This is a genomic window from Pseudomonas sp. IT-P171, assembly GCF_949767765.1.
GTDB lineage: Bacteria > Pseudomonadota > Gammaproteobacteria > Pseudomonadales > Pseudomonadaceae > Aquipseudomonas > Aquipseudomonas fluorescens_B.
This window is the reverse complement of sequence record NZ_CATKQN010000057.1, coordinates 57,672-171,010: the sequence shown is the minus strand read 5'-3', so window position 1 is coordinate 171,010 and position 113,339 is coordinate 57,672. Positions and strand designations below refer to the sequence as shown.

Below are 113,339 nucleotides of genomic sequence, written 5' to 3'. Positions count from 1 at the left end.
TGGGCTGAAAGAGGCCTTGTGGCGAGGGAGATTGCGCCCGCTGGAACGCAAAGCGGTCCCGGTTTACAGAGATTTACGACGGCTGCGCAGTCGAGCGGGAGTAAGCTCCCTCGCCACAGGATTGCGTCCGACCGACCTGATTTGGTGCAACCTGTTTGCGACGCCCGTTTTCGTGCACAAATCCCGCCTTGCCATTTCTCGTATCACCTTTTAAAACGCTTGTTCGGCACTCTGGTTCGGAAATTGCTACTTTCAATGGGTCTTACGCTTTCCAGTAACAATAATTCTGCGCCACAAGCGCTCATATTGGTTCTTAGGGATTGAATAATGAAAAAAGCATTGCTGACCCTTTCTGCACTGGCGTTGTGCATGGCTGCCGGCTCCGCGCTGGCCAAGGAATACAAAGAACTGCGTTTCGGCGTTGACCCTTCCTATGCACCGTTCGAGTCGAAAGCGGCCGACGGTAGCCTGGTGGGCTTCGACATCGATTTGGGGAACGCGATCTGCGCCGAGCTGAAGGTCAAGTGCAAATGGGTCGAAAGCGATTTCGACGGTATGATTCCGGGCCTGAAGGCCAATAAATTCGACGGTGTGATCTCTTCGATGACCGTCACCCCGGCCCGCGAAAAAGTCATCGACTTCTCCAGCGAGCTGTTCTCCGGCCCAACCGCTTACGTGTTCAAGAAAGGTTCCGGCCTGAGCGAAGACGTCGCGTCCCTGAAGGGCAAGACCGTAGGCTACGAGCAAGGCACCATCCAGGAAGCCTACGCCAAGGCCGTGCTGGACAAGGCTGGCGTGAAAACCCAGGCTTACCAGAACCAGGACCAGGTGTATTCGGACTTGATGTCCGGTCGCCTCGATGCGGCAATCCAGGACATGCTGCAAGCCGAACTGGGCTTCTTGAAGTCGCCTAAAGGCGAAGGCTACGAAGTCAGCAAGCCGGTCGACAGCGAATTGCTGCCAGCCAAAACAGCTATCGGTATCTCTAAAGGTAACAAAGACCTCAAGGCACTTTTGGATAAAGGTATCAAAGCGTTACACGACGATGGCACCTACGCCACCATTCAGAAGAAACACTTTGGCGATCTGAATCTGTACAGCGGCAAATAATGCCCGGCGCCCATCTCGCGATGGGCGCTTTTTTCATCCGATCAGGTTGCTGATTTATGTTCGAAAACCTCCTACAAAATCTGGGGCTCTCTGCCTTCAGCCTCAAGGGCTTCGGCCCGTTGCTGATGGAAGGCACCTGGATGACCATCAAATTATCGGCGTTGTCGCTGCTGGTGGCCGTGTTGCTCGGCCTGCTCGGCGCCAGTGCCAAACTGTCAAAAGTCAAACTGGTGCGCGTTCCGGCACAGATCTACACCACGCTGATTCGCGGCGTGCCAGACCTGGTGCTGATGCTGCTGATCTTTTACAGCCTGCAAACCTGGTTGACGTCGCTCACCGACTTCATGGAATGGGAATACATCGAGATCAACCCGTTCAGCGCCGGGGTCATCACCCTGGGCTTCATTTATGGCGCGTACTTCACCGAAACCTTTCGTGGCGCGATTCTCGCGGTGCCACGGGGCCAGGTCGAAGCGGCGACCGCCTATGGCCTCAAGCGTGGCCAGCGGTTCTGGATCGTGGTGTTTCCACAGATGATGCGCTTTGCCCTGCCGGGCATCGGTAACAACTGGATGGTGATGCTCAAGGCCACCGCGCTGGTATCGATCATCGGCCTCGCCGACCTGGTCAAGGCCGCGCAGGACGCCGGCAAAAGCAGTTATCAGCTGTTTTACTTCCTGGTGCTGGCCGCGTTGATCTACCTGCTGATCACCAGCGCCTCCAACTTCATCCTGCGCTGGCTTGAACGCCGCTACTCCGCCGGCTCCCGGGAGGCCGTACGATGATCGAACTCCTGCAGGAATACTGGAAACCTTTCCTCTATACCGATGGCTACAACATCACTGGCCTGGCCATGACCCTGTGGCTGCTCAGCGCGTCGATCTTCATCGGGTTCCTGGTGTCGATCCCGTTGTCCATCGCCCGGGTGTCACCGCATTTCTACATTCGCTGGCCGGTGCAGTTCTACACTTACCTGTTCCGCGGGACGCCGCTGTATATCCAACTGCTGATTTGCTACACCGGCATTTACAGCCTGGCCGCCGTGCGCGAGCAGCCGATACTCGATGCGTTCTTTCGCGACGCGATGAACTGCACCATCCTGGCGTTCGCCCTGAACACCTGCGCCTACACCACGGAGATTTTCGCCGGGGCGATCCGCAGCATGGCCCATGGTGAAGTCGAAGCGGCCAAGGCCTACGGTCTGACCGGCTGGAAGCTGTATGCCTACGTGATCATGCCGTCGGCGCTGCGTCGCTCGTTGCCGTATTACAGCAACGAAGTGATCCTGATGCTGCACTCGACCACGGTGGCGTTCACCGCGACCGTCCCGGACATCCTGAAAGTCGCGCGGGACGCCAACTCGGCGACCTTCCTGACCTTCCAGTCGTTCGGCATCGCCGCGCTGATCTACCTGACCGTTACCTTTGCGCTGGTCGGACTGTTCCGCCTCGCCGAACGCCGATGGCTGGCGTTCCTCGGGCCGACCCACTAGGACTTCTTGCAAATGCGCCACCAGATACATGACCTGCTGGCCCCGCTGCCGGGGACCGCACGACAGATTCACAGTTTCCACTTCGGCCCGACGACGGCCCAGGGCAAGATCTATATCCAGGCGTCCCTGCACGCCGATGAAATGCCCGGCATGCTGGTCGCCTGGCACCTCAAGCAGCGCCTGGCGGAACTCGAAGCCTCCGGTCGCCTGCGCAGCGAAATCGTGCTGGTGCCGGTGGCCAACCCGGTCGGCCTCGAACAAGTGCTGATGGATGTGCCGCTGGGGCGCTACGAGCTCGAAAGCGGCCAGAACTTCAACCGCTGGTTCGTCGATCTGAGCGAAGAAGTCGGCAACGAAATCGAAGGCCAACTGGGCGACGATCCGCAGCGCAACCTCGAACTGATCCGCAGCAGCCTGCGTCAGGCGCTGGCGCGACAGACCGCCAGCACTCAACTGCAATCCCAGCGCCTGATCCTGCAACGACTGGCCTGTGATGCGGACGTGGTCTTGGACCTGCATTGCGATTTCGAAGCGGTCGCGCACCTCTACACCACGCCAGAGGCCTGGCCGCAGGTCGAGCCGCTGGCCCGTTACATCGGTGCCGAAGCGAGTCTGCTGGCCACCGATTCCGGCGGCCAGTCGTTCGACGAGTGCTTCACCCTGCTCTGGTGGCAGTTGAAGGAGCGCTTCGGCGAGCATTTCGATATTCCGCTGGGGAGTTTTTCGGTGACCGTCGAATTGCGCGGCCAGGGTGACGTCAATCATCCATTGGCCAGCCTCGACTGCCAGGCGTTGCTTGATTACCTGATTCACCACGGCGCCATTGCCGGCGAACCGGCGCCCCTGCCGGAGCTGCCGTATCCCGCCACGCCGCTGGCCGCCGTCGAACCGGTGGCTACGCCCGTGGGCGGCTTGCTGGTGTTCACAGCGCTGCCGGGGGAATACCTCGAAGCCGGGCAACGGGTCGCCGAAATCATCGACCCGGTCAATGACCGCGTCACCCCCGTTCACTGCACCGTCGCCGGGCTGATGTACGCCCGCTCGCTGCGGCGCATGGCCACTGCCGGCATGGTGATCGCCCACGTCGCGGGCACCGAAGCCTATCGCAGCGGTTACCTACTTTCGCCTTGAGGATGCATGCCCCATGTACAAACTGACCATCGAAGGCCTGCATAAAAGCTATGGCGATCATCATGTGCTCAAAGGCGTTTCACTCAAGGCCAACACCGGCGACGTCATCAGCCTGATCGGCGCCAGCGGCTCGGGTAAAAGTACCTTTCTGCGCTGCATCAACTTTCTTGAACAACCCAACGACGGCACCATGACCCTGGACGGTCAGAACATCCGCATGATCAAGGACCGCCACGGCATGCACGTGGCCGACGCCGATGAACTGCAAAAAATCCGCACGCGCCTGGCCATGGTGTTCCAGCACTTCAACCTGTGGAGCCACATGACGGTGCTGGAAAACATCACCATGGCCCCGCGCCGGGTGCTGGGCTGCAGCAAGCAGGAAGCCGAAGACCGCGCCCGTCGTTATCTCGACAAGGTTGGCCTGGCTGCACGCGTGGCCGACCAGTACCCAGCGTTTCTTTCCGGGGGTCAGCAACAACGTGTGGCCATTGCGCGAGCGTTGGCCATGGAACCGGAAGTCATGCTGTTCGACGAACCGACCTCGGCGCTCGACCCCGAGCTGGTGGGTGAAGTGCTCAGGGTGATCCAGGGTCTGGCCGAAGAAGGGCGGACCATGATCATGGTCACCCACGAAATGAGCTTCGCCCGCAAGGTGTCGAGCCAGGTGCTTTTTCTGCATCAGGGACTGGTCGAGGAAGAAGGCGCGCCGGAAGACGTGCTGGGCAACCCGAAAAGCGAGCGGTTGAAGCAATTCCTCAGCGGTAATCTCAAGTAAACGTCGCCGATAAACCTGTGGGAGCCAGCTTGCTTGCGTGAGGCCATGTCATCCGCCACATAAGGTGACTGACACACCGCGATCGCGAGCAAGCTCGCTACCACGGGGTAACGTGTCAATCGCTGACACGACAGCAAAGCAATTAAACTTGTCGCATCCCCCCGCGGTCACTGAAAGAACACGTTCAGAGCGCACACCGCCGGCATGGGAACCTCCTCCGACTTCGCAAAGCACTGGTTCACCGCTCGCGGCTGGAAACCGTTCGCCTTTCAGAAACAGGTGTGGGCCGCGGTCAAACAAGGGCAATCCGGGTTGCTGCACGCCAGCACGGGTGCCGGCAAAACCTACGCCGTCTGGTTTGCCGCCCTCAACCGCTTCGCCTCTGCCGCCCCTGTTGAAAAATCCCGCAAACGAAAACCGCTTGCCGAACCACTGACGGTTCTGTGGATAACGCCCATGCGCGCCTTGGCCGCGGACACCGCCCGCGCACTGGAAGCGCCGTTGCGCGACTTGCAGCTCCCGTGGAGTGTTGGCCTGCGCACCGGCGACACCAGCAGCAGCGAACGCGCGCGGCAGACCCGGCGGCTGCCCTCCGCGCTGATCACCACGCCGGAAAGCCTCACCCTGATGCTCGCCCGTGCCGACGCGCAAACCGCGCTGTCGACCTTGCGTATGGTGGTGGTGGACGAATGGCACGAATTGCTCGGCAACAAACGCGGCATACAACTGCAACTCGCCCTCGCTCGCCTGCGTCGGTGGAATCCCGAACTGATCGTGTGGGGTGTTTCCGCAACGCTGGGTAATCAGGCCCACGCCGAACAGGTCCTAATCCCACAAGGCGGTGGCATTAGCGTTCAGGGCGAGACCCGCAAGGCGCTGCTCGTCGACACGCTGTTGCCGCCAGCCATCGAGCGTTTTCCATGGGCCGGGCATATCGGGTTGAAGATGTTGCCGCAGGTGGTCGCGGAACTGGATGCGAGCCCCGCAAGCCTGGTCTTCACCAACACCCGTGCCCAGTCCGAAATCTGGTATCAGGCGCTGCTGGAAGCACGCCCCGACTGGGCCGGCTTGATTGCCTTGCATCACAGCTCACTGTCACGCGACACCCGCGACTGGGTCGAACGCGCACTCAAGGACGGTCAGCTCAAAGCGGTGGTCTGCACTTCCAGCCTGGACCTCGGCGTAGACTTCCTGCCGGTGGAGCGGGTGCTACAGATCGGCTCGGCCAAAGGAGTGGCACGACTGATGCAGCGTGCCGGGCGGTCCGGCCATGCACCGGGACGCGTGTCGCGGGTGACGCTCGTGCCAACGCACAGCCTGGAGTTGATCGAAGCCGCCGCCGCTCAGGACGCCGTGGCGCAGCGCCGGATCGAACCCCGAGAATCGCCGCATAAACCGCTGGATGTGCTGGTTCAGCATCTGGTCAGCATGGCCTTGGGCGGTGGTTTTTTGCCCGATGAGTTGTATGAAGAAGTCCGCGGGGCCTGGGCTTATCGTGATCTCACGCTGGAAGACTGGACCTGGGCGCTGGCTTTCGTACGCCACGGAGGGCTTTCCCTGACGGCGTATCCGGATTATCGCCGCGTTGAACCGGATCAACAGGGTGTCTGGCGCGTGCCGGATGCGCGCTTGGCCCGGCGCCATCGCATGAGCATCGGCACGATTGTCAGCGACGCAAGCATCCAGCTGAAGTTCTGGAGCAAGGGCGGCGGGGGCAAGCAACTGGGCAGCGTCGAGGAAGGATTTATCGCACGTCTCAAACCGGGCGATGGCTTTCTGTTTGCCGGCCGACTGCTCGAATTGGTGCGCGTGGAAAACATGACCGCTTACGTCAAACGCAGCACGGTAAAAAAAGCCGCGGTGCCACGATGGAACGGTGGGCGCATGCCGCTTTCCAGCGAGTTGGCCCGGGCGGTAGTCGAGCGTTTCGGTGCAGCGGCGCTGGGCGAGTTCATCGGTCCTGAAATGCAGGCCTTGCGTCCGTTACTGGAGGTGCAACAGCGCTGGTCGGGATTGCCAACCGAGAACAGTCTGCTGGCTGAAACGCTGAAATCCCGCGAGGGTTGGCACCTTTTCCTCTACCCCTTCGCCGGGCGCCAGGTGCATTTGGGGCTGGCGAGTCTGCTGGCATGGCGTGTCAGTCAGCAACAGGCGGTGACGTTTTCCATTGCGGTCAACGATTACGGGCTGGAATTGCTCAGCGCCACCTGTGTGGAGTGGTCCAGTGTCCTGAACCCCGGACTGCTGAGTCCCGAGCAGTTATTGAACGATGTGCTCGCCAGCCTGAACGCTGGCGAACTGGCGCTGCGGCGCTTTCGGGAAATCGCACGGATTGCCGGGCTCGTGTTCGCCGGGTATCCCGGCGCCCCGAAAAGTACGCGCCAGGTTCAGGCCTCCAGTGGTTTGTTTTACGAAGTGTTCAAGCAATACGACGCCGGGAACCTGCTCCTGGCCCAGGCCGGGGAAGAAGTCCTGCGCAACGAGCTGGATATTCATCGTCTGGAAAAGACGCTGGAGCACATCAGTCGACTCAGGCTCGACGTGCATCCGGTCAAACGTCCCACGCCCCTCGGGTTTCCACTGCTGGTAGAACGCATGCGCGAAAGCATGAGTTCGGAAAAACTCGCCGATCGCATCAGGCGCATGGTCAGCGACCTTGAGAACACTGCCGAAACCGGAAAAGTCTGATGAGTACGCCCTATCCCGTAAGCCTGGCTGGTGAAGAACTATGGTTGTTGCCGGAAAAGGCCCTCTACTGGCCTGCGCAACAAGCCCTGCTGATTGCCGACGTGCATTTCGGCAAGGCCGCCGCCTACCGAACGCTCGGCCAGCCGGTGCCCCGGGGCACCACCTCCAGCAATATCGCCGTGCTCGACGGATTGCTGGCGGCCCTGCCCTGCCGCCAGCTGATTTTCCTCGGTGATTTTCTTCACGGACCCGGCTCCCATGCCACCGAGACGCTGAAGGCCTTGGCCGACTGGAGAGCGCGACACTGCCAGTTGCCCATGACACTGATTCGGGGAAATCACGACAAGCGTGCCGGGGATCCACCGGCGTCGCTGAACATTCGCGTGGTGCCTGAGCCTTTGCTACTGGGGCCGTTTGCGTTGCAGCACGAACCTCAACCGCATCCGCAGCGGCACGTGCTCGCTGGCCATGTGCATCCGGTCTATCGGTTGAACGGTCGAGGTCGGCAAAGCCTGCGGCTGGCGTGCTTCAGATTTGCCGGGGAAATCAGCCTGCTTCCGGCCTTCGGTGCGTTCACCGGTGGGTATCAGGTCGAAAGGGACGACAGCTGTAGGATTTTCGTCATCGGTGATAACGAAATATGGCCAGTCAGCTGAAGTCTTCAAGGACATCAGCTGACTGGCCATTCGTCTACAACCTGTCAATCAGGCAACCGGCGCGGGAGGCGGCTCATCCGGCAGGGTCGGCTCGCCGGGTTCGGTGGGTTGTTCGTTAGGGGTATCGGGATCAGGCTGGCCGGGGATGCCCCCCGCCATGCTGATTGGCGGATGTGCCAACAAGGACCAGGCCAAGACGCCAACCTGATTGGGCTCAAGCCTTGCCAGTTCGGCACTTATTCGCGGATCGATCTTCATAAAGCACTCCTGAGCAAAGGCCTGGTCCGCTGTGCGCGAACCGGGCAGTACACCCAGTAGAGTGTCTACCCGCTCAAGAATTCCCGCTAGCTGCCAGATGAATCGATCAGGTACGTGGCAGGGTCACGCCGCGTTGGCCCTGATACTTGCCGCCACGGTCTTTGTAGGAAACTTCGCACTCTTCGTCTGATTCAAGGAACAGCATCTGTGCCACGCCCTCGTTGGCGTAGATTTTCGCCGGCAGGTTGGTGGTGTTGGAGAATTCCAGGGTCACGTGCCCCTCCCACTCAGGCTCGAGCGGGGTCACGTTGACGATGATGCCGCAGCGGGCGTAGGTGCTTTTGCCCAGGCAGATGGTCAATACGTTGCGCGGAATACGGAAGTACTCGACGGTGCTCGCCAGGGCGAAAGAGTTCGGCGGGATGATGCAGACATCGCTGTGGATGTCGACGAAACTGCCAGCATCGAAATTTTTCGGGTCGACGATAGCCGAGTTAATGTTGGTGAACACCTTGAAATGATTAGTGCAACGAACGTCGTAGCCGTAACTCGACACGCCGTAGGAGATCACACGGCTATCGTCGCTGCCGCGCACCTGGCGCTCGACGAACGGTTCGATCATGCCGTGCTCTTGCGCCATGCGGCGAATCCACTTGTCCGATTTGATGCTCATGGCGGGTGTCCTGAATAGCGAGGTGGAAAAAATCTGTCCGGCATCTTACCGGGCGCGCGCTTCGGGTTCAAAGACCGTGGCGCAATTCTCGCCGATCCCCCGTAAATTCCGGCGCTTCGCCGCAATACGATGCACCGTCAGTCACGAAAACAGAGAAACCTTCGCAGGAAGCATTGGCACGTCCCGGAAAAAGGGTTAAGGTGGCGCCACTGTGCTGCTTGTGTCACTGAGAATCTCTACACGATATGTTGAATTTCGATCCAACCATCTACAAGAATTTTTCCTGCTCTTTGCACTCAGTCTCGGCCAGGGTTCTTCCTGTGTCGCAGTTATCTTTGTTCAAGGAGTTACACCATGTCTAATCGCCAAACTGGTACCGTTAAGTGGTTCAACGATGAAAAAGGCTTCGGCTTCATCACTCCACAATCCGGTGACGACCTGTTCGTTCACTTCAAAGCTATCCAATCCGACGGCTTCAAAAGCCTGAAAGAAGGCCAACAGGTTTCTTTCATCGCTACCCGCGGTCAGAAAGGCATGCAAGCTGAAGAAGTTCAAGTTATCTAACTTGTACTTGCTTTAGTAAAAAGCCCCGCCCTTAAAAGCGGGGCTTTTTTGTGCCTGTGTGTTTTGCAGGCAAAAAAAATCGCAGCCCGTGGGCTGCGATTTTTTGTGGCTTACCAGGCCACACCGAATCCTGCGGTGTAGCGGGTCTTGTCCAGATCGGCATCGTCATCGGTACCGCTGATGATGTCTCGTTCGGCCTTCAGGTTAAGTGACGCCCACTCGGTCACTTTGTAGCGCAGGCCCACTTCCGCATCGAGCGCATAATCTGCCACGCCCGACAACGGCTTGCCCACTTCGCCATTGGTGAAGAACTCCACCTTCTTGCCGATCAGGTAGCGGTTGTAATCCCACTTCATCGCCAGGGAATAGAAGTTTTCTTTCCTGCCGTCGTCGAACTGGTAGTCCGTGCGGTTGACCAGCGAGCCCAGCGAGAATGCGCCCAGCTCGTCATCCCAGAACTGGTAACCCGGCCCGGTACCGACGGTGCGCTGACGGGAGAGCTCTTCAACCTTGTCGCGCTTATAGACCGCGCGGCCCTGCCAGAACCATTTCTCGGTCAGGAAGCGGTCGAGGGAGTACTCGCCCCGCCAGTTGTCGGTGGTAACCACGTCATCCTGGAATTCACGGTTGTACTCGCCTTCCGCGATATGCCGCCATCTGCCATGACGCGCAGTGGTCTTGAAGTCGATGTCGTAATCGTCTGTGTCTTTTTCCGCCCGCTGGTAATCCAGCGCCGCATCGATATTGCCTTTCCAGACCAGATCTTCGACGACCGGCTTGGGTTTGAGAATCTGCTGGATACTCGCCAGCTCGACCGTCTTCGGTGCCTCGCCGTTTTCCAGCGTCACCTTGCCGTCGTCTGCCGCGTGCAGCGACTTGGCCTTCTCGCCTTTGTAGGTTTCCTGCTTGACCAGCAACTCCTGATCGCTTTCCAGGGTTTTGACCTGCTTCCAGTCGATAGGCACCGAGCCGGCGTACTCGGTCTGAATCAACAGTTTGCCGCCGTCAAACAGCGTGATCTTGCCGCTCAGTTTGTCACCGTTCTTCAACCAGACGGTATCGGCGAGCACGGACGAGGAAGCACTCAAGACAGCGAGGCACAGCAGGGTTCTGGACACCATAAGCAAATACAGGCTCAAGTTTGCGAAAAAAGTCGGCATTATCCCAAGGAACAAGGCCCTAGCTTGGACTGACACGACTATTCCCACCGAGTTCATTTCTCAGTAAGCGATCAAGGATTTACTCTACAGACGGTAATGCGAACCTCTTCAGGAAGCCCGAACGTGACTGACCCCACCCTCGAAACAGAAAGTGCCGCGCAAATCCGACGCACGGCGCTCTATCTGACCCTGGCGCAGGTGCCCGAGGGCAAAGTCGTGAGTTATGGTCAGCTGGCCGAACTGGCAGGACTCGGCCGCGCGGCGCGCTGGGTCGGTCGTACCCTGAGCCAGTTGCCCGGCGACACCAAACTGCCCTGGCACCGCGTACTCGGCGCCGGCGGTCGAATCAGCCTGCCGGTGGGCAGTCCCTCAGGGGATGAACAGCGCGCGCGATTACGCTCCGAAGGGATCAGTGTCCTGAACAATCGTGTTGATATTCAGCGCCATGGCTGGCGCCCGGTAGAGCACAGCGGTTAGAGTGCGCGCTTTGTTTCCGTAATCTTGAGGCAGACTTCAGCCCATGCCCCGTAAAACCTGGCGCGCCGCGCTCGCCGCCTATGCCAGCCCTTCAACACTTGTGCTGTTGTTGCTTGGTTTCGCCGCCGGCCTGCCCTACATGCTGGTGTTTTCGACACTGTCGGTCTGGTTGCGTGAAGCCGGTGTGGCTCGCGAAACCATCGGCTATGCAAGCCTGATCGGCCTGGCCTACGCCTTTAAATGGGTCTGGTCGCCGCTGCTCGACCAATGGCGCCTGCCCTTGCTTGGCAAGCTCGGTCGCCGTCGCTCATGGTTGGTGCTGTCCCAGGCACTGGTAATCCTCGGCCTGATCGGGATGGGTTTCTGCGACCCGCAAAAACATCTGTCCTGGCTGATCGCAATCGCCGTGGTCGTAGCCTTCGCTTCGGCGACGCAGGACATCGCGGTCGACGCCTATCGCCTGGAAATCGCCGACGACACCCGTCAGGCCGCCCTCGCCGCCAGCTACATGTCCGGCTACCGGATCGCGGCGCTGCTGGCCACTGCCGGCGCCCTGTTCTTCGCCGAAGGCTTCGGCTCCACCGGTTTCAACTATAAGCATTCGGCATGGGCCGGCACTTACCTGCTGTTCGGCGCCCTGATGGTTCCGGCGTTGCTCACCTCGTTTTTCATGCGTGAACCGCCAGTGCCGTTACGCACGCAACTCCAGGCCGGGCGCTACAGCTTTGCGCATCAACTGGCCTCGGTGTTCGTGCTGATCGTGCTGCTGGTGTCCGTGCCGGCCATGTTTACCCAGCTCTACAACACCGACTTCGCCAGCGTGCTGTTCCAAGGCACGAGCCTGCTCGACCTGCTGCTGGAAGATCGCGCGTTCCTGCGGGCGATTCTCTACACCACGCTCACCGCGCTGTGCCTTTCGGCCATAGGCCGCCGAGGCCTCGCGCCCGTACTCACCCCGATCAACGACTTCATTCTGCGTTACCGCTGGCAGGCACTGCTGCTACTCGGACTGATCGCCACGTATCGGATGTCGGATACGGTAATGGGCGTGATGGCCAACGTGTTCTATATCGACCAAGGCTTCACCAAGGATCAGATTGCCAGCGTCAGCAAAATCTTCGGCCTGATCATGACCCTGGTCGGCGCCGGCATGGGCGGACTGCTGATCGTGCGTTTCGGCATCCTGCCGATCCTGTTCATCGGCGGCGTGGCGTCAGCGGGCACCAACATCCTGTTCCTGATGCTCGCCGACATGGGCGCCAACCTGAACATGCTGATCCTGACCATTTCCCTCGACAACTTCAGCTCGGGCCTGGCGACCTCGGCGTTCGTCGCCTATCTGTCGAGCCTGACCAACCTCAAGTTCTCGGCCACCCAATACGCCCTGCTCAGCTCGATCATGCTCCTGCTGCCACGCCTGATCGGCGGCTATTCCGGGGTCATGGTGGAAAAGTTCGGCTATCACAATTTCTTCCTGATCACCGCGTTGCTGGGTGTTCCGACACTGCTGTTGATCGCCCTGCACTGGTTCCAGGAGAACCGCCGCGAAGGCCCGACACCGACGCCAGAACCGGTGCCGACCCAGGTCGCGGAAGAATCGTAGGACGCTTCGCCGAGGGCGTGGAGAATCCTGCCCTCGAGCCACACCACCGACCGCACGCCTGTACGCCAGCAGATCTCGCCCGTACAATGCTCCGTCATTTCTCGTCATCAGCAACCGACAACGGCCAACCATGCGCACCAGTCAATTTTTGCTCGCCACACAGAAAGAAACGCCTTCCGATGCGGTCGTGATCAGCCATCAGCTGATGCTGCGCGCCGGCATGATCCGCAAACTCGCCTCGGGCCTGTACACCTGGCTGCCGATGGGCTTGCGAGTGATGCGCAAGGTCGAAGCCATCGTTCGTGAAGAAATGAACGCCGCGGGCTCTCTCGAAGTGTTGATGCCGAGTACTCAACCGGCTGAGTTGTGGCAGGAATCCGGTCGCTGGGAAGAATACGGCCCTGAGTTGCTGCGCTTCAAGGATCGCCACGGTCGCGACTTCTGCGCCGGCCCGACCCACGAAGAGGTCATCACCGACCTGATGCGCAACGAGCTGAGCAGCTACAAACAGCTGCCGATCAACCTGTATCAGATCCAGACCAAATTCCGTGACGAAATCCGCCCACGCTTCGGTTTGATGCGCGGCCGCGAATTCATCATGAAGGACGCCTACTCGTTCCACGCTGACCAGCCTTCGCTGCAGGTCACGTACGACCGCATGCACCAGGCGTACTGCAACGTGTTCACCCGTCTGGGCCTGAAATTCCGCCCTGTTGAAGCCGACAACGGCTCCATCGGCGGCGCCGGCTCCCACGAGTTCCACGTACTGGCCGAATCCGGCGAAGACGACATCGTCTTCAGCAACGGTTCCGACTACGCCGCGAACATCGAGAAGGCCGAAGCCGTGCCACGGGAAACCTCCCGTCCGGCGCCGGCTGAAGAGCTGCGCCTGGTCGACACGCCAGAGACCAAAACCATCGCCGCGCTGGTGGAAAAATTCAATCTGCCGATCGAAAAGACCATCAAGACCCTGGTGGTGCACGCCGAAGAGAAAGGCAAGCTGATTGCCTTGATCATCCGTGGCGACCACGAGCTGAACGAAATCAAGGCAGCCAACCAGCCAGGCGTTGCCAGCCCGCTGGTCATGGCGTCGGAAAGCGAATTGCGTGACGCGATTGGCGCCGGTGCCGGCTCGCTCGGCCCGTTGAACCTGCCGCTGCCAATCATCATCGACCGTTCCGTCGAGCTGATGAGCGACTTCGGTATCGGTGCGAACATCGATGACAAGCACTACTTCGGCGTGAACTGGGTGCGTGACCTGCCGGTTCCGACCGTTGCCGACCTGCGCAACGTCGTGGCGGGCGACCCTAGCCCTGACGGCAAAGGCACCCTGGAAATCAAGCGCGGCATCGAAGTCGGGCACATCTTCCAGCTGGGCAACAAGTACAGCAAGGCGATGAAGTGCGAAGTGCTGGGCGAGAACGGCAAGCCGGTCACCCTGGAAATGGGTTGCTACGGCATCGGCGTTTCCCGCGTGGTGGCCGCCGCCATCGAGCAGAACAACGACGAGAACGGGATCATCTGGAGCGACACACTGGCGCCATTCCAGGTTGCCCTGGTGCCGCTGCGCTACGAAACCGAGCAGGTTCGCGAAGCCACCGACAAGCTGTATGCAGAACTGACTGCGGCCGGCTTCGAAGTGCTGCTGGACGATCGCGACAAGAAAACCAGCCCGGGCATCAAGTTCGCGGACATGGAGCTGATCGGCATTCCTCACCGGATCGTGGTCAGTGACCGCGGCCTCGCCGAAGGCAATCTGGAATACAAGAGCCGCACCGAGCCCGAGGCGCAAGCGCTGCCGGTCGCTGACGTGCTGTCCTTCCTCCAGGCCCGTATCCGCCGCTGACACCAGATAGAGAAGTCATGTTCAAGCGAAACACCTTAGGCCTCGGTGGTGCCGCCCTGTGCGGCACCCTGCTGGTCAGCGGCTGTGCCAATCACATGTCGCAACGCAGCGAGCACGAGGAACGTGTCGAGCGCAAATTGCTCGACCACAGCCTGCAGATCGATGTCGGTGAGCCCAAGGTGCTTGAGCTGCCGCAACGCCGGGTGAAAATCCACGAGCAGAAGACCTTCGAAGTCACCGAGTTCGAAGTCACGCGGCATTACGACCGCTACACGCCTTACCAACCCTGGCGGGAGATCTATGAGATCCCGCTGGGCGCGGTGGCCGTGGTGGCGGGTGTCGGCGCGAACGTGGTCAACGTGTTCACCCTCGGCAATTTGCCGGATAGCGTGACCAAGGACTGGTTCAGTTACGGTTTTGCCGGGCTAAATCCGTTCATGAACGCGCCGTCGCACGGTCGTGCGCAGCAGAACCTGGCGGGTATCGATGAGGTCCAGCTCGACAAGCGCACGGAATACTCGAGCCTGCCGTGGAGTGAGCGCCCGGTGGAGGTCAAGGCCGGCAAGGAAACGTTCGAGCTGAGCACTGACAAAAATGGCGTGTTGCGCCTGAACCTGCTGGACAGCCCGTTCGCCGAACATGACATCAACCATCTGAGCCGGCTGCTGATCAAGGTCGAAGATGGTCAGGACGATGTGCATACCGACTCAACCCTGGCGGTCAGCAGCTCGTTGCGCGGCAAACTGCTTGAAGCCCATGGGCTGATTTACGACGATCTTGAAGATGACGAAGTGAGCCAGTGGGTCCACCGAGTCAAACGTCTGTCGGAGCTGGGCCTGGAAGAAGAAGCCAGCGAGCTGGAACAGAGCCTGATCGAGCTGACTCGCAACGATCCGGAGTTGCAGACTGAATTCCTCAAGTCATTGACCAAGGATGCCGGGCGATTGGTGGCGGATCCGGGACCGAATTAAGTCTCCTAAAAGATCGCAGCCTTCGGCAGCTCCTACGCGGTATTTTTCCTCCGCAGGAGCTGCCGAAGGCTGCGATCTTTTGTTTTTAGAGGTTATCGCTCAAACAACTCCATCTGCTCAAACCCGCCGCGCAAATCCTCCAGCCTGACCCCAATCCCCAACAACCGCACCGGCTTTCCGCCGCGATTGAACGCCTGGGTCAGCAACAACTGATAACTCCCCAGGTCCCGCCCTGCCCCGGCCTGCTCAAGGGTGGTCTGGGTAAAGTCATGAAACTTCACTTTGACGAACGGCTTGCCCGGTCGATAACTGTCGTCAATCCGAGCCATGCGGCCCGCCAGGGTTTCCAGCAACTCCGGTAATTTATCCAGGCAGCTCACCAGATCCGGCAGATCCACGTCATACGTGTTTTCGACACTGATCGATTGCCGCCGACTGTCGTTGTGCACCAGCCGCTCATCGATCCCACGGGCCAGACTCCAAAGTCGTTCGCCAAAGCTGCCGAATTCACGCACCAGCGCCAACTTGTCCCATTCGCGCAAATGCGAGCAATCGACAATGCCGAGCCTGCCCAGTTTGTCGGCCGTCACTTTGCCCACGCCGTGCAACTTGCTCACGGGCAAGCCACTGACAAAGTCCTCGACCTGATCCGGCGTAATGACGAACAAACCATTGGGTTTCTTCCAGTCGCTGGCAATCTTGGCCAGGAATTTGTTCGGCGCCACGCCGGCCGAAACCGTGATGTGCAACTGATTGGACACCCGCCGGCGGATGTCCTGGGCAATTCGTGTGGCGCTGCCGCCGAAGTGCGCGCTGTCCGACACATCGAGGTAGGCCTCATCGAGGGAAAGCGGCTCGATCAGGTCGGTGTAATCGCGAAAGATCGTGTGAATTTCCTTCGAGGCTTCTCGATAGGCGTCCATGCGCGGCTTGACGATGGTCAGGTCCGGGCACAACTTCAAGGCGTGCCCGGAAGACATCGCCGAACGCACGCCATACGCTCGCGCTTCATAGTTGCAGGTGGCAATCACTCCGCGCCGATCCGCCGACCCGCCCACCGCCAGCGGTTTTCCGGCCAGGCGCGGGTCGTCACGCATCTCGATGGCAGCGTAGAAGCAGTCACAATCGACGTGGATGATTTTTCGCTGGGTCATATGAAAGCGGTGTTCATGGCGTAGAAAAGGAGACATGGCAGGCCGGATTGGCAGTATCTCACTGACACCTGTATATAGCACCAGTAGTCTGAATGTTCTTTCCTGCCAGTAGGAAAAGTCGCAGATGAATTTATTTTCTCAATCGAAAGACCGCCTGCGATAGAGCTGGAAGCCTTGCCACGCCTGACTCGCAGCCGATTACACTGGCGTTCTTTCAAGCTAACCGATTGAACCAGAACAGGTTTTATCCAGATTGAAGGTTGACAGCCCGGCGATCCTCTGTAGAATGCCGACACACAGACGCGGGATGGAGCAGTCTGGTAGCTCGTCGGGCTCATAACCCGAAGGTCGTCGGTTCAAATCCGGCTCCCGCAACCAAACATCAAAAAAGGCTACTCGAAAGAGTGGCCTTTTTTGTGCGCGCCTGTTTTTGCCCCCTCTTTTCACCGGAACCGAGAAATCGTTCTGCTTCCGAAACTTAGCGCTCCCCTGCGACCGTTCGCCGCTTATTCACGCTTATTTGACCCGGTTCCGGATTAACGGTTGACACACGGGCGTATCTCTATAGAATGCCGCCACACAGACGCGGGATGGAGCAGTCTGGTAGCTCGTCGGGCTCATAACCCGAAGGTCGTCGGTTCAAATCCGGCTCCCGCAACCAAACATCAAAAAAGGCTACTCGAAAGAGTGGCCTTTTTTGTATCTGTTGAAAAAGTCCTTTCGCAACAATGACCTGTCACTCTGTGGGGAAGTGTTCGGGATCACTGAAGCGCTGAGATCAGACTATGCTGGATCGCAGACGGAATCCTCCACGACGGATGACCTGCCATCGCCGACACCCGGCGAGAGGCGTTAATATTTGTGATTATTTTTTTCTACAGGGATTGGTAACTTGGCTGGATACCCCCATCCTGTCGCGCACAATCCAAGAGGTGATTGATGCGCGCCAACTCGTCTGATCCACAAGACACTGTCACAGCGACACAACCCATCAAGCCCGAGCGTTTGCGCTTGCTTGATCAGGTCAGCAAGTATCGCCAGCCCATCGGCCTGGCGGTCACCCTGCTGTTGTTCGCGATCGCGCTGATTGCCTGTCGCCATCTGCTGAGCGAACTCGATCTGTACGCTCTGCACGACTCGATTCTTGAAGTACCGAAACCTGCACTGTTGGGCGCACTGGCAGCGACGGTCGTGGGCTTCATCATATTGCTCGGCTATGAATGGTCGGCCAGCCGCTATGCCGGCGTAACGCTGGCGCCGCGAATTCTTGCCCTCGGCGGATTCACGGCATTCGCCATCGGCAATGCCATCGGTCTGTCGATGCTCTCGGGGGGCTCGGTTCGCTATCGTTTATATGCACGTCATGGCCTGGGGGCTTCCGAAGTCGCGCACATGACGCTGTTCGCCAGTCTCTCGCTTGGCTGCGCCCTGCCCCCGCTGGCCGCCCTCGCGACACTGAGCAACCTGCCAGCCGCGTCCGCCGCCCTCGGTCTCTCCGAGATATTGCTGGGTGTGATCGCTGCCGCCGTGCTGCTGCTGTTTATCGTGCTGGCGGTCGGGATCTACCGTCGTCGCCTGCCGGAGCAGCCTTATGCGGACAACCTGCTGGTCAAGGTCGGTCGTCGCACCTTGCGCCTTCCGGGCCGCCGCCTGACGTTCCTGCAACTGATCATTACCGCCCTTGACGTGGCCGCCGCCGCAACGGTGCTGTATCTGTTGTTGCCGGAAGCGCCGCCCTTCGGTGCGTTCTTGCTGGTGTACCTGCTGGCGTTGGCCGCAGGCGTGCTCAGTCATGTGCCCGGCGGTGTCGGGGTATTCGAAGCGATTCTGCTGGCCGCCTTCGCCGACAAACTCGGCGCTGCACCACTGGCCGCCGCACTGCTGCTCTATCGCCTGATCTACGTGGTGCTGCCGCTGCTGGTGGCTTGTCTGCTGCTGCTGATCAACGAAGGCCAGCGCCTGTTTCAGACGCGTCAGTCTTTGCGCGCCGCGTCCGGCCTGGCCGCGCCGATTCTGGCGGTGCTGGTGTTCCTGTCTGGCGTGGTGCTGCTGTTCTCCGGCGTAACTCCGGAAATCGACACGCGCCTGGAACACATCGGTTTTCTGATTCCCCATCGACTGGTCGACGCCTCGCACTTCGGCGCCAGCCTCGTCGGCGTGCTCTGCCTGCTATTGGCTCAGGGCCTGCGCCGCAGACTGTCGGCCGCCTGGATGCTCACCACCATTCTGTTGCTGGTCGGTGCCGTGCTCTCGCTGCTCAAAGGTTTCGACTGGGAAGAAGCCTGCCTGATGACCCTGACCGCGAGCCTGCTGGGGGTTTTCCGCCGCTCGTTCTATCGCCCGAGCCGATTGACTGAGTTGCCGTTTTCGCCGCTGTATCTGGTGTCGAGCCTGTGCGTGCTCGGTGCGTCGATCTGGTTGCTGCTGTTCGCCTATCAGGACGTTCCGTACAGCCATCAACTCTGGTGGCAGTTCACCCTCGACGCCGACGCCCCGCGTGGCTTGCGCTCGTTGCTGGGCGCCGCCGTGCTGCTGGTGGTGGTGTCCCTGACCTGGCTGCTGCGCACTGCGCGCCCGGTGATTCACCTGCCGACGCCGGATGAGCTGGACCGCGCGGTAAAAATCCTGATGGCTTCCGCACAACCGGATGGTGGCCTCGCCCTGACCGGTGACAAGGCGCTACTGTTCCACCCCAACGACGAGGCGTTCCTGATGTACGCCCGCCGTGGGCGTAGCCTCGTGGCCTTGTACGACCCGATCGGCCCGACCCAGCAACGGGCCGAGATGATCTGGCAGTTCCGCGACCTCTGCGACATCCACCACGCCCGGCCGGTGTTCTATCAGGTCCGCGCGGAAAACCTGCCGTACTACATGGACATCGGCCTGACCGCGATCAAGCTCGGCGAAGAAGCCCGGGTCGATCTGCAGCGCTTTGATCTCGAAGCCAAGGGCAAGGAGATGAAAGACCTGCGCTACACCTGGAACCGTGGCACCCGCGATGGCCTGTCGCTGGAGATCCATGAGCCAGGGCATGCGCCAATGGATGAGCTCAAGGTGATTTCCGATGCCTGGCTGACCGGCAAGAACGTGCGCGAGAAAGGTTTCTCCCTCGGTCGTTTCAGCGATGACTACCTCAAGCATTTCCGCGTCGCGGTGATTCGTTTCGAAGGGCGTCCGGTAGCGTTCGCCAACTTGCTCGAGACTTACGGCCACGACCTGGCCAGCCTCGACCTGATGCGCGCGCACCCGGATGCCCCCAAGCTGACCATGGAGTTCATGATGGTCGGCCTGATTCAACATTATAAAAATCATGGATACGCGCGTTTCAGCCTGGGCATGGTGCCGCTGTCGGGGTTGCAACCCCGTCGCGGTGCACCGCTGACCCAGCGCCTGGGCTCGATGGTCTTCCGCCGTGGTGAGCAGCTTTACAACTTCCAAGGTTTGCGCCGCTTCAAAGACAAGTTCCAGCCTGACTGGGAACCCCGTTATATGGCCGTGCCCGCCGGACTCGATCCGCTGGTTGCCCTGGCCGACACTGCTGCCCTGATTGCGGGCGGCTTGACTGGATTGGTGAAACGCTGATGATTCAACGCTCCCTGCGGTACGTACTGGCCACACTGGTAGTGCTGGCCCTGATTCTCGGTGGCGGTTACTGGTACCTCAAACGTCCGGCGCCAGAACCGACCCTGGAACAGCTGACACCGGCCGGCGGCGCGGCGATGACCCGTGTCATTCCCGGCAACACGCCCCGCGCCCAGGTGCTGGTGGCGGTCAATGAAGACCAGAAACTCAGCGACAAGCAATTGATGACCCTCAGCCGCAGCGGTTCGGCGCAGATCGTTCAAGTGATCCTGCCCAAGGAATGCCTGCTGCAAAGCCGCGCCCTGCAAGCGGGCCTGAGAGAACTCAAAGGCCCGGCGACCCTGGTCAGCGGCATCGGCCCTGGCGCCGTGCTGGCGTGGCGCTGGTTGTCCGAGCAGAAGGACGACAAGTCCCAGGCCGTTTCGGTGGACCTGGCCCTGGAAAAACCCGGCTGCACCCACCTGCTGCCGAAAAGCGCCGCTCACGGCCACTGGCTGGTGGCGTGGAACGACAACCCGGACGACACCAGCGCCGGTTTCGTACGCGACCAACCCAACGCCGAAACCAGCATTAGCGACTACGACATCAACCTGCCACAAGTGCTGAACAACGAACTGCGCAAGCTCCTCGTCGGTGGCGACAAAGCCGCTGGCGGCCTGCAGATTCCAGTGGTTGAAGTGCCGGCCGGCCAGGCCAAGGATACGGTCACCCTGTTCCTCTCCGGCGACGGTGGCTGGCGCGACCTCGACCGCGACGTGGCGGGCGAGATGGCCAAGATCGGCTACCCGGTGGTCGGCATCGACACCCTGCGCTACTACTGGCAGCACAAGAGCCCGGAGCAAAGCGCCCTGGACCTCGCCGAACTGATGCAGCACTACCGGCAGAAATGGGGCACCAAGCGCTTCATCCTGACCGGCTACTCGTTCGGTGCTGACGTATTGCCGGCGATCTACAACCGCCTGGAAGCCTCGGAACAGCAACGCGTCGACGCAATCATCCTGCTGGCCTTCGCCCGCACTGGCAGCTTCGAGATCGAAGTCGAAGGCTGGCTCGGCAACGCCGGCAAAGAAGCCGCCACCGGCCCGGAAATGGCCAAGCTGCCCGCCGAGAAAGTGGTGTGCATCTACGGTGAAGAAGAAACCGACGAAAGCGGCTGCACCGACAAGACCGCCGTGGGCGAAGCGATCAAACTGCCCGGCGGTCACCACTTCGACGAGAACTACCCGAAACTGGCCCAGCGGTTGGTGGAGGTGATTGAGAAGCGTCAGGCGAAGGAAGAGGCGGCGCAGGAGTGATTTGAACCCCGCCCAACAAAAAGCCCCTGCTACCCAATGGTAGCGGGGGCTTTTTTTACATGTACGAAAATGAAGCGCTCTCAGCTAGCCGGACTTTATGTCGATGTTCTTTGCTTCCAAGGCTAAAGCTGAACATCTATCCATGTGACGTCATCTTCAACAGCATAAAAGTCGCCATTAGGTGCTGCCAGCAAGCTGCTTTGCTGCGACTCAGTCAACTCGGCCCAGAATCCATCGGTCACGAACACCAGTCGCTCACCGGCGGCCAATGGGTGGAAAACAAAGTCAGGGTTCGGGACACGATCAACTTTCAGGCATCGGGTTATCCAGTTTCGAGCCGGATCTTGCGCCAGCTCACGATGCGAACGGTCCCGCCTCCAATTCGCCTTGCAGTGGGGCGGCGTAATCCACTCGATCGTGCCTGCCGGTGTCACCACACCGCACGAACAGTCACCCTCATAGGCAAGCGTGAGCTTCCCATGAGCCGCGAGACCGACCAGGTAACACGTGGTCCCTGTCTGGTCCACAAACAAAGTGGAGTGAAGCTCAGCCAGCACTGAACCAAGTGCCCGCTCAACTGCTCCGTGCTCAGGGATATCAGTCCCCTGCGCCATGTGTTTCGGGTAGGCCTCTAAAACACCTTTTACGAAGCGCTCGGCCAGTTGCCCACTGCCGGGCTTTGACGTTCCGTCCGTGATGACGAACAGCCCTCTGTCGCCGTCGCAGAAAGCTCCAGCGTAGTCATGATTGGTTTTCCTGGCTCGTCCTATTACTGATCTGGTGTTGTATTTCATGCGTTGCCCAGATCCTTCATGCGCGTGTGGATGATTCGTCCTCTACCCGGATTCGCCTGCACCGAGCCCGAGCTTTCAATCACGTAGTCGATTCCACTGAGCGCCGTGAGCTCTCGAATTCCAGTCGTGATGAAGTTCTTGAGCTCAGTCTCAGCTTGGCGAACTTCTTCCAATAACTCTGTACGACCATCAATCAAGATGATGATGTCTTCGACGTCTTTGTGGTACGGGTCGCCCTGACCGCGACCGCAAAAGGCCTCTAGCTTCGTCGCAAGAAAGTAGGTCGGTTTAAATATCTGGATGACCGTACCGCTGGGCAACGTAAATCTATCGGCCCTCGACAGCCCCTCCACGAACCAACGGTTGGCATATCCGAGAACAGCGGGGTCGGAAGGCATCACGTCAACCACAACGTCGTTGAAGCGGAAACGACAGTTGACTTCATCCTCACCGGTGATCTTAAAGTTCTTGGCTGCCAGCCGTTCTGTGAGGTGTTGCCAGGCGCTAATACCTGCCAGTTCGATCACCAAGTCAACATCATCCGTGAAACGAATGTCATCCAGCACAGTAGCGTCAGTAATCAGCATGGCCGTAGTGCAGCCGCCGACGAAGGCAACCTCAGCGAGAAACTCCTCCCCCAATCCGTCTGCAACAAACTCGATGAGCTCAAAGATGTGATCAGCGTTTGATGACATGCTATTTGAGCCCCATCCCTGCCTTTAGAATGTTAATCGCCACGCCACACTCTCGCGGACCGCCAAGACGGATCGCATCAGCAAGCGCAAGGTAATGGTAAAGGGTCCTATCCTTCTTGACCGCTTCCGGCACGGTTTTGTAGAGCGGCTCTATCGCCTGGCCACGCTCAGTTCCGAGTGGATCAGGCCAAACCGGAATCAGCCCGCCAGCGCTCTTGATGCTTTTGGACAGCGCTGGTGCTGCGAAGCCTGTTGGAATGCCGCGAACCATTGCGCCCGGCTTCACGGGGAAAAAGTATTTCAAAGCATGCTCGGTGATTTTCAGCAGCTCTCGCCGATTAACTTTCGCAAGTCCGGTGTCGTAGTCATTGGTCAGCAATCCAGCCTCGCGACATCTGGCTATCGAATTTGAAATTTCGCTTTTGCTTAGCCCAAGAGACGCAGACAACGCACGCAATGAATAACCTTCACTCCAGCTCGTCAGCGGCGCAGAAGGTACCGGCTCTAACCACCCTTCCCACCCATTATCCTCGCCCAAGGATGAGTCGAACTCCTGGCGGCGGAATACAGCTTCTTCACCATCAGCGGGGTAAGTCACTAGCGGCTGCCCCACTCGCCCTCCTGCCCTCAGATTTATCTGCGTGGGCCTCAGCAATTCCTCAACCGTATTGGAATTCGATTGAGATTCCATCCTCCCAAAAAGATTCTCTTCCTGGGCGTGAAGGCTGGCCATCTTGAACAAAAGCAATATGTCTTGACTCTTCATGAAACCAGAAACCCCAAGTGTCCACATTCCATAAAACGTGGACACTTGTCTCATTGAAAATATTGGGCCGTCAAGTTTTTTAGAAATCAGTTATCGCTGAGGAACCTGCAGATCATCTGCCAATTCGCCAACAGAGAGGAGAGTGACGACTCCGCTTTCATTCGCCGGCTACAACGACGCAAAAACTCCAGCGACTTATAAAATCGCTCGCCGTGTTGAGCTTCGTTTAACTTAAGGTGACGCAATATCAGATGACGCCCGCAGACCTTGTAGGCAAACTCCGAATCGTGTTTTTTGGGCACTTTGATGCCTTGTTGCGCTTTTCTTTGACGGGATAGTCTCCGGACGTCGCTGACCATTCAGCGATCGGGCTTGGAAACCCGTCGAATCAAAGCGCTAGAGTCCCCTGCATGAATGCAAACGATTTTATGGCTGCAATCTAGAGTAATGGCGGCTGTGCGTGGGACGCCCTCGGGCGTGCCGGTTCCTTGGTTCCCGGTTTTCCAACCTGCGTACAGCTGCCACCCATTCGCTTGGAAACGAATGTGGCAGCTCCTCGAACCCTGGAGTAAAACCATGACAAATACAAAACAGTCCGAAGCCTCAGAATTAAAAACCATCGGCCTCACCCCCTTCATCTACTGTTCAAACCAACCGCTGTTCCATGTCACGCGAGACGTTCCCCTCGGCGATGCGCTAGCCATGGCCTCCGATTTTCTGTTCCTGGCCAAGGAACTGACCCGAGATGCTGCCTTTAATCGTGATACCGACCGCCATATCTGGGCCGCACATTATCTGACGGCGATGAGCAAGGCCGTGGTGGATGATGCGGTGAAAGTGTTGGAGCGACCGGCTGCGACGAATACCGAATCTAAAAAATGATGGCATGAGCCCAATTCAGCAGGCGCCAAGATTCCTTGTGGGAGCGAGCCTGCTCGCGATGACGGCGGTACATCCAATATACCTGTGACTGACAGAATGCTTTCGCGAGCAGGCTCGCTCCCACAGGGGGCTGCGTGAAGCTCGGATCAGGACACAAGACACAAAAAAGCCCCCGCTGCCGCACTGGCAACGGGGGCTTTTTGATGTCGCGGGCTTACATCTCGACCTGCGTCCCCAACTCAATCACCCGGTTCAACGGCAGATTGAAGAACCGCAGATTGCCATTGGCATTCTTCAACATGAACGCAAACAACGCCTCGCGCCAACGCGCCATGCCTTCGAGTTTGGAGGCGATAACCGTCTCGCGACTGAGGAAGTAGGTGGTGCGCATCGGGCTGAAGTCGAGGTCATCGAGATGACACAGCTTGAGCGCTTGCGGCACGTCCGGTTCGTCAACGAAGCCAAAATGCAGGATCACCCGGAAGAACCCTTCGCCGTAGGAATCGACCTCGAAGCGCCGCGTCGGCGGTACTCGCGGGATGTCTTCGTACACCACGGTCAACAGCACCACTTGCTCGTGCAGTACCTGGTTATGCAGCAGGTTGTGCAACAGCGCATGAGGCACAGCATCCGGGCGCGCAGTCAGGAACACGGCGGTGCCCTGAACACGATGCGGCGGTTGTACCGCAATACTGCTGATGAAAATCGGCAGCGGCAGCCCGCCTTCGTCCATGCGCTCTACCAGCAACTGCTTGCCGCGTTTCCAGGTGGTCATCAGCACGAACAGCGCAATACCGGCGATCACCGGGAAGGCCCCGCCCTGAACGATTTTCGGCACGTTGGCCGCGAAGTACAGACCGTCCACCAGCAGGAAACCAATCAACACCGGCACGGCAAGGACTGGCGGCCATTTCCACAGCAGCAACATCACCGCCGACACCAGGATGGTGGTCATCAGCATCGTACCCGTCACCGCCACGCCATAGGCCGAAGCCAGGGCGCCAGAGGATTCGAAGCCGAGCACCAACAGGATCACGCCGACCATCAGCGCCCAGTTCACCGCACCGATGTAGATCTGGCCCTGTTCGGCGCTGGAGGTGTGTCGGATGTGCATGCGCGGAATGTAGCCGAGCTGAATCGCCTGACGAGTCAGGGAGAACGCACCGGAAATCACCGCCTGCGAGGCAATCACCGTGGCCAGGGTCGACAATCCCACCAATGGAATCAACGCCCAGCTTGGCGCCAACAGATAGAACGGGTTACGCGCCGCTTCCGGATCACCGAGCAGCAACGCACCCTGGCCGAAGTAGTTCAGCACCAGCGCCGGCAGCACAAGGATGAACCAGGCGCGGGCAATCGGCTTGCGCCCGAAGTGGCCCATGTCGGCGTACAGCGCTTCGGCGCCGGTCAATGCCAGCACCACTGCGCCGAGGATCGCCACGCCCATGCCCGGATGCTGGGTGAAGAAACGTACGCCCCAGACCGGGTTCATCGCTTGCAACACTTCCGGGTGCTGCACGATGCCGTAGATACCCAGCGCGCCCAGGACCAGGAACCAGGTGACCATGATCGGCCCGAACAGAATGCCGATACGCGCGGTGCCGTGGCTCTGGATCAAAAACAGCGCCACCAGCACGATCAACGACAGCGGCACCACCCAATGGTCGATGCCTTCGAAGGCCAGTCCGAGGCCTTCAATCGCCGAGAGCACGGAAATCGCCGGGGTGATCATGCTGTCGCCATAAAACAGCGCCGCGCCGATCAGCCCGCAGACCACCAGCAACGTCCGCAATTTCTTATGCCCCGACGCCGCCCGCCGGGCCAGCGCGGTCAACGCCATGATCCCGCCTTCGCCCTGGTTGTCGGCACGCAGCACAAACATCATGTACTTGATCGAGACGACCCAGATCAGCGACCAGAAGATCAGTGCCAGGATGCCCAACACGCCGTCATGGTTGACCGGCACACCGTAGCCACCGGAAAACACTTCTTTGAGGGTGTACAGCGGGCTCGTGCCGATGTCGCCATAAACCACCCCGACCGCCGCGACCAGCATGCCGATCGGCTTCGCCGCCGAATGCCCGGCGCTCGCTGCCTGACTACTTGCCTGACCCATCCAACACTCCCACTACCCAGACCGGACTTCTTTAAAGAAGCACTATGCTTTGTCACGCAGCATGCGCTGTTTTACGTACTGTTACAGACGTTTTGTTGACTGTAAAAAATCGGTAAAGCGTAACGGCGCGAAGCATAGCGTAGCACTCGTCGTATTTCCCTCCATAAAGCTGGTCAATTGAACGTCTCATCGCTAGAATTGCGCACTTTTTGATCAGAGGCGCAGCAAGCGCCCGTTTGTCGCCTTGCCGTCTTCGGCTGGAGGCGTCACAAATACCGAGGTTAGACATGTCCACCACTCCTGCGCCGGCCAATCCAAAGGTTGGCTTCGTATCCCTGGGTTGCCCCAAAGCACTGGTCGACTCCGAGCGCATCCTTACCCAGCTGCGCATGGAAGGTTATGACGTTGTGTCCACCTACCAGGACGCCGATGTCGTGGTGGTCAACACCTGCGGCTTCATCGACTCGGCCAAGGCCGAATCCCTGGAAGTGATCGGTGAAGCCATCAAGGAAAACGGCAAGGTCATCGTGACCGGCTGCATGGGCGTCGAAGAAGGCACCATCCGCAACGTGCACCCGAGCGTGCTGGCCGTGACCGGTCCGCAGCAGTACGAGCAAGTGGTCAATGCCGTGCACGACGTCGTGCCGCCGCGTCAGGATCACAACCCGCTGATCGACCTGGTGCCGCCGCAAGGCATCAAGCTGACCCCGCGCCACTACGCGTACCTGAAGATTTCCGAAGGCTGCAACCACAGCTGCAGCTTCTGCATCATCCCGTCGATGCGCGGCAAACTGGTCAGCCGTCCGGTCGGTGACGTGCTCGACGAGGCCCAGCGCCTGGTCAAGGCCGGCGTCAAAGAGCTGTTGGTGATCTCGCAGGACACCAGCGCCTACGGCGTCGACGTGAAATACCGCACCGGTTTCTGGAATGGTGCGCCGGTAAAAACCCGCATGACCGAACTCTGCGAAGCCCTGAGCACCCTCGGTGTCTGGGTGCGCTTGCACTACGTCTACCCGTACCCGCACGTCGACGAGCTGATCCCGCTGATGGCTGCCGGCAAGATCCTGCCGTACCTGGACATCCCGTTCCAGCACGCCAGCCCGAAAGTCCTGAAAGCCATGAAACGCCCGGCGTTCGAAGACAAGACCCTGGCGCGCATCAAGAACTGGCGCGAGATCTGCCCGGACCTGATCATCCGTTCGACCTTCATCGTCGGCTTCCCCGGCGAAACCGAAGAAGACTTCCAGTACCTGCTGAACTGGCTGACCGAAGCCCAGCTCGACCGCGTCGGCTGCTTCCAGTACTCGCCGGTCGAAGGCGCACCGGCCAATCTGCTGGACGCGGCCATCGTTCCGGACGACGTCAAGCAAGACCGCTGGGACCGCTTCATGGCGCACCAGCAGGCCATCAGCTCGGCGCGTCTGCAAATGCGCGTCGGCCGCGAAATCGAAGTGCTGGTCGATGAAGTCGACGAGCAAGGCGCCGTTGGCCGCTGCTTCTTCGATGCCCCGGAAATCGACGGCAACGTGTTCATCGACAACGGCAGCAACCTCAAGCCAGGCGACAAGGTCTGGTGCAAAGTGACCGACGCCGACGAATACGACCTGTGGGCTGAACAGATCTAAACGCAAAAAATACGAAAAGCCCTGCTCTCTTGACGAGATGCGGGGCTTTTTTACGTCTATCGTTTTGTGGAAGAAAGGACTCGCACAACCATCGGTGAAAAGGGGCATTCGGCCATGCGCCAACATTCGGTCATTCACACACCGAAACAGAGCGATTATCAGGAACTGACGCAAGTCTGGGAGGCCTCGGTGCGCGCCACCCATGACTTTCTGCCGGACAGCTACATCGAACTGTTGAAGAACCTGGTGCTGACCCGCTACCTCGACGCGGTCATGCTGATCTGCACCAAGGACGCGCGCCAGCGCATCACCGGGTTCGCCGGCGTCGCGGCGGGCAAGATCGAAATGCTCTTCATCGACCCCGCTCATCGCGGCCAGGGCCTGGGCAAACAGTTGCTGCGTTACGCCATGGAACACCTGAACGCCGATGAACTGGACGTCAACGAGCAGAACCCGCAGGCGCTGGGGTTCTACTTCAAACAAGGGTTCGAGGTGATCGGCCGCTCGGAGGTCGACGGCATGGGCCAGCCTTATCCGCTGTTGCACATGCGGCTGCGCCAGGCGCAACAACGAACGCGCAATGGCTGACATCGTAGAACCCCAGTGGGAGCTGGCCTGCCAGCAATTGCATCACCTTGGTGTATCCGACAAACCGTAGCGTCTGTATCGCTGGCGGGCCAGCTCCTACAGGAAATTCAACCGTACTGAAATGGAGCCGGGATTAACCGGCGCCCAGCAGGTACAATGCTCACCCCTTTTTTGTTACGGCCCTGTCATGACTGACCCGATTCGTCTCTCCAAACGCCTCATCGAACTCGTCGGCTGTTCCCGTCGGGAGGCTGAGCTGTTCATCGAGGGCGGCTGGGTCACCGTGGACGGCGAAGTCATCGACGAGCCGCAGTTCAAGGTCGACACCCAGAAAGTCGAGCTCGACCCGGAGGCCAAGGCCACCGCGCCGGAGCCGGTGACCATCCTGTTCAACGTGCCGGCCGGCATGGACGCGGACACCGCCATGGCGTCCATCAGCGCCGACACCCTGAGCGAAGAGCACCGCTTCAGCAAACGTCCGCTCAAGGGCCATTTCCTGCGCCTGACCGCCAGCACCGACCTGCAGGCCAACGCCAGCGGGCTGCTGGTGTTCACCCAGGACTGGAAGATCCTGCGCAAGCTCACCGCCGACTCCGCGAAAATCGAGCAAGAGTATGTGGTCGAGGTTGAAGGCGACATGGTGGCCCACGGCCTCAACCGCCTGAACCACGGCCTGACCTACAAGGGCAAGGAACTGCCGCCGGTCAAAGCCAGCTGGCAGAACGAAAACCGCCTGCGTTTTGCGATGAAGAACCCACAACCGGGCGTGATCGCCCTGTTCTGCCAGGCCGTCGGCCTGAAGGTCGTCGCCATCCGCCGCATCCGCATCGGCGGCGTGTCCATCGGCAAAGTGCCGCTGGGTCAATGGCGCTACCTGTCCGGCAAAGAGAAGTTCTAAGGCTTTTCACGCCGCCATACATTTCGGCGCCGCGGCTTGTGCGGCGCCCACTGCTGAATATCAGGATTGCACACCATGATTCATAACGACGTACTGCGCAGCGTGCGCTACATGCTCGACATCAGCGACAAGAAAGTCATCGAGATCATCAAGCTCGGCGGCATGGACGTGTCCCTGGAAGACCTGTTGACCTACCTCGACAAGAAAGAAGAAGACGAAGAAGGTTTCGTACGCTGCCCGGACGAAGTCATGGCGCATTTCCTCGACGGTCTGGTGATCTTCAAGCGCGGCAAGGACGAAAGCCGTCCGCCGCAGCCGATCGAAGTGCCGGTGACCAACAACATCATCCTGAAGAAACTGCGCGTGGCCTTCGAACTGAAAGAAGACGACATGCACGCGATCCTCAAGGCCGCCGAGTTCCCGGTCTCCAAGCCTGAACTGAGCGCGCTGTTCCGCAAGTTCGGCCACACCAACTATCGTCCGTGCGGCGACCAGTTGCTGCGCAACTTCCTCAAGGGCCTGACCCTGCGCGTTCGCCCGCAGTAAGCGCGCCCCGCGGATCTTCTGTGTAGGCGCTGCCGAAGGCTGCGATCTTGTGATTTTCGAAATCAAGATCAAAAGATCGCAGCCTTCGGCAGCGCCTACAAGGCTGTATAGAGCTTCATTCCTCGCAAAAATAGTGGCTCCGCTTCGGGCGGCTGACGACTAGGGTGTATTGACCCTCAGCTCTCAGGATTCGCCATGCACCCGTACTTTTCCCTGCAAGGCCGCACCGCTCTGGTGACCGGCGGCACCCGTGGTATCGGCAAAATGATCGCCAAGGCCTATGTCGAGGCCGGCGCCACCGTGTACGTCTGCTCGCGGGACGCCGAAGCCTGCCTGCAAACCGCCGAGGAGCTGAGTGCCCTCGGTCACTGCCACGGCGTGGCGGCCAATCTGGCCACCGAAGAAGGTGTGCTTCAACTTGCCACGCGACTGGGCGAACAGATCAACCATCTGGATATTCTGGTGAACAACGCTGGCACCACCTGGGGCGCGCCCCTGGAAAGCTACCCGGTCAAGGGCTGGGAAAAGGTCATGCAGCTCAACGTGACGTCGGTGTTCAACTGCATCCAGCAGTTCTTGCCGCTGTTGCGCAAGGCCGGTTCAGAAGCCAATCCGGCGCGGATCATCAACATCGGCTCGGTGGCGGGGATTTCCTCCTTCGGCGAACAGGCGTATGCCTATGGGCCGAGCAAAGCGGCCTTGCACCAATTGTCGCGGATTCTGGCGCGGGAGCTGGTGAGCCAGCACATCAACGTCAACGTGATCGCGCCGGGACGTTTTCCGAGCAAGATGACGCAGCACATAGGCAACGATGAACAGGCGCTGGCGGACGATACGGCGCTGATTCCGATGAAGCGCTGGGGGCGCGAGGAAGAGATGGCGGCGTTGGCGATCAGTCTGGCGAGTACGGCCGGGGCGTATATGACCGGGAATATCATTCCGCTGGATGGTGGGTTCAGTCTCTGATACCCGCTTTTGTGGCGAGGGAGCGTGCTCCCGCTCGGTTGCGAAGCAACCGCCTACAGCACCGAGTTTCCCCTGGATAAAACCAGTGAAGGTGGTTGGGGGCGCTTCGCGCCCCAGCGGGAGCAAGCTCCCTCGCCACAGGGTGCGCATGGGCTATCATGTTCGCCCTCATTCCCGCCTCGATCGCAAACCATGACCTACAGCGTTTCCCCCATCGGCTTCGTTCGCTCCTGCTTCAAGGAGAAGTTCGCCATCCCGCGCCAGCCACAACTGGCCCCGGCCGCTCGCGGCGTGCTGGAACTGGTGGCGCCGTTCGATCAGGGCGATGCGGTGCAAGGCCTGGAGCAAGTGAGTCATATCTGGCTGCTGTTTCTGTTCCACCAGGCCCTGGAAGAAAAACCCCGCCTGAAAGTCCGCCCTCCTCGCCTCGGCGGCAACAAGTCCATGGGCGTGTTCGCCACCCGCGCGACGCACCGACCCAATGGCATCGGCCAATCCGTGGTGAAGCTGGACAAGGTCGAAGCCAATCGCCTGTGGATATCCGGCATCGACCTGCTCGACGGCACGCCGATTCTCGACATAAAACCCTACGTGCCTTACGCCGACATCATCGACACAGCCTCCAACAGCATCGCCAGCGCTGCGCCGCCGTTGATTCCTGTGCGGTGGGCGGAGACGGCGCTGCAACAAGCTCACGAGCACGCTCAGCGCCTCGGCGAGCCGTTGGTTGCCCTGATTGATCAATGCCTGGCACAAGACCCACGTCCGGCGTACCAGACGCCTACACCTGAGCGGGAATATGGAGCGCAGTTCTGGGATCTGGATGTGCGCTGGCATTATCCCGAGGCGGGCGTCATCCGCGTCCTGGAAGTCATTCCCGCAAAAACCTGAACGCCAGAAACCACTGTGGGAGCGAGCCTGCTCGCGATAGCGGTGTGGCAGTCGGCAATAATGCTGACTGATACACCGCTATCGCGAGCAGGCTCGCTCCCACAGGGAAAGCAAAGCCGTCAGGCGTTGTGCTTACTTCTCGACGAACGCACGCTCGATCAGGTAATCACCCGGCTCGCGCATCCGCGGCGAAACTTTCAGGCCGAAGCTGTTCAACACTTCGCTGGTCTCGTCGAGCATGCTCGGGCTGCCGCACAGCATGGCGCGGTCGTCCTGCGGGTTGATCGGTGGCAGACCGATGTCGCTGAACAGCTTGCCGCTGCGCATCAGGTCGGTCAGGCGACCTTCGTTCTCGAACGGCTCACGGGTCACGGTCGGGTAGTAGATCAACTTGTCACGCAGGGCCTCGCCGAAGAACTCGTTCTGCGGCAAGTGCTCGGTGATGAATTCGCGGTAAGCGACTTCGTTGACGTAACGTACGCCGTGGCACAGGATCACTTTTTCGAAACGCTCGTAGGTTTCCGGGTCCTGGATGACGCTCATGAACGGCGCCAGGCCGGTACCGGTGCTGAGCAGGTACAAATGTTTGCCAGGCTTCAAGTCATCCAGCACCAGCGTGCCGGTAGGCTTCTTGCTGATGATGATCTCGTCGCCTTCCTTCAGATGCTGCAACTGGGAAGTCAACGGGCCATCAGGCACCTTGATGCTGAAGAACTCGAGATGCTCTTCCCAGTTCGGGCTGGCAATCGAGTAAGCGCGCATGAGCGGCCGGCCGTTGGGCTGTTGCAGGCCGATCATCACGAACTGACCGTTCTCGAAGCGCAGGCCCGGATCGCGGGTGCACTTGAAGCTGAACAGAGTGTCGTTCCAGTGGTGAACACTGAGGACACGCTCGTGGTTCATGTTGCTCATGTACGTGGGACTCCTGGAGATTTTGCCTGCGCCTATGATGTGCGCAATTGCATAGCATTCTAATGGCAGCGACAATATCTGTTAAATGGATTATTAAGATAAGGGTTATCGGTTATATAGATATGCGATTTACTCTCCGTCAACTTCAAGTCTTTGTCGCCGTCGCCCAGCAGGAAAGCGTATCCCGTGCTGCGGGCTTGCTCAACCTGTCGCAATCGGCGGCGAGCACCTCCATCACCGAACTGGAACGCCAGTCGAGCTGTCAGCTGTTCGATCGCGCGGGCAAACGGTTGAGCCTCAACGCCCTCGGCAAACAGCTGTTGCCGCAAGCGGTGGCGCTGCTCGACCAGTCCAAGGAAATCGAAGACCTGCTCAACGGCAAGTCCGGCTTCGGCTCTTTGGCTGTCGGCGCGACGCTGACCATCGGTAATTACCTCGCCACGCTGCTGATCGGCAGCTTCATGCAGCTCCACCCGGAAAGCCAGGTGAAGCTGCACGTGCAAAACACTGCCAACATCGTGCAGCAAGTTGCCCACTATGAAATTGATCTGGGTCTAATCGAAGGCGACTGCAGCCATCCGGACATCGAAGTACAGAGTTGGGTCGAGGATGAGCTGGTGGTGTTCTGCGCGCCCCAGCACCCGCTGGCCATTCGGGGCACGGCGACCATGGAAGAACTGAGCCATGAGGCGTGGATCCTGCGGGAACAGGGCTCTGGTACGCGGCTGACCTTTGATCAGGCCATGCGTCACCATCGCAGCGCGTTGAATATCCGCCTGGAGCTGGAACACACTGAAGCGATCAAGCGCGCGGTAGAGTCGGGATTGGGCATTGGCTGCATTTCACGGCTGGCCCTGCGCGATGCATTCCGCCGCGGCAGCCTGGTGCCGGTGGAGACACCGGACCTGGACCTGGCGCGGCAGTTCTACTTCATCTGGCACAAACAGAAATATCAGACGTCAGCGATGCGCGAATTCCTCGACCTGTGCCGCGCCTTCACCGCCGGGGTGCAGCGCAGCGACGAGATCGTGCTGCCCACCATCGCTTAAAGCAGGATCACCGCCCACACCAGCCCGATCATGGTCAACGCTACGAACTGGGCGGCGCTGCCCATGTCCTTGGCGTTCTTGGACAGCGGGTGAAGCTCAAGGGAGATGCGGTCAATGGCCGCTTCCACCGCAGAGTTGAGCAACTCGACGATCAATGCCAACAAACAGACGGCAATCAACAGCGCCTGCTCGACGCGGCTGACGTTCAAAAAGAACGAAATCGGGATCAGGATGACATTGAGCAACACCAGTTGCCGAAAAGCCGCTTCGCCGGTGAAGGCTGCGCGCAGGCCGTCCAGGGAGTAACCGGAAGCGTTGAGGATGCGTTTCAGGCCGGTCTGGCCTTTGAAAGGGGACATAAAGTGGCAACTGACCAAAAAAGGAGTGGGAAAGCTAGATCAACCGAAGTCAAAAAAGCGTGAAGGGGCCAACCTTTAGTGGCTTGAAATTGACTCAAGTTGTTGCAGGAGCAACGCCGCCTGGGTCCGGGTGCGCACATTCAGCTTACGGAAAATCGCCGTGACGTGTGCCTTGATTGTTGCTTCGGACACGCTCAGTTCGTAGGCAATCTGCTTGTTCAACAAACCTTCGCAGACCATGGTCAACACCCGGAACTGCTGCGGCGTCAGGCTGGCAAGGCCTTCGCTGGCGGCCTTGGCTTCGTCGGAAACGCTGACTGCTTCAAACGCCTGGGGCGGCCAGAACACATCGCCATCCAGCACCGCACGTACGGCTTTCTGGATAACGCTCAGGTCACTCGATTTGGGAATGAAACCGCTGGCCCCGAACTCACGGGACTTGACCATGATCGAGGCCTCTTCCTGGGCCGACACCATCACCACTGGAATTTGCGGGTACTGACCGCGCAACAGCACCAGCCCGGAAAAACCGTAGGCTCCCGGCATGTTCAGGTCCAGCAGCACCAGATCCCAGTCGGACTTTTCGTCCAGACGGGTTTCCAGCTCGGCAATGCTCGCCACTTCCACCAGACGGACGTCCGGGCCAAGGCCAAGGGTCAACGCCTGATGCAGGGCGCTACGAAAAAGAGGGTGGTCATCGGCAATCAGGATTTCGTATGTGGCCATTTTTCAAATGATCCTGTTTTTCTAACAACTCGAGGTACAGCCACGGAGCTGCACCAACAGGGCACGTTCAACGCCAATCACGTGGCAATTCACGTAAAGAAACGGCGTATCAAACTTTGGCCGCGCCCTAATCGGCGCCAAGCATGCCCAGCGAAACCGGGGTGGTCAAGGTGTCTGGCCGGTACAGTTCTTTGCAGTATGGGCGACAATCAGGCCGAGACAGCAGCCGTTTTCTGCACGAAAGGCATCAGCTCGGCATGTGCCGGTGTCGTGACGTCCATTTCCAGCTGGCGTTTGGCATCGAGGTAATGCTGGCTGAACACATCGAAATAAGCGTCCAGTGCCGACGCGGCAGCGCCATCTCCCGCCAGATCGAGGCACAGCGCCGCCACTTCGGCCGTGCACAAATGCTCGCTGCGGGTCGACCGGCGCAGCCGATAACGTGAAAGCTTCTCGGGCAACAGGCTCAGGATCGGCAGCGCATCGAAATAAGGACTTTTGCGGAATATCTTCCGGGCTTCGGTCCAGGTCGCGTCCAGCAGAATGAACAGCGGCCGCTTGGCGCTATCGACTTCGACCGTGTTCGTCACTCGTTCAGGCGCAACGTACTCGCCGGGAAAGACCAGATACGGTTGCCATTGCGGGTCGGCGAGCAATGCCAGCAACTGCGGATCGGTTTCCGTACGCGACCAGATGAACGCATGGTTGTCGCGCACCACGTCAGCGATCAGCCAACCCGTATTGCTCGGTTTGAACACTTCCTTGTTGGTCATGATCAGGCACACGCCAGAGCGGGTCTCGACCTGCGGACGCCACGCGCACAGGCAATGGCTCTCGATCACGCGACAGGCACGGCAACGGGGTGCCCGCCAGCCACGGGCCTGAATCGGCTTGATGCCCTCCTCTTCGCGCTGATCACGCAAGCGGGCTACGGCGTTGGGGGCGTGGTTCATCGCAGGTAACACCGGCAGACAGGAAAACTCGGCACGAATAACACTCAGGGGGCCATAAAGGCCGGCAGTTTACCAGAGCGGCCGGCGCAAGCCTGTACCGTCCAGACAGGCTCCCCTATAATTCGTCACCACTGAACGCACAGTCATGTGACGGGTCGAAGCACCAGTCACTGAACCAGGAGAGTTTCATGTTGCGCCTTATCGTTCCCACCGCTGCCATTCTGCTGGCGTCGTCCTTCAACGCTCAGGCTGCGTCCTTGAGTGAGCAGAATCTCAACAGAGAGCTGCGCAACGTCGCCGCCCAAAGCAGCGTCGGCACGCCACGGGCGATCAACGAAGACATTCTCGATCAGGGCTACACCGCCGAAGGCAATGTGTTGATCAACCACTTGAGCGTGCAAAGCAGCCACGCCAACAAGATGCGCGCTGACCCCAAAGCCGTGTATTTCCAACTGGGCGCCTCTGTGTGCAACAACCCGTCGTTCCGCAAACTGATGGCCAAGGGCGCGGTCATGCGTTACGACTTCACCGAGGTGAAGACCAACCGCTCGGTCGGCTCCGCCAGCTATCAGGAATCGGATTGCCCGAAAGCGACACCGGCGAAGAAAAAGTAATTCAAGGGGAATGGGAATTGGCGCGCCGCTGTTCATCCTCGGCGCGCAGTTCTGCCAGAAGCGCCTGCAAATAGCGTGAGCGCCGGTCGGCTCCCTCCAGACGCCGGCAGCACTCCTCTTCAAGACTCAAATGATTGGTCTCGGCCGATGACTTCAATAATCGATACAGTTGCGTATCGATCTCCAGAATGACTCTGGCCATAGCATCCCGCCTCCTTGCACTTCGCCCTTGCTTGAGCGACAAAATCCTTGAACCGCTTGTATCGTGCGCCCTGCCATTGACGCAAAGTTGTCATGTCACGCCTGTTATTCAGTAAATCAGAGTACAGCTCACTCGGCGTGCGTTCAGACGAGCGGTGAAATCACCTTGCAAATCGTCATTAAGCGGTTGCCAGGAAAGACTTTGCAGCGCAATGATCAGGCCAGCGCAAATCACCGCGAGGGTCTAGATTCATAGTATTCCCGTTCACTTTTCAGGGCAGAAAAGGGGCTGCCTGGTTTGCGATGTTTGATGCGAATGTTTCCTTCATCCAAAGGAACAACAGAGCCTGTATGGAAGGAGAAGTTGATGCCTTACCAACCGAATGACCTCCTGAGCCGTCATTTCGAAGAAAGCGGCCACGACCTCACCAGCAAGGTCGAAGAACAACTCAACCTGGTTTCGCCCAACAGCCCGAACATCCCGATCTACCGAGACATGATCCTGACCGTGCTGCGCATGGCCCAGGAAGATCACAATCGCTGGAATGCCAAGATCACCCTGCAAGCCCTGCGCGAACTGGAACATGCCTTCCGCGTGCTCGAACAGTTCCGGGGGCGGCGTAAAGTTACTGTGTTCGGCTCGGCCCGAACGCCGATAGAACACCCGTTATACGGTCTGGCCCGAGAACTCGGCGCGGCACTGGCGCGCTCGGACCTGATGGTGATCACCGGTGCCGGCGGCGGCATCATGGCGGCCGCCCACGAAGGTGCCGGCCTGGAACACAGCCTGGGGTTCAACATCACCCTGCCCTTCGAGCAACATGCCAATCCCACTGTGAACGGCACCGCCAACCTGCTGCCGTTCCACTTCTTCTTTACCCGCAAGCTGTTCTTCGTCAAGGAAGCCGATGCGCTGGTCCTGTGCCCCGGCGGTTTCGGTACGCTGGACGAGGCACTTGAAGTGCTGACGCTGATCCAGACCGGTAAAAGCCCGCTGGTGCCAGTGGTACTGCTGGATGCTCCGGGAGGCAAGTTCTGGCAAGGCGCCCTGGACTTCATTCACCATCAACTGGAGGAAAACCGCTACATCCTGCCCACCGACATGAAGCTGGTGAGTCTGGTCTATAGCGCCGAAGAGGCGGTGGAACAGATCAATCAGTTCTACAGCAACTTCCACTCCAGCCGCTGGCTCAAGCATCAGTTCGTGATCCGCATGAATCACCAGCTCAGTGACGATGCGCTGGAACACATGCAGCACGCCTTCGCCGACCTGTGCCTGAGCGATCACTTCCATCAGCATGTCTACAGCGGTGAGGAGCACGACGAGCCGCAGTTCAGCCACCTTGCACGCCTGGCCTTTACCTTCAACGCGCGTGACCATGGACGCCTGCGGGAACTGGTGGATTACATCAACCTGCCGGAAAACTGGGCGCAGCCCAAACCTCAGGCACAACAACGCACGCGGGAACCATCGAAGGTTACGTGAGGCAAAAAAAACGGCCCGCTATCGAAATAGCGAGCCGTTTCAGTCAATCGTCCATCCCTCGGCCGCTGAACAAGCGGCTGATCATTTCCATGGAATAGCCCCGATAACTCAGGAACCGCCCTTGTTTGGCACGTTCCCGGGCGTCGATCGGTAAATGCCCGGAAAACTTGCGCCGCCAGGTGTCTTCCAGTTGTTCCTGCCAGTTAATACCGCTCTCACGTAACGCGAGTTCGATGTCGCTGCGTTGCAGGCCACGCTGTCTCAACTCTTCGCGGATACGCAAAGGGCCATAGCCGGAACGGGCACGGTAGGAAACGAAGCTTTCGAGGTAACGGGATTCGGACAGCAGGCCTTCTTCCGTCAAGCGGTCGAGTGCAGTGTCGATCATTTCAGGGAGGGCGCCGCGCTGACGCAGTTTACGCGTCAGCTCGACTCGACCATGCTCGCGGCGTGCGAGCAGGTCCATTGCGGTTCGCCGCACTGCGACGAGTGTATCGAGTACGGCGGTCATCGGATCAATCAGATATCAGCGTCAGCCAGGTCATCTTCAGTCTCTTTGACTGGCGATGCTTTGACGTCCGGCGCTGGAGTCAGCAGTTTGTCGCGCAGCTGCTTCTCAAGTTTCGCGGCGATTTCCGGGTTGTCCGCCAGGAACTTGGCCGAGTTGGCCTTGCCCTGACCGATCTTGGTGCCTTCGTAGGCATACCAGGCACCGGACTTCTCTACGAAACCGTGCAGAACACCCAGGTCGATCATCTCACCGTTGAGGTAGATGCCCTTGCCGTAAAGAATCTGGAACTCGGCCTGGCGGAACGGCGAAGCGACCTTGTTCTTCACAACCTTGACGCGGGTTTCACTACCGACGACTTCATCACCTTCTTTCACCGCGCCAGTACGGCGGATGTCCAGACGAACCGACGCATAGAACTTCAGCGCGTTACCACCGGTGGTGGTTTCCGGGCTGCCGAACATCACGCCGATTTTCATACGGATCTGGTTGATGAAGATCACCAGGCAGTTGGCGTTCTTGATGTTACCGGTGATTTTACGCAGCGCCTGGGACATCAGACGGGCTTGCAGGCCCACGTGCATGTCACCCATTTCGCCTTCGATTTCAGCCTTGGGTACCAGGGCAGCCACGGAGTCGACGATGATCACGTCAACCGCGTTGGAACGCACCAGCATGTCGGTGATTTCCAGGGCCTGCTCGCCAGTGTCCGGCTGGGAAACCAGCAGGTCGTCGACGTTGACGCCGAGTTTGCCGGCGTACTCAGGGTCGAGAGCGTGTTCGGCGTCGACGAATGCGCAGGTCGCGCCGGCTTTCTGAGCCTGGGCGATCACCGACAGGGTCAGTGTGGTTTTACCGGAGGATTCAGGACCGTAGATTTCAACGATACGGCCTTTTGGCAGACCGCCAATGCCGAGCGCGATGTCCAGCCCCAGAGAGCCCGTGGAGATAGCCGGGATCGCCTGACGGTCCTGATCGCCCATACGCATTACGGCACCCTTGCCGAATTGACGTTCGATCTGACCCAGGGCCGCAGCCAAGGCTTTCTTCTTGTTGTCGTCCATTAAAGTCCTCACGTAATCAATAAGGCCTGACGGCCAACACCTGTATAAGTAGACAGTATTATTCCACAGCGATTCAGTATCGCCTACCCCTGATTTGAGATTTCTCCAGAGGCATGGCGCAGCAGCCCCTCTAGCGCGGCCCTCACCGTTTGTCGGCGGACCTCGTCGCGGTTACCGGGGAAGTGCTGCACCTCGCTGAAGACCCGCTCACCCACCCCCCACGCCAGCCAGACCGTGCCTACCGGCTTGTTCGGCGAACCACCGTCCGGCCCTGCTACACCGCTGACCGCCACGGCAAAAGACGCCCGGCTTTTTTCCTGCGCACCTCGCACCATGGCCTCGACCACCTCGCGACTGACCGCCCCCACCGTCGCAAACAACTCGGCCGGGACATTCAATTGCTCGGTTTTCTGACGGTTGGAGTACGTGACATAACCCGCCTCGAACCATGCCGAACTCCCGGGAATGCGCGTGATGGCCTCGGAAATCCCACCGCCGGTACAGGACTCGGCCGCCGTGACGTGAGCATTGAGAACCTGAAGGCGCCTGCCAAGTTCAGCGGCCAGTTGGGTGATTTCTTTCACGGTCATCTCCTGAGCGAGCGGAATGGGAACTACCGTACACGAGCGGATCGCGCTTGCAAGTTACAGGATCGATCAAAATGTTAGCGCCGCAGCGCCCGGATATAGGCCTGACACGCCTGCAAGGCAATCAGTGCACGGTCGCTGGTGTCGGTGATGGCGATAATTCGTTGAGCATGCGCCGGGTCAAGTCGGGCGCGTAGGGGGCCATGATCCACGCCGCCGGTGCCGGAGGCGGTGGGCACTGCGCAGCCAGTGGCAGTGTCGCTGGCATCGAGGAGGACTGACAGCCGCACATCAGCAGTGGCAAGACGGTCGCGCAAGCGACCTTGATCACGTTGGGCATCGCTAAGCGCTCGATAATGGGTGTGTTCGCTGACCGACAGCCGTTGCTCCAGCGCCAGGCGCTTGTCCTGCTCGGCCTGTTGCCGGGCGGCGGCCGCCAGGGTTAGCTGGTTGAGCGTCGCCGCGTGCTGCCTGTCGAGCTCCGCCAGTTGGCGCCCGTAACGTCCATCCTGAAATCGCCAGGCCACCGCCGCCGAGCCACCGGCCAACACGGCCAGTAACACAACAATTCCAGCAACCCGCCACGATAAAGGGATCAAACCGAAGGCTGGCATAACACCGCCCTCGCCCGCGCCCACAGTTGCAAACGGTCTTGCAGCCCGTTCAGCCCACCATTGATCCGGCGGGTGATGCTGTTGAACTGGTCACGATCAGCCAGTTCGTTGAGGCCGTTTTGTGCCCAGAACCAGGCGGCAGATTCAGCGGCCCATTGCGGTAGCTCCAGCAGTTCCGGCCATTGGAGCAGTCGCTCGTCGCCGAATACACCGACACTGCACTGTTGATAGTTGTGGCGGCCAGTGATCTGAATCAAGCCACGACCGCGGTACTTTTGACCGTCGCCGTCGAGCGCTGCTGTATTACCCAAACGAGCGGCTAACAGGCCGGTGTCGTATTTGCTCAAATACCGGTCACTGCCGAGTTCGCGCACATACTGCAACTGCCCCGATTCGTGACCCACTTGCGCAAGGAAAGCGGCGCGGCGTTTGGGCGTGTTTATGGAATGGCCATCCATGGCGCCATTGAGGGCGGAAATGAAAACGCCCGCTTGGCTGCGGGCGTCTGGAAGTATTTGCTGTAATTGCAGAACCGTCAGCGGCATGAGTCGTGCTCCCTTCGCCATTTGATTAGCCAGACCGCGCCAATGCGTTATTGGGTGGCGTCCAGGCAGGTCGCGTCGATCACGCAGCGATAGCTTTGAAATTTGTCGCCGCTGGCAGTGACCTTGTCGATTGACCAGTAACCGCGCATGAAATCCGGCCAGGAAGGGTCCAGCAGCAAAACGCCCTCGGCGGACAGGGCCGGATTGCCAGGACAGCCGATTTTTACCTTGAGTTTTTCACGCAACAATTTGCGCACCTCTCCCTCTCCGACGTCCCTGGCCTCTTCTTCATTCTGACAAAGCCGGCCGATGACCTTGAACGGCGCGCTACCGGTTTCAACCACCCGCACCATCCCGGCCGCCGCGTCCCACCAACTCGTCTTGCAGCCCTGGTTTTTCGCCCGGGCAGTGTCATCGAGCGTGGCGGAGATGAAGGCGCGATCGCCTGGACGATTGTCCGTGGTCACCGACAATTTCACCTCGGGCAACACCTTGCCCGACAGCGACTTGATCTGACCGGGAAGCGCCAGCACATACAGTTCATTCACCGGTTTGGCGATTGCGTGATGCCTGAGGGCAAGGCGTGTCAGGAACGCCATGTCGCTTTCGTTGGACTGATCGATGTGATCGATTTTTTTCAGTGCCAGTTGGGGAGCCACACGTGGCGAAAAGCCGTGCCGGGAAGCTATCTCGCGAAACAGCGCACCCAGGGTGGTCGGGCCGTGACTGGCGGATCGACGCAGCAGGAACCCGGTCTTGTCCGCGACACTGAACGGCGCCGCGGTGGCCACCAGTGTCAAGCGAAGCGGGAACAGCGTCGGTGTCAGGCGAGACACCATGAACTGGCCCTTGTCCACCCACCCGGACTCCACGTAACCAACCCGCAAGCCCACCTTGCCGCCCAGGATCGGCAGCCCTTCGAGCCCTTCCAGGTCGAGCGTCAAGGTCAATTGATCGGACTCGATACCGGCGGCATCGATGTGCTCCCAGCTGATCAGGCGCTTATTGATCAGGGCCTCATTGGCCCCATAAATGTATACCGCTGGCGTGAAACCCAATGCCATGGAGCCTCCTTAATCCCACGCGGTAACCGGCGTGATCACAACGGGTTTTGCGTCAATTTCCGGCAGTACCACCCAGACGCCCGCAGGCAATACCGGCCCCGGTTCCGCCAGTGTGGGGTTGAGCCGCCACAGTGCTTCTTCAACGACATCGTCACAGCGACCCAGTTCGCGGTACAGCAACAGGTTCACCGAATCACCGGCCAGACTTCGAACTCTACGCATGGATGAACTCCGACAGGTCTACTGCCCAACTGACGACCATCGCCGTGCCGTCATCGATAATCATGCTCTGGGTTTCCGTCACCGTGTTGATTCGCCAAAGCCCCCAGCTGCTTCCGATGCCATCTACCAACGGCACCGGTTTGCGCTGTTCCTGTAGCGTGCGCAGCTCATTGAGCCGGTCCATGGCCACCGCGTACATCGACGTCCCCGTAATCCTCAATGTCTGGGCCTTTTGCCCGGTCTGACTGGATTTCGGCTTGCCGGTCACAATGTCCAGCTCCACCCAGCCACCGTCCGAGCTGTGCACGATGCCGCTGTACGCGAACTGACGGGACAGGCCGAAAATGAAACTGCCCAATGCCATTTGCTGACGCATTACAGACCTCCATCGGTCAGGGCCGCACCTCGTCGAGTGGCGAGGGCGTTAGTGGTTATCAGGGGGACAAATTCACCGTGGAACTGCGTCTGCAGTTGCTGCGCCACGATCGTTCGGATGTGCTCGGAGTTATCCGCCCCCGTGCAGGTGACCTGGATTGACGGTGAATAATTGATCTGCTGTGTTTGTGTCTGTGTCGAGGCGCTGGTCAGGTCTTTGCTGACTTGATCAGGAGCACCGAGCTGGTCGGAAGGTGTGGCCAGTTTTTCGCCCAGCCAGGATCCGGCGATGCCGCCGAGAAAACCGCCGATGGCTGTGCCCACGCCTGGAAATATCATCGTACCGAGCGCTGCGCCCGCATAAGAACCGGCCACCATCCCGGCAGAGGACGCGACGGCTTTGGTGTCTCCAGTGGCGACACCTTGTGCGATATCGACCCCAGCGCTGAGCAAGTTCAGCCCTGGTGCTCTTTTAGGGAGGAAGGAGCCGACCTTGGCGGCTTTGCCGAGCAACGGGCTGGCCGGACTGGAGCCAGCAAATTGCACCAGACGCTGAGCCGGAGCCGGAGCCGGAGCCGGAGCTGGAGCTGGAGCCAGAGTTTGAGCCTGAGCCAGAATCGGGGCCACCGCCGGTCTATCGACCCGAGGCTGCACAGTGACATCAAATTGCGATTGACCCTTCGGATTGCCCTGCCCCTTGGCTTTGTCCGGTTTTGCGTTCCTGCGTTTCTTGCGTGCCTGATCACCCGTGTAACCCAGGCTGCTTTCCGTCCTCTTTTTCGGTGGAGGAGGCTTGTTGTCCTGGTCGGCGCCGCGATTGTCCTCGCCGATCAGATCCCCCAGGTTCCAGGGCAGGCGTGGCGCCGTTCGCTTCAGGATTTTCTTGGCAACGTTGGTCAACGCTTCGGTGGCGACGGCGGCACCCACGACGGACGCGATGGAAGAGAGCGTGACGGCAACAGCCGCCAGCCCTGTGGCAATTACGGGATGTTGCTCGGCAACCGAACTGAGCTTGTCGACCTGAGCAGAAAGAGACGTCAGCGGGCCGGACATGTCTGGCGTTACTGCGCGCCCCAGGCGACTGAGACTCGCATCCAGCACGTCCCTGCCGGGTGTCGAATTGCGCCCTTCGTCTTTGACGGTCTGCCCTGTCGAGCCATTGCTTTCGACCGTTGACGTCGCAGTGGCGGCTTTATCGGACGCCTCCTTGCGCACAACGGGGTTCTGAGGCGTGGCGGCGATTGCAGCCGTCCGCTCGGGCGCCGTCACCGCCACCACACCGGCCTCGCCACTGCTGCGCAGAGTGGAGCGCAGGCCTGCCCCATCGACATTCAGGTTGGGGGCGCCCAATTGATCGGGCGTTTCAGTCGCCGCCATGCCATCGAGGTTCGATGGCGATGGGCTGTCAGCGGCAGGTCCCACTCCGAGCCGTTTGAATGCCGAGCGTGCTGAAGACACTACCGCTGTCAGCGACGTCAGCGCTTCACCCAGCTTGTTCTGCCCTGCCGTCAGTAAGCGTATGTCCAGGCTGACCGTGTTCAGTGCCTGGTTGAGCTGCGCCAGCGGGGCGATGAAACCGGCCAGCCCGAGGGTTGCTGACCCGCCGCCCATTGCCGGCGACCCCATGCTATTGATCGCCGCACTGGCCAGCGAATATTGACTGTCTGCCATCCCGCTCTACTCCTGTTTCACGCCAAGGCGAGTGATCGCGATGTCGTAGCGGCGCAATGCCTTGCCGACGTCCCACTCCAGAATGTCCGCTTCACTTACCGGGTAAATGAGCGGCACCACATCGAGGATTACTTCGATGTCGCGCTCCGAAAGAAGGCCGCCGGTTTGTTTAAAAAATCGTCGATGCGTACCTGAAGCTGTGTCCAGTCGGGCACGGTCAGCAGGGCCAGATCGGGAATCATCAGCCCGGTGCAATGGGCGGTGATGAACTCGGCGCGTTCCTTGGGCGTCTTGAGTTTTTTCATCGCTTTGGTCGCGCGCAGCACCGGCATTTCCAGAGTCAGCGTGGTGAGGGTTCGACCCGCCACGGCGAGCGGTTGCAACAAGGTCACGTCGTCGGGATCGGCCGACGGTGGTTCCCCCTCGTCCGCTTGCTCAAGGAAATGCGACGTCGGCAACGTCGACATCTCGTGCACGTACTGCGCGATGCTCACGTAGTCCGGGCGCTTGAGTTGATCGAGTTCCTTGACCGACAGGCCGGTGGCCAGCAGCGCCAGTTCGAAGAACTGATCGTCCTCATCGTCGCCGGCACGGGTCAGGGCTTCTTTCTGTGCGGCGTAGTACAACGGTTTGAGCTGAATCTGCTCGATCGACGACTGATCGTCGGCCGCGATCGGCGACAACAAGGCGTGCACAGGAGGTGTCCAGGACATGAAATGAATTCCTTGGTGAATCATGAGACCAGCAAACCTTGTGGGAGCGAACCTGGGTGGGCTCGCTCCCACAGGTTCAAGGGATCAGCACTGCGCGGCGGGCGTCGCCGAGAATGTCGACGCCGTTGAGCACGAACTTCTGGGTGCGCACGTCGATGTCGATCACCGGGATGCCGTTTTCCAGACGGTTGTAGGTGCGGCAGGAGAGCTCAAGCGTGGTGGTCGGTTTGTCATTCATTTTGAGCGCCGTCTCGGCCAAGGACTTCAACTTGCCGCCGACGGTGTGGTAGGTGAACCAGGTGTTGCCATCCTGATCCTGACCGGCCTCACGGACGTTCAGCAAAATGTCGTCGCCCAGTTTCACACCCAGGGCGAGCATGACTTCTGCGCCCACGCCTTGCAGCTTGAGCGTGGCGGTGAGGGCTTTGCCGCTCTTGGCCATTTCCTCGCCGATGAAGCGCCCGCCGGTCATGTTCTCCATCTCGAACTCGATCTTCGGCGGGGTGAACTCTTCCACCGTCGCCGACAACGGCAGGCCTTGTAGGGTGGCCGCGATGGCCTGTCTTACGCGGTTGGTAAACATTAGAGAACGTCCTCCAGGAACTGCTCGATGATTTCATCGCGGGCATTGAGTTGATAAACCATGTGTTCGTTCGGCGCGTAGCGGCCGTAGTCGATGACCACGTACCAGGTGCCGTTCTTGTACTTCTCGACGCTGTTCAATTCCGGGTGCAGGTACACGCTGCCGCCTGGAATGGTTTCGTCGGCGACCAGGGTTTGCAGCCAGTCATTGATGCGCTTGACCTCCTGGTCCATGAACGACTTGGTCAGGTTCTTGGCCATGGCTTTCTGGCCGGCCTTGACCAGCTTGCGGCTGATCGCGTCTTCGAGGCCGACGTAGCTGATGAACTTGCCGGTGATCGAGCGGTTACCCAGCAGCGAGAAGCCGCCGAGGATGGTGCGGGCGTAGTAGCTGATGCCGTAGCGGTTGAGCAGATCGCCCTCGGTGGAGGTGTCGAGGATGTTGTATTCCACGACCCGCGAAACGTCCTCGGCAAAGGTCACCTGATTGCCCGGGCTTTCCCATTGCTTGACCTTGGCCAGCGCTGCGATGGCCAGGCTCGACGGCGACAGGAACACGTTTTTCTTGGCGGCCTTGGAGTACACCGACGGCATGTTGTGCACCAGCAGGCAGCGGTCGAAACCCAGCTCCGCGCCGCCCAGTTCCTGGCTGTAAGTCACCTGGTCGGCGACCGCGGCGTCCTTGCCGTCGAGCACCACACGGGCTTTGATGCGCTTGCCGAAAGACGCGAACTCACCGGCCACGGCTTTGGTGCTGGTGAAGCCCGGCGCGCCGATGATGGTCAGGTCCTCAGGCACGCTGCCCAACGCCGCGAGGCCGAGCTTGCGACCGGTCAGCGGATCGATGCCGCCGATGACGTTATTCAGCGTGTCCGCCGGGGTCGCGCCCTCTTCGACGATGACCACGTAGACCGGCACCTTGACCACTTTCAGGATCTGGAAGACCGCGTGATACAGCGTGCCCGCCTCGGTGCCGGTCGGATCGAGCAGCGCCTGGGTGGTGAAGCTGTTGATGCGAAACGGCGCATTGCGTGGAATCAACGGATCCGCCTTCGGCGCGGTGCCGATCAGACCGATGACGTTGTCGCCCAGGCCACCCATGGCCTCGGGGGATTCGGTGGCATTGACGGTAATGCCGTTGTGCTCGAAGTTCAGAACCTCAGCCATGGTTATTCAGCCTTCTTGGCAGCGGCCTTCTTGGCCGGGGTGGAGGATGCGGCCGACTCGGCAACCGCGGTATTTTTCAGCTCCAGACGACCAGCGCTGCGCAACGCACTGGCCTCCACATCGAGCAGTTGCAATTCCTGGCCGATACTCGACCAGTGACCACCCCCGGTGGGGAATGGGAGGAGCACGGTGTACGTTTGGCGTTCTGCCATTTCTGTTTCTCCTTGAACGAAAAAGCCCCTTGGGGAAGGGGCTGTCGGGTGTTGTGTTTGTTGTATTGCGGGAAAGAAAACGCCCCGGCGGTGCGGGGCGTTATTAAAGTTCAGCGGCCTCAGGGGGAGCCCATGGATACAATGCCTGGATCGCCTCATAACGTGCTACGCCAGCAGCACAGACTGCCTCCCCCCCTTGTTCACCCATGATCTGCATGCGTCGCGCCTCCGCAAAATAGCGATCGGAACCGTTCAACGGTTCAGCGTATGCGCGCAGACGTTGCGCCTCTACTTGCTCGCGTGTCAGAGGCACCACAGGATCAGCGGGAAAAGGCACTTTGGAAATAACGCCTTCGGCGTTAATCACCCATTGACCATCAGTCTCCTGAGTCATCTGCAGATATAGCTCCTCGCTAATAGGTACTGCCGAATCAGTAATATCATTGACCCCTTCAATTAACTGAGCAGACCTAACTCCATCAGCGTTGAAGGTCGCGTATTTCTTAGGCATTCGGTTCACTCCTCAATGTCCTATCACTAACCAATTGACTGCAAACGCCACATTTCCAGCGTTACTGACATCATCACCGCCAACCAGCACCGTCGATTTGGATCCCGCAATAAGGTTGGCATAGGGCCCAATCCATCCGCTGTACCAATCGTTCTGGACAGAAGACGCCCAAATACGCAGCGGTGTATTAGGGAATTCAAAAGGCAAAGTGACGTTCGCTTTAGCGCCCTGCGGCGCAGCGTTCACAAAAGAGGTCTGCCCCCACTGGACAACCAAGCCACCGAGCCATGTCGGAAAAATAATCCCGCCGTTAGCCGCTTTGAGGATGTAAAAACCCCAGCGTATTTTCTTCGGGGTAACAATTGTCGCGTCATCCGAGCCGGCATTGACCTGATCCTGAGTAGCTAGCTTGGCCGTACCCTGATTGTTCTCTGTCGCCTGAGCGGCAAGAGCTGCCAGCGCGGAGACATCAACGTTTCCCTGATTAATCGGAGCATTCCAGGCCTTGATGCACAACATGAACGCCACGTTGTTGGGTCGGGTGATGCCATACGTAACCTCGGGACCGCCGGGCAGTGCAAAGTTCGATGCCGGGTTCACCCCCATAAGCGTTACACCCGAATAAAGCCCCGTATCGCCACTGTCGTACCCCGTTTTGATCCTTGATGCAGCATGATCATTGATATTGGAAGCTATGGATTGGGTGGCCGGCAGATTGGTATCAATCGCCGAAATACTACCTTTCTGCCAACTGCCAATTACGCGGCCCGGATCTACGCCGCGACCATGATCCCAACCGCGCACGAACTCGCCACGGGACTCAGGTAATCGGGTGTAGCCCGCCCCATCGCCCGGCAAGTTGTACTTACGATTCAGATAGTTCGCCAGATCTGGATAAAGCGTGTCTTTAAACAGGCTGTTGTCCACTTCAAGAAAACCTGGTGGAACGCTTTCCGCAGGAAAGGTCACCATGGCACCAACCGGCAACGCCGAAGCCTGCGCAATCAGCGCCTCGATTTCAGGCTTCGTATAAGTGTCCTTGATCCCAAAACCAGCCAACGTTTCCGGATTCGTGCCCGCAGTGGCGCGACCATATTTATCAACCGTCAGACTCTTGTAAGTCCCCGCCTGAATCCCCGTCCTACCCGCCAGCATTTCAAAGCTCAGCGCCGTAGTGCCCAGCGTGATCGGACCATTCGTGACCAAGTGCCAAAGCGAATCGCCGTTCGCCGTGCCCTCTTCAACCATCACGCTCAGACCCGGCGTCACCTTGGCGCTGGTGTTCGAGTCAACCGAACGCAGCCAGTCACCATTGGCGGCAACATAAATACCGTTATCCTTCGCCGCCGTTTGGCCCGTCACCAGCACCCGCTGGCCAGACACCACCGCGACACCATCAATCTGCTGCGCTCCGCTTAGTACGATGTTCCCGGTGGAGACCACGCGCACCGACTGTTTGCCATCCAGCTTCGCCAGTTCATCGGCGAGATACCCCATCACCCAGGCCCGTGTCGCCTTGACCACGGTGTCGTCGATCAGCAGCGTGACGTTCGACGCATTGCTGGTCTCGAAAATCGAGCGAATGTAGAACTCTTTCCCCGAGCCCGACGTCGCCAGCACCGGCTTGAACGACTCCGGGTATTTGACGATGGCGTACAAAATCCCGGTGTCAGTCCAGAGCCCCGCTTCGCGCACATACCAACCGCCCTCTTCTGGCGGGATGGTCACTTCGGCCAACAACCAGCTCGGATTCTTCTCGTCCTGGAACAGCGCATTCAGTGGCCCGCGCCACACTTCTCGTTTAAGCGCAGTGGCGGTCGCCGCCGGGTTGTAGACCGTGCCGCCGCCGTCACCGACCGAAATCTGTGACAACTTGATCGGCACGCCCGCCGCCTTGCAGGCGGTTTCGTAGGCAATCCCTGCATTCGTGAGCAGGGTGTAATAGTCAGCCATTCAGGCCCCCTGAGGATAAATAGTGGATGTTTCAACGGCGTAGAGCCCGGCAGCCATAAAGGTCTGACCCGAGGCTTCGAGCCCTTCGATGACAATCGGATACACCGTGGTGAGTTCGCCGCACACCGTCGCCGCGCCGATGACGTGACTGCCGAATGCGCTCAACCCAACGGACACCGACAGGATGTCGCGTTCGCTTTTGGCGTCCGCCAGGCGTCGGTCGAGACGGGCGTCGATTTCTTCGCTGTAGGGTTGCTCGGTAAACGCCCTGACGGAAAAGCTGTAGGGCTGGCCCGGCGGCGTCTGCTCGTACCAGGCCCGCACTTCAGGCATCAAGCGCAATCCTTTCGCGGCGTTTTCCAGCGCCAGTCGCGTCCCGGCCTGCCGCGCCGTGGGCCAGGCGAGTTCGACCGTCAGGCGCTTTTCCGCCTCGGCCGCCTCGGAGCTCCATTCACTGACACCTCGATCGGCGGCGAGATACGGCAGAAACGCCAAGGGCGTCACCGTCGGGTTCATCAGCTCGGGAAACGGCGGCGTGATGCGATCAAGCAACGTGCCGAAACCGAGGTCCAGGGCTTTTTCCAGCGCTGAGCTGTTGGACGGCAACAGGCTCGGACGAGGTTTTGGGTCACTCATAGCGTGAGCACCTCGACCTCGACCCCCGTGCACCAAGGCGCTTCGAAGGCGGTCGTGACAATCGGTTCGACCGGTTCGAGAATCTCGAGCTGAACCGCGCCAGCGTTGTGCAGCGTGTAGTCGATCCAGCTCGGGTCGACCCGCCCTTCCAGCCGATGACAACTCTGGGCATACGCTTGCAGTTGCTGTTGTGCGGCGACCTTGGTCAGCCCCGAATCAGGGCCGGCGTTGATCCTCGCGACGACGCGGATTTTGTAGTTCTTGATGTGGGCGCCCTGCACCGTGACCCGATCCGTTTCCGGTCGCACATCAGGTCGGGCGAAGTGTTCGCGCACACCTTCGAGCAGTTCCTCTGACGCGGTGCCATCGCCTTCCCGTGCCAGCACCGTGACCATCACCTCGCCCGGTGCCGTGCGGCGTCCGTTGCCGTCCTTGACCTGCGCCGCATGGCCGTCCGGATCGAAGGTGTACGTGACCGTCACCTCGCCCGCCGCCGCGCTTTCCACCTTCACCGCAGGACGCTCGCCGAGGGTGAACACCTCGCGGCGATACTGCATGCGCGAACCGGCGGCCGGTGCGTGCGGCGCCAGGTAGTAACGCAACCGGGCGTCATCGTCGCTTTCATACACGGGCGCTACCGGCGGGTACGCTGCCGGATCGCCCGGGTCGAGCAACTGACGCTCAAGGCCCATGTCCGCGAGACGGGCATCCAGATTGCTGCCGGTCGCCCACCAGGCCAGCATCTGCTTGATGCGGGCGTTGTATTTTCGTTCGTGGATTTGCAGGCGCACACAAAACGCCTCAAGCGCCAGGGTCAGTAACTCGCTTTCGTTTTCAAGACTGGCCTTGAGTTTCGCCGCCGTCTCGGGAGACCGGGCGCCGACGTACTCGACGACAAACGTCTTGAACTCGGCGAGCAGGTCTTCGAACGCGTCGACGGTGACGATCGACGGTTCGGCCAACTGGTTCTGGCCAGGGATCAACATGCTCATGTCACCACCTCGAAGGTCTGGTTGCGGTTTTTCCAGATGCCGGCGAATCGCAACACCAGCCCGGCGCCTCGCCGGCCGGCGACAATGACCTGCGGCTGGAAATCACCGATGCCGTTCTGCTCGTTGTAAAACGCCTGCGCCGCATGACTCTGGGCAAGGATCAGCAGGTCGTCGCCAAGGTTGCGGCCGAGCAGATCCGGGATCAGCGAGCCATACAAAGGACGCTTCTGACGGGTGCCCAACGGCGTGGTCAGCGCCCGGGTGGCGCGCTGCACGAATTGCGGCCAGTCGTCGACCGCCGCCCCGGTGTTTCTATCGATTCCGATCATGGGAAACTCTTTATGCGGTACTGATGACGCGTCCCTGGTGATCCACCACCGGGCCGCTCAGGTGCACACCGGAAGCGTCGAGTCGCAAGCCGACCGCGCCCAGTTGCAGTTCGATGGCCTCAGGCGTAATCGCAAGCCTCGCCGGGCCGAGATTCAACTCGAGCGCTTCGCGAGAGCCACTGAACGCCGCCGGGCCGTTCTTCCAGTGCAAGGCGTGACGGGCATCGTCGTAACCGCTTTCAGTGCCATCCAGATAGAGGCGACGCGTCAGCGACGCCTGTGTCGAAGCGGGTGGAAACTGATTGCCGTTGAGCCCGAACAACGCCACGGATTGAGCGCCGCCCTCGCCGCCGCCATGGTTCAGCAGCAGGCATTGCTCGCCGACCGAGGGGATCCGCGACTCGCTTTGCGCCCCGGCGCTGGGGTTGAAAAAGCGGATGGCCGGGCTCAGTAACTCACCATGACTGACCCGGCACGTGTTACTGGCCGCATCGACTTCCTGGCACACGCCGATGCGACACAAGCTGTCGGTTCGCCGGTGCAAGTCTTCAAGTTCAGCCTCCATCTCGGCCAGGCGCTCGATGATCGGGCCGAGCTGCTGACGTAAAAGCGCATCGAACATGGCTCAGCCCTCGAGTGCGGTGTATTGGTCCGGGTCGTCGATGTTCGAGACTTCCCAGGTTTTGGCGAATTTCGGGATGCCCAGCGGGTCGTCCAGCAGTAATGCGCCGAGGTAAATCGTCTGGGTGAAGGAAAGGGTCCAGGCGAGGTACTCCTGCGAACCGCTGATGAGCGTCGACGGCAAGGCATCGATGTTCACGGGCAAATCGCATTGGCTACCTGGCAGCCCCCATCGGTTATCCGTCACCCATCCCTTGAGGACGGCTGCCAGATCGCAAGCGGCCAACCCAGGGTTATCCAGCGTTGGGGATACAACGATTTGCAGCGAGAACGTCAGGACATGAGCGATGCGTCCGTCCTGGGCGCGCTCGCCGCTTGCATTGCGTTCGAGGGCGATCAGGATCCACGCCTGATCGAACGTGCCGTCGAAGTCCTGACGAGCTCCGACTTTCAAACCCGGGTCAGCCGAGCGCAGCGCTTCGGCAATGGCAAACAACAGCCGCGACGGCTTATCGATGTCGAGGGACATAGGGGGTTTCCAGTTCAAAGATTGAAGCGTTCGGCTGCGCGGGGGATGCAGCGTGTCGGCGTTGCCAGAACGGCAACGGGGATTGGTTTTATTGATCCGGGCGGGAATCACGCGGCGGTACTTCGCACACGCCGATCCGCTTGGCCGCCCAGCGCTCATAAAGGCCGATGGCGACGTCGGCGCCGGCCATTGCCGTGAGGCAACCGAACGCGCCAGCCGCCCAGATCGACATGCCGGCGGCGTACAGCAGCATGATGGCCGAGACCCCGCAGATCATGCACGCCCCGGAACGCAAGGCCAGGCGCCGCAGCAATGACCAACCCCGGGCGCCCTCCTTGTCGGCACGCCACATTTCGCCAGACACCCCGCCCATCACGGCGAGCACGATGACCAGCCAGATCGGCATGTCCAGCAACGCTTGTTGCTCGTTTGTCATGTCACGCCTCCTTGGGATCGATGAGATGGGCCTCTCGGAAATGAGCCGGCTGGTTTTGATCGACGAAGAACTACAGCTTTTCAACGATCACGTTGTCGATGAAAGCGAAGTTGACGTACGGGTTCTGCTCGTTGGAAAAGGCCAGGGTCGTTTGAGACGTGATAGCCGTGAAGTCGTAAGTCACGGTATTCCACTCGACGACGCCACCCTTGGCCGTCGGCGTGTTGAAGAGCGCGGTCTGACCGGCCACTTTCACTTGCACGACACCATCACCGGATCGGTTGGCGTACAGCGAATTGCCCATGCTGAAAGTCAATCGGTACTTGGCCCCTGGCACGGTGGCAAAGTTCTGCTGAATCCCGCCGCCATTGCTGTAAACGTTGTTAGCCAGATCGACGATCACTGCGCCTTCCGCTGCAGCAGAGCCAGGGATCGAAGCGCGCATGTTGAAATACTCGGCACCCGACAGAAAGGTCGTCCAGCCCGTGATGAAATTGGTTTTCGCGGTCGTGTCCAGCACGCAGCTGTCGCTGCAGCCGGGTTGTTCAAAGCTGCCGTTGACCAGAAGGTTCGCCGCAGTAGCGCTGCCGGCAGCACCGACGAGAGCCAGCATCAGCGGGGCAATGATTTTTTTGATTCCGTTCATGGTTGTACCTGTTGAGTGAGATGTATTGATTACGCAGCAGTTGCTGCACAGGCAAACCCCAAATGCGGGGTTGATATGCCTGACTTCAGGCAGGCATTCCAAAAAGCCCGGTCACCCGGGCTTTTCAGTAATGCGATCCTTCGCGTTGACCTTTCGGCGCTACTGGCGCGGTACGGGTCCATTCAGATTGTTTTTCCGACCGCGGTCCCTGCCCGCCGGATAACTGCTTCTGGTGCTTTACGCTGCACACCCGGGTCAGTTGCCAACCCTCTGAACCGTTGAGGCCGGTTCATCGCTGCCTTTGTGGTGGAACTAAAGAACTTCGTTTCGAGCTGCTTTGTTGAGCGGCTTGAGACAAAGAATATGCATAGATGCATATACAGTCAATGCATAAATGCATTTATTTATGCGCTTTAAATGCATTGGCGCATGAAAGCCCCACAGACAAAGGCGTTGACGGTTTTCAGCAGGCGAAAAAAAACCCGCGCAGTGGCGGGTTTTATCTGACAGCGATGAGGTTAACGGGCGTACATGCCCCACCAGAAGACGTGGCCGAGGATGACAATCTGTTCTTCCTGGATCTCCTGGAAGGTGTAGTCCTCGTCCGGATGCTCATCGCGATTGAAGCTGCGCAGGCGAATTCCCGTCGGCAGGCGATAAAGCTGTTTAACCCGCAACTGGCCGTTATGGTTGATGGCATACAGGTCGCCATCGACGATGTCGCCAATCCCGCATTTGCCGGCATTGACCCCCACGGTGGCGCCGTCGCGCAGTACCGGCAACATACTGTTGCCACGCACCGTCACGCATTTGGCCTGGTCGAACTGCACACCGTTGTGGCGCAGGCTGCGTTTGCCGAAGCGCAGGCTGGAGCGCTCGCTTTCTTCGATGACGAATCTTCCTGATCCAGCAGCCAATTCAACCTCGCGAAGAAAGGGGACTGACACCTCGTCGTCATCGACGGGCGTATCGTCATCCCACAGGCTTATGTCCTTGAGTTCCGAATGCAGTTCATCGCGACCGGAATTGACGGCAGGCGCGACATCCGCACGGCCCCGCAACTGGTCGGTGCTCACGGCGAAGTACTCGGCGATCTTCGAAATGTGTTTGTCCGAAGGATCGACGATCTTCCCGCTGAGGATGCGCGAGAGAGTGGATTGAGGCACGCCGGTGCGACGGTGAAGCTCCGTGGGGGAGATCCCGTGCTGATCGAGCAGCGCTCTTAAGACGGTAGAAACATTGCGTTTTTGCATAACGCGCATAGTGCTTGATCTTTTTTTCGTAGGCAAATGCATAATTGCATAAATAGCGCATAAATTGTGTATGGACGGCAGAAAGGTATCCCGCCGCTTTCATGCCTGCGTCGGGTGGACCGCCCATGTTAACCTTGCGCCCATCGCGGAAAAGCCGGGCCGATGTCCCTCCTTTGCCCTACACCTTTCAACGAATTTGCCTGATATCCGATGAATAAAGCACTCACCGATCTGTCCTCTCACACGCCAATGATGCAGCAGTACTGGCGCCTGAAGAACCAGCACCCCGACCAGCTTATGTTCTACCGCATGGGTGACTTCTACGAGATCTTCTATGAAGACGCGAAGAAGGCCGCCAAGTTGCTGGACATCACCCTGACCGCCCGTGGGCAGTCGGCCGGTCAGGCGATTCCGATGTGCGGGATTCCTTACCATGCCGCGGAAGGTTACCTGGCGAAACTGGTGAAGCTTGGCGAATCGGTGGTGATCTGTGAGCAGGTCGGCGATCCGGCGACCAGCAAGGGGCCAGTGGATCGCCAGGTGGTGCGGATCATCACGCCGGGTACGGTCAGTGATGAAGCGCTGCTGGATGAGCGTCGGGATAACCTGATCGCGGCGGTGCTGGGTGACGAGCGCCTGTTCGGGCTGGCGGTGCTGGACATCCCCAGCGGCAACTTCACCGTGCTGGAGATCAAGGGCTGGGAAAACCTGCTGGCGGAACTGGAGCGGGTCAATCCGGTGGAGCTGATGATCCCGGATGACTGGCCGAAGGATTTGCCGGCGGAAAAACGCCGTGGGGTACGTCGTCGTGCGCCGTGGGATTTCGAGCGTGACTCGGCGCTGAAAAGTCTCTGCCAGCAATTCTCGACCCAGGACCTGAAAGGTTTCGGTTGCGAGAACCTGACCCTGGCCATCGGCGCCGCCGGTTGCCTGCTCAGCTACGCCAAGGAAACCCAGCGCACCGCCCTGCCCCATTTGCGCAGCCTGCGGCATGAACGCCTGGACGACACCGTGGTGCTGGATGGCGCGAGCCGCCGCAACCTGGAACTCGATACCAACCTCGCCGGTGGTCGCGACAATACGCTGCAATCGGTGGTTGATCGCTGCCAGACCGCGATGGGCAGTCGCCTGCTGACCCGCTGGTTGAACCGGCCGTTGCGCGACCTGAAGGTTTTGCTGTCACGCCAGACCTCGATCACTTGCCTGCTCGACGGCTACCGTTTCGAAAAGCTGCAACCGCAGCTCAAGGAAATCGGTGACATCGAGCGGATTCTGGCGCGGATCGGTCTGCGTAACGCCCGTCCTCGCGACCTCGCTCGTCTGCGCGATGCACTCGGTGCACTGCCTGAGTTGCAAGTGGCGATGACCGAGCTGGAAGCGCCGCACATCATTCAACTGGCCAAGACCACCAGCACCTACCCGGAACTGGCGGCACTGCTGGAAAAAGCCATCATCGACAACCCGCCTGCGGTGATCCGCGATGGCGGCGTGTTGAAAACCGGTTACGACAGCGAGCTCGACGACCTGCAATCGCTGAGCGAAAACGCCGGACAGTTCCTGATCGATCTGGAAGCACGCGAGAAGGCCCGCACCGGCCTGTCGCACCTGAAAGTCGGTTACAACCGCATTCACGGTTACTTCATCGAGTTGCCGAGCAAGCAGGCCGAATCGGCGCCGGCCGACTACATTCGTCGCCAGACGCTGAAAGGCGCAGAGCGTTTTATCACGCCGGAACTCAAGGCGTTCGAGGACAAGGCACTGTCGGCCAAGAGCCGCGCCCTGGCTCGCGAAAAGATGCTTTACGAAGCGCTGCTCGAAGACCTGATCGCCCAGTTGCCACCGCTGCAAGACACCGCCGCGGCATTGGCCGAACTGGATGTACTGAGCAACCTCGCCGAACGCGCATTGAATCTCGATCTGAATTGCCCGCGCTTCGTCGACGAGCCCTGCATGCGCATCAGCCAGGGCCGTCACCCGGTGGTCGAGCAAGTGCTGACCACGCCGTTCGTGGCCAACGACCTGAGCCTCGACGACAATACCCGCATGCTGGTGATCACCGGTCCGAACATGGGTGGTAAATCCACCTACATGCGCCAGACCGCACTGATCGTGTTGCTGGCACACATCGGCAGTTTCGTGCCGGCGGCCAGTTGCGAACTGTCGCTGGTGGACCGCATCTTCACCCGGATCGGTTCCAGCGATGACCTGGCCGGTGGACGTTCGACCTTCATGGTCGAAATGAGCGAAACCGCCAACATTCTGCACAATGCCACCGAGCGCAGCCTGGTGCTGATGGACGAAGTCGGTCGCGGCACCAGCACCTTCGACGGTCTTTCCCTGGCGTGGGCTGCGGCCGAACGCCTGGCGCACCTGCGGGCTTACACGCTGTTCGCCACCCACTACTTCGAACTGACGGTGCTACCGGAAGCGCAACCGCTGGTGGCCAACGTGCACCTCAATGCCACTGAGCACAACGAGCGCATCGTGTTCCTGCACCACGTGCTGCCAGGGCCTGCCAGCCAGAGCTATGGCCTGGCCGTTGCGCAGCTGGCCGGCGTGCCGAGCGAAGTGATCGTGCGCGCTCGCGAGCACCTGGGTCGCCTGGAAGCCACCGCGCTGCCCCATGAAGTGCCCAAGGCTGCCAAAGGCAAAACGGCCGCGCCGCAACAGAGCGACATGTTCGCCAGCCTGCCCCATCCGGTGCTCGATGAACTGGCCAAACTGGATCTGGATGACCTGACGCCGCGTCGCGCGCTCGAAATGCTCTATACACTAAAGACACGGATCTAACGCACTTGCCTGCAAGCTGTTAGAATCTCGCGCGGTTTGGGATGCTGCAGGCCAATAGCCTGGCCTGCAGACTATCGCTCCCAAACCTGGCGACCCCAACGTGAAGGGGCTCCGCTGCCGCCGCCTGAGGAGAAAATTAGAAATGACCTTCGTCGTCACCGACAACTGCATCAAGTGCAAGTACACCGACTGCGTAGAAGTCTGTCCGGTGGACTGCTTTTACGAAGGCCCGAACTTCCTGGTGATTCACCCGGATGAGTGCATCGACTGCGCACTGTGCGAACCAGAATGCCCTGCCGTGGCCATCTTCTCTGAAGATGAAGTCCCGGAAGAGATGCAGGAATTCATTCAGCTGAACGTTGAGCTGGCCGAAATCTGGCCCAACATCACCGAGAAGAAAGAATCGCTGCCCGATGCCGAAGAGTGGGATGGCGTCAAAGGCAAGATCAAAGATCTCGAACGCTGATTTCCCCCGCGTTCCCGAAAAGGCCCCTTGCGGGCCTTTTTTGCTTTTCTGCAGGCAAAAAAAGGGGCGGTTTGACCCGCCCACATTTTTTCCCTATTCCCTGTGTTCCTTTTCATCGTCCTGATGAATCGCGTCCTGCAATGTCCTTTCCCCTCATCCTTGAAGGGCGTGTCTGTCCGTCGACACAGCACCGATACTAGAGGGTTAATGGCGTAACGCAATCGGGACCCGCGGCGAAAAAAACGTGGCCGTGTAGCGTTAACGTTGACCAACACCCCGTTAAATCGGGGAGGCAGGTCTCATACCCGACTCCCTTGGGCACTTTGGCCGGGTGTAAACACAACGAACACTTACGGAAGAGTAAGCCAAGACCTACAACGCTTTAGGAAGGTCACCAACCGTTATGCTCTATCGCTTACACGCCTCCATACCTACATCAATGGAATCGTATAGCTCACGATCAGACGATTCTGATCCTGATCGCGAGCGATATCGCTTCGGGCCATGCCGTTACGCCAGCCAAACCCCACATTTTTCAGTGCGCCACTCTGAATCACATAGTCCAGCGAGATATCGCGCTCCCATTCGCTGGCATCATTGCCGCTGACAGTCTTGATATTGTCGCCTTTGAGGTACATCACGGACGCCTTCAACCCAGGAACGCCCAGCGCGGAAAAGTCATATGCGTATTGTGCGAATGCGGTGCGCTCACCGGCCTGGATGAATGTTTGAATGGTACGGTCGGTATAGAGATAAAGACTCGCGCCGCCTTCACCTTTGCCCACCAGCCCACCCTGATTCAGCTGTGCAAAGTTGCTGTCGTCGGAAACGCTTTGATAGCCCGCGGTAATCGCATGCCCGCCCAATGAATAAATGAACGCCGCGCTCCAGGTATCGTTGTCGATTTCACCACTACGGTCTTTGCTGTAGCCGCCCATTTTATAGCCACCGGCGCGACCGGCCACGGTGCTGTTTTTACCGTCGGAGGTGGTCTTGAAATAACGCAAGTCGGTTTTCAATGAACCGTATTCGTCCAGGGGCAAAACATGCAGTAACCCAACGAAGTGCTGATTGTAATAGTCTTCAAGATTGGCGTAGTAATACTGGGCGGTCAGATCCTTGGTCAGTTTGTAGTCGCCACCGGCAAAGCTGAATTTATTACTTTCCTGAGTGGCGCCCGCAACGGCCAGCCCCGCGCGATCACTGGAAGCACGCCCGGTGGCGTGCTCCAGTTGACCGGCGGTGAGGGTCAGATTGTCGATTTCATTGCTAGTGACTTGTCCGCCTTCAAAAGTTTGAGGCAGGAGACGCCCGTCGTTGGAAACCAGAATGGGCAACTTGGGCTGCAAGGTCCCGTAGCGCAGTTCGGTTTTGGAGAAACGCATCTTGGCCGTCGCGCCCATACGGCTCCATTGATCTGCCGCTTTGTCGCCATCGTTGGGAAACATTGACCCGCCGACATGGCGCCCCGCGCCGCTGTCGAGCTTCAAACCCAGCAGGCCTATGGCGTCCAGACCGAACCCCACGGTTCCATCGGTAAATCCGGATTGATAATTGAGCATGAAGGCTTGCCCCCACTCTTCGGTCTTCGAAGGAGCGGCGGCACCGTCGCGGTTATCGTTGTTGAAATAGAAGTTACGCAAATTCAAGTTGGCTTTGCTGTCTTTGATAAATTCAGCACTCGCCAACGGACTCATGGCAACACCCAGAACGCCGATCAAACAACTCAGTACTTTTAACGTGGTTTTCATCAGGACGAACTCCAGCGCGGAACTCTGTTCCGGGTCTATTAAAATGGCAGCAGGAAGCACCCCGCCAATCAAAGGATTGGCCGATGCATTAAATAGTCTTCAAAAAACTTGCGAATCAGCAGAAGTAATAGTGGTTAAAAACCTCCGAAGAACCCTGTCAGGAAAGCGCCTTGAAAGTCCCTTTGTTTCAGTCGATCAGTCCATGAGCGTCATAAAACGGATACGGGCCGGGATACTCGCCAACAACGACGTTGTGGGTCGTCAGCGCCTGTGCATCCCAGCGATGCAGCAGATAACCGGGTGGTTCAAGATTGAAATGCGCCGGCGCCGTGGGCTGCAGATCCAGCACGATCTGATGTGAGGTCCCCGGGCATACGCAACTCAGACTGCCGCCGAAACGCCGCTGCATTGATCGATGTAAATGCCCGCACAGCAAGCGCTCCACCTGCGGGTGCCGGGCAATGACCCGCTCCAGCGCCAAGGCGTTGATAAACGGTTCACGATCCATGTGGCCAATACCGCTGATGAACGGCGGGTGATGCAGGATCAACAGCGTCGGGACGTCGGGACGAAGTACCAATTGTTCGTCGAGCCAACGCAATTGACTGTCCAGCACACGGCCACCATGGGCATCGGGAATGGTCGTATCCAAACCGATAAGGCGCACCGGATGCTGCTCCACCACCCAGTCCAGCGGAGCACCCGTCGATGTCGGCAAATAGGCGTGATCTGTAAAGGCCGCCTGCAAATGCTCGCGATTGTCGTGGTTGCCAGGCACCAGGTAGCAAGGCATGTGCAGCCGCTCCAGTTCGGAACGCAGCACGGCATATTCATCAGGACGGCCGAAGTCCACCAGATCGCCGCTGATCACCACAATATCCGGGCGCGGATGACTGGCATTCAATTGATCGACCGCACGACGCAGCGCGCCAGTGGTATCAACGACGCCGTAGGTCAGCTTGTGATCAGCTTTCAGGTGCAGATCACTGAGCTGCGCAATGAGAAACGAACGATTCAAAATTCACTCACTAATGACCAGAACATTACGGTTGCAGGGTGAACAGCTGCTGCGGCTCGATGCCCAGAGCAATCAGCGCGCCAAAGTCGTGGATCACGCCGTCTGCGCTGTCCACCATCAGCGGCTGTGCAGCGCCGACATCGACCAACAAGCGGCTTTGTGCCCCCTGGAAAAATTGCCCTACCAGGCGCCCGGACAGATGACCGCCGCCGGGCATCACCCGTAAGTGTTCAGGGCGGCAATATACGGTGGAAGGGGGATGCGCGCCCCTCCACGGCAATTCACCGCCGCTGACTTTCAAGCCCGAGGGCGTGTGCTCGATCACCGGAAAAGCGTTGAGATTGCCGACGAAACTGGCGACAAACGTGTTGGCCGGCTGCCGATAGATTTCCCGTGGAGTGCCCAATTGCGCGACCCGACCGCGCTCCATGACCAGAATGCGATCGCCCAGCGCCATCGCCTCGCCCTGATCATGGGTGACAAATACCGAGGTCACCCCCAATCCGCGGAGCAACTGATCCAGCTCGCTGCGCAGGCGTTCACGCAATTGTGCGTCCAGCGCCGCCAGAGGTTCGTCGAGCAGCAGCACTTTGGGTCTGGGTGCCAGGGCCCGAGCCAGGGCGACTCGCTGACGCTGCCCCCCGGACAATTCGTGAACACTGCGTTTTTCGTGACCTTGCAGCCCCACCAGCTCCAGCAACTCCGAGCACCGCTTGTTGCGCTCGGCGGGTGAAAGGCCGCGAATTTTCAGGCCGTAAACAATGTTGGCGGCCACGTCCAGATTCGGAAACAAGGCATAATTTTGAAACACCATACCCACATCACGACGCTCGATCGGTAAGCGCGTGACATCCTTGTCAGCGAAAAACACATGGCCCACATCCGGCCGTTCCAGGCCGGCGATGAGGCGCAGGGTGGTGGTTTTACCGCAACCCGAAGGGCCGAGAATCGCCAGCGTTTCCCCGGCTTCAATGGTCAGGTTCAGATCATGTACAGCAACGGTGCCATCGGAAAATGCCTTGCGGCACCCTTCCAGGCGAATGGTGATTCCGCTCATCGACTTTCTCCGCGGGAGAGACGGGCACTGATAGCCTGCAACGCAATAAGCAGCGGCACGATCATCAGTAGAAATAGAAGTGTGTAAGCACTGGCGACCTCCAGTCGTGCCGAGGCATAGCTGTCAGCCAGGCCCACCGGCAACGTTTTGGTCATCGGCGTGTGCAGCATCCAGGTCAGGTTGAACTCGCCCAGCGACAACGTGACGACCATCAGCACCCCGGCGAGAATCCCTGCTCGGCAGTTGGGTATCACCACGCCGAAGAATCGCCGCAACGGTCCCGCGCCAAGGCTCGCCGCAGCCTCTTCCAATACCGGCAGATGCTGGCGTTGCATCACCGCCATGACCGGACGCACCAGGAACGGCAGAGTGAACAACACATGACCTACAAGGATGAATAACCAGCTGCTGCGAAACCCACCGAACTGACCGTAGGTAAGCAGCAAGGCCAAAGCACTGGCCAGTCCCGGCATCGCCACTGGCAACACCATCAGTTCCTCGAACCCGCGGCTGAAGCGGTTGTTCATTCGCACCAGCGCATACGCCGCCGGCACGCCAAGCACACTGACGCAGAGCGCACAGGCTAGCGCCAATTGCAGGGACAACCAGACCGTGGATGAGTAAGCGAGCCAGACCTGCACCAGCCAATCGAACGTCAGGCCGCTGGACAGCCCCTGAAAATAATTGCGCGTCAATCCGGCCATCAGCGACATCAATACCGGCACCAACATGAAGGCGCACACCAGCAAGGTGAAGACCAGTTGCCCGACAAACAGTGTGGAACGCTTCACAAGATTGTCCTCGATGGAGTGACCAGTCGCCGGCCCAGCAGGAGCGCGATCCAGGTCACCGCGCCAAGCACCACCGACAACGCTGCGGCCACGGCAAAATTGGCGTAGTTGGTAAATACGTTATAAATCGCGACCGGGGTTACGTTGAGGCGCGTGCCCAGGGTGAACGCCGTGCCGAACGCGCCCATGGAGGTCGCAAAGCAGATAGCCGCGCAGGAAACCAGGGCCGGCGCCAAACCGGGAATAATGACGTCCACGACCACTCGCCAGGAACCCGCTCCCAGCGAGTGGGCGGCTTCCTCAAGGCTGCGATCCAGGCTTTCGCAAGCGGCCATCACCGTCAGGATCACCCTCGGAATCGAGAAGTACAGGTAGCCAACACACAAGCCCGCCAACGAGTAGGCAAAGACCCAGCGCTCCCCCGCCAGCGTGACGCCCAGGGCACTGAACAATCCCTGGCGCCCCGCCAGCAGAATCACCAGGAAGCCGACGACCACACCAGGAAACGCCAGTGGAAAGGTCAGCAAAGCCACCAGTGTCGAGCGTCCGAAAAAGCGCTGACGAGCGAGGAACACGCCAGTGATACCGCCCACCACGAGCGCCGCCAGGGTCACCACGAGCGCAAGCAGGCAGGTTTGTGCCAGGCTACTCAGGTATTGCGCGCTACTCAGCACCTGCCAGTAACCGCTTGCGCTGCCATCTCGTCCCTGCCCACCCAGAACAATCAGGTGCGCCAGCGGTAGCAGCCAGAACGCGAACAACAGGGCTGCGGCCGGCGCCAGCGCCCAAGCAGCGGTCGGGCGCCAGCGCGGAAAAATGGCGCGCCCCGACCGGACCTCCCGAACTTTCAAGAACGAGGTCGTCACTTACTTGACCTCTTTCAAGTAGCGTGCCGAAAAAGCTTCCTGGACCGCGGCCATTTCCTGGTAATCGACCACACCCGCCCGGGCATAATCGCTATCCGGCAAGAACTGCGCGGCCACCTCGGCGGGCATTTTTATCGCGCGCACAGGGCGCAGATAAGCCTTGGCCCAGAGTGCCTGGCCTTGATCGGACAGGACGAAATCCAACACCTTCTGCGCATTGTCGCGATGCGGGGCGTTGCCCACCAGGCTCATCACGTAAGGCACGCTGATGCTACCTTCCTTGGGAATGACGAAGGCGACGTTGGCGTTGTCCTTATAGCGCGCGCGATAAGCGTTGAAGTCGTAATCGACCAGAATCGGCAGTTCACCTGACAGCACTCGGGCGTACGCCGTCTGCTTGGGCACGATCGGCGTATTTTTCGCCAGCTTCTGGAAATAATCGATGGCAGGCGCGAAGTTATCCAGGCTGCCGCCCATGGCCCGGTTGATCGCTACGGCAGAGACATAACCGACGAAAGCGCTTGAGGGGTCGAGGTAGCCGACCATGCCTTTGTATTCGGGCTTGAGCAGATCGTTCCAACCTTGCGGCACCGGCAATCCGCCCAGTGCGTCGACGTTGACCATGATGCCTAACGTGCCGGAATGAATCGCGAACCAGTGACCGTCCGGGTCCTTCAGGCCAGCGGGAATCTGGTCCCAACCCTTGGGTTTATACGTGTCGACCACGCCGGCTTTTTGAGCCTGCAAACCGAAGGTGACGCCGTAATACACCACGTCAGCCACTGGAGCGGCTTGTTCGGCGACCAACTGCGCCAGGGCCTGACCTGAATTCTTGTTGTCCAGCGGCACCTGCACGCCGGTCGCGTTGGCAATTTCCTTGAGCTGCGTGCCCCAGTCCGCCCATTCCGGCGGGCAGTTGTAGCAAATCGCAGTGTCAGCGGCCTGGCTCAGGTTGGCCAATCCGCAGAGCAACAATGTCGCCAGTGTTTTACGCAAAGGGAACATCAGACATCTCCAGGTATGATTTCGTAGGGTTGGATACTGTCGCCCGGCCTGATATGGCAAGACAGACAATGGGAATTCGGCGCTGCACCGGCGATCTGTGCCAACAGTTGCTCGATCACCGTGCAGGCCAGTTCCGAAATAGGTTGAACGACGCTGCATAGCGTCGGGTGCATCTGAGCGCCAAGGGCGATGCCGTCGAAACCAATGATTGAAAGTTGCCCGGGAACGCTCCAACCATTGCGCCGTAATTGCGCGATCAGGCTGATGGCGAGCAAATCGTTGGAGCAGACCACCGCGCTGATCGCCTGGGGGCCTCGCAGCAGAGGCTCGATGGCGGCGAATTCCGCCTCGGTGTGAGCAGGCATTTCAATCACGGGCAAACTGTCGAGGCCGGCCTCGCGCATCGCGTCGCAATACCCGGCATACCGCAGACGAGCACGGTCGGACTGCAACGCGGGGCCCGCGACCATGCCGATCCGGGAGTGCCCGGCGTCGAGCAGATACCGGGTGGCCATCGCCATGCCGGCGCGGTTATCGACCGACACGGTGCTGTAATCCGGATGACCCGGCTGGTGATAGGCCAACACAAACGGGGTGTCTTCGCTGGCAAGGCTCTGCAACACGCGGTTGCTCTCGGCGTCCGTCACCGTGAGAACAAGACCGTCGACCCGCTGTCGCAACAACTCCTCGACCACCGAGCTTTCGCGCTCACTGCTGTAGTCGGTAGTCGCCAGCAACAGGTTGTAACCTCGTGAACGTGCGGCACGCTCCATCGCCTGGATTTGCTCAGCGAATACCGGATTGAGCAGATTGGGCACCACGACCCCGATCAGGTTGGTGGTTTGCAGGCGCAACTGCCGGCCAAGCCGATTGGGCCGAAAACCCAGTTGACGCGCCGCCGCCATGACTTGCTCTCGGGTCGCCGGACGCACCACTTCCGGGGAGGAAAAGGTCCGGGCCGCGGTCGCCCGCGAAACGCCTGCCAGCCGTGCAACTTCAATTAAATCAGTCATTGTCACTCGCTTGAGATCGATCTCATTGACGAGCACATTACTTGGCGAATATGGCGTTCCCAGTAAAGGAACATGACATTTCTATTGCAGAAGCGACGTTCGATGGGCCGACCCGCGATTGAACAGCACTGTGCTCAGGCAGACAGACCGGCAGGATTTACAGACACAAAAAACCCCGAACCAGTCGGGGTTGTTTGCTACTTGCTCAAGCGCTGTGCTTATTGGAAAAGCGACTCGCTCGACAAGCCATTTTTCTCCAGAATCTCCCGCAGACGCTTCAGGCCTTCCACCTGGATCTGTCTGACGCGCTCACGGGTCAGGCCAATTTCCAGGCCCACATCTTCCAGCGTGCTGCTCTCATGACCGCGCAGACCGAAGCGGCGTATCACCACCTCGCGCTGCTTGTCGGTCAGTTCCGAGAGCCATTGATCGATGCTCTGAGACAGGTCGTCATCCTGCAACAGTTCACACGGATCGGTTGGACGGTCATCGGTTAGGGTGTCCAGCAGGGTTTTATCCGAATCCGGACCCAGCGAGACGTCGACCGAAGATACCCGCTCGTTCAGGCCGAGCATGCGCTTGACCTCTCCCACCGGTTTTTCCAGCAGGTTGGCGATTTCTTCGGGTGAGGGTTCGTGATCGAGTTTTTGCGTCAGCTCCCGTGCGGCCCTCAGGTACACGTTGAGCTCTTTGACCACATGGATCGGCAACCGGATGGTCCGGGTCTGATTCATGATCGCGCGCTCGATGGTTTGACGAATCCACCAGGTTGCGTAGGTCGAAAAGCGGAAGCCACGTTCGGGGTCGAATTTCTCTACCGCCCGGATCAGCCCGAGGTTGCCCTCTTCGATCAGGTCCAGCAGCGACAAGCCACGATTGACATAGCGTCGGGCGATTTTCACCACCAGCCGCAGGTTGCTTTCAATCATGCGTTTGCGCCCGGCCGGATCGCCACTTTGCGACAAGCGTGCAAAGTGAACTTCTTCTTCGGGGGACAGCAGAGGGGAAAAGCCGATTTCATTGAGGTACAGCTGCGTCGCATCGAGTGCACGCGTGTAGTCAATGTACTTGTGCTGCTTTAACGAGGCGGAGTGTTTGGATTTGGCACGAACGGAAGGTGGAGCAGCCCCTTCATCATTCGACATCGAATCCGTACCGATGCCGGTCTCCATCAGGAGAACCTCATCGTCGATGTCAAACTCCGGCACTTCTTTACTGAGAGCCATTGTTATAGTCCTTTGGTGAGTTCGACCTCAAGCTCGAGCGGCGCCTTTATCCCTGGCAACGCTGGAGCCTGTTCCCTCTACGTGACGGAACAGGCTGGTAACAAATCAACGACGTGGCAGGAACTGCAGCGGATCTACAGGTTTACCTTGTCGGCGAATCTCAAAATGCAGTTTCACCCGGTCTGTACCCGTTGACCCCATTTCGGCAATTGTCTGTCCGACCTTGACCTGCTGCCCCTCCCGAACCAACAGCCTGCGGTTGTGACCGTAGGCACTGACGTAGGTATCGCTGTGTTTGATGATGACTAATTCGCCGTAGCCCCTTAAGCCACTCCCGGCGTATACCACCGTCCCATCAGACGCAGCTAAAACAGGCTGTCCCAAATCTCCGGCGATATCAATTCCTTTATTCAAACTACCGTTTGAAGAGAATTTTCCAATCAGGATGCCATTAGAAGGCCATCCCCAGCCGGTCGGGGCCGGGCCTGCGGGAGGCATCGGAGCGGGTGCTGGCTTGTTGGCGACGGACGGTGCAACCACCGTTGTCGTCGTAGTTGCGCCATTTGGCTGGCGCCGGATTACAGTGGTTTTACTCGACGAAGAAGGCGCCGAATCGGCCGGGCTGACCACCGCCGTCGGCGTTGAACCGGTGCGACCGTCAAAGCGGATCGTCTGACCCGGATGTATCGTGTACGGCGTAGGAATGTTGTTGCGCGCCGCGAGGGCTTTGTAGTCCCAGCCGTAGCGAAAGGCGATCGAGAACAGCGTGTCTTTAGGTCGAACCACGTATTGGCCCGTGGTTACTGCCGGACGCTGGGCGACGGCGTTGTTGCGATCGACGACGCGCACCGCGCCCGATTTGGTGCTGGAACAACCGACCAGCAAGGTGCTTAAGACAAGGCCAGTCACCAGGCGCTGAAAGCTCGTTATACCCATTCGCTGCGCAATGACTGTGAGACTCACCCGCCGCTCCCTTTGTGGTGGCTGAAATGTGGAATTGCCGTGCTCCCGGCATGAAGTGTCGTCAGTATAACGAGCGGTGCAGGCTTTACCTTTAATGAAGCGAAGCACACGTTTGCTACCTGACGATGAATCCCGTTTAACTGATCGACGCCGCTGTAAGACAGGGGCAATCGAAGAGAATTCACCGGGACGAAACAAATGCTCAGGCCAGTGGCCCGTTGAGCAGTGGAACGAAACGCACCGCCCCCAGAACACGCCTGGAAAACCCGTGTTCTTCACGGATGATCAGCATCAACTGCTGAACCTCACCCGACCCGACCGGTATCACCAGTCGCCCTCCGGGTGCCAACTGGTCGAGTAATGCCTGGGGCACATCGGTCGCCACCGCCGTCACGATGATGCCGTTGTACGGTGCCAGCGCCGGCCAGCCTTCCCAACCATCGCCCCAACGGAAGACCACGTTGCGCAGGTTGAGGTCGACCAGACGTTCCTTGGCCCGGTCCTGCAAAACCTTGATGCGCTCGACGGAAAAAACCCGCTCGACCAATTGCGACAGGATTGCAGTCTGATAACCCGACCCCGTGCCGATTTCCATCACCTTGTCCAGCGGACCCGCTTCCAGCAGCAGCTCGCTCATGCGGGCCACCATGTAAGGCTGGGAGATCGTCTGGTTGTTGCCGATCGGCAACGCCGTGTCTTCATAGGCACGGTGCGCCAGTGCCTCGTCGACGAACAGGTGACGCGGCGTTCGGCGGATCACTTCCAGCACCTTGGCGTTGGAAATGCCCTCTTCATACAACCGCTGAATCAGACGCTCGCGGGTGCGTTGCGAAGTCATCCCGATGCCGCGATGCATCGGGTCTTGTTCACGAGCCATTAGCGCAATCCCTCCAGCCAGCCATCGAGGCTTCGGAAGGCATCATTGAAGGTGCGATCCAGTTGCAGTGGCGTGATGGACACATAGCCTTGCATCACCGCATGGAAATCGGTGCCCGGACCGCCGTCTTCGGCATCGCCCGCCGCAGCGATCCAGTAACCGGACTTGCCACGCGGGTCGACCACTTTCATCGGTGCCGCCGCGCGGGCGCGATGACCGAGGCGAGTCAGCTGGATTCCCCGAATGTGGTCCAGCGGCAAATTGGGAATGTTCACGTTCAGTACCGTGCGCGGTGGCAGGTCAAGGTCGGCGTAGGCTTCCACCAGTTTGCGCGCGTAGTAAGCGGCGGTGGGAAGGTTCTCGACTTGCCGCGAGACCAACGAAAAGGCGAACGAAGGACGCGCCAGGAAACGCCCTTCAAGGGCCGCGGCCACGGTGCCGGAATACAACACATCGTCCCCCAGGTTGGCGCCCAGGTTTATACCGGAAACCACCATGTCCGGTTCGCGCTCCAGCAAGCCGTTGAGGCCCAGGTGCACGCAATCGGTCGGTGTGCCGTTGAGGCTGATAAAGCCGTTGGCCAAGGTTTGCGGGTGCAAGGGACGGTCGAGCGTCAGCGAACTGCTGGCGCCGCTTTTGTCCTGGTCCGGGGCGATAACCACGCATTCGGTGTAATCCGCCAGCGCAGCATAAAGCGCGGCGAGACCGGGTGCGGCTACCCCATCGTCGTTAGAAATCAGAATACGCATGGGCTGTCCGTCTGCCCCACCGGCACCAGATCAACGAGCTCACGCACCAATACGGTAGCGAAGCATCCGGCCGGCAGGACGAATTCCAGTTGCAGAATGTCAGGCTCGGGATAATGCCACGTCAACCCACCAATGGGCAGTCGCAGGATGCGACGTTCGTGGCTCATACCGGCGTTAATCAACCAATCGCGCAGATCCGCTTCGCGCGCGGCGATTGCCTGCTCCAGTTCATGGACTGCGCCCATCGCCGGCGAGTCACCTTCGCCCCACTGCGGGCCGGTCGGGTGCAGGTCGAGAATCGCCAGTCGCGGGTCGCTGCACTCGGCTTCACCGGCCGGGAAGAAGCTTCGGCTGTCGGTGAACGCCAGCAGATCTCCGACTTGAGCCCGCTGCCACGTACCATCGGCGACACGCGCCGCCAGCACTTGGTTGAACAGAAAACTACGGGCAGTGGAGAGCAAGCGCGAACGGACGTTGCGCTGCTCCGGCAAGGCCTTGCGCGCGGCCCAGCCACGGGCATCGACCACGTTGCCGCCGTCGAACCCGAACCGCTGGGCGCCGAAATAATTGGGGATACCTTGTTTGGCGATCAGTTGCAGGCGCGCTTCGATGGCCGCTTTGTCGCCCGCGAATTGGGTCAGGCGCAAGGTGAAACCGTTGGCCGAATGAGCACCGCGCTGCAGCTTGCGTTTATGTCGACCGGTCTTGAGGATTTTCAGCGTCTCGTTTTCCGCCGACGACAAATCAGGATCAGCCTTGCCCGGCAGCTGCACGCTGAACCACTGGCGCGTCAGCGCCTGACGATCCTTGAGTCCGGCGTAACTGACGGTGCGCAATGGCACACCCGCTGCCTTGGCAATTCGCCGTGCCGCTTCTTCGGTATTCAGGCCGCGCTTTTCCACCCAGATCCACAAATGTTCGCCATCGCCACTGAGCGGGATGTCGAGCACTTCATCGACCTGAAAGTCTTCCGCCGTGGCTTTCAACACTGCGGTGCCGAGGGCTTCACCGTAGGCACGCGGGCCGAGCAATTGCAGGTCGTTCATGCGCGCAGCAACAAGGCAACGGAATGCACGGCGATACCTTCTTCGCGACCGACAAAGCCGAGCTTTTCGGTGGTGGTAGCTTTCACGTTCACTTGATCCAACTCAACTTGAAGATCCGCGGCAATCAGCGCGCGCATCGATTCGATATGCGGGGCCATTTTCGGCGCCTGGGCGACGATGGTGTTATCGACGTTGCCGACTTTCCAGCCTTTGGCGTGGACCAGTGCGACGACGTGACGCAACAGCACACGGCTGTCGGCGCCCTTGAATTTTGGGTCGGTGTCCGGGAAGTGCTTGCCGATATCACCCAGCGCAGCGGCGCCGAGCAAGGCATCGCTCAAGGCGTGCAGCAGGACGTCACCGTCGGAGTGAGCGAGCAGCCCGAAGCCGTGTGCAATGCGCACGCCGCCCAGAGTAATGAAATCGCCTTCAGCGAAACGGTGCACATCATAGCCGTGGCCAATACGCATAAAAAAACGCCCCGATTTTTGTCAGGGCGTGATTCTACCTGCATTAGACGCCTAGGGCGCGTCCGTGATGTTGCAAGTGGTCGTCGATGAAGCTGGCGATGAAGAAATAGCTGTGGTCGTAGCCGGGTTGCAGGCGCAACGTCAGCGGATGACCGGCCAGCCTGGTTGCTTGTAGCAAGGCTTCTGGCTTGAGCTGGGTAGCCAGGAAATCATCACGATCCCCTTGGTCGACCAATAGCGGCAGCTTCTCCTCGGCCTCGGCGATCAACGCGCAGGCATCCCATTCGCGCCATTTCGAACGGTCTTCCCCCAGGTAACGGGAAAAGGCCTTCTGGCCCCAAGGGCAGTCCATCGGATTGTTGATTGGCGAAAACGCCGAAACCGACTGATACCGACCCGGATTGCGCAATGCGCAGACAAGAGCGCCGTGGCCGCCCATGGAATGACCGCTGATGCCGCGCTTGTCCGAAGCAGGGAAATGAGCCTCGACCAATGCCGGCAATTCCTGCACGACATAGTCATGCATCCGATAGTGGCGCGACCACGGCTCCTGCGTGGCATTCAGATAAAACCCGGCGCCGAGACCGAAGTCCCAGGCGCCATCCGGGTCACCCGGCACATCAGGACCGCGTGGGCTGGTGTCCGGCGCAACGATGATCAGCCCGAGCTCCGCGGCCATGCGGAGGGCGCCGGCCTTTTGCATGAAGTTCTCGTCGGTGCAGGTCAGGCCGGACAACCAGTACAGCACCGGCAGTTTGCCGCCCTGCTCCGCTTGTGGCGGCAGGTACACAGCGAACACCATGTCGCAGCCCAGCACATCGGAGCGGTGCCGATAACGCTTATGCCAGCCGCCGAAGCTTTTCTGACAGGAGATATTTTCCAGGCTCATGGCGGACCTCAGAAATGGATGACGGAACGGATGCTTTTTCCTTCATGCATCAGGTCGAAAGCCTTGTTGATATCTTCCAGGCCCATGGTGTGGGTGATGAACGTATCCAGCGGGATTTCGCCGGATTCAGCCATTTCGACATAGCTTGGCAATTCGGTGCGACCGCGCACACCGCCGAACGCCGAACCGCGCCAGACGCGACCGGTGACCAACTGGAACGGACGGGTCGAAATTTCCTGGCCTGCACCGGCCACGCCGATGATCACCGACTCGCCCCAACCTTTGTGGCAGCACTCAAGTGCGGCGCGCATCAATTGGACGTTGCCGATGCATTCGAAGGAAAAGTCGACGCCGCCATCGGTCATGTCGACGATGACTTCCTGGATCGGGCGGTCGAAGTCTTTCGGGTTCACGCAGTCGGTTGCACCGAGCTGCTTGGCGATCTCGAATTTGGCCGGGTTGATGTCGATGGCAATGATCCGCGCCGCCTTGGCTTTTACTGCGCCGATCACCGCCGACAGACCGATGCCGCCGAGGCCGAAAATGGCCACGGTATCACCCGGTTTTACCTTGGCGGTGTTGAGCACCGCACCGATGCCGGTGGTGACGCCGCAACCCAGCAGACAGACTTTTTCCAGCGGTGCTTCTTTAGGAATTTTGGCGACGGAGATTTCCGGCAACACGGTGTACTCGGAGAACGTCGAGGTGCCCATGTAGTGGAAAATCGGCTGACCCTTGTAGGAAAAACGCGTAGTGCCATCAGGCATCAGACCTTTGCCCTGGGTCGCACGAATCGCCTGACACAGGTTGGTCTTGCCCGACAGGCAGAATTTGCACTGGCGGCATTCCGGGGTGTACAGCGGAATGACGTGATCGCCGACCGCCACGGAGGTCACGCCCTCGCCGATGGCTTCAACCACCGCGCCACCTTCGTGACCGAGGATCGACGGGAAGATACCTTCCGGATCAGCGCCCGACAGTGTGTACGCATCGGTATGGCAGACACCGGAGGCAACCACACGCAGCAAAACTTCACCGGCCTTGGGCATGGCGACATCGACCTCAACGATCTCGAGGGGTTTCTTGGCCTCGAAGGCAACGGCAGCGCGCGACTTGATCATGTGGATTCTCCAGTGAATAAAAACGAGACAGGGAGTGTAATACAGCACTTTACGATGAATAATCAGGACAAAAGCAAAACATTATTGCCATACAGGGATAATCCTCGATGTCCGAGAACCGCTGGGAAGGTATCGACGAATTCGTCGCCGTGGCCGAGTGCAGCCAGTTCACGGCTGCCGCAGAACGGCTTGGGGTTTCTTCTTCCCACATCAGTCGACAGATAGTACGCCTCGAAGAGCGCCTTCAGACGCGACTGCTGTACCGCAGCACCCGTCGCGTCACGCTGACCGAAGCGGGCCAGACCTTTTTGCAGCATTGCCAGCGTTTGCAGGACGGTCGTGAAGAAGCGCTAAGAGCGGTCGGCGACCTGACCAGCGAACCCAAAGGCATGCTGCGCATGACCTGCGCCGTGGCATACGGCGAACGGTTCATCGTGCCGCTGGTAACGCGATTCATGGGGGTTTACCCGCAACTTCGAATCGATATCGAACTGAGCAACCGGCAACTGGACCTGGTGCATGAAGGCCTGGACCTGGCGATCCGCCTCGGCCGCCTTCAGGACTCGCGGCTGGTGGCAGCGCGACTGGCGCCGCGGCGCATGTATCTGTGCGCGTCGCCTTCCTACCTGGAACGGTACGGACGCCCACACAGCTTGTCGGAACTGAGCCGCCACAACTGCCTCATCGGTAGCTCGGATCTCTGGCAACTGGAACAGAACGGGCGGGAATTTTCCCAGCGCGTACAGGGAAACTGGCGCTGCAACAGTGGGCAAGCGGTGCTGGATGCGGCGTTACAGGGTGTCGGGTTGTGTCAGTTGCCGGATTACTACGTGCTGGAATACCTGAAAAGCGGCGAACTGATTTCGCTGCTGGATGCCCACCAACCGCCGAACACTGCGGTGTGGGCGCTTTATCCACAGCAACGACACCTGTCGCCGAAGGTTCGCAAGTTGGTGGATTATTTGAAGGAAGGGTTGGCCGAGCGCCCGGAGTATCGGATTTAAGATCAAAAGAGAGCAGCCTGCCGCAGCTCCTGCATTGGAAATGCGGTCTGCTGTTGGAACTGCCGCAGGCTGCGATCTTTTAGCGACGATTAGCCCAGCGCTGCCGCAGCCAGTCGAGGTCTTCAGGCCGGGTGACCTTGAGATTATCGGCACGCCCTTCTATCAAGCGTGGCGCCAGCCCGGCCCATTCCATGGCCGAAGCCTCGTCGGTGATAACCGCGTCAGCCACCAGGCTGTCAGCCAATGCCCGATGCAGCGCACCCAGGCGAAACATCTGCGGCGTGTAAGCCTGCCAGATCACACTGCGATCCACGGTTTCAACGACACGACCGAGTTTGTCGACCCGCTTCAGGGTATCGCGAGCCGGAACCGCCAGCAGTCCGCCGACCGGGTCGTCAGCCAGTTCAACCAGCAACTTGTCCAGATCATCACGACTCAGATTGGGCCGTGCAGCATCGTGCACCAACACCCAATCCTCATCGTCAGCACCCTGCGCATGCAAATGCAGCAAGGCGTTGAGCACCGACCCGGAACGCTCGGCGCCGCCGTCAACCCGCTGTATACGCGAATCGCCAGCGCACGCCAGATTCGGCCAATAAGGATCATCCACAGCAAGACTGACCACCAACCCCTTCAGGGAAGGATGATCAAGGAAACAACCAAGGCTGTGTTCGAGAATAGTGCGCCCGCCCAGTTGCAAGTATTGCTTGGGACGGTCCGCGGCCATACGGGCACCGACGCCCGCGGCAGGAATCACGGCCCAGAAGGCCGGTAACGGGGAATTCATTGAGCCAACTGGTAAAGGGTTTCACCGTCCTTGACCATGCCCAGCTCATGGCGAGCCCGCTCTTCAACGGTCTCCATGCCTTTTTTCAATTCACTGACTTCGGCGTCCATCACCCGATTGCGCTCAAGCAGCCCTTCGTTCTCAGCGTGTTGATCCGCGATCTGCTGAGTCAGCTCGGCCACTTGCGCAAGACTGCCATTACCCACCCACAGGCGGTATTGCAGGCCAGCCAGCAATAAGAGCAAGACGAGGAACAACCAATTGGGACTGCGCATCGAATATCAGGTATCCAGTGAAAAAAGACAGCCATGCCAAAACTTTGAAGTGTCTGATAGCACGAAGCCTGGAATCTCCAGGCTTGTGCTCTTAAGGCATCAGATTAGTGGCAAATCCGTCGCTGTCGCGACTTTTCCGACACAATCCGCTGACTTTTTACCCTCTACAGCTTAACCGCGGAACTCGCTGCGGCCGTTGTACTTGGCTTTGCCGTTCAACTGCTCTTCGATACGCAGCAGTTGGTTGTACTTGGAGACGCGATCGGAACGGCACAGTGAGCCGGTCTTGATCTGGCCAGCCGAAGTGCCCACAGCCAGGTCGGCAATGGTCGAATCTTCGGTTTCCCCGGAGCGGTGGGAGATCACCGCGGTGTAACCGGCAGCCTTGGCCATCTGGATGGCTTCCAGGGTTTCGGTCAGGGTGCCGATCTGGTTGAACTTGATCAGGATCGAGTTGGCGATCTTTTTATCGATGCCTTCTTTCAGGATCTTGGTGTTGGTCACGAACAGGTCGTCGCCTACCAGCTGGGTTTTCTCGCCGATCTTGTCGGTGAGGATTTTCCAGCCAGCCCAGTCGGACTCGTCCAGGCCATCTTCGATGGAGATGATCGGGTAACGCTCGGTCAGACCTTTGAGGTAGTCGGCGAACCCTTCAGCGGTGAACACCTGGCCTTCGCCGGACAGGTTGTACTTGCCGTCTTCGTAGAATTCGCTGGCCGCGCAGTCCAGTGCCAGGGTCACGTCGGTGCCCAGTTTGTAACCGGCGTTGGCCACCGCTTCGGAGATCACTTTCAAAGCATCTTCGTTGGACGCCAGGTTCGGCGCGAAACCACCTTCGTCACCTACGGCAGTGCTCAGGCCACGGGCCTTCAGTACGGCTTTGAGGTGATGGAAAATCTCGGTGCCCATGCGCAGACCTTCCGAGAAAGACTTGGCGCCAACCGGCTGAACCATGAATTCCTGGATGTCGACGTTGTTATCGGCGTGCTCGCCACCGTTGATGATGTTCATCATCGGAACCGGCATCGAGTACACACCCGGGGTGCCGTTCAGGTTGGCGATGTGTGCGTACAGCGGCAGGTCCTGGTCCTGTGCTGCTGCCTTGGCCGCGGCCAGGGAAACGGCGAGGATCGCGTTGGCGCCCAGGGAACCTTTGTTTTCAGTGCCGTCGAGCTTGATCATCGCGTGATCGAGTGCTTTCTGGTCGCTTGGGTCAGTACCTTTCAACAGGTCGCGGATCGGACCGTTGATGTTGGCGACGGCTTTCAGAACGCCCTTGCCCAGGTAACGGCTCTTGTCGCCATCACGCAGCTCGAGCGCTTCACGCGAGCCAGTGGAAGCACCGGACGGCGCGCAAGCGCTGCCGATGATGCCGTTATCGAGAAGCACGTCCGCTTCCACGGTGGGGTTGCCACGGGAGTCGAGAACTTCACGACCTTTGATGTCGACGATTTTTGCCATTGTTGTAAACACTCCAAAGTTGACGAAAACGACGCAGCTGAAGGAAATCTTTTATCGCCGGCAAGTGATGTGCAACGGGCAGACTTGCGGACGACAAGGCTCAGGCCCAAGGGCCTGAGCAACAAATCGTGCGGTACTTTACCGGAGAAATGAGGATTACGCGGTTTCTACCGTCGGAAAACTCTTCACCAGTTCGTCCAAAGCTTTGAGCTGGGCCAGGAATGGCTCCAGTTTGTCCAGACGCAAGGCGCAAGGGCCGTCGCATTTGGCGTTGTCCGGGTCCGGGTGCGCTTCGAGGAACAGACCGGCCAATGACTGGCTCATGCCAGCCTTCGCCAGATCGAGGACCTGGGCGCGGCGACCGCCGGCGGAATCGGAGCGACCGCCGGGCATTTGCAGCGCGTGGGTCACGTCGAAGAACACCGGGTATTCGAACTGCTTCATGATGCCGAAGCCGAGCATGTCGACGACCAGGTTGTTGTAGCCGAAGCTCGAACCGCGCTCACAGAGGATCAACTGATCGTTACCCGCTTCCACGCACTTGTTCAGGATGTGTTTCATCTCCTGAGGCGCGAGGAACTGGGCTTTCTTGATGTTGATCACCGCACCGGTCCTGGCCATCGCGACCACGAGGTCGGTCTGGCGCGACAGGAAGGCCGGCAGCTGGATGATGTCGCAGACTTCAGCGACGACCGCGGCCTGCTCAGGCTCGTGGACGTCGGTGATGATCGGCACGCCGAAGGCTTGCTTGATGTCCTGGAAAATCCGCATGCCCTCTTCCAGGCCGGGGCCACGGTAAGAGGTCACGGAGGAACGGTTGGCCTTGTCGAAGCTGGCCTTGAACACGTAAGGGATACCGAGTTTCTCGGTAACCTTCACGTACTCTTCGCAGACCTGCATCGCCATGTCGCGGCTTTCCAGCACGTTCATGCCACCGAACAGCACCATTGGCTTGTCGTTGGCAATCTCGATTTCGCCTACGCGGATGATCTTCTGCGCCATAAGGTTCACGCCTTCTTCTGGTGTTGAGCCAAAGCTGCTTTGACGAAACCGCTGAACAACGGGTGACCGTCACGTGGTGTCGAGGTGAACTCAGGGTGGAACTGGCAAGCGACGAACCATGGATGATCCGGCGCTTCAACCACTTCAACCAGCGCGCCATCACCGGAACGACCGGAGATTTTCAGGCCGGCTTCCATGATTTGCGGCAGCAGGTTGTTGTTCACTTCGTAGCGATGACGGTGACGCTCGACGATCACGTCCTTGCCATAGCAGTCGTGAACCAGGGAACCCGACTCCAGCAGGCAATCCTGCGCGCCAAGGCGCATGGTGCCGCCCAGATCGGATGTTTCGGTACGGGTTTCGACAGCACCGGTGGCATCTTCCCACTCGGTGATCAGACCCACGACCGGGTGACCGCTTGCACGATCGAACTCGGTGGAGTTGGCGTCTTTCCAGCCCATGACGTTACGAGCGAACTCGATCACGGCCACTTGCATGCCCAGGCAGATGCCGAGGTACGGAATCTTGTTTTCACGAGCGTACTGGACGGCGGTGATCTTGCCTTCCACGCCGCGCAGACCGAAACCGCCAGGAACCAGGATCGCGTCGACGCCTTCCAGCAGCGCGGTGCCCTGGTTTTCAATGTCTTCGGAATCGATGTAGCGCAGGTTGACCTTGGTGCGGTTGCTGATGCCGGCGTGACTCATCGCTTCGATCAGCGACTTGTAGGCGTCCAGCAACTCCATGTACTTGCCGACCATGGCGATGGTGACTTCGTGCTCAGGGTTGAGCTTGGCGTCGACCACGGCTTCCCACTCGGACAGATCCGCGCCGCCGCATTGCAGGCCGAAACGCTCGACGACGAAATCATCCAGGCCTTGCGAATGCAGGATGCCCGGGATCTTGTAGATGGTGTCGGCGTCTTCCAGCGCAATCACCGCACGTTCTTCAACGTTGGTGAACTGCGCGATCTTGCGACGCGAGGAGATGTCGATCGGGTGATCGGAGCGGCACACCAGCACATCAGGTTGCAGGCCGATGGAACGCAGTTCCTTGACCGAGTGCTGGGTTGGCTTGGTTTTGGTTTCGCCGGCGGTGGCGATGTACGGCACCAGTGTCAGGTGCATCAGCATCGCGCGCTTGGCACCGACTTCGAAACGCAGTTGACGGATGGCTTCGAGGAACGGCTGGGATTCGATGTCACCCACGGTGCCACCGATCTCGACCATCGCCACGTCGGCATCGCCGGCGCCCTTGATGATCCGGCGCTTGATTTCGTCGGTGATGTGGGGAATGACCTGGATGGTGGCGCCCAGGTAATCACCACGGCGCTCTTTGCGCAGGACGTGTTCGTAGACACGGCCGGTGGTGAAGTTGTTGTTCTGGGTCATGGTCGTGCGGATGAACCGCTCGTAGTGGCCCAGGTCCAGGTCGGTCTCGGCGCCGTCGTGGGTGACGAACACTTCACCGTGCTGGAACGGGCTCATGGTGCCCGGGTCGACGTTGATGTACGGATCCAGCTTCAGCATGGTGACCTTAAGTCCCCGCGCCTCCAGGATGGCCGCCAATGAAGCCGATGCAATGCCTTTCCCCAATGAAGAAACAACACCGCCCGTGACGAATATGTAGCGCGTCATGAAAAACCCTAGAAGTCTGCGTTAAAGCGGTCCGAGCCGCCGGGGAAAGCGAAGGAAGGCCGAAGCCCCCGATCACCTGCATTAATCACAGTGCACCTTTCAAAAAAACCGCCGCGTTGGGACAGACCGGGAGTTGAAACACCGGTACGTTGCTCGCTACACATTTTTTGGAATCGCCCAGCAAAGACTGCTTGGTAATCGGCAACTCCTGCAATTCAGGCGAATCCACAGAAGTTGTATCAAGAAGGGAGCGTAGTCTACCGGAAAGCCCCTTTCAGCTCAAACCTTGATCTTCGCTCGGTGGCTGCCAATGTAAATTCCAGCCGTCCTGCTCACTGCCATTCAAGCCCCGCAGGTTGGCTACCGCCAGCAATTGCTCGCCCCGGTACAGCAGCGGCAATCTGCCACGGACGAACCCTGGAACCCCGCGCTCATTGAGCAAGCGCTTCAGGTCCCGATGGCCGCGATCGGGCAGGCTCATGGCCTCGCCGCCCTCGCGATAGCGGATATGTAGCGGGCCTTCCGGGGGTTGCCCGGTGAACTTGAGTTCGCCGTTGCCAGGCAAAACCAACGCTTGCGAGGGATCAGTCCAGCTCCCGATGCCGAGTACAGGTCTCAACCAATGACCGGATAACCACCAGAGGCGTCCGCCCGCCCGATGCAGCTCACCGTCCGCCAAACGCCAAATCGGACGAGCATCGCCGGTGGCATCACGCAAATCCTCCCAACCCGACCAGTGGTCACTGTCTGGCAGACGCGTCAGCGCGGCGAGCCAGTGACTCACTGCATTTCGCTGGCGAGCGGCGGACAGCTTTGCAATCGGCGACAGCTCAAGGGACGGCACACCCAGCCAATCGAATTCACCGACGGTGCGGGCATGCGCCAGATCGATTTGCGCCAGCTCATCAAGCAATCCCCGGGCTTCACTCAGATGCGCAGCGCTGCGGGCCATGCTCGCCACGGCTTGAGGCCAACGCTTGGTCATGGCCGGCAACACCTGATGCCGCAGGTAATTGCGCGAGAATTGATGATCCTGGTTCGAAGGGTCTTCGATCCACCTCAATTGATGCTCGGTCGCGTAAGCCTCAAGCTCTGCGCGCGAAACATCGAGCAGCGGCCGCAGCAGATGCCCCCGACCCAACGGGCGTTGGCTCGGCACCCCCGACAAGCCTCTTACCCCGGCCCCACGCAGCAATCGGAACAACAGGGTTTCGGCCTGGTCATCGCGGTGTTGGGCGGTCAGTAGCACTTCGTTGGTTTGCGTGGCCTCGATGAACGCGCCATATCGCGCATCACGGGCTGCACGCTCGAGGCTGGCGCCGGGCCGAACCTGAACGTGAACGACCTGCAAAGGTACACCCAGCTCATCACAGACCGACTGGCAGTGTTCCGGCCACGCATCAGCCACAGCCTGGAGGCCGTGATGAATGTGTATGGCGTTGAGATCGGGGAGGATTTCGGTTTTTGCGAGATAAGCGAGAAGGTGCAGCAGGACGGTGGAATCAAGGCCGCCGCTGAAAGCGATGCGCCAGGCCGGGGCGTTGCGCCACGGTTTCAGATTCAGCAAAAGCCGGGAAGGCAAATCAATCGAGGGCCGATCCATATCTTTCCCTTTGCACAAATCAAATGTGGGAGCGAGCCTGCTCGCGATAGCGGTACAACAGCCAACAAATTTGTTGAATGTTAAACCCTCATCGCGAGCAGGCTCGCTCCCACATGGGGTACAGCGCAGTCAGGTCAGAGACCGTAGCTCATCAGACGCTCGTAACGACGGGCCAGCAGCGCTTCGTTATCAAACTTCTTCAACATCGCCAGCTGCGAGCTCAGCTCGGCACGGATCGATGCAGCGGCCGCAGCCGGATCACGATGAGCGCCGCCCAAAGGCTCGCCGATCACTTTATCCACGATGCCCAAGCCTTTCAGGCGCTCGGCAGTGATGCCCATGGCTTCAGCGGCATCCGGTGCTTTTTCTGCGGTTTTCCACAGAATCGAAGCACAACCTTCCGGCGAGATCACCGCATAGGTCGAATACTGCAACATGTTCAGCTGATCGCACACACCGATGGCCAGTGCACCACCGGAACCACCTTCACCGATCACGGTGGCGATGATTGGGGTTTTCAGGCGGGCCATGACGCGCAGGTTCCAGGCGATCGCTTCGCTCTGGTTGCGCTCTTCAGCGTCGATGCCCGGGTAGGCGCCCGGCGTATCGATGAAGGTCAGGATCGGCATCTTGAAGCGTTCGGCCATTTCCATCAGGCGGCACGCCTTGCGGTAGCCTTCCGGACGCGGCATGCCGAAGTTGCGGCGAACCTTCTCGCGCACTTCGCGGCCTTTCTGGTGACCGATGATCATCACCGGCTGGTCATCCAGACGGGCCACGCCGCCAACGATGGCAGCGTCGTCGGAAAAGTGACGGTCGCCGTGCAGTTCGTCGAACTCGGTGAAGATGTGTTCGATGTAGTCCAGGGTGTATGGACGTTTCGGATGACGCGCCAGACGCGCGATCTGCCAGCTGGTCAGCTTGCCGAAGATATCCTCGGTCAGCGTGCTGCTTTTGTCCTGCAGGCGGGAGATCTCATCGCCGATATTCAGCGAATTGTCGTTACCGACCAAGCGCAACTCTTCGATCTTGGCTTGCAGGTCGGCGATCGGCTGTTCGAAATCTAGAAAATTCGGGTTCATAGGCGTCCGTCTAGGGTCGACGTCCAAGAGAGCTTGGGCCGGCCGGTTGTCTATTCGCGCCCTACCTTAAGGGACAGGCGCGTTCAGGTCGAGATTAAAAATTCAGGTCGAGATCAGGGCGTATGGAAGGCACCTGACCGTCAACGGTATTGGAGGAAGACGTTGTCTCGCCCGAACTGGTCACGCAGGGCTTGAATCAACGCATCCGCCGGGTCGATTCGCCAGGTCTCGCCGAACTGCAGCAAGGCCTTCGCATCGGGGCTCGTGTATTCCATGGTGATCGGGCATGCGCCGCGGTGACGCTTGAACAACTCACCCAGCCAGCGTAGCTGATCGCCCTTCAAATCCTTGGTCTGCAGCTTCAATCGCAGGCTTTCGGCCAGGTTGGTGCGCGCGTCCTCCATGCTCATCACCCGCTTGACCCGCAGGCGCAAACCGCCGGAGAAGTCGTCGTTGCTGACCTCGCCTTCGACCACCACCATCGCGTCAGTCTGCAACAGCGACTGCGCGGAATGGAACGCGTCGGCGAACAGCGAGGCTTCGATCCGGCCAGAACGATCGTCAAGGGTGATGAACCCCATCTTGTCACCCTTTTTGTTCTTCATCACCCGCAGGGCGATGATCATGCCTGCGACGGTCTGTGTATCACGAGCCGGCTTCAGGTCGATGATCCGCTGGCGGGCGAAACGGCGGATTTCGCCTTCGTATTCATCGATCGGGTGACCGGTCAGGTACAACCCCAGGGTGTCTTTCTCCCCTTTAAGGCGTTCCTTCAGGGTCAGCTCTTTCGCCTTGCGGTGATTGGCATAGACGTCCGCGTCCTCTTCTACGAACAGCCCGCCGAACAGGTCGGCGTGACCACTGTCGTGGGTGCGGGCGGTTTGTTCGGCGGCCTTGATCGCCCCTTCCATCGCATTCAGCAAGACCGCGCGGTTCTGGTCGATGCTCGCTTGATAGGCTTTCGGCTCGTCATGGAAACAGGGCCCCAGACGATCCAGCGCACCGCTTCGGATCAAACCATCCAGCGTGCGCTTGTTGATGCGCTTGAGGTCGACACGGGCGCAAAAATCGAACAGGTCCTTGAACGGCCCGTCCTGACGCGCCTCGGTGATCGCTTCCACCGGCCCTTCGCCCACACCCTTGATCGCGCCGAGGCCATAGATAATGCGGCCTTCGTCATTCACCGTGAACTTGAACTCCGAAGTATTCACATCCGGCGCGTCGAGACGCAGCTTCATGGTGCGAATTTCTTCGATCAAGGTCACGACCTTGTCGGTGTTGTGCATATCCGCCGACAGTACCGCGGCCATGAACGGCGCCGGGTAGTGCGTTTTCAGCCACGCGGTCTGGTACGAAACCAGGCCGTAAGCAGCGGAGTGGGATTTGTTGAAGCCATAACCGGCGAATTTCTCCACCAGGTCGAAAATGTTACCGGCGAGGTCAGCATCGATGTTGTTGGTGGCGCAACCCTCAATGAAACCACCGCGCTGCTTGGCCATTTCCTCGGGCTTTTTCTTACCCATGGCCCGACGCAGCATGTCCGCACCACCGAGGGTGTAACCGGCCATGACCTGGGCAATCTGCATCACCTGTTCCTGATACAGGATGATGCCGTAAGTCGGTGCCAATACCGGTTTCAGACCTTCGTACTGGTAGTCCGAGTGCGGGTACGCGAGTTCGGCGCGACCGTGCTTACGGTTGATAAAGTCGTCAACCATGCCCGATTGCAAAGGGCCCGGACGGAACAGGGCCACCAGTGCGATCAAGTCTTCCAGGCAGTCGGGCTTGAGCTTTTTGATCAGCTCTTTCATGCCGCGCGACTCGAGCTGGAACACCGCGGTGGTTTCAGCTTTTTGCAGCAGCTGGTAGGTCGGTTTGTCATCGAGCGGGATGAACGCAATGTCCAGCGGCGGCTCATCGACCTTGGCGCGGTCGCGATTGATCGTTTTCAGCGCCCAGTCGATGACCGTCAGGGTCCGCAGGCCGAGGAAGTCGAACTTCACCAGGCCGGCAGCTTCAACGTCGTCCTTGTCGAACTGGGTCACCAGGCCGTCACCGGCCTCGTCGCAATAGATCGGCGAGAAGTCGGTCAGCTTGGTCGGTGCGATCACCACACCACCGGCGTGTTTGCCGACGTTACGCACGACCCCTTCGAGCTTGCGCGCCATTTCCCAGATTTCCGCGGCCTCTTCATCAACCTTGATGAAGTCGCGGAGGATTTCTTCCTGCTCGTAGGCTTTTTCCAGGGTCATGCCGACTTCGAACGGAATCATCTTCGACAGACGATCCGCCAGGCCGTAGGACTTGCCCTGCACCCGCGCCACGTCGCGGACCACAGCCTTGGCGGCCATGGAACCGAAGGTGATGATCTGACTTACCGCGTTGCGCCCGTACTTTTCGGCCACGTAGTCGATGACCCGGTCACGACCGTCCATGCAGAAGTCGACGTCGAAGTCGGGCATCGATACCCGTTCCGGGTTAAGGAAACGTTCGAACAGCAGGTCATATTCCAGCGGGTCGAGGTCGGTGATCTTCTGCACATAGGCCACCAGCGAACCGGCACCCGAACCACGGCCCGGACCTACCGGCACGCCGTTGCTCTTGGCCCACTGGATAAAGTCCATAACGATGAGGAAGTAACCGGGGAACCCCATCTGGATGATGATATCCAGCTCGAAATTCAGCCGGTCGACGTAGACCTGACGCTTGGCTTCGTAGTCTTCGGTGGTGTCCTTGGGCAGCAGAACGCTGAGGCGCTCTTCCAGGCCATCGAAGGACACCTTGCGGAAATACTCGTCGATGGTCATGCCATCGGGAATCGGGAAGTTGGGCAGGAAGTGCGTGCCCAGTTTCACTTCAATGTTGCAGCGCTTGGCGATCTCGACGGTGTTTTCCAGCGCCTCGGGAATGTCGCTGAACAGCTCGGCCATTTCCTCGGCGCTTTTGAGGTATTGCTGATCGCTGTAATTCTTCGAACGCCGCGGATCGTCGAGGGCGCGGCCCTCACCGATGCAGACGCGGGTCTCGTGAGCGGCAAAGTCTTCCTGCTTGATGAAGCGCACGTCGTTGGTCGCGACCAGTGGCGCGCCGATCTTCTCCGCCAGGGCCACGGCGCCGTGCAACTGCTCTTCATCGTTGGGGCGATTGGTGCGCTGGATTTCCAGGTAAAAGCGATCCGGGAACACCTCCATCCACTCGCGCGCCAGATTTTCCGCTTCAGCCGGATTGCCGCTGAGCATGGCCAGGCCGATCTCGCCTTCTTTTGCCGCCGACAGCATGATCAAGCCTTCGCTGGCCTCGGCCACCCACTCGCGCTCGATGATGACCGAGCCATTGCGCTGGCCGTCGATGAAGCCGCGGGAGATCAGTTCAGTGAGGTTGCGATAGCCGACAGCGTTCATGGCCAGCAGGCTGATCCGGCTCAGGGCGTTGTCCGGATCCTTGTTCGACAGCCACAGGTCGGCGCCGCAGATCGGCTTGATACCTGCGCCCATGGCGGCTTTATAGAATTTGACCAGGGAACACATGTTGTTCTGGTCGGTGACCGCCACGGCAGGCATGTTCATGCCGACCAGGGTCTTGACCAGCGGTTTGATCCGCACCAGACCGTCGACCAGGGAATATTCAGTGTGCAGGCGTAGATGAACGAATGAAGCCGGCATAGTGATCCTGCGTTATGTCATGAAAACAACAAGGCCCGGATTGTACCGGGCCTTGGGAAAAACATCAGCCTTGCAACTAACTCTCGATCAGGCTTTCCCGAGCTTCATATGCCAACCGCACTGGAGCAAACGAGCGGCGGTGAATCGGGGTCGGGCCCAAGCGTGCCAGCGCTTCCAGATGAACGGGCGTCGGATAACCTTTGTGACCACCGATACCGTAACCCGGGTAAATCAATTCGAAGGCAGCCATCTCGCGGTCGCGGCTGACCTTGGCAAGAATCGATGCCGCAGCGATGGCCGGAACCTTGCCGTCTCCCTGCACTACCGCTTCGGCGCGCATGGACAGTTTCGGGCAGCGGTTACCGTCGATCATCGCCAGTTTCGGTTGAATGTGCAGGCCTTCGATCGCGCGTTGCATGGCCAGCATGGTGGCATGAAGGATGTTCAACTCGTCGATTTCTTCGACTTCCGCGCGCGCGATGCACCAGCTCAAGGCTTTTTCGCAAATTTCGTCGTAGAGCTTTTCGCGGCGGGCTTCGGTGAGCTTCTTCGAATCGTTGAGACCGAGGATCGGACGGTTCGGATCGAGGATCACAGCCGCGGTTACCACGGCACCGCAGAGCGGGCCGCGACCGACTTCGTCAACACCGGCAACCAGATCTTCAACTTCAGCGACCAAGGTGAAATCCAGCCCCATTTGCATGCTTGTTTTACTCATTGTACTTGGCCGATCAGCTTCAGCACTGCATCTGCAGCCTGGTTGGAGGCATCCAGACGAAGGGTCCGGTGAATTTCATCAAAGCCGCGAGTCTGCTCTTCGCCACCTTCGATCAATGGCGACAGCGTCTGGGCCAGCGCTTCAACGGTCGCATCGTCCTGCAGCAACTCGGGCACCAACAGGCGCTGGGCCAACAGGTTCGGCAACGAGACGTAGGGACTCTTGACCATGCGTTTGAGAATCCAGAACGTCAGTGGCGCCAGACGATAGGCAACGACCATCGGCCGCTTATACAACAAGGCCTCGAGGGTAGCCGTACCGGAGGCGATCAACACCGCGTCGCAGGCGGCCAGCGCCAGATGGGACTTGCCATCGAGCAGGGTCAGCGGCAGATCGCGGCCGACGAGCAACTCTTCAAGCTGCGCACGTCGCTGAGGACTGGCGCAAGGCATGACGAACCGCACGCCAGGACGCACGGCGCGCAGACGTTGGGCGGTATCGAGGAACAACGCCCCCAGACGCCCCACTTCACCGCCGCGACTGCCGGGCATCAGCGCGACCAACGGCCCGTCCGGCAGACCGAGCTCGGCCCGTGCAGCAGCGCGATCCGCTTCAAGCGGGATCGCATCGGCCAGGGAATGCCCGACAAACCGCACCGGCACGCCTTTCTCTTCATAGAATTTTGCTTCGAACGGAAACAGCGTCAGCATCAGGTCGCAACCTTCGCGAATCTTCAGCACCCGCTTCTGCCGCCACGCCCAGACCGACGGGCTGACGTAGTGCACGGTCTTGATTCCGGCCTGACGCAGCTTGAGTTCGATATTCAGGTTGAAGTCCGGGGCATCGATACCGATGAACACATCCGGCTTCTCGGCAATCAGGTCGGCGATCAGCTGCTTGCGGCGCTTGAGCAACTCGCGCAGCCGACCCAGCACTTCCACCAGGCCCATGACCGAGAGACGTTCCATCGGGAAATACGAGGTCAGGCCTTCGGCCTGCATCAGCGGACCACCGACACCGATGAACTCGACCGCCGGATGCTGTGCCTTGAGCGCACGCATGAGACCGGCGCCCAGAATGTCACCGGAAGCCTCACCCGCCACCAGCGCAATACGCAGATTAGCCATGATTAACGCGTGATGCCGCGGGTCGAAGACTGGATAGAATCACGGAACACCGCGACTTCCGGAAACTGCGCCGAAGGTTCGGCCAGTTCGGCGAGCGCCTGCTCGACGGTCAGGCCCTGGCGGTAAACCACCTTGTAGGCACGACGCAGGGCGTGGATCGCGTCTTCGCTGAAACCACGGCGACGCATGCCTTCGAAGTTCATGCTACGGGCTTCGGCCGGGTTGCCGAACACCGTGACGTAGGCGGGAACGTCCTTGCCAATGGCGGTACCCATGCCGGAAAAGCTGTGGGCGCCAATGTGGCAATACTGGTGAACCAGGGTAAAGCCGGACAGGATCGCCCAGTCTTCAACGTGCACATGGCCAGCCAACGCAGTGTTGTTGACGAGGATGCAGTGGTTACCGATGACACTGTCGTGGCCGATGTGGGCATAGGCCATGATCAGGTTGTGATCGCCCAGGGTCGTTTCCGAACGGTCCTGAATGGTCCCGCGATGAATCGTCACGCCTTCACGGATGACGTTATGGTCACCGATGACCAGACGGGTTTCTTCGCCTTTGTATTTCAGATCGGGCGTGTCCTCACCTACCGAAGAAAACTGGTAAATGCGGTTGTGCTTACCGATTCGGGTCGGGCCCTTGAGAATCACATGCGGCCCGATCACTGTCCCCTCGCCGATTTCCACACCTGCGCCGACGATCGACCATGGGCCGACCTCGACACCTTCAGCCAGAACGGCCGTCGGATCGATGATTGCGCGAGGGTCAATCAAACTCATAGTTTGCGTTCCGCGCAGATGATTTCAGCGGAGCAGACTGGCTTGCCATCGACCGAAGCCTGGCACTCGAACTTCCAGATCTGACGCTTGCAGCTGATGAAACGGGCTTCGAGGATCAATTGATCGCCTGGAGTGACGGGCTGGCGAAAACGCAGCTTGTCGGAGCCGACGAAGTAGTAGAGCGTGCCGTCGGCAGGCTTCACGTCGAGCATTTTGAAACCAAGGATACCGGCAGCCTGAGCCATCGCTTCGATGATCAGTACGCCCGGCATGATTGGATGCGCGGGGAAGTGACCATTGAAGAACGGTTCGTTGATGCTGACATTCTTGTAGGCGCGAATGCGCTTGCCTTCCACGTCCAGTTCCACGACCCGGTCCACCAGCAGGAACGGGTAACGGTGAGGCAGGTATTCGCGAATCTCGTTGATGTCCATCATTTCGGGGGGAAGCCTATGTAAAGATTGGAAACGCGCGACTGACGCGCGTTCCTCTAGCAAATCAAGGAGGCAGTCTAGCGGCTGTGCACACTTGATATGGAAATGGTATCAGCCATCTGATGAAGCATTACCGTCAGGGGTCACTTCCCCTGTCCGCTTTTCCAGCTGTCGCAGCCGCCGCGCGATGTCATCGAGCTGACGGATACGTGCCGCGCTTTTGCGCCATTCGGCAGCCGGTTGCATGGCCGTACCGGAAGAGTAGGAGCCCGGCTCGGTAATCGAGTGGGTCACCATGGTCATCCCAGTGATGAAAACCTTGTCGCAAATTTCGATATGCCCCACCAGCCCGACGCCACCGGCGAGCATGCAATGCTTGCCGATCTTGGTGCTGCCGGAGATCCCCACGCACGCGGCCATGGCGGTGTGATCACCGATCTGGACGTTGTGAGCGATCTGAATCTGATTGTCGAGCTTGACGCCATTACCAATGACGGTATCGGCCAGCGCACCCCGGTCGATGGCGGTATTCACGCCAATCTCCACATCGTCACCGACCAGAACACCACCGATCTGGGCGATTTTCTGCCAGATGCCTTTCTCGTTGGCGAAACCGAAACCTTCGCCACCCAGTACCGCACCGGATTGAATCACCACCCGCTTGCCGATACGCACGTCGTGATACAGCGTGACGCGCGGTGCAAGCCAGCCACCTTCACCAATGACGCTACGGGCGCCGATGAAGCAGTGCGCGCCGATGGTTGTCCCGGCATCAATTCGCGCCCCGCTTTCGATGACCACAAATGCACCGATACTCGCCGCCGGATCGACCACCGCGTCCTCTGCCACTACCGCTGTCGGATGAATACCGGCAGACGCCTTGGGCTTGGGATCGAAGAGGTGGGAAATGCGTGCATAAGCAAGATACGGGTCGGGCACGATCAGCGCCTCACCGGAAAAACCTTCTGCGTCAGCGGCTTTCAGCAACAAGGCTGCAGCCCGGCTATCGGCCAGGTATTTACGGTATTGAGGATTTGCCAGAAAGCTCAACTGAGCTGGGCCAGCCTCTTGCAAAGTGGCCAGCCCAGTTATTTCCTTCTCCGGGTCGCCACGCAGGGTGGCGCCGAGGAACTCGGCCAACTGGCCGAGTTTTATGGTCGCTGTCATGGATTACTTCAGCTGATTCATGCGCTCGATAACCTGGCGAGTGATGTCGTACTGAGGCTTGACATCAATCACTGCGCCACGCTCGAAGACCAGGTCAAAAGCACCTTTCTTGATGACTTCTTCCACAGCACTGTCCAGTTTCGGCTTGAGCTGCTTCAGCATTTCACGGTCAGCAACGGCTTTGGCTTCGTTCAGCTCCTTGGACTGGAACTGGAAGTCACGGGCCTTTTGCTTGAATTCAAGTTCCAGGCGCTCACGCTCGCCTTGCTGCATCTTGTCGCCGCCCGCCATCAGACGGTCCTGAATGCCCTTGGCGCTGCTTTCCAGCGACTTGAGTTTGGTCAGCTGCGGACCGAACTTTTTCTCGGCATCCACGGCGTATTTCTTGGCCGCGTCGGATTCCAGCAGAGCCATCTGATAGTTCAGAACGGCGATTTTCATGTCGGCAAAAGCCGGACCTGCTACCAGTACGGTCGCCAGGAGAACCAATTGAGTCAACTTACGCACGATGCACTCCTACAAAATCCATTGTCGTTATCTTGGGTCAGACGCTTAGAACGTCTGGCCGAGGGAGAATTGGAACACTTGAGTTTCAGCCTCATCCGGTTTCTTGATCGGCATGGCCAACGCGAAACTCAGAGGACCCAGCGCGGTAACCCATGTCACACCCACACCGACGGAGCTAGCCATGTTGCTCAGGCTGATGTCGTTGCACTTGGTGTTGGACGACGAACCGTTCGCATTGGTGGTGTCTTTGCACGTTGAGTCGAAAACGTTACCCACATCCCAGAATACCGAGGTGCGCAGGGAGCGCTGATCTTTGACGAACGGCAGAGGGAACAGGACCTCTACCCCGCCCTGGATCAAGACGTTACCACCGAACGGCAGCGGATCCTGGTCCGGATCAAGAGCCGTACCCGGGTTGGTGCCGCGGCTCGGCGTACTGCGAGGACCCAAGGTGCTGTCCTTGAAACCACGAACCGAGTTGAAACCACCAGCATAGTAGTTTTCATAGAACGGCAAGCCATCGGTCGAACCGTAGCCATCGCCATAACCCAGCTCGGTATGCAGGCGCATGGTGTAGTTTTCGGTCAGTGGCTGGAACAACTGGCCACGGTAATCGAGTTTGAAGAACGACAGGTCGCTGCCCGGCGTCGTGGTTTCCAGCACCAGGCTTTGGGAATGACCACGTGTCGCCAGTACGCCCTTGTTCAGGGTCGATTCCGACCAACCGGCCGAAGCCTTGAAGTTCAGGTAGTTGTCGCCTTCCTTGTTAACGAAGTCGAAGATCTCGTCAACGGTGTACAGGCCAGTCTTGATCTTGTCCTGTTGCGCAGTCAGGCCGAAGGTCAGGCGCGACGTTTCGCTGATCGGGTAGCCGACGCTCACGCCCGCACCCAGGCTGTCCACGGCATAGCTGGCTACGTCGACGTCGAGGTCTTTGTAGTCAGTGGTGCGATAGAACGCGTTGTAACCCAGGCTCACGCCATCAGCAGTCCAGTACGGGTCGACATAACCGAAGTTATAGCGGCTCTGGTATTCGCTGCGGGTCAAGCCGACGCTGACCTTGTTACCCGTACCCAGGAAGTTGTTCTGGGTGATCGAACCACCGAGGATCAGACCGGCACTCTGTGCGAAGCCGACGCTGGCGGTAATCGAACCGGAAGCTTGTTCTTCAACGCTGTAGTTCACGTCAACCTGGTCATCGACACCCGGTACGGCAGGGGTTTCGACGTTCACTTCTTTGAAGAAGCCGAGACGCTCAAGACGGGTCTTGGACTGGTCGATCAGGTAAGTCGAAGCCCAGCCACCTTCCATCTGACGCATTTCACGGCGCAGCACTTCGTCTTCGGACTTGGTGTTGCCTCGGAAATTGATGCGGTTGACGTAGGCACGCTTGCCCGGATCGACGGCGAACGTGATATCGACGGTGTGGTCTTCATCGTGCGGCTGAGGCACGCCGTTGACGTTGGCGAAGGTGTAGCCCTCGTTACCCAGACGGCGGGTGATCAGTTCGGAGGTGGTGGTCATCAGCTTGCGCGAGAACACCTGGCCTTTCTGAACCAGCAGCAACGACTTGACCTGGTCCTCAGGGACTTTCAGGTCGCCGCTCAGCTTGACGTCACGAACGGTGTACTTCTCGCCTTCGTTGACGTTGACGGTGATGTAGACGTGCTTCTTGTCCGGCGTAATGGACACCTGGGTCGAAGCGATATCCATGTTGATGTAGCCACGGTCCAGGTAGTAGGAACGCAGACGTTCCAGGTCACCGGAAAGCTTTTCACGAGCGTACTTGTCGTCGTTCTTGAAGAACGACAACCAGTTGGTGGTCTTGAGTTCGAACAGGTCGATCAGGTCTTCGTCAGGAAAGACCGTGTTACCCACCACGTTGATGTGCTGGATAGCAGCGACGGTGCCTTCGTTGATATTGACCTTCAGGCCGACGCGGTTGCGCGGCTGCGGCACCACTTCGGTGTCGACGGTAGCCGAGTAGCGACCCTGCGCGACATATTGGCGCTGCAGTTCGTTACGTACACCTTCAAGGGTGGCACGCTGGAAGATCTCGCCTTCGGCCAGACCGGACTGTTTGAGGCCTTTCATCAGGTCTTCAGTGGAGATCGCCTTGTTACCTTCGATCTCGATACTGGCGACTGACGGGCGCTCGACTACCGTGATGACCAGGACGTTGCCATCGCGGCCCAGCTGGATATCTTGAAAGAACCCGGTTTTGAACAGCGCACGAGTGGATTCCACCAGGCGGCGATCATCCGCCTGTTCACCGACGTTCAACGGCAAGGCACCAAAGACGCTACCCGCGGAGACCCGCTGGAGGCCATTGACGCGAATATCAGAGATAGTGAAGGACTCGGCGTGAACTTCGGCGATCATCAATACGGTGAGAACCGCAGTTAGCAGCAGACGTTTCATGAAGTCCTTTCTTATTCCAACTGGCAATAAACAAACTGCCGCAAAATGCGGCAGATTCGCAATATCAGCGAAGTGTTACAGACGGCCCAAATCATTGACCAGAGCAAGCAACATCACCCCGACCACCAAACTGATGCCGATCTGTATCCCCCAACCCTGCACCCGATCCGACAAGGGACGACCACGCGCCCACTCGATCAGATAAAACAACAAATGCCCCCCATCCAGTACAGGAATGGGCAACAAATTCAGAACCCCCAGGCTAATACTCAGATAAGCAAGGAAATTCAGGAAATCAGCGACGCCCGACTGGGCAGAAGCGCCCGCCACTTTAGCAATGGTTATCGGTCCACTCAAGTTTTTTACCGAGAGCTCACCGAACAACATTTTCTTGAGTGAATCGAGGGTCAGTACGCTCATGGTCCAAGTGCGTCGAGCCCCCTCGCCAATCGCAGCCAAAGGACCGTAACTGACCTCGCGAATCATCTCCGGTGGCCAATCGATCGCTTTCACCCCAGCCCCCAGATAACCGCTGGGGGCTTTCTTCTCGCCACGAGCGGCCAGCGTCACGGGGACGTCGATTTGAGCACCATCGCGCTCGATGCGCAGCATGATTTTGGTATCTGGTTGCGTACGAACGGTATCGACCACCTGCTGCCAGTCATCCAGCGCCTTGCCATCAAGCGCCAACAACCGGTCACCGGTTTTCAGGCCCGCTGCCTGCGCCGGACCTTTCGGGTCAAGCTCGGCCAGCACTGGCGGCAACGCCGGACGCCAAGGACGAATACCCAACGAGCGAATCGGATCCGGTTCATCCGCGCCCTTGAGCCATTTATCCAGGACCAGTTCACGAGGCGAATCCGCTGTGGACCCCTGATCGCGCACCAGCACCTGCAGCGAACCGCTCTCACCCAGACGACGAACCAGCTGCAGATTGACCGCACCCCAACCCGACGTTGGCTCACCATCGATGGCGACAATTTCCTGACCCGGGCTCAAACCGGCCTTGGCCGCGATACTGCCCGACTCTACGGCACCGATGACAGGCCGCACCTGCTCGCTGCCGAGCATCGCGAGCACCCAGAAAAAAATCATCGCCAGTAAAAAGTTGGCAATCGGCCCCGCCGACACGATTGCGATGCGCTGACGGACGGACTTGCGATTGAAGGACTGATCGAGCTGATCGGCCGGCACTTCGCCTTCGCGCTCGTCGAGCATCTTCACGTAGCCACCCAGCGGAATCGCGGCGACGACGAACTCAGTGCCTTTCTTGTCGTGCCAGCGCAGCAACGGCATGCCGAAGCCCACGGAGAAGCGCAGCACTTTGACCCCACAGCGACGCGCGACCCAGAAATGGCCGAATTCGTGGAAGGTGACCAGCACGCCCAGGGCTACCAGGGTGCCGACAATCATATAGAGCGCGCTCATCTACTTTCTCCGCAATCCTATCCAGTGCTGCATGGGCCAACCTGTTGCAGCACTTACCGCCCGTGGCGACTCAACCATTGCTCCACCAGGGCTCGCGCCTTCGCGTCAGCCGTGAACACCGCCTCGAGATCATTCACCGCTACCACAGGCTCGAGATTCAAGACTTCCTCGATGATACTCGCGATTTCCAGATAGCGAACCCGCCCGTCGAGAAAGGCGGCGACTGCTACTTCATTTGCCGCATTGAGCATGGCTGGCGCGCTATTGCCCGCCTCGGCGGCCTGACGCGCCAGGCGCAGGCATGGGAAACGCTCTTCATCGGGCGCCTGGAAGTCCAGGCGTGCGATGGCGAACAGATCCAGCGGAGCAACGCCCGAATCGATACGCTCCGGCCAGGCCAAGGCGTTGGCGATCGGCGTGCGCATGTCGGGATTGCCCAGCTGCGCCAATACCGAACCGTCGATGTAGTCGACCAGCGAATGAATCACACTCTGCGGGTGAATCACCACTTCGACCTGGGAAGGCTTGGCGTCGAACAGCCAGCAGGCTTCGATCAGCTCGAGCCCCTTGTTCATCATGCTCGCCGAATCCACGGAGATCTTGCGCCCCATGGACCAGGTCGGGTGCGCACAGGCCTGCTCAGGCGTTACATCGGCCAGTTCGGCCAAGGGTGTCTGCCGGAACGGACCGCCAGAGGCTGTCAGCAAGATCCGACGAACGCCCACGACCCCGAGCCCACGGGAAAAATCCTGTGGCATGCACTGGAAAATCGCGTTGTGCTCGCTGTCGATCGGCAGCAGCACCGAACCGCTTTTGCGTACGGCCTGCATGAACAGCGCGCCGGACATCACCAGCGCTTCTTTGTTGGCCAGCAGAATTTTCTTACCGGCCTCAACTGCCGCCAGGGTCGGACGCAAGCCCGCCGCACCGACAATGGCCGCCATGACCGTGTCGACGTCAGGATCGGAGGCGACCTGACACAGGCCCGCCTCCCCCACCAGCACGCGAGTCGACAGACCGGCTGCACGCAAATCGTCCTGCAACACCCGGGCGGCGTTGTGCTCTGGCACGACGGCGAACCGCGGCACATGCCGGACGCAAAGCGCGTGCAACTCGCTCAGACGCGTGAAGCCGCTCAAGGCAAAAACCTGATACCGCTCGGGATGTCGGGCAATGACGTCCAGCGTGCTCAGACCGATCGAACCGGTCGCACCCAGGACCGTAATCTGCTGCGGGCGGCTCACGGTGCCGCCATCCACAGCAGCACAGCAAATACAGGGATCGCGGCCGTCAGGCTGTCGATGCGATCCAGCACACCGCCGTGACCGGGCAGCAGATTACTGCTGTCCTTGATCCCGGACTGGCGCTTGAACATGCTTTCGGTGAGGTCGCCCACCACCGAGATGAACACGATAATGGCCGCACCGATCAACCCTTTGAAAAGCTCGGCAACCGTCCAGTCGCGAACCAGGCCGACAATGACGGTGATGACCAGGCTCAGCGCCAGGCCGCCATACACGCCTTCCCAGCTCTTGCCGGGGCTGACCAGCGGCGCGAGCTTGCGCTTGCCGAAGGCCCTGCCGGAAAAATAGGCGCCAATATCGGCACCCCAGACCAGCACCATCACGGCCAAAATCAGTAGATTGCCATTGCCGGAATCGTGTTTTTTGATTTCGACCAGACCTTGCCATGCCGGCAGGAGAATCAACAGGCCGATCACCAATTTGGTCGCTGCTGCGGACCAATGCTCGCTCGAACGCGGATAGGTCAGCACCAGATACGTCGCCACGCCCCACCACAGCACCGAGGCACCCAACACCCAGGGCGCAAGTCCCGGCAGGATGTGCATGACAAACAACATCAACGCGACCACTGCTGCGTAGGCGACGCGAATCGGTTGAGCGGCGAAACCCGCCAGGCGCGCCCATTCCCAGGCACCGAGGGTTACGACCAACCCGATGAACAGCGCGAAGCCGGAACCTTCAAGCAGGAAAAACCCGCACAAGGCAATCGGCAGCAGTATCAGCGCAGTGATGATTCGTTGTTTAAGCATTAAACCCGGGCTCCAGCCTCGACCTGCTCGCTCGTTTTACCGAAGCGACGCTGACGAGAAGCGAAATCGGCCAGCGCGGTGCGCATGGCGTCGTGTTTGAAGTCCGGCCAGAACAGGTCGGAGAAGTACAACTCGGCGTAGGCCAGTTGCCACAACAGGAAGTTGCTGATGCGGTGTTCGCCACCGGTGCGAATGCACAGGTCCGGCAACGGCAGGTCGCCGGTGGCCAGGCAGGCTTGCAACAGTTCCGGGGTAATGTCTTCCGGACGCAGATGACCGGCCTGAACTTCCCGCGCCAGACGCTGCGCGGCTTGCGCGATGTCCCACTGACCGCCGTAGTTGGCGGCGATCTGCAGGACGAAGCGATTGGCGCCCGCGGTCATGGCTTCAGCCTCGCGCATGGCCGCCTGAAGCTCTGGATGAAAACGCGAACGGTCGCCAATGATGCGCAGACTGATGTTGTTTTCGTTGAGGCGCTTGGCCTCGCGACGCAATGCCTTGAAGAACAGGTCCATCAAGGCACTGACCTCATCGGCCGGGCGCTGCCAGTTCTCGCTGGAAAAGGCGAACAGGGTCAATACCTCGACCTTGGCCTCGGCACACACCTCGATCACTGCACGAACCGCATCCACACCCGCTTTATGCCCGGCGACACCCGGCATGAAGCGTTTTTTCGCCCAGCGATTATTGCCATCCATGATGATCGCGACATGGCGCGGCACCGCGGACGGCGCAACCTGCTTGGTCTTTTCCATGAAAACGCGACCCTTATACGGCCATCAGGTCTTTTTCTTTCTGCGCCAGATTCGCGTCGATTTCAGCCACGTACTTTTTGGTCAGATCATCGATCTCGCCAGTGGCGCGACGCTCTTCGTCTTCGCTGATTTCCTTTTCCTTGACCAGATCCTTGAGCTGGCTGTTCGCGTCACGACGGATGTTGCGCACGGCAACACGGGCGTCTTCAGCAACATCGCGGGCCTGCTTGGTGAAGCCCTTGCGGGTTTCTTCGGTCAGGGCCGGCATGGAGATCAGCAGCAGCTCACCCAGGTTGGTCGGGTTGAGGTTCAGACCGGCGCTGCCGATGGCTTTATCGACAGCACCCAGCATGTTGCGCTCGAAGGCAACGACTTGCAGGGTACGGGCGTCCTTGACGGTGATGTTCGCCACTTGCTTGATCGGAGTATCGGAACCGTAGTACGGCACCATCACGCCTTCCAGAATGCTCGGGTGCGCCTGACCGGTACGAATACGGCCGAAGTTGTGCATCAGCGACTCGACGGATTTCTGCATACGCTCTTTAGCGTCTTTCTTGATTTCGTTGATCATTGTTGGCCTTCCTCGATCAGGGTCCCTTCAGCGCCGCCATGCACGATGTTCAGCAGGGCGCCGGGCTTGTTCATGTTAAATACGCGCAACGGCATCTTGTGGTCGCGGCACAGGCAAATGGCCGTCAGATCCATCACGCCCAGCTTGCGATCCAGCACTTCATCGTAGGTCAGATGATCGAACTTCTCGGCATGCGGGTCCTTGAATGGATCGGCGGTGTAGACACCATCGACCTTGGTCGCTTTCAACACGACGTCAGCGTCGATTTCGATCGCACGCAAGCAGGCTGCCGAATCCGTGGTAAAGAACGGATTGCCGGTGCCAGCCGCGAAGATCACGACTTCCTTGGAGTTCAGGTGGCGCATGGCTTTGCGGCGATCATAGTGATCGGTCACGCCAACCATGGAAATGGCCGACATCACGATGGCCGAGATATTGGCACGTTCCAGCGCGTCGCGCATGGCCAGGGCGTTCATCACAGTGGCCAGCATGCCCATGTGGTCGCCCGTGACCCGATCCATGCCGGCTGCGCTCAGCGCTGCGCCGCGGAACAGGTTGCCGCCGCCGATCACCAGACCGACCTGGACACCGATGCCGACCAGTTGGCCGACTTCCAGCGCCATGCGATCCAGAACTTTCGGATCGATCCCGAACTCTTCCGAGCCCATCAGGGCCTCGCCGCTAAGCTTGAGTAGAATGCGTTTATAGCGAGCCTGATAACCACTGCCCTGCTGAGCCATTGCGAATCTCTCCTGCGGCGTATTTTAAAAATTCTTTGCGAGCTGTTTACAGCTGGCGTTCACTCTAGCTTGGCGCTGCTTCAGCGCCATCGGAACATGGCTTTGTAAGCCAGTTCCAAAGGGAAACCAATAAAAATTGGTGCCCCATCTGAAAAGAGGCTGCGCGCGTAAGCGGGCAGCCTCTTCAGGGCGACAGTTGAAAAACCGTCTTATTGCTTGGCGGCAGCCAGCTGGGCAGCAACTTCTTCAGCGAAGTTGTCGACCGGCTTCTCGATGCCTTCGCCTACTTTGAAGTAGGTGAAAGAAACGATTTCAGCACCGGCTTTCTTGGCCAGTTCGCCGACCTTGACTTCAGGGTTCTTGACGAACGCCTGCTCAACCAGGCTCGCTTCAGCCAGGAACTTGCTGATACGGCCTTTGACCATGTTCTCAACAATGTTTTCTGGCTTGCCTTTGATTTTTTCTTCGTTCAGCTGCAGGAACACAGCTTTTTCGCGCTCGATAGCTTCAGCCGAAACTTCCGATGGCAGCAGGAACTCAGGGTTGCTGGCCGCTACGTGCATAGCGATGTCTTTGGCCAGCTCAACGTTGCCGCCCTTCAGAACAACCGCAACACCGATCTTGTTGCCGTGCAGGTAACCACCAACCACATCACCTTCAACGCGAACCAGGCGACGGATGTTGACGTTTTCGCCAACCTTGCCGACCAGAACCAGGCGATCGGCTTCTTGAGCTTCGATCAGCGGAGCGACGTCAGTCAGTTTGTCAGCGAACGCCTTTTCAACGCTGGAAGCGACAAATGCCTTGAAGTCGTCCTGCAGAGCCAGGAAGTCGGTCTGCGAGTTCACTTCCAGCAGAACGGCGGATTTACCGTCTTCCTTCAGTGCGATCGCGCCTTCAGCAGCTACGTTGCCTGCTTTCTTGGCAGCCTTGATGGCGCCCGAAGCGCGCATGTCATCAATGGCTTTTTCGATGTCGCCGCCAGCCTTGGTCAAGGCTTTTTTGCAGTCCATCATGCCTTCGCCAGTACGCTCGCGCAGTTCTTTGACCAACGCTGCAGTAATCTCTGCCATTTCAAAATTCCTCTTGGATAGGTTTTCAACCATTCCACCCGATCGAACGGGCGTTCAATTCTTCCCGAACCACCCTTGTTAGCAGCTGCAAGTTACAAACGCTGTAATTGCGCCACCAGACAAATGGTTTTCGAGGTGGCAAAAAGGGGGCCAAGCCCCCTTTTTGCTTACTGAGTCAACGCCAAGGCGTCAATTACTCAGCTGCAGCTGCCGGAGCTTCTTCAACGAACTGCTCGGTGCCGCCAGCAACGTGGTTGCGACCGCGGATTACAGCGTCAGCCATCGAACCCATGTACAGCTGGATAGCGCGGATTGCGTCATCGTTGCCTGGGATGATGTAGTCAACGCCTTCCGGGCTGCTGTTGGTATCGACTACGCCGATAACCGGGATGCCCAGCTTGTTGGCTTCGGTGATCGCGATGCGCTCGTGATCAACGTCGATAACGAACAGAGCGTCTGGCAGACCGCCCATGTCCTTGATACCACCCAGGGAACGATCGAGCTTCTCAAGATCGCGAGTGCGCATCAGCGCTTCTTTCTTGGTCAGCTTGGCGAAAGTACCGTCTTCGGCTTGCACTTCAAGGTCACGCAGACGCTTGATGGAAGCACGGATGGTTTTGAAGTTGGTCAGCATGCCGCCCAACCAGCGGTGATCGACGTACGGCGAACCGCAACGTGCTGCTTCTTCAGCAACGATCTTGCCAGCGGAACGCTTGGTGCCAACGAACAGAATCTTGTTTTTGCCCTGGGCCAGACGCTCTACGAAAGTCAGAGCTTCGTTGAACATTGGCAGGGTTTTTTCAAGGTTGATGATGTGGATCTTGTTACGCGCGCCGAAAATGTACTTGCCCATTTTCGGGTTCCAGTAACGGGTCTGGTGACCGAAGTGCACACCGGCCTTCAGCATATCGCGCATGTTGACTTGGGACATGATAGTTCCTTAATAAGTCGGGTTTGGCCTCCACGTATCCCAATGACCAACCAGCAGCATCAGCTGAAGGCACCCAGGTCATCGTGTCGACACGTGTGTGGATTTAAGCCTTTCGGGGCATCCCCGGAAAGCGGCGCATTTTATACCACAGGGCTCGCAAAAACGGAACCCGGATTCTCAATTCCTGACGCGCGCCTTCATCCGCGCCCTTGGAATCGCTCAAGAATGCGCCCATCTATAGAGAGAAGCGATGCACAGAGGCTCAGATTTGCGCTGATCGTCTGTTAGAATCGCGTTTTTCAGGGCGGCGAACATCGATCGCACATTGCCCATTCCGTGTTAGCAAGCGCCATCGAGCGCAGAGAGAGCCTGTATGACCGTCACCCTCAAAACCCCGGAGGACATCGCAAAAATGCGTGTCGCCGGCAAACTGGCCGCCGATGTCCTGGAAATGATTGCTGAACACGTCAAGCCGGGCATCACCACCGAAGAGCTGGACCGCATCTGCCACGACTACATCGTCAACGTGCAGCAGGCCATTCCTGCCCCGCTCAACTACAAGGGCTACCCGAAGTCGATCTGCACCTCGATCAACCACGTGGTCTGCCACGGCATTCCGAACGAGAAGCCATTGAAGGACGGGGACACGCTGAACATCGACGTCACCGTGATCAAGGATGGCTTCCACGGCGACACCAGCCGCATGTTCCACGTCGGCACTGTGCCGGTCTGGGCCGAGCGCCTGTCGCAAGTGACCCAGGAATGCATGTACAAGGCCATCGAGATCGTCAAACCCGGCTGCCGCCTGGGCGACATCGGTGAAGTGATCCAGAAGCACGCCGAAAAGAACGGTTTCTCGGTGGTTCGCGAGTTCTGCGGCCACGGTATCGGCAAGGTGTTCCACGAAGAGCCGCAGATCCTGCACTACGGCCGCGCCGGCACCGGCATGGAACTGAAGGCCGGCATGACCTTCACCATCGAGCCGATGATCAACCAGGGCAAGGCCGACACAAAAGTGCTGGGCGACGGCTGGACCGCGATCACCAAGGACCGCAAGTTGTCGGCACAGTGGGAGCACACATTGGTAGTGACCGAGACCGGTTACGAGATCTTCACCTTGCGCAGCGATGACACCATCCCGCGCGTTTCGGCCTGATCCGGACCGCGCCGCTCCCAGCCTTATAGAAAGGAAAGCCAATCGATGCCGCAGGTGGATCCCGAACTCTTCGACCGTGGCCAGTTCCAGGCTGAACTGGCCCTGAAGGCCAGCCCGATCGCTGCTTTCAAAAAGGCGATCCGCCAGGCCCGAGAGGTCCTTGACGGACGCTTTCGCAGCGGCCGGGAGATTCGCCGACTGATCGAGGATCGCGCCTGGTTCGTCGACAACATCCTGCAAAAGGCCTGGGAGCAGTTCAACTGGAGCGAAGACGCCGACATCGCGCTGGTCGCGGTCGGCGGCTACGGTCGTGGGGAGTTGCATCCTTTCTCCGATATCGACCTGCTGATCCTGCTGGACAGCGCCGACCACGAAGTTTTCCGTGATTCCATCGAGCGTTTTCTGACGCTGTTGTGGGACATCGGCCTGGAAGTCGGTCAGAGCGTTCGCTCCGTCGACGAATGCGCGGTAGAAGCCCGCGCCGACCTGACGGTGATCACCAACCTGATGGAAAGCCGCACCATCGCCGGCCCCGAACGCCTGCGTCAGCGCATGCTGGATGTCACCAGCACCGCGCACATGTGGCCGAGCAAGGACTTCTTCCTGGCCAAGCGCGCCGAGCAGAAGGCCCGTCACCACAAGTACAACGACACCGAATACAACCTGGAACCCAACGTCAAAGGCTCGCCCGGCGGACTACGGGATATTCAGACGATTCTGTGGGTGGCCCGTCGCGAGTACGGCACCCTGAACCTGCGGGCACTGGCCGGGGAAGGTTTCCTGGTCGAGAGCGAAAATGCCCTGCTGGCCTCTTCTCAGGAATTCCTGTGGAAGGTTCGTTACGCGCTGCACATGCTCGCCGGTCGCTCCGAAGACCGCTTGCTGTTCGACCACCAGCGTTCGATTGCCGGCCTGCTGGGCTTCGAGGGCGATGACGCCAAGCAAGCCATCGAAAACTTCATGCAGCAGTATTACCGGGTGGTCATGAGCATCGCGCAGCTCAGCGACCTGATCATCCAGCACTTCGAGGAAGTCATCCTGGCGCCGGAAGATGAAGCGCCGCCGCAACCGATCAACTCGCGGTTCCAGTTGCACGACGGTTACATCGAGGCACGTAACGACAACGTATTCCGCCGCACGCCGTTCGCCATGCTCGAGATTTTCGTGCTGATGGCCCAGCAGCCGGAAATCAAGGGCGTGCGTGCCGACACGATTCGTCTGCTGCGGGAAAACCGTCATTTGATCGACGACGATTTCCGCAACGATATTCGTAACACCAGCCTGTTCATCGAGCTGTTCAAGTGCAAGATCGGCATCCACCGCAACCTGCGACGGATGAACCGTTACGGCATTCTCGGGCGTTATCTGCCGGAGTTCGGCTTCATTGTCGGGCAGATGCAGCATGACCTGTTTCACATCTACACGGTCGACGCGCACACGCTGAACCTGATCAAGCACCTGCGTAAGTTGCAATACACGCAAGTGTCGGAAAAATTCCCGCTGGCCAGCAAGCTCATGGGCAAGCTGCCCAAGCCCGAGTTGATCTACCTGGCCGGGCTGTACCACGACATCGGCAAGGGCCGGCATGGCGATCACTCGGAAATCGGCGCCGTGGATGCCGAGGCCTTTTGCCAGCGACATCAATTGCCAGTGTGGGACAGCCGCCTGATCGTCTGGCTGGTGCAGAACCACCTGGTGATGTCGACCACTGCCCAGCGCAAAGACTTGTCCGACCCGCAAGTGATCCACGATTTTGCGCAGATCGTCGGTGACGAAACCCGCCTTGATTATCTGTACGTGTTGACCGTCGCCGACATCAACGCCACCAACCCGACACTGTGGAACTCCTGGCGCGCCAGCCTGTTGCGCCAGCTCTACACCGAGACCAAGCGCGCCTTGCGCCGCGGCCTGGAGAATCCGGTGGATCGTGAAATGCAGATCCGCCAGACCCAAAGCGCCGCCCTCGATATTCTGGTGCGCGGCGGCAACGACCCGGACGACGTCGAACAGTTGTGGTCGCAATTGGGTGATGATTATTTCCTGCGTCACACTGCCGGCGACGTGGCCTGGCACACCGACGCGATCCTGCAGCAGCCGGCCGATGGCGGGCCGTTGGTGCTGATCAAGGAAACCACCCAGCGCGAGTTCGAGGGCGGTACGCAGATCTTCATTTATGCGCCGGACCAGCACGACTTCTTCGCCGTGACCGTGGCGGCGATGGATCAGTTGAACCTGAACATTCACGACGCCCGGGTCATCACGTCCAGCAGTCAGTTCACCCTCGACACCTACATCGTGCTCGACACTGATGGCGACTCGATCGGCGATAATCCGGCACGGGTCAAACAGATCCGCGAAGGCCTGACCGAAGCCCTGCGCAACCCGGACGATTACCCGACGATCATCCAGCGACGGGTGCCGCGCCAGCTCAAGCATTTCGCGTTTGCACCGCAGGTGACGATCCACAACGACGCCCAGCGGCCGGTGACGGTGCTGGAGCTCAGTGCCCCGGATCGGCCGGGCTTGCTGGCGCGGATCGGTACGATTTTCCTGGAGTTCGACCTGTCGCTGCAGAACGCCAAGATTGCGACGCTCGGCGAACGCGTGGAAGACGTATTCTTCATCACCGACGCCAATAACCAGCCATTGTCCGACCCATTGCTGTGCAGCCGCTTGCAGGATGCGATCGTTGAGCAGCTGACCGTCAGTAACGAACCCGATATCAAGATGTCGCGAATCAGCATCTGAATTAACAAATTTCCCCCTGTGGGGGCGAGCCCTGTGCCGAGGGGATTTATCCCCGTTCGGCTGCGAAGCAGTCGTAAACGCGGTTTAACTTTGAAATGCCGGGGCCGCTTCGCGCCCCAACGGGGATAAACCAACTCGCCACAGGGCTCGCCCCCACAATGAAAGAGGCCCCCGATGAACAACGCTCTGACCCAGCTCCAGCCCTACCCGTTCGAGAAGCTCCGCGCCCTGCTCGGCAGCGTCACGCCAAACCCGGACAAACGCCCTATCGCCTTGTCCATCGGTGAGCCGAAGCACCGTTCGCCAAGCTTTGTCGCCGAAGCCCTGTCCAGCAATCTGGATCAGATGGCCGTTTACCCGACAACACTCGGTATTCCGGCGCTGCGTGAAGCCATCGCCGCGTGGTGCGAACGCCGCTTCAACCTCCCGAGCGGCTGGCTCGACCCGGCGCGCAACGTGCTGCCGGTCAACGGCACGCGTGAGGCACTGTTCGCCTTCACCCAGACCGTGGTCAACCGTGGCGACGATGCGCTGGTGGTCAGCCCGAACCCGTTCTATCAAATCTATGAAGGTGCTGCGTTCCTCGCCGGCGCCAAGCCGCATTACCTGCCGTGCCTGGATGAAAACGGCTTCAACCCGGACTTCGATGCCGTTTCCCCGGACATCTGGAAACGCTGCCAGATCCTGTTTCTGTGCTCGCCAGGCAATCCGACTGGCGCGTTGATCCCGGTTGAAACCCTGAAAAAGCTGATCGCCCTCGCCGACGAATACGACTTCGTGATTGCGGCGGACGAGTGCTACAGCGAACTGTACTTCGACGAACAAACCCCACCGGCCGGCCTGCTCAGCGCCTGTGCGGAATTGGGTCGCAAGGACTTCAAGCGTTGCGTGGTGTTCCATAGCCTGTCCAAGCGCTCCAACCTGCCAGGCCTGCGTTCGGGGTTCGTCGCGGGTGACGCCGACATTCTCAAAGGCTTCCTGCTGTACCGCACTTATCACGGCTGCGCGATGCCGGTTCAAACGCAACTGGCGAGCGTTGCCGCCTGGAATGACGAAGTGCATGTGCGGGCCAACCGTGCGCTGTATCGCGAGAAGTATGATGCGGTGCTGAAAATCCTCGGCCCGGTGATGGACGTGCAACGCCCGGATGGCGGTTTCTACTTGTGGCCGAACGTTGCTGGCGATGATGAAGCGTTCTGCCGCGATCTGTTCGTTGAGGAACATGTGACTGTGGTGCCAGGCTCGTATCTGTCTCGGGAAGTTGATGGTTTCAATCCGGGTGCCGGCCGAGTGCGGATGGCGCTGGTGGCTCCACTGGCGGAATGTGTTGAAGCGGCCGAACGCATTCACAACTTTATTTCTCGCCGCCAGTAATATTAGTCAAGCCTGCACTGTGCAACGCAGTGCAGGCTTGTTCAAATACAAAGTTACAGCACAACCAAAAAACAAACTTTATTTATACACACTCTCAGATTAACCTCTTTAACCACAACACCCTCCCGCCTAAATACATAACCAACATGGAAGTTATAATGACAACTATCACTCCTTGCCTCATAGAAACACCCGCAGATAGTACGGCTTCTTATGAAGCCGCCATTAGCGAAAACCCGGCCAATTCACCCAACACGTCATCCGGGCGCAACAAGCGATCTATCGGCAAACACACTAAATACTGGGCACCCGGCAGAACGTTAAAAATCGCTATCAGCGACTATGACGATGGCGGGTTTGAAATAGTCAAAAATGCCATCAAGCAATGGCTGCCCTACGTCAATCTGACTTTCGAATTCGTTGAACTGGTTGACGACGAAGACTTGTACGAAGGTGATATCCGGATTTACCTGTCCCGGCTGTACAACGGCACCGGACGCTCGGCACTCGGTACCGACGCGCGAGCAACCCCCGCTACGGAGCCAACATTGCTGCTGGGAACAGATTACACCTCCATCGGCTATGAAGCGCTTGTCATTCATGAGTTCGGGCATGCCTTGGGCTTGACCCATGAACATCAACATCCCGATGCGACTATTCCCTGGAACAGAGAAAACACCTACCAGTTATACAAACAGAATTTTGGCTGGTCGAAAGAGACTGTAGATAAAAATCTTTTCCCCCTCCCTCGTAACAGCGATCAAACTTACACCGCCTACGACCGACACTCCATCATGCACTACCAAGTGTTAAATATATGCACTATCGGCGATTGGGAGCAGCCAGAGAATCGTCAACTCAGTGCAGGTGATAAAGCCTTCGCTCGTCAAATTTACCCCTGAATTATCATCCAGAACCAGTACGCAGAACTCATTACTTCACTTACCCAAGTTAGCCTCACTCAAATCCAGCTCACCCAGCACTTCCCGCAATACGTCATCACCAATCTGGTGGTGACGACTGAGCTTATATAACTCCAGCCGCTGCGCCCGTAGCGCCTTCAAACGCAGACGCCGTTCCAGCAAGTCCATCTGAAACGCCAATGCCTGGGCTTCCGCCGAATCGTTGAACACCTCCAGCTGATGCCGATACTCGGACATGATCCGCGCCTTGAGTTCGACGGCGAGCGCCGCCTGCCCGGCGTCCTGTGGATTGGCTTCTTCGGCTTCGAGGGCATGAATGGCCGCTTCGGCGGTTTTTCGCCAGGCCTCGCGCACCTCACTGCGACGTTTGTCGTCCGGGCTCTTTTCGATGCCACGCAACAACAGGGGCAGCACGATACAGGCTGCAATCAGCGACAGCAGAATGACCCCGGCCGCAATGAAGATCAGCAGATCTCGTTCAGGAAATGCATCACCCGCTACCAACATCGGAACAGACAACACGCCCGCCAGCGTCACCGCTCCGCGCACCCCACCCACCGTCAGCAACCAGCAGGATCGCGCGGTCGGCACGTTGACCATTTCGCCCTTGCCGCGCCAGCGACGCAACAGTCCCGACAGACGCCAGATGCTCTGTACCCAGACGAACCGCAACACCACCAACACGACGAAAATCGCCAGCACGTCGAGACAACGGTAAAGCAACGTCGGCCACAAAGACGTTTCGTGGCTGACCACGGCTTTGATGATGTCTGGCAGTTGCAACCCCAGCAGCAGGAAGATCAGGCCATTGAAGGCGAACTCCAGCAGCGACCAGACGCTGCGATTGAGCAACCGGGTGCTGGTCTGGCGCGGCAGCAGATCGAGCCAACTCTGCATCATTCCCGCCGCCACGGCAGACAGAATGCCCGATGCGCCAAGTCGTTCCGCCAGCACGTAAGCCGCAAACGGCAGCAGCAACATGAAAACCACATGAGTGGCAGGATCATCCCAGCCGCGAGCGATCATCCACGAGCGCAAGCGCCCGACCAGCCAGCTCAGCGCCACACCGACAGCGAGGCCGCCGACCGCCACCAACACAAACGTCACGCTGGCGTTGGCCAGGGAGAACACGCCGGTCACCGCTGCTGCCAGGGCAAACTTGAACGTCACCAGGCCCGAGGCGTCATTCATCAGCGCCTCGCCCTGCAACATATGCATCAACGGCGTCGGCAAGCGGTTCTGCGAAATCGCCGAGACGGCCACCGCGTCCGTCGGCGATAACACCGCCGCCAGGGCAAAAGCCACCGGCAGCGGGATGCCTGGCAGTAACCAATGAATGAAATAACCGGCACCGACGACGGTGAACAATACCAGGCCCACCGCCAGGGTCAGGATCGGCCCGCGCAAACGCCACAACTCACGCTTGGGCATGCGCCAGCCGTCGGAAAACAACAGCGGCGGCAGGAACAGAAAAAGAAACAGTTCGGGATCCAGCGCCACATGCAGCCCCAGCGTCGGCCAGGCCAGCAAGGCACCCGCGGCGATTTGCACCAGTGGCAACGGTAACGGGATCACGCGTCCGACCAGACGCGAAACGCTGACCAGCATCAACAGGATCAGGACGGTGTAAGCGGTTTGCATAAAGCGTGGTTCCCGGACAATCGACAGCATTGAAGTGCCATATTAGCCGCTTACCCTACTGCCTGACCGTTGCACCAATGTCGCACGCAGGCACGGACAGCCTGATAGCCCTGTAGGAACACGCCCGGTCCCACAGGGTTTCGCGCTTTAACCGGACGGTCATGGCATAATCCTTCACCTTTTTTTTCCAGCACCTGTAAAGGGGGCAATTCCTTGACCGTTTCAAGCAAAACGTTGCACCTTTTCGGCATCAAAGCCTGCGACACCATGAAAAAGGCGCGCACCTGGCTCGATGAACACGCTGTCAGCTATGACTTTCACGATTACAAAACGGCCGGAATCGACCGTGAACACCTGACCCAATGGTGCGACGAGCACGGCTGGCAAGTGGTGTTGAACCGTGCAGGCACGACCTTTCGCAAGCTCGACGACGAACGTAAAGCCGATCTCGACCAGCCGAAAGCCATCGAACTGATGCTCGCACAACCCTCGATGATCAAGCGCCCGGTGCTCGATCTCGGTGACCGAACCCTGATTGGCTTCAAGCCAGACATCTACGCGGCAGCGCTCAAGTAAGCCCGCCCGTTCAATTTTGTTAGAGGTATTTACATGTCCACTACCGTATTCAGCCTGGCCTTTGGTGTCGGCACTCAAAACCGTCAAGGCGCGTGGCTGGAAGTGTTTTACGCACAGCCATTGCTCAATCCTTCGGCCGAACTGGTCGCGGCCATCGCCCCGGTCCTGGGCTATACCGAAGGCAATCAGGCCATCGCCTTCAGCACCGCTCAGGCCTCGCAACTGGCTGAAGCCATCAAAGGCGTCGACGCGGCGCAGGCTGCGTTGCTGACCCGTCTGGCCGAGAGCCACAAACCGCTGGTCGCGACCATTCTGGCCGAAGACGCGCAACTGACTTCCACGCCTGAGGCTTACCTCAAGCTGCACCTGCTGTCCCATCGCCTGGTCAAGCCGCATGGCCTGAACCTGGCCGGCGTGTTCCCGCTGCTGCCGAACGTCGCGTGGACCAGCCAGGGCGCCATCGACCTCGCCGAACTGGCCGAGCATCAACTGGAAGCCCGTCTGCGCGGCGAGCTGCTGGAAGTGTTCTCGGTGGACAAGTTCCCGAAAATGACCGACTACGTGGTACCGGCCGGCGTGCGAATCGCCGACGCGGCACGTATTCGTCTGGGCGCCTACGTCGGCGAAGGCACCACCGTGATGCACGAAGGTTTCGTCAACTTCAACGCCGGCACCGAAGGCCCGGGCATGATCGAAGGCCGCGTTTCCGCGGGTGTCTTCGTCGGCAAGGGTTCGGACCTGGGCGGCGGTTGCTCGACCATGGGCACCCTGTCGGGTGGCGGCAACATCGTGATCAAGGTCGGCGAAGGCTGCCTGATCGGCGCCAACGCCGGTATCGGTATCCCGTTGGGCGACCGCAACACCGTTGAATCGGGCCTGTACGTGACCGCCGGCACCAAAGTGGCACTGCTGGACGAGAACAACAAGCTGGTCAAGGTCGTGAAGGCCCGTGAACTGGCCGGTCAGCCTGACCTGCTGTTCCGCCGCAATTCGGAAACCGGTGCCGTGGAATGCAAAACCCACAAATCGGCGATCGAACTGAACGAAGCGCTGCACGCTCACAACTAAGCGTCACGGTCGACGAAACTGAACCTGTGGGGGCAGGCTTGCCCGCGAAGGAGCCTTTGAGGCTGCCAAAAAGCTTCGCGGGCAAGCCCGCTCCCACAAGGTCAGGCGCATATCCGCCCATGTTCACCAGGGCCGAACAACATGATGATTCCCTCTCCCTGGCGCGCCGATTTTCCGGCCATCGCCGCTCTGCAACGGCAAGACCAGACCTATCTGGACAACGCCGCCACCACTCAAAAACCTCAAGCCCTGCTGGATGCCCTGGCGCATTACTACGCCAATGGTGCGGCCAACGTGCATCGGGCGCAGCACTTGCCCGGCGCGCATGCCACCCAGGCATTCGAGGACAGCCGCAGCAAAGCCGCCCACTGGCTGAATGCCGGCGATTGCGGGCAGGTCATCTTTACCCACGGCGCCACCTCCGCGCTGAACCTCCTGGCCTATGGCCTGGAACACATGTTCAATCCGGGCGACGAGATTGTCATCAGTGCCCTGGAGCATCACGCCAACCTGCTGCCATGGCAGCAACTGGCCCACCGTCGCGAGCTGAAGCTGGTGATCCTGCCACTGGCTACCGACGGTTTGATTGACCTCGATGCCGCCGCGTCGCTGATCGGCCCTCAAACCCGCTTGCTGGCAGTCAGTCAGTTGTCCAACGTGCTCGGCGCCTGGCAGCCGCTGCCCGCCTTGCTGGCGATGGCCAAGGCACACAGCGCGTTGACCGTGGTCGATGGCGCTCAAGGCGTGGTCCATGGTCGGCATGACGTGCAGGCACTGGGCTGCGACTTCTACGTGTTTTCCAGCCACAAGCTCTACGGTCCAGATGGTCTGGGCGTGTTGTTCGGACGCCATGAAGCGCTCAAGCAACTGCGCCATTGGCAATTCGGCGGCGAAATGGTGCTGGACGCGGATTACCAGCACGCACGCTTTCGCCCGGCGCCGCTGGGATTCGAGGCGGGCACGCCGCCGATTTCCAGTGTGATCGGCCTCGGGGCGACGCTGGATTACCTCGCGGGACTCGACCAGGACGCCGTCTCGGCCCATGAAGCGGCACTGCATGACTATTTGTTGAAAGGCCTTGAGGCCCGCAACGGCATCCGGCTGCTGGGCAAACCGCAACTGGCGCTGGCGAGTTTTGTCGTCGAGGGTGTGCATAACGCTGATCTGGCGCATTTGCTCACCGAACAGGGCATCGCAGTACGCGCCGGTCATCACTGCGCCATGCCACTGCTGAAAAGCTTTGAACTGGCCGGGGCGATTCGGGTGTCGTTGGCGCTGTACAACGACTCCGAAGATCTTGAGCGGTTCTTTGAAGCACTGGATCAGGCGCTGGAGTTGTTGCGATGAACTTGCCGGCTGACGCCATCACGGCGCTGGATACTTTCCAGAAGACGGCGAGTTGGGAACAACGGGCGCGGCTGCTGATGCAATGGGGCGACCGTCTGCCCGTGTTGAGCGATGTGGACAAGGTGGAGGCCAACCGTGTGCATGGCTGCGAAAGTCAGGTGTGGTTGGTCGGCGCGTTGCAGGACGGCCATTGGCAGTTCAGCGCGAGCAGTGATGCACGCCTGATTCGCGGGTTGGTGGCGTTGTTGCTGGCGCGGGTTAACGGGCTGTCGGCGGTTGAGTTGCAGCAGGTGGATTTGCCGGAGTGGTTCAACCAGTTGGGCTTGTCCCGACAACTGTCGCCCTCGCGGAGTAATGGCCTCAACGCCGTGTTACAGCGGATGAATGAGTTGGCTCAGTAGCCCTGTGGCGAGGGAGCTTGCTCCCGTTCGGCTGCGAAGCAGTCGTACATCGTTGTACACGACGCTCCTGAAACACCGAAATTCCCGGATTTGGGGCCGCTTCGCGACCCAGCGGGAGCAAGCTCCCTCGCCACACAAGTCCGTTTACGGTGCTGGCTTCAACTTATCCGCCGGCCGTCGCACCCCAGCCACAATCTTATCCACAGCCTTGGTCGCCGCGACCATGCCAAACGTCGCCGTCACCATCATCACCGCGCCAAACCCGCCGGCGCAGTCGAGCTTCACGCCATCCCCGACGAAACTCTTCTGCAAACAGATGCTGCCATCCGGTTTCGGATAGCGCAGCTGCTCGGTGGAAAACACGCACGGCACGCTGTAATGACGGGTCACGGTGCGGGAGAAGTTGTAATCGCGGCGCAGGGTCGAACGTACCTTAGAAGCCAATGGATCATTGAACGTTCGGTTCAAGTCGCAGACCTGAATCAACGTCGGATCAATCTGCCCACCCGCCCCGCCAGTGGTGATGATCTGGATCTTGCGGCGTTTGCACCAGGCGATCAGCGCCGCTTTTGCGTTGACGCTGTCGATGCAATCGATCACGCAGTCGATATTTGGCGTGATGTACTCGGCCATGGTCTCGCGGGTGACGAAGTCCGGCACTGCGTGCACCGTGCAGTCGGGATTGATTCCGCGCAAACGCTCGGCCATCACCTCGACCTTGGGTTTGCCGACCGTGCTGTCCAGCGCGTGCAGCTGGCGGTTGGCGTTGCTGACGCATACGTCGTCGAGGTCAAACAGGGAAATCTCGCCTACGCCGCAACGGGCGATGGCTTCCGCCGCCCAGGAGCCGACGCCACCGACGCCGACGATCGCCACGTGGGCCGCACGCAAGCGCTCAAGCCCTTCGATGCCATACAAACGGGCGATGCCTGCAAACCGCGGATCTTCTGTACTCATGACCATTACCCCAAAAACCGGCGCGCATTATAGGGCCGTCGGCGGCCAAGAGCATCTTTGAGCTATGAACGGGCGTCCTGACCTCATTATTCAGCCTG

At 59.3% G+C, this 113,339-nt stretch carries 112 protein-coding genes and 2 tRNA genes (1 of these 114 only partly in view); 38 read left to right on the top strand and 76 right to left on the bottom strand.

Annotated features, from left to right (window positions below):
- The 8 genes from ACM6I5_RS25090 to pdeM all read left to right on the top strand — a co-directional run.
- On the top strand, positions 1-8 hold the end of the coding sequence (locus tag ACM6I5_RS25090; protein WP_414884897.1) for an ATP-dependent DNA ligase. It extends 1,681 nt beyond the left edge of the window; the window shows 8 of its 1,689 coding nt (coding positions 1,682-1,689); the start codon falls outside the window, past its left edge; it ends in the stop codon at positions 6-8.
- Between the two features lie 319 nt (positions 9-327).
- Positions 328-1,110, top strand: coding sequence for a transporter substrate-binding domain-containing protein (locus ACM6I5_RS25085; RefSeq protein WP_017336791.1), 783 nt, complete (start codon positions 328-330; stop codon positions 1,108-1,110).
- Positions 1,111-1,166: 56 nt separating this feature from the next.
- Positions 1,167-1,895 (top strand): ABC transporter permease, encoded by a 729-nt coding sequence (locus ACM6I5_RS25080; protein WP_017336790.1) that lies wholly within the window; start codon positions 1,167-1,169, stop codon positions 1,893-1,895.
- Complete coding sequence (locus tag ACM6I5_RS25075; protein ID WP_017336789.1) at positions 1,892-2,602, top strand: ABC transporter permease; 711 nt, start codon at positions 1,892-1,894, stop codon at positions 2,600-2,602. Before ACM6I5_RS25080 ends, ACM6I5_RS25075 begins: the two co-directional genes overlap by 4 nt.
- A 12-nt stretch (positions 2,603-2,614) precedes the next feature.
- Positions 2,615-3,733, top strand: a complete 1,119-nt coding sequence (locus ACM6I5_RS25070) for a succinylglutamate desuccinylase/aspartoacylase family protein (protein WP_017336788.1) — start codon at positions 2,615-2,617, stop codon at positions 3,731-3,733.
- A gap of 13 nt (positions 3,734-3,746) precedes the next feature.
- Positions 3,747-4,511, top strand: a complete 765-nt coding sequence (locus ACM6I5_RS25065) for an ABC transporter ATP-binding protein (protein ID WP_017336787.1) — start codon at positions 3,747-3,749, stop codon at positions 4,509-4,511.
- A 204-nt stretch (positions 4,512-4,715) separates the two neighbouring features.
- Positions 4,716-7,199: a ligase-associated DNA damage response DEXH box helicase gene (locus ACM6I5_RS25060; RefSeq protein ID WP_414884896.1), complete on the top strand. Its 2,484-nt coding sequence runs from the start codon at positions 4,716-4,718 to the stop codon at positions 7,197-7,199.
- Entirely contained in the window at positions 7,199-7,855 is a 657-nt protein-coding gene (gene pdeM, locus ACM6I5_RS25055) for a ligase-associated DNA damage response endonuclease PdeM (RefSeq protein ID WP_017336785.1), read from the top strand. Before ACM6I5_RS25060 ends, pdeM begins: the two co-directional genes overlap by 1 nt.
- Before the next feature lie 48 nt (positions 7,856-7,903).
- On the opposite strand, the gene ACM6I5_RS25050 is transcribed toward pdeM, so the two are convergent.
- A complete protein-coding gene (locus ACM6I5_RS25050) occupies positions 7,904-8,113 on the bottom strand; it encodes a hypothetical protein (RefSeq protein ID WP_017336784.1) in 210 nt (69 codons plus the stop codon).
- A gap of 106 nt (positions 8,114-8,219) precedes the next feature.
- Positions 8,220-8,786, bottom strand: a complete 567-nt coding sequence (dcd, locus tag ACM6I5_RS25045; RefSeq protein WP_007904652.1) for a dCTP deaminase — start codon at positions 8,784-8,786, stop codon at positions 8,220-8,222.
- Positions 8,787-9,140: 354 nt separating this feature from the next.
- On the opposite strand from dcd, the gene ACM6I5_RS25040 reads away from it, so the two are divergent.
- Entirely contained in the window at positions 9,141-9,350 is a 210-nt protein-coding gene (locus ACM6I5_RS25040) for a cold-shock protein (protein WP_002554837.1), read from the top strand.
- A gap of 110 nt (positions 9,351-9,460) precedes the next feature.
- On the opposite strand, the gene ACM6I5_RS25035 is transcribed toward ACM6I5_RS25040, so the two are convergent.
- On the bottom strand, positions 9,461-10,471 hold the full coding sequence (locus ACM6I5_RS25035; RefSeq protein ID WP_017336783.1) for a DUF481 domain-containing protein: 1,011 nt from the start codon (positions 10,469-10,471) through the stop codon (positions 9,461-9,463).
- Between the two features lie 135 nt (positions 10,472-10,606).
- Here ACM6I5_RS25035 and ACM6I5_RS25030 point away from each other — a divergent pair, with 135 nt between their 5' ends.
- From ACM6I5_RS25030 to ACM6I5_RS25015, 4 genes are all read left to right on the top strand, one after another.
- A complete protein-coding gene (locus ACM6I5_RS25030) occupies positions 10,607-10,987 on the top strand; it encodes an MGMT family protein (protein ID WP_238588318.1) in 381 nt (126 codons plus the stop codon).
- Positions 10,988-11,030: 43 nt separating this feature from the next.
- Positions 11,031-12,590, top strand: coding sequence for an AmpG family muropeptide MFS transporter (locus ACM6I5_RS25025; RefSeq protein ID WP_017336781.1), 1,560 nt, complete (start codon positions 11,031-11,033; stop codon positions 12,588-12,590).
- Positions 12,591-12,720: 130 nt separating this feature from the next.
- Positions 12,721-14,436, top strand: a complete 1,716-nt coding sequence (locus tag ACM6I5_RS25020) for a proline--tRNA ligase (protein ID WP_414884895.1) — start codon at positions 12,721-12,723, stop codon at positions 14,434-14,436.
- A 17-nt stretch (positions 14,437-14,453) separates the two neighbouring features.
- Entirely contained in the window at positions 14,454-15,407 is a 954-nt protein-coding gene (locus ACM6I5_RS25015; protein WP_017336779.1) for a hypothetical protein, read from the top strand.
- A gap of 92 nt (positions 15,408-15,499) precedes the next feature.
- Here the strand turns inward: ACM6I5_RS25015 and dinB are convergent, their stop codons facing one another.
- A complete protein-coding gene (gene dinB, locus ACM6I5_RS25010; protein WP_017336778.1) occupies positions 15,500-16,561 on the bottom strand; it encodes a DNA polymerase IV in 1,062 nt (353 codons plus the stop codon).
- Between the two features lie 301 nt (positions 16,562-16,862).
- On the opposite strand from dinB, the gene ACM6I5_RS25005 reads away from it, so the two are divergent.
- From ACM6I5_RS25005 to ACM6I5_RS24990, 4 genes are all read left to right on the top strand, one after another.
- Positions 16,863-16,939 (top strand) — tRNA-Met (locus tag ACM6I5_RS25005).
- 206 nt (positions 16,940-17,145) lie between these two features.
- Positions 17,146-17,222 (top strand) — tRNA-Met (locus tag ACM6I5_RS25000).
- 278 nt (positions 17,223-17,500) lie between these two features.
- Positions 17,501-20,143 (top strand): bifunctional lysylphosphatidylglycerol flippase/synthetase MprF, encoded by a 2,643-nt coding sequence (mprF, locus tag ACM6I5_RS24995; protein WP_017336777.1) that lies wholly within the window; start codon positions 17,501-17,503, stop codon positions 20,141-20,143.
- On the top strand, positions 20,143-21,438 hold the full coding sequence (locus tag ACM6I5_RS24990; RefSeq protein ID WP_414879530.1) for an AcvB/VirJ family lysyl-phosphatidylglycerol hydrolase: 1,296 nt from the start codon (positions 20,143-20,145) through the stop codon (positions 21,436-21,438). The genes mprF and ACM6I5_RS24990 overlap by 1 nt, the downstream gene beginning before the upstream one ends.
- Positions 21,439-21,560: 122 nt before the next feature.
- On the opposite strand, the gene ACM6I5_RS24985 is transcribed toward ACM6I5_RS24990, so the two are convergent.
- Genes ACM6I5_RS24985 through ACM6I5_RS24975 form a run of 3 tightly spaced genes read right to left on the bottom strand, consistent with a single transcriptional unit; the run spans position 21,561 to position 23,693 of the window.
- Positions 21,561-22,232, bottom strand: a complete 672-nt coding sequence (locus ACM6I5_RS24985; protein ID WP_414884894.1) for a PP2C family protein-serine/threonine phosphatase — start codon at positions 22,230-22,232, stop codon at positions 21,561-21,563.
- Positions 22,229-22,927: a hypothetical protein gene (locus ACM6I5_RS24980; RefSeq protein WP_414879528.1), complete on the bottom strand. Its 699-nt coding sequence runs from the start codon at positions 22,925-22,927 to the stop codon at positions 22,229-22,231. Before ACM6I5_RS24980 ends, ACM6I5_RS24985 begins: the two co-directional genes overlap by 4 nt.
- Position 22,928: 1 nt before the next feature.
- Positions 22,929-23,693 (bottom strand): MarR family transcriptional regulator, encoded by a 765-nt coding sequence (locus ACM6I5_RS24975; protein ID WP_414879527.1) that lies wholly within the window; start codon positions 23,691-23,693, stop codon positions 22,929-22,931.
- Positions 23,694-24,269: 576 nt separating this feature from the next.
- On the opposite strand from ACM6I5_RS24975, the gene ACM6I5_RS24970 reads away from it, so the two are divergent.
- Complete coding sequence (locus ACM6I5_RS24970) at positions 24,270-24,575, top strand: DUF3077 domain-containing protein (protein ID WP_414884893.1); 306 nt, start codon at positions 24,270-24,272, stop codon at positions 24,573-24,575.
- A 214-nt stretch (positions 24,576-24,789) separates the two neighbouring features.
- Here ACM6I5_RS24970 and ACM6I5_RS24965 read toward each other — a convergent pair whose 3' ends face one another.
- The gene (locus ACM6I5_RS24965; RefSeq protein ID WP_017336774.1) at positions 24,790-26,691 is read right to left on the bottom strand and encodes a potassium transporter Kup; all 1,902 of its coding nucleotides are present in this window, start codon (positions 26,689-26,691) and stop codon (positions 24,790-24,792) included.
- A gap of 287 nt (positions 26,692-26,978) precedes the next feature.
- On the opposite strand from ACM6I5_RS24965, the gene rimO reads away from it, so the two are divergent.
- The 6 genes from rimO (at position 26,979) to tsaA (ending at position 32,205) form a co-directional block, all read left to right on the top strand.
- Entirely contained in the window at positions 26,979-28,316 is a 1,338-nt protein-coding gene (gene rimO / locus ACM6I5_RS24960; protein WP_017336772.1) for a 30S ribosomal protein S12 methylthiotransferase RimO, read from the top strand.
- Between the two features lie 114 nt (positions 28,317-28,430).
- Positions 28,431-28,904, top strand: a complete 474-nt coding sequence (locus ACM6I5_RS24955; RefSeq protein WP_017336771.1) for a GNAT family N-acetyltransferase — start codon at positions 28,431-28,433, stop codon at positions 28,902-28,904.
- 187 nt (positions 28,905-29,091) lie between these two features.
- Positions 29,092-29,802, top strand: a complete 711-nt coding sequence (locus tag ACM6I5_RS24950; protein ID WP_414884892.1) for an rRNA pseudouridine synthase — start codon at positions 29,092-29,094, stop codon at positions 29,800-29,802.
- Between the two features lie 75 nt (positions 29,803-29,877).
- Positions 29,878-30,348, top strand: a complete 471-nt coding sequence (locus ACM6I5_RS24945) for a DUF1456 family protein (protein ID WP_017336769.1) — start codon at positions 29,878-29,880, stop codon at positions 30,346-30,348.
- Between the two features lie 195 nt (positions 30,349-30,543).
- Positions 30,544-31,314, top strand: a complete 771-nt coding sequence (locus ACM6I5_RS24940; protein ID WP_017336768.1) for an SDR family oxidoreductase — start codon at positions 30,544-30,546, stop codon at positions 31,312-31,314.
- A 192-nt stretch (positions 31,315-31,506) separates the two neighbouring features.
- Positions 31,507-32,205 carry a tRNA (N6-threonylcarbamoyladenosine(37)-N6)-methyltransferase TrmO gene (tsaA, locus tag ACM6I5_RS24935; RefSeq protein ID WP_414884891.1) on the top strand — a complete coding sequence of 233 codons (699 nt, stop codon included), beginning with the start codon at positions 31,507-31,509 and terminating at the stop codon, positions 32,203-32,205.
- Positions 32,206-32,337: 132 nt separating this feature from the next.
- Here tsaA and fpr read toward each other — a convergent pair whose 3' ends face one another.
- Complete coding sequence (gene fpr / locus ACM6I5_RS24930) at positions 32,338-33,117, bottom strand: ferredoxin-NADP reductase (RefSeq protein ID WP_003443014.1); 780 nt, start codon at positions 33,115-33,117, stop codon at positions 32,338-32,340.
- Between the two features lie 122 nt (positions 33,118-33,239).
- Between fpr and ACM6I5_RS24925 the strand changes: the two genes are divergently transcribed.
- Positions 33,240-34,166, top strand: coding sequence for a LysR family transcriptional regulator (locus ACM6I5_RS24925; RefSeq protein WP_031318445.1), 927 nt, complete (start codon positions 33,240-33,242; stop codon positions 34,164-34,166).
- Here the strand turns inward: ACM6I5_RS24925 and ACM6I5_RS24920 are convergent.
- From ACM6I5_RS24920 to ACM6I5_RS24910, 3 genes are all read right to left on the bottom strand, one after another.
- The gene (locus tag ACM6I5_RS24920; protein WP_017336765.1) at positions 34,163-34,525 is read right to left on the bottom strand and encodes a diacylglycerol kinase; all 363 of its coding nucleotides are present in this window, start codon (positions 34,523-34,525) and stop codon (positions 34,163-34,165) included. The two genes, ACM6I5_RS24925 and ACM6I5_RS24920, sit on opposite strands and share 4 nt — an antisense overlap.
- 75 nt (positions 34,526-34,600) lie before the next feature.
- Entirely contained in the window at positions 34,601-35,251 is a 651-nt protein-coding gene (gene erdR, locus ACM6I5_RS24915; protein WP_017336764.1) for a response regulator transcription factor ErdR, read from the bottom strand.
- 209 nt (positions 35,252-35,460) lie between these two features.
- On the bottom strand, positions 35,461-36,204 hold the full coding sequence (locus ACM6I5_RS24910) for a tRNA-uridine aminocarboxypropyltransferase (RefSeq protein ID WP_017336763.1): 744 nt from the start codon (positions 36,202-36,204) through the stop codon (positions 35,461-35,463).
- Between the two features lie 188 nt (positions 36,205-36,392).
- Here ACM6I5_RS24910 and ACM6I5_RS24905 point away from each other — a divergent pair, with 188 nt between their 5' ends.
- On the top strand, positions 36,393-36,818 hold the full coding sequence (locus ACM6I5_RS24905) for a PA3611 family quorum-sensing-regulated virulence factor (RefSeq protein ID WP_017336762.1): 426 nt from the start codon (positions 36,393-36,395) through the stop codon (positions 36,816-36,818).
- A 1-nt stretch (position 36,819) separates the two neighbouring features.
- Here ACM6I5_RS24905 and ACM6I5_RS24900 read toward each other — a convergent pair whose 3' ends face one another.
- Positions 36,820-37,020, bottom strand: a complete 201-nt coding sequence (locus ACM6I5_RS24900; RefSeq protein WP_017336761.1) for a hypothetical protein — start codon at positions 37,018-37,020, stop codon at positions 36,820-36,822.
- A 366-nt stretch (positions 37,021-37,386) separates the two neighbouring features.
- Here ACM6I5_RS24900 and ACM6I5_RS24895 point away from each other — a divergent pair, with 366 nt between their 5' ends.
- The gene (locus tag ACM6I5_RS24895) at positions 37,387-38,505 is read left to right on the top strand and encodes a TIGR00730 family Rossman fold protein (protein ID WP_017336760.1); all 1,119 of its coding nucleotides are present in this window, start codon (positions 37,387-37,389) and stop codon (positions 38,503-38,505) included.
- A 43-nt stretch (positions 38,506-38,548) separates the two neighbouring features.
- On the opposite strand, the gene recX is transcribed toward ACM6I5_RS24895, so the two are convergent.
- The 23 genes from recX to ACM6I5_RS24780 all read right to left on the bottom strand — a co-directional run bounded on the left by recX (position 38,549) and on the right by ACM6I5_RS24780 (position 55,735).
- Positions 38,549-39,016, bottom strand: a complete 468-nt coding sequence (gene recX, locus ACM6I5_RS24890; RefSeq protein ID WP_414884890.1) for a recombination regulator RecX — start codon at positions 39,014-39,016, stop codon at positions 38,549-38,551.
- Positions 39,017-39,024: 8 nt separating this feature from the next.
- Positions 39,025-40,077: a recombinase RecA gene (recA, locus tag ACM6I5_RS24885; protein WP_017336758.1), complete on the bottom strand. Its 1,053-nt coding sequence runs from the start codon at positions 40,075-40,077 to the stop codon at positions 39,025-39,027.
- A gap of 83 nt (positions 40,078-40,160) precedes the next feature.
- Entirely contained in the window at positions 40,161-40,661 is a 501-nt protein-coding gene (locus tag ACM6I5_RS24880) for a CinA family protein (RefSeq protein ID WP_414884889.1), read from the bottom strand.
- Positions 40,662-40,741: 80 nt separating this feature from the next.
- On the bottom strand, positions 40,742-41,278 hold the full coding sequence (locus tag ACM6I5_RS24875) for a lysis protein (protein WP_414884888.1): 537 nt from the start codon (positions 41,276-41,278) through the stop codon (positions 40,742-40,744).
- Positions 41,260-41,823: a glycoside hydrolase family 19 protein gene (locus tag ACM6I5_RS24870; RefSeq protein ID WP_017336755.1), complete on the bottom strand. Its 564-nt coding sequence runs from the start codon at positions 41,821-41,823 to the stop codon at positions 41,260-41,262. Before ACM6I5_RS24870 ends, ACM6I5_RS24875 begins: the two co-directional genes overlap by 19 nt.
- A 47-nt stretch (positions 41,824-41,870) precedes the next feature.
- Positions 41,871-42,887, bottom strand: coding sequence for a phage late control D family protein (locus tag ACM6I5_RS24865; protein ID WP_414884887.1), 1,017 nt, complete (start codon positions 42,885-42,887; stop codon positions 41,871-41,873).
- 9 nt (positions 42,888-42,896) lie between these two features.
- Complete coding sequence (locus ACM6I5_RS24860; protein WP_414884886.1) at positions 42,897-43,109, bottom strand: tail protein X; 213 nt, start codon at positions 43,107-43,109, stop codon at positions 42,897-42,899.
- Complete coding sequence (locus tag ACM6I5_RS24855; RefSeq protein ID WP_414884885.1) at positions 43,102-43,485, bottom strand: phage tail protein; 384 nt, start codon at positions 43,483-43,485, stop codon at positions 43,102-43,104. The genes ACM6I5_RS24860 and ACM6I5_RS24855 overlap by 8 nt, the downstream gene beginning before the upstream one ends.
- Positions 43,485-45,155, bottom strand: a complete 1,671-nt coding sequence (locus ACM6I5_RS24850; RefSeq protein ID WP_414884884.1) for a hypothetical protein — start codon at positions 45,153-45,155, stop codon at positions 43,485-43,487. The genes ACM6I5_RS24855 and ACM6I5_RS24850 overlap by 1 nt, the downstream gene beginning before the upstream one ends.
- A gap of 128 nt (positions 45,156-45,283) precedes the next feature.
- Positions 45,284-45,868, bottom strand: a complete 585-nt coding sequence (locus ACM6I5_RS24845) for a phage tail assembly protein (RefSeq protein ID WP_017336749.1) — start codon at positions 45,866-45,868, stop codon at positions 45,284-45,286.
- A 76-nt stretch (positions 45,869-45,944) separates the two neighbouring features.
- Positions 45,945-46,451 carry a phage major tail tube protein gene (locus tag ACM6I5_RS24840; RefSeq protein WP_017336748.1) on the bottom strand — a complete coding sequence of 169 codons (507 nt, stop codon included), beginning with the start codon at positions 46,449-46,451 and terminating at the stop codon, positions 45,945-45,947.
- Positions 46,451-47,617 carry a tail protein gene (locus ACM6I5_RS24835; RefSeq protein WP_017336747.1) on the bottom strand — a complete coding sequence of 389 codons (1,167 nt, stop codon included), beginning with the start codon at positions 47,615-47,617 and terminating at the stop codon, positions 46,451-46,453. Before ACM6I5_RS24835 ends, ACM6I5_RS24840 begins: the two co-directional genes overlap by 1 nt.
- A 2-nt stretch (positions 47,618-47,619) precedes the next feature.
- The gene (locus ACM6I5_RS24830; RefSeq protein ID WP_017336746.1) at positions 47,620-47,829 is read right to left on the bottom strand and encodes a hypothetical protein; all 210 of its coding nucleotides are present in this window, start codon (positions 47,827-47,829) and stop codon (positions 47,620-47,622) included.
- 103 nt (positions 47,830-47,932) lie between these two features.
- Entirely contained in the window at positions 47,933-48,340 is a 408-nt protein-coding gene (locus ACM6I5_RS24825) for a hypothetical protein (protein WP_414884883.1), read from the bottom strand.
- A 12-nt stretch (positions 48,341-48,352) separates the two neighbouring features.
- Positions 48,353-50,293 (bottom strand): phage tail protein, encoded by a 1,941-nt coding sequence (locus ACM6I5_RS24820; protein ID WP_414884882.1) that lies wholly within the window; start codon positions 50,291-50,293, stop codon positions 48,353-48,355.
- Positions 50,294-50,929 (bottom strand): phage tail protein I, encoded by a 636-nt coding sequence (locus tag ACM6I5_RS24815; protein WP_414884881.1) that lies wholly within the window; start codon positions 50,927-50,929, stop codon positions 50,294-50,296.
- Positions 50,926-51,921 carry a baseplate J/gp47 family protein gene (locus tag ACM6I5_RS24810; protein WP_017336742.1) on the bottom strand — a complete coding sequence of 332 codons (996 nt, stop codon included), beginning with the start codon at positions 51,919-51,921 and terminating at the stop codon, positions 50,926-50,928. Before ACM6I5_RS24810 ends, ACM6I5_RS24815 begins: the two co-directional genes overlap by 4 nt.
- The gene (locus ACM6I5_RS24805) at positions 51,918-52,250 is read right to left on the bottom strand and encodes a phage baseplate protein (protein WP_017336741.1); all 333 of its coding nucleotides are present in this window, start codon (positions 52,248-52,250) and stop codon (positions 51,918-51,920) included. Before ACM6I5_RS24805 ends, ACM6I5_RS24810 begins: the two co-directional genes overlap by 4 nt.
- A 10-nt stretch (positions 52,251-52,260) precedes the next feature.
- Entirely contained in the window at positions 52,261-52,872 is a 612-nt protein-coding gene (locus tag ACM6I5_RS24800) for a phage baseplate assembly protein V (protein WP_414879513.1), read from the bottom strand.
- Between the two features lie 3 nt (positions 52,873-52,875).
- The gene (locus ACM6I5_RS24795) at positions 52,876-53,400 is read right to left on the bottom strand and encodes a hypothetical protein (RefSeq protein WP_414884880.1); all 525 of its coding nucleotides are present in this window, start codon (positions 53,398-53,400) and stop codon (positions 52,876-52,878) included.
- An 88-nt stretch (positions 53,401-53,488) separates the two neighbouring features.
- Positions 53,489-53,836, bottom strand: coding sequence for a phage holin family protein (locus ACM6I5_RS24790; protein WP_017336738.1), 348 nt, complete (start codon positions 53,834-53,836; stop codon positions 53,489-53,491).
- A gap of 70 nt (positions 53,837-53,906) precedes the next feature.
- Positions 53,907-54,482, bottom strand: coding sequence for a DUF642 domain-containing protein (locus tag ACM6I5_RS24785; RefSeq protein ID WP_414884879.1), 576 nt, complete (start codon positions 54,480-54,482; stop codon positions 53,907-53,909).
- A gap of 518 nt (positions 54,483-55,000) precedes the next feature.
- The gene (locus ACM6I5_RS24780; RefSeq protein ID WP_084322326.1) at positions 55,001-55,735 is read right to left on the bottom strand and encodes a helix-turn-helix transcriptional regulator; all 735 of its coding nucleotides are present in this window, start codon (positions 55,733-55,735) and stop codon (positions 55,001-55,003) included.
- Between the two features lie 210 nt (positions 55,736-55,945).
- Here ACM6I5_RS24780 and mutS point away from each other — a divergent pair, with 210 nt between their 5' ends.
- Together mutS and fdxA are read left to right on the top strand one after the other, a co-directional pair.
- Positions 55,946-58,525 (top strand): DNA mismatch repair protein MutS, encoded by a 2,580-nt coding sequence (gene mutS, locus ACM6I5_RS24775; protein ID WP_414884878.1) that lies wholly within the window; start codon positions 55,946-55,948, stop codon positions 58,523-58,525.
- A gap of 142 nt (positions 58,526-58,667) precedes the next feature.
- Positions 58,668-58,991, top strand: coding sequence for a ferredoxin FdxA (gene fdxA / locus ACM6I5_RS24770; protein WP_007908827.1), 324 nt, complete (start codon positions 58,668-58,670; stop codon positions 58,989-58,991).
- Between the two features lie 431 nt (positions 58,992-59,422).
- Here the strand turns inward: fdxA and ACM6I5_RS24765 are convergent, their stop codons facing one another.
- The 15 genes from ACM6I5_RS24765 to ACM6I5_RS24695 form a co-directional block, all read right to left on the bottom strand.
- A complete protein-coding gene (locus ACM6I5_RS24765) occupies positions 59,423-60,742 on the bottom strand; it encodes an OprD family porin (RefSeq protein WP_414884877.1) in 1,320 nt (439 codons plus the stop codon).
- Between the two features lie 187 nt (positions 60,743-60,929).
- A complete protein-coding gene (locus ACM6I5_RS24760) occupies positions 60,930-61,760 on the bottom strand; it encodes a phosphodiesterase (protein WP_414884876.1) in 831 nt (276 codons plus the stop codon).
- A 25-nt stretch (positions 61,761-61,785) separates the two neighbouring features.
- On the bottom strand, positions 61,786-62,817 hold the full coding sequence (locus ACM6I5_RS24755) for an ABC transporter ATP-binding protein (RefSeq protein ID WP_017336731.1): 1,032 nt from the start codon (positions 62,815-62,817) through the stop codon (positions 61,786-61,788).
- Complete coding sequence (locus ACM6I5_RS24750) at positions 62,814-63,608, bottom strand: ABC transporter permease (RefSeq protein WP_017336730.1); 795 nt, start codon at positions 63,606-63,608, stop codon at positions 62,814-62,816. Before ACM6I5_RS24750 ends, ACM6I5_RS24755 begins: the two co-directional genes overlap by 4 nt.
- Positions 63,605-64,459: an ABC transporter permease gene (locus ACM6I5_RS24745; protein ID WP_414884963.1), complete on the bottom strand. Its 855-nt coding sequence runs from the start codon at positions 64,457-64,459 to the stop codon at positions 63,605-63,607. Before ACM6I5_RS24745 ends, ACM6I5_RS24750 begins: the two co-directional genes overlap by 4 nt.
- A 15-nt stretch (positions 64,460-64,474) precedes the next feature.
- Positions 64,475-65,479: an ABC transporter substrate-binding protein gene (locus ACM6I5_RS24740; RefSeq protein WP_017336728.1), complete on the bottom strand. Its 1,005-nt coding sequence runs from the start codon at positions 65,477-65,479 to the stop codon at positions 64,475-64,477.
- Positions 65,479-66,492: a LacI family DNA-binding transcriptional regulator gene (locus ACM6I5_RS24735; RefSeq protein ID WP_414884875.1), complete on the bottom strand. Its 1,014-nt coding sequence runs from the start codon at positions 66,490-66,492 to the stop codon at positions 65,479-65,481. The genes ACM6I5_RS24740 and ACM6I5_RS24735 overlap by 1 nt, the downstream gene beginning before the upstream one ends.
- Before the next feature lie 218 nt (positions 66,493-66,710).
- Complete coding sequence (rpoS, locus tag ACM6I5_RS24730) at positions 66,711-67,718, bottom strand: RNA polymerase sigma factor RpoS (RefSeq protein ID WP_008154012.1); 1,008 nt, start codon at positions 67,716-67,718, stop codon at positions 66,711-66,713.
- 105 nt (positions 67,719-67,823) lie between these two features.
- Positions 67,824-68,681: a peptidoglycan DD-metalloendopeptidase family protein gene (locus tag ACM6I5_RS24725; protein ID WP_017336726.1), complete on the bottom strand. Its 858-nt coding sequence runs from the start codon at positions 68,679-68,681 to the stop codon at positions 67,824-67,826.
- Between the two features lie 202 nt (positions 68,682-68,883).
- Complete coding sequence (locus ACM6I5_RS24720; protein WP_174602683.1) at positions 68,884-69,519, bottom strand: protein-L-isoaspartate(D-aspartate) O-methyltransferase; 636 nt, start codon at positions 69,517-69,519, stop codon at positions 68,884-68,886.
- A gap of 38 nt (positions 69,520-69,557) precedes the next feature.
- The gene (gene surE, locus ACM6I5_RS24715) at positions 69,558-70,307 is read right to left on the bottom strand and encodes a 5'/3'-nucleotidase SurE (RefSeq protein ID WP_017336724.1); all 750 of its coding nucleotides are present in this window, start codon (positions 70,305-70,307) and stop codon (positions 69,558-69,560) included.
- Entirely contained in the window at positions 70,295-71,353 is a 1,059-nt protein-coding gene (gene truD, locus ACM6I5_RS24710) for a tRNA pseudouridine(13) synthase TruD (protein WP_017336723.1), read from the bottom strand. The genes surE and truD overlap by 13 nt, the downstream gene beginning before the upstream one ends.
- Positions 71,350-71,823 carry a 2-C-methyl-D-erythritol 2,4-cyclodiphosphate synthase gene (gene ispF / locus ACM6I5_RS24705; protein WP_084322292.1) on the bottom strand — a complete coding sequence of 158 codons (474 nt, stop codon included), beginning with the start codon at positions 71,821-71,823 and terminating at the stop codon, positions 71,350-71,352. The genes truD and ispF overlap by 4 nt, the downstream gene beginning before the upstream one ends.
- A 43-nt stretch (positions 71,824-71,866) precedes the next feature.
- Positions 71,867-72,712: an S-formylglutathione hydrolase gene (gene fghA / locus ACM6I5_RS24700; RefSeq protein WP_414879507.1), complete on the bottom strand. Its 846-nt coding sequence runs from the start codon at positions 72,710-72,712 to the stop codon at positions 71,867-71,869.
- 8 nt (positions 72,713-72,720) lie between these two features.
- Positions 72,721-73,833, bottom strand: coding sequence for an S-(hydroxymethyl)glutathione dehydrogenase/class III alcohol dehydrogenase (locus tag ACM6I5_RS24695; protein WP_414884874.1), 1,113 nt, complete (start codon positions 73,831-73,833; stop codon positions 72,721-72,723).
- Positions 73,834-73,940: 107 nt separating this feature from the next.
- On the opposite strand from ACM6I5_RS24695, the gene ACM6I5_RS24690 reads away from it, so the two are divergent.
- Complete coding sequence (locus tag ACM6I5_RS24690; RefSeq protein ID WP_414884873.1) at positions 73,941-74,837, top strand: LysR substrate-binding domain-containing protein; 897 nt, start codon at positions 73,941-73,943, stop codon at positions 74,835-74,837.
- A gap of 79 nt (positions 74,838-74,916) precedes the next feature.
- On the opposite strand, the gene ispD is transcribed toward ACM6I5_RS24690, so the two are convergent.
- The 23 genes from ispD to rpsB all read right to left on the bottom strand — a co-directional run bounded on the left by ispD (position 74,917) and on the right by rpsB (position 101,050).
- Positions 74,917-75,624, bottom strand: a complete 708-nt coding sequence (ispD, locus tag ACM6I5_RS24685) for a 2-C-methyl-D-erythritol 4-phosphate cytidylyltransferase (RefSeq protein WP_017336718.1) — start codon at positions 75,622-75,624, stop codon at positions 74,917-74,919.
- On the bottom strand, positions 75,621-75,899 hold the full coding sequence (ftsB, locus tag ACM6I5_RS24680; RefSeq protein WP_008028992.1) for a cell division protein FtsB: 279 nt from the start codon (positions 75,897-75,899) through the stop codon (positions 75,621-75,623). The genes ispD and ftsB overlap by 4 nt, the downstream gene beginning before the upstream one ends.
- A 171-nt stretch (positions 75,900-76,070) precedes the next feature.
- Complete coding sequence (eno, locus tag ACM6I5_RS24675) at positions 76,071-77,360, bottom strand: phosphopyruvate hydratase (RefSeq protein WP_008039408.1); 1,290 nt, start codon at positions 77,358-77,360, stop codon at positions 76,071-76,073.
- Between the two features lie 156 nt (positions 77,361-77,516).
- Positions 77,517-78,362 (bottom strand): 3-deoxy-8-phosphooctulonate synthase, encoded by an 846-nt coding sequence (gene kdsA, locus ACM6I5_RS24670; RefSeq protein ID WP_017336717.1) that lies wholly within the window; start codon positions 78,360-78,362, stop codon positions 77,517-77,519.
- 5 nt (positions 78,363-78,367) lie between these two features.
- Positions 78,368-79,999 (bottom strand): CTP synthase, encoded by a 1,632-nt coding sequence (locus ACM6I5_RS24665; RefSeq protein ID WP_017336716.1) that lies wholly within the window; start codon positions 79,997-79,999, stop codon positions 78,368-78,370.
- 274 nt (positions 80,000-80,273) lie between these two features.
- A complete protein-coding gene (gene tilS / locus ACM6I5_RS24660) occupies positions 80,274-81,602 on the bottom strand; it encodes a tRNA lysidine(34) synthetase TilS (protein WP_414884872.1) in 1,329 nt (442 codons plus the stop codon).
- A 134-nt stretch (positions 81,603-81,736) separates the two neighbouring features.
- A complete protein-coding gene (locus ACM6I5_RS24655; protein WP_084322283.1) occupies positions 81,737-82,684 on the bottom strand; it encodes an acetyl-CoA carboxylase carboxyltransferase subunit alpha in 948 nt (315 codons plus the stop codon).
- A 140-nt stretch (positions 82,685-82,824) separates the two neighbouring features.
- A complete protein-coding gene (gene dnaE / locus ACM6I5_RS24650) occupies positions 82,825-86,346 on the bottom strand; it encodes a DNA polymerase III subunit alpha (RefSeq protein ID WP_017336712.1) in 3,522 nt (1,173 codons plus the stop codon).
- 76 nt (positions 86,347-86,422) lie between these two features.
- Positions 86,423-87,049, bottom strand: a complete 627-nt coding sequence (rnhB, locus tag ACM6I5_RS24645; RefSeq protein WP_017336711.1) for a ribonuclease HII — start codon at positions 87,047-87,049, stop codon at positions 86,423-86,425.
- A gap of 11 nt (positions 87,050-87,060) precedes the next feature.
- Complete coding sequence (gene lpxB, locus ACM6I5_RS24640; protein ID WP_414884871.1) at positions 87,061-88,191, bottom strand: lipid-A-disaccharide synthase; 1,131 nt, start codon at positions 88,189-88,191, stop codon at positions 87,061-87,063.
- A gap of 2 nt (positions 88,192-88,193) precedes the next feature.
- Positions 88,194-88,970 carry an acyl-ACP--UDP-N-acetylglucosamine O-acyltransferase gene (gene lpxA, locus ACM6I5_RS24635; RefSeq protein WP_414884870.1) on the bottom strand — a complete coding sequence of 259 codons (777 nt, stop codon included), beginning with the start codon at positions 88,968-88,970 and terminating at the stop codon, positions 88,194-88,196.
- A complete protein-coding gene (gene fabZ / locus ACM6I5_RS24630; protein ID WP_017336708.1) occupies positions 88,967-89,407 on the bottom strand; it encodes a 3-hydroxyacyl-ACP dehydratase FabZ in 441 nt (146 codons plus the stop codon). The genes lpxA and fabZ overlap by 4 nt, the downstream gene beginning before the upstream one ends.
- 108 nt (positions 89,408-89,515) lie before the next feature.
- Positions 89,516-90,571, bottom strand: coding sequence for a UDP-3-O-(3-hydroxymyristoyl)glucosamine N-acyltransferase (lpxD, locus tag ACM6I5_RS24625; protein WP_414884869.1), 1,056 nt, complete (start codon positions 90,569-90,571; stop codon positions 89,516-89,518).
- Positions 90,572-90,574: 3 nt separating this feature from the next.
- Positions 90,575-91,078, bottom strand: a complete 504-nt coding sequence (locus ACM6I5_RS24620) for an OmpH family outer membrane protein (RefSeq protein WP_007907155.1) — start codon at positions 91,076-91,078, stop codon at positions 90,575-90,577.
- Between the two features lie 45 nt (positions 91,079-91,123).
- On the bottom strand, positions 91,124-93,499 hold the full coding sequence (gene bamA / locus ACM6I5_RS24615; protein ID WP_017336706.1) for an outer membrane protein assembly factor BamA: 2,376 nt from the start codon (positions 93,497-93,499) through the stop codon (positions 91,124-91,126).
- 75 nt (positions 93,500-93,574) lie between these two features.
- Entirely contained in the window at positions 93,575-94,927 is a 1,353-nt protein-coding gene (gene rseP / locus ACM6I5_RS24610; protein ID WP_017336705.1) for a sigma E protease regulator RseP, read from the bottom strand.
- 53 nt (positions 94,928-94,980) lie between these two features.
- Complete coding sequence (ispC, locus tag ACM6I5_RS24605) at positions 94,981-96,171, bottom strand: 1-deoxy-D-xylulose-5-phosphate reductoisomerase (protein ID WP_017336704.1); 1,191 nt, start codon at positions 96,169-96,171, stop codon at positions 94,981-94,983.
- Positions 96,168-96,980: a phosphatidate cytidylyltransferase gene (locus tag ACM6I5_RS24600; RefSeq protein WP_017336703.1), complete on the bottom strand. Its 813-nt coding sequence runs from the start codon at positions 96,978-96,980 to the stop codon at positions 96,168-96,170. The genes ispC and ACM6I5_RS24600 overlap by 4 nt, the downstream gene beginning before the upstream one ends.
- Positions 96,980-97,735 (bottom strand): polyprenyl diphosphate synthase, encoded by a 756-nt coding sequence (gene uppS / locus ACM6I5_RS24595; protein ID WP_017336702.1) that lies wholly within the window; start codon positions 97,733-97,735, stop codon positions 96,980-96,982. The genes ACM6I5_RS24600 and uppS overlap by 1 nt, the downstream gene beginning before the upstream one ends.
- Before the next feature lie 13 nt (positions 97,736-97,748).
- Entirely contained in the window at positions 97,749-98,306 is a 558-nt protein-coding gene (gene frr / locus ACM6I5_RS24590; RefSeq protein WP_008028968.1) for a ribosome recycling factor, read from the bottom strand.
- Complete coding sequence (pyrH, locus tag ACM6I5_RS24585; protein ID WP_003189161.1) at positions 98,303-99,046, bottom strand: UMP kinase; 744 nt, start codon at positions 99,044-99,046, stop codon at positions 98,303-98,305. The genes frr and pyrH overlap by 4 nt, the downstream gene beginning before the upstream one ends.
- A 209-nt stretch (positions 99,047-99,255) precedes the next feature.
- Positions 99,256-100,119: a translation elongation factor Ts gene (tsf, locus tag ACM6I5_RS24580; protein ID WP_017336701.1), complete on the bottom strand. Its 864-nt coding sequence runs from the start codon at positions 100,117-100,119 to the stop codon at positions 99,256-99,258.
- 193 nt (positions 100,120-100,312) lie between these two features.
- Positions 100,313-101,050, bottom strand: coding sequence for a 30S ribosomal protein S2 (rpsB, locus tag ACM6I5_RS24575; protein WP_007907989.1), 738 nt, complete (start codon positions 101,048-101,050; stop codon positions 100,313-100,315).
- Between the two features lie 373 nt (positions 101,051-101,423).
- Here rpsB and map point away from each other — a divergent pair, with 373 nt between their 5' ends.
- From map to ACM6I5_RS24555, 4 genes are all read left to right on the top strand, one after another.
- A complete protein-coding gene (gene map / locus ACM6I5_RS24570; protein ID WP_017336700.1) occupies positions 101,424-102,206 on the top strand; it encodes a type I methionyl aminopeptidase in 783 nt (260 codons plus the stop codon).
- 45 nt (positions 102,207-102,251) lie between these two features.
- A complete protein-coding gene (locus tag ACM6I5_RS24565; protein ID WP_017336699.1) occupies positions 102,252-104,954 on the top strand; it encodes a [protein-PII] uridylyltransferase in 2,703 nt (900 codons plus the stop codon).
- Between the two features lie 174 nt (positions 104,955-105,128).
- Entirely contained in the window at positions 105,129-106,328 is a 1,200-nt protein-coding gene (dapC, locus tag ACM6I5_RS24560) for a succinyldiaminopimelate transaminase (RefSeq protein ID WP_414884868.1), read from the top strand.
- A 158-nt stretch (positions 106,329-106,486) separates the two neighbouring features.
- Positions 106,487-107,230 carry a M12 family metallopeptidase gene (locus ACM6I5_RS24555; protein WP_414884867.1) on the top strand — a complete coding sequence of 248 codons (744 nt, stop codon included), beginning with the start codon at positions 106,487-106,489 and terminating at the stop codon, positions 107,228-107,230.
- Positions 107,231-107,266: 36 nt separating this feature from the next.
- On the opposite strand, the gene ACM6I5_RS24550 is transcribed toward ACM6I5_RS24555, so the two are convergent.
- Positions 107,267-108,892, bottom strand: a complete 1,626-nt coding sequence (locus tag ACM6I5_RS24550; RefSeq protein WP_017336696.1) for a Na+/H+ antiporter — start codon at positions 108,890-108,892, stop codon at positions 107,267-107,269.
- A gap of 213 nt (positions 108,893-109,105) precedes the next feature.
- Between ACM6I5_RS24550 and ACM6I5_RS24545 the strand changes: the two genes are divergently transcribed.
- The 4 genes from ACM6I5_RS24545 to ACM6I5_RS24530 all read left to right on the top strand — a co-directional run bounded on the left by ACM6I5_RS24545 (position 109,106) and on the right by ACM6I5_RS24530 (position 112,284).
- On the top strand, positions 109,106-109,468 hold the full coding sequence (locus tag ACM6I5_RS24545; protein ID WP_007949322.1) for an ArsC family reductase: 363 nt from the start codon (positions 109,106-109,108) through the stop codon (positions 109,466-109,468).
- A 33-nt stretch (positions 109,469-109,501) separates the two neighbouring features.
- Positions 109,502-110,536, top strand: a complete 1,035-nt coding sequence (gene dapD, locus ACM6I5_RS24540; protein ID WP_017336694.1) for a 2,3,4,5-tetrahydropyridine-2,6-dicarboxylate N-succinyltransferase — start codon at positions 109,502-109,504, stop codon at positions 110,534-110,536.
- 141 nt (positions 110,537-110,677) lie between these two features.
- Positions 110,678-111,883 carry an aminotransferase class V-fold PLP-dependent enzyme gene (locus ACM6I5_RS24535; RefSeq protein ID WP_414884866.1) on the top strand — a complete coding sequence of 402 codons (1,206 nt, stop codon included), beginning with the start codon at positions 110,678-110,680 and terminating at the stop codon, positions 111,881-111,883.
- A complete protein-coding gene (locus tag ACM6I5_RS24530; protein WP_017336692.1) occupies positions 111,880-112,284 on the top strand; it encodes a SufE family protein in 405 nt (134 codons plus the stop codon). Before ACM6I5_RS24535 ends, ACM6I5_RS24530 begins: the two co-directional genes overlap by 4 nt.
- A gap of 144 nt (positions 112,285-112,428) precedes the next feature.
- Here ACM6I5_RS24530 and tcdA read toward each other — a convergent pair whose 3' ends face one another.
- A complete protein-coding gene (gene tcdA / locus ACM6I5_RS24525) occupies positions 112,429-113,247 on the bottom strand; it encodes a tRNA cyclic N6-threonylcarbamoyladenosine(37) synthase TcdA (RefSeq protein ID WP_017336691.1) in 819 nt (272 codons plus the stop codon).
- Between the last annotated feature and the right edge of the window lie 92 nt (positions 113,248-113,339).

Excerpts from the sequence above, each read along its gene's own strand:
- ACM6I5_RS25050 (WP_017336784.1), bottom strand. The coding sequence starts at position 8,113 with ATGAAGATCGATCCGCGAATAAGTGCCGAACTGGCAAGGCTTGAGCCC.
- erdR (WP_017336764.1), bottom strand. The coding sequence starts at position 35,251 with ATGGCCACATACGAAATCCTGATTGCCGATGACCACCCTCTTTTTCGT.
- ACM6I5_RS24865 (WP_414884887.1), bottom strand. The coding sequence starts at position 42,887 with ATGGCATTGGGTTTCACGCCAGCGGTATACATTTATGGGGCCAATGAG.
- dapD (WP_017336694.1), top strand. The coding sequence starts at position 109,502 with ATGTCCACTACCGTATTCAGCCTGGCCTTTGGTGTCGGCACTCAAAAC.
- ACM6I5_RS24815 (WP_414884881.1), bottom strand. The coding sequence starts at position 50,929 with ATGAGTGACCCAAAACCTCGTCCGAGCCTGTTGCCGTCCAACAGCTCA.
- ACM6I5_RS25035 (WP_017336783.1), bottom strand. The coding sequence starts at position 10,471 with ATGGTGTCCAGAACCCTGCTGTGCCTCGCTGTCTTGAGTGCTTCCTCG.
- ACM6I5_RS24970 (WP_414884893.1), top strand. The coding sequence starts at position 24,270 with ATGACAAATACAAAACAGTCCGAAGCCTCAGAATTAAAAACCATCGGC.
- rpoS (WP_008154012.1), bottom strand. The coding sequence starts at position 67,718 with ATGGCTCTCAGTAAAGAAGTGCCGGAGTTTGACATCGACGATGAGGTT.
- ACM6I5_RS24940 (WP_017336768.1), top strand. The coding sequence starts at position 30,544 with ATGCACCCGTACTTTTCCCTGCAAGGCCGCACCGCTCTGGTGACCGGC.
- ACM6I5_RS24850 (WP_414884884.1), bottom strand. The coding sequence starts at position 45,155 with ATGGCAGACAGTCAATATTCGCTGGCCAGTGCGGCGATCAATAGCATG.
- ACM6I5_RS24980 (WP_414879528.1), bottom strand. The coding sequence starts at position 22,927 with ATGTCATCAAACGCTGATCACATCTTTGAGCTCATCGAGTTTGTTGCA.
- lpxB (WP_414884871.1), bottom strand. The coding sequence starts at position 88,191 with ATGGCTAATCTGCGTATTGCGCTGGTGGCGGGTGAGGCTTCCGGTGAC.
- ACM6I5_RS24755 (WP_017336731.1), bottom strand. The coding sequence starts at position 62,817 with ATGAGCGGAATCACCATTCGCCTGGAAGGGTGCCGCAAGGCATTTTCC.
- recA (WP_017336758.1), bottom strand. The coding sequence starts at position 40,077 with ATGGACGACAACAAGAAGAAAGCCTTGGCTGCGGCCCTGGGTCAGATC.
- eno (WP_008039408.1), bottom strand. The coding sequence starts at position 77,360 with ATGGCAAAAATCGTCGACATCAAAGGTCGTGAAGTTCTCGACTCCCGT.
- dnaE (WP_017336712.1), bottom strand. The coding sequence starts at position 86,346 with ATGCCGGCTTCATTCGTTCATCTACGCCTGCACACTGAATATTCCCTG.
- ACM6I5_RS24555 (WP_414884867.1), top strand. The coding sequence starts at position 106,487 with ATGACAACTATCACTCCTTGCCTCATAGAAACACCCGCAGATAGTACG.
- ACM6I5_RS25025 (WP_017336781.1), top strand. The coding sequence starts at position 11,031 with ATGCCCCGTAAAACCTGGCGCGCCGCGCTCGCCGCCTATGCCAGCCCT.
- fpr (WP_003443014.1), bottom strand. The coding sequence starts at position 33,117 with ATGAGCAACATGAACCACGAGCGTGTCCTCAGTGTTCACCACTGGAAC.
- tsaA (WP_414884891.1), top strand. The coding sequence starts at position 31,507 with ATGACCTACAGCGTTTCCCCCATCGGCTTCGTTCGCTCCTGCTTCAAG.
- rseP (WP_017336705.1), bottom strand. The coding sequence starts at position 94,927 with ATGAGCGCGCTCTATATGATTGTCGGCACCCTGGTAGCCCTGGGCGTG.
- ACM6I5_RS25080 (WP_017336790.1), top strand. The coding sequence starts at position 1,167 with ATGTTCGAAAACCTCCTACAAAATCTGGGGCTCTCTGCCTTCAGCCTC.
- ACM6I5_RS24860 (WP_414884886.1), bottom strand. The coding sequence starts at position 43,109 with ATGCGTAGAGTTCGAAGTCTGGCCGGTGATTCGGTGAACCTGTTGCTG.
- fdxA (WP_007908827.1), top strand. The coding sequence starts at position 58,668 with ATGACCTTCGTCGTCACCGACAACTGCATCAAGTGCAAGTACACCGAC.
- ACM6I5_RS24950 (WP_414884892.1), top strand. The coding sequence starts at position 29,092 with ATGACTGACCCGATTCGTCTCTCCAAACGCCTCATCGAACTCGTCGGC.
- ACM6I5_RS25015 (WP_017336779.1), top strand. The coding sequence starts at position 14,454 with ATGTTCAAGCGAAACACCTTAGGCCTCGGTGGTGCCGCCCTGTGCGGC.
- tcdA (WP_017336691.1), bottom strand. The coding sequence starts at position 113,247 with ATGGTCATGAGTACAGAAGATCCGCGGTTTGCAGGCATCGCCCGTTTG.
- ACM6I5_RS24655 (WP_084322283.1), bottom strand. The coding sequence starts at position 82,684 with ATGAACCCGAATTTTCTAGATTTCGAACAGCCGATCGCCGACCTGCAA.
- ACM6I5_RS25060 (WP_414884896.1), top strand. The coding sequence starts at position 4,716 with ATGGGAACCTCCTCCGACTTCGCAAAGCACTGGTTCACCGCTCGCGGC.
- recX (WP_414884890.1), bottom strand. The coding sequence starts at position 39,016 with ATGACCGCCGTACTCGATACACTCGTCGCAGTGCGGCGAACCGCAATG.
- ACM6I5_RS24820 (WP_414884882.1), bottom strand. The coding sequence starts at position 50,293 with ATGGCTGACTATTACACCCTGCTCACGAATGCAGGGATTGCCTACGAA.
- ACM6I5_RS24740 (WP_017336728.1), bottom strand. The coding sequence starts at position 65,479 with ATGTTCCCTTTGCGTAAAACACTGGCGACATTGTTGCTCTGCGGATTG.
- ACM6I5_RS25040 (WP_002554837.1), top strand. The coding sequence starts at position 9,141 with ATGTCTAATCGCCAAACTGGTACCGTTAAGTGGTTCAACGATGAAAAA.
- mprF (WP_017336777.1), top strand. The coding sequence starts at position 17,501 with ATGCGCGCCAACTCGTCTGATCCACAAGACACTGTCACAGCGACACAA.
- ACM6I5_RS24830 (WP_017336746.1), bottom strand. The coding sequence starts at position 47,829 with ATGGCAGAACGCCAAACGTACACCGTGCTCCTCCCATTCCCCACCGGG.
- pdeM (WP_017336785.1), top strand. The coding sequence starts at position 7,199 with ATGAGTACGCCCTATCCCGTAAGCCTGGCTGGTGAAGAACTATGGTTG.
- ACM6I5_RS24990 (WP_414879530.1), top strand. The coding sequence starts at position 20,143 with ATGATTCAACGCTCCCTGCGGTACGTACTGGCCACACTGGTAGTGCTG.
- frr (WP_008028968.1), bottom strand. The coding sequence starts at position 98,306 with ATGATCAACGAAATCAAGAAAGACGCTAAAGAGCGTATGCAGAAATCC.
- ACM6I5_RS24870 (WP_017336755.1), bottom strand. The coding sequence starts at position 41,823 with ATGCCGCTGACGGTTCTGCAATTACAGCAAATACTTCCAGACGCCCGC.
- pyrH (WP_003189161.1), bottom strand. The coding sequence starts at position 99,046 with ATGGCTCAGCAGGGCAGTGGTTATCAGGCTCGCTATAAACGCATTCTA.
- ACM6I5_RS24690 (WP_414884873.1), top strand. The coding sequence starts at position 73,941 with ATGTCCGAGAACCGCTGGGAAGGTATCGACGAATTCGTCGCCGTGGCC.
- ACM6I5_RS25030 (WP_238588318.1), top strand. The coding sequence starts at position 10,607 with ATGCGAACCTCTTCAGGAAGCCCGAACGTGACTGACCCCACCCTCGAA.
- ACM6I5_RS25070 (WP_017336788.1), top strand. The coding sequence starts at position 2,615 with ATGCGCCACCAGATACATGACCTGCTGGCCCCGCTGCCGGGGACCGCA.
- ACM6I5_RS24895 (WP_017336760.1), top strand. The coding sequence starts at position 37,387 with ATGCCTTACCAACCGAATGACCTCCTGAGCCGTCATTTCGAAGAAAGC.
- ACM6I5_RS24855 (WP_414884885.1), bottom strand. The coding sequence starts at position 43,485 with ATGCGTCAGCAAATGGCATTGGGCAGTTTCATTTTCGGCCTGTCCCGT.
- ACM6I5_RS24835 (WP_017336747.1), bottom strand. The coding sequence starts at position 47,617 with ATGGCTGAGGTTCTGAACTTCGAGCACAACGGCATTACCGTCAATGCC.
- lpxD (WP_414884869.1), bottom strand. The coding sequence starts at position 90,571 with ATGACAGCGACCATAAAACTCGGCCAGTTGGCCGAGTTCCTCGGCGCC.
- ACM6I5_RS25020 (WP_414884895.1), top strand. The coding sequence starts at position 12,721 with ATGCGCACCAGTCAATTTTTGCTCGCCACACAGAAAGAAACGCCTTCC.
- ACM6I5_RS24985 (WP_414884894.1), bottom strand. The coding sequence starts at position 22,232 with ATGAAATACAACACCAGATCAGTAATAGGACGAGCCAGGAAAACCAAT.
- ACM6I5_RS24665 (WP_017336716.1), bottom strand. The coding sequence starts at position 79,999 with ATGACGCGCTACATATTCGTCACGGGCGGTGTTGTTTCTTCATTGGGG.
- ACM6I5_RS24780 (WP_084322326.1), bottom strand. The coding sequence starts at position 55,735 with ATGCAAAAACGCAATGTTTCTACCGTCTTAAGAGCGCTGCTCGATCAG.
- ACM6I5_RS24910 (WP_017336763.1), bottom strand. The coding sequence starts at position 36,204 with ATGAACCACGCCCCCAACGCCGTAGCCCGCTTGCGTGATCAGCGCGAA.
- ACM6I5_RS24840 (WP_017336748.1), bottom strand. The coding sequence starts at position 46,451 with ATGTTTACCAACCGCGTAAGACAGGCCATCGCGGCCACCCTACAAGGC.
- ACM6I5_RS24810 (WP_017336742.1), bottom strand. The coding sequence starts at position 51,921 with ATGAGCATGTTGATCCCTGGCCAGAACCAGTTGGCCGAACCGTCGATC.
- ftsB (WP_008028992.1), bottom strand. The coding sequence starts at position 75,899 with ATGCGCAGTCCCAATTGGTTGTTCCTCGTCTTGCTCTTATTGCTGGCT.
- ACM6I5_RS24785 (WP_414884879.1), bottom strand. The coding sequence starts at position 54,482 with ATGAACGGAATCAAAAAAATCATTGCCCCGCTGATGCTGGCTCTCGTC.
- ACM6I5_RS24905 (WP_017336762.1), top strand. The coding sequence starts at position 36,393 with ATGTTGCGCCTTATCGTTCCCACCGCTGCCATTCTGCTGGCGTCGTCC.
- truD (WP_017336723.1), bottom strand. The coding sequence starts at position 71,353 with ATGAACGACCTGCAATTGCTCGGCCCGCGTGCCTACGGTGAAGCCCTC.
- dcd (WP_007904652.1), bottom strand. The coding sequence starts at position 8,786 with ATGAGCATCAAATCGGACAAGTGGATTCGCCGCATGGCGCAAGAGCAC.
- ACM6I5_RS24955 (WP_017336771.1), top strand. The coding sequence starts at position 28,431 with ATGCGCCAACATTCGGTCATTCACACACCGAAACAGAGCGATTATCAG.
- ACM6I5_RS24945 (WP_017336769.1), top strand. The coding sequence starts at position 29,878 with ATGATTCATAACGACGTACTGCGCAGCGTGCGCTACATGCTCGACATC.
- rimO (WP_017336772.1), top strand. The coding sequence starts at position 26,979 with ATGTCCACCACTCCTGCGCCGGCCAATCCAAAGGTTGGCTTCGTATCC.
- ACM6I5_RS24805 (WP_017336741.1), bottom strand. The coding sequence starts at position 52,250 with ATGATCGGAATCGATAGAAACACCGGGGCGGCGGTCGACGACTGGCCG.
- ispF (WP_084322292.1), bottom strand. The coding sequence starts at position 71,823 with ATGCGTATTGGCCACGGCTATGATGTGCACCGTTTCGCTGAAGGCGAT.
- lpxA (WP_414884870.1), bottom strand. The coding sequence starts at position 88,970 with ATGAGTTTGATTGACCCTCGCGCAATCATCGATCCGACGGCCGTTCTG.
- ACM6I5_RS24925 (WP_031318445.1), top strand. The coding sequence starts at position 33,240 with ATGCGATTTACTCTCCGTCAACTTCAAGTCTTTGTCGCCGTCGCCCAG.
- dapC (WP_414884868.1), top strand. The coding sequence starts at position 105,129 with ATGAACAACGCTCTGACCCAGCTCCAGCCCTACCCGTTCGAGAAGCTC.
- ACM6I5_RS24875 (WP_414884888.1), bottom strand. The coding sequence starts at position 41,278 with ATGCCAGCCTTCGGTTTGATCCCTTTATCGTGGCGGGTTGCTGGAATT.
- ACM6I5_RS24825 (WP_414884883.1), bottom strand. The coding sequence starts at position 48,340 with ATGCCTAAGAAATACGCGACCTTCAACGCTGATGGAGTTAGGTCTGCT.
- rnhB (WP_017336711.1), bottom strand. The coding sequence starts at position 87,049 with ATGCAAATGGGGCTGGATTTCACCTTGGTCGCTGAAGTTGAAGATCTG.
- ACM6I5_RS24900 (WP_017336761.1), bottom strand. The coding sequence starts at position 37,020 with ATGGCCAGAGTCATTCTGGAGATCGATACGCAACTGTATCGATTATTG.
- tilS (WP_414884872.1), bottom strand. The coding sequence starts at position 81,602 with ATGGATCGGCCCTCGATTGATTTGCCTTCCCGGCTTTTGCTGAATCTG.
- ACM6I5_RS24920 (WP_017336765.1), bottom strand. The coding sequence starts at position 34,525 with ATGTCCCCTTTCAAAGGCCAGACCGGCCTGAAACGCATCCTCAACGCT.
- ACM6I5_RS24790 (WP_017336738.1), bottom strand. The coding sequence starts at position 53,836 with ATGACAAACGAGCAACAAGCGTTGCTGGACATGCCGATCTGGCTGGTC.
- fabZ (WP_017336708.1), bottom strand. The coding sequence starts at position 89,407 with ATGATGGACATCAACGAGATTCGCGAATACCTGCCTCACCGTTACCCG.
- rpsB (WP_007907989.1), bottom strand. The coding sequence starts at position 101,050 with ATGTCCCAAGTCAACATGCGCGATATGCTGAAGGCCGGTGTGCACTTC.
- ACM6I5_RS24720 (WP_174602683.1), bottom strand. The coding sequence starts at position 69,519 with ATGACTTCGCAACGCACCCGCGAGCGTCTGATTCAGCGGTTGTATGAA.
- ACM6I5_RS24565 (WP_017336699.1), top strand. The coding sequence starts at position 102,252 with ATGCCGCAGGTGGATCCCGAACTCTTCGACCGTGGCCAGTTCCAGGCT.
- ACM6I5_RS24530 (WP_017336692.1), top strand. The coding sequence starts at position 111,880 with ATGAACTTGCCGGCTGACGCCATCACGGCGCTGGATACTTTCCAGAAG.
- ACM6I5_RS24965 (WP_017336774.1), bottom strand. The coding sequence starts at position 26,691 with ATGGGTCAGGCAAGTAGTCAGGCAGCGAGCGCCGGGCATTCGGCGGCG.
- ACM6I5_RS24550 (WP_017336696.1), bottom strand. The coding sequence starts at position 108,892 with ATGCAAACCGCTTACACCGTCCTGATCCTGTTGATGCTGGTCAGCGTT.
- ACM6I5_RS24600 (WP_017336703.1), bottom strand. The coding sequence starts at position 96,980 with ATGCTTAAACAACGAATCATCACTGCGCTGATACTGCTGCCGATTGCC.
- fghA (WP_414879507.1), bottom strand. The coding sequence starts at position 72,712 with ATGAGCCTGGAAAATATCTCCTGTCAGAAAAGCTTCGGCGGCTGGCAT.
- ACM6I5_RS24735 (WP_414884875.1), bottom strand. The coding sequence starts at position 66,492 with ATGACTGATTTAATTGAAGTTGCACGGCTGGCAGGCGTTTCGCGGGCG.
- kdsA (WP_017336717.1), bottom strand. The coding sequence starts at position 78,362 with ATGGCGCAGAAGATCATCCGCGTAGGCGAAATCGAGATTGCCAACGAC.
- ACM6I5_RS24845 (WP_017336749.1), bottom strand. The coding sequence starts at position 45,868 with ATGTCCTGGACACCTCCTGTGCACGCCTTGTTGTCGCCGATCGCGGCC.
- ACM6I5_RS25075 (WP_017336789.1), top strand. The coding sequence starts at position 1,892 with ATGATCGAACTCCTGCAGGAATACTGGAAACCTTTCCTCTATACCGAT.
- ACM6I5_RS24695 (WP_414884874.1), bottom strand. The coding sequence starts at position 73,833 with ATGATCAAGTCGCGCGCTGCCGTTGCCTTCGAGGCCAAGAAACCCCTC.
- map (WP_017336700.1), top strand. The coding sequence starts at position 101,424 with ATGACCGTCACCCTCAAAACCCCGGAGGACATCGCAAAAATGCGTGTC.
- uppS (WP_017336702.1), bottom strand. The coding sequence starts at position 97,735 with ATGGAAAAGACCAAGCAGGTTGCGCCGTCCGCGGTGCCGCGCCATGTC.
- ACM6I5_RS25065 (WP_017336787.1), top strand. The coding sequence starts at position 3,747 with ATGTACAAACTGACCATCGAAGGCCTGCATAAAAGCTATGGCGATCAT.
- ACM6I5_RS25085 (WP_017336791.1), top strand. The coding sequence starts at position 328 with ATGAAAAAAGCATTGCTGACCCTTTCTGCACTGGCGTTGTGCATGGCT.
- ACM6I5_RS24535 (WP_414884866.1), top strand. The coding sequence starts at position 110,678 with ATGATGATTCCCTCTCCCTGGCGCGCCGATTTTCCGGCCATCGCCGCT.
- ispD (WP_017336718.1), bottom strand. The coding sequence starts at position 75,624 with ATGAATTCCCCGTTACCGGCCTTCTGGGCCGTGATTCCTGCCGCGGGC.
- dinB (WP_017336778.1), bottom strand. The coding sequence starts at position 16,561 with ATGACCCAGCGAAAAATCATCCACGTCGATTGTGACTGCTTCTACGCT.
- ACM6I5_RS24800 (WP_414879513.1), bottom strand. The coding sequence starts at position 52,872 with ATGTTCGATGCGCTTTTACGTCAGCAGCTCGGCCCGATCATCGAGCGC.
- tsf (WP_017336701.1), bottom strand. The coding sequence starts at position 100,119 with ATGGCAGAGATTACTGCAGCGTTGGTCAAAGAACTGCGCGAGCGTACT.
- surE (WP_017336724.1), bottom strand. The coding sequence starts at position 70,307 with ATGCGTATTCTGATTTCTAACGACGATGGGGTAGCCGCACCCGGTCTC.
- bamA (WP_017336706.1), bottom strand. The coding sequence starts at position 93,499 with ATGAAACGTCTGCTGCTAACTGCGGTTCTCACCGTATTGATGATCGCC.
- mutS (WP_414884878.1), top strand. The coding sequence starts at position 55,946 with ATGAATAAAGCACTCACCGATCTGTCCTCTCACACGCCAATGATGCAG.
- ACM6I5_RS24975 (WP_414879527.1), bottom strand. The coding sequence starts at position 23,693 with ATGAAGAGTCAAGACATATTGCTTTTGTTCAAGATGGCCAGCCTTCAC.
- ACM6I5_RS24795 (WP_414884880.1), bottom strand. The coding sequence starts at position 53,400 with ATGTCCCTCGACATCGATAAGCCGTCGCGGCTGTTGTTTGCCATTGCC.
- ACM6I5_RS24765 (WP_414884877.1), bottom strand. The coding sequence starts at position 60,742 with ATGAAAACCACGTTAAAAGTACTGAGTTGTTTGATCGGCGTTCTGGGT.